Source organism: Dellaglioa sp. L3N (assembly GCF_054941095.1).
In genome coordinates this window covers 1,209,213-1,324,555 of the sequence record NZ_CM142928.1, presented here as the reverse complement: position 1 = coordinate 1,324,555, position 115,343 = coordinate 1,209,213, and the positions used below count along the sequence as shown (strand labels likewise).

Below are 115,343 nucleotides of genomic sequence, written 5' to 3'. Positions count from 1 at the left end.
ATATCAACATTATTGGTCTATAAAAAAATCAGACGAATTAGATATAATCATACAAGGGTATGGGCACTTGGAAAATGTGCATTTTGTTGAAAGAAATTCGAATGCTTATCTAAAATTATTAACAACCTCAGAGTATTTAATTAATAATTCAACATTCCAGTCTTTTTTTATTAAGAAAAAAGAACAAACATATATAAATACATGGCATGGTACACCACTAAAATATATGGGATACGATATGAAAGATACACCGTTTAATTCTAGAAATGTTGCTAGAAATTTTTATATTGCAGATTTTTTGCTGAGCCCTAATAAACATACAACTGATATGTTTTTAGATAGTTATCGAATGAGGAATGGCTATAATGGAGAAATATTAGAGTCTGGTTATCCTAGGATAGATGCAACTATATATCAAAATAAAAATAAAGTTAGTGAAACATTATTGAAGTTTGGTGTACATATTAATCCTAATAAAAAAATTATTTTGTATGCACCTACATGGAAGGGTAAGACATTAAGCAATGCCAGAAATGATTTGAATCAAATTGTGGCGGAGATGGATAGTCTGAATGAAAAATATAAAGAAAAGTATCAAATCTTTGTAAAAGTCCATCCATACTTGTATCAAAAAGCTAAAGAAATGGAATCTTTAGAAAAATATTTGATACCGGATGTAATTGACACCAACGAAGTACTTTCTATTGCAGATATATTAATTACTGACTATTCAAGTATATTTTTTGATTTTTTAGTGACTGATAAACCTATATTATTTTATTGCTGGGATGAGGATACTTACGAAGATTATAGAGGGAATTATTTTGAATTATCTGAACTTCCAGGGAAGGTAGCATATACTATTGAGGAACTTTCTAACGATATAGAGAATATAGAGGTAATAGCAGGTGAATATCAAGCAAAATATTTAGAATTTAAAAACAGATTTGTTAAATACGATGATGGAAAAGCAACGAAAAGATATGTTGATTATATTTTTAATGATATAAAAAGTGATGTGTATTCGATAGTAAGTAAAAATGAAGATAAAAAGAAAATTATTCTCTATCCAGGGGGATTAAAAAGTAATGGTATTACATCTAGTTTTTTAAACGTCGTTAATAATATTGATTTAACTAAAACAGATGTTTCTGTTATTTTAGGTACAATCAAAAGTAAAGAACAAATTGCTAATTTTTTAAGAATACCTAAAGAAGCACATATCTTTTTTAGATTTGGAAATCCAGCATATAAACCTATGGAAATATATAGGGATCGTAAATTAAGTCAAAATGGTGTTGATAAAAATAAAAAGACTAAATTTCCAAGTGATATATATGAAAGAGATGTTTTTCGTTTACTTGGGGACACACATTTTGATACAGCAATAGATTTTAGTGGCTATAGTTTTTATTGGGGAAAATTTGTGTCTAGCATAAATGCTTCAAAAAAAATAATCTATATGCATAATGATTTGAAAGCTGATGCTGAAAAAGTAATAAATGGAAAGATGCCACATCATAAAAATTTGTATGCCCTTTTTTCTATTTATTATAGATTTGATAAATTAGTTTCTGTATCAGAGCAAAATATGGAAATTAATAGAAAAAATTTAATAGAATTTGCTCCTGCGGATAAGTTTGATTTCACGCCAAATTCTATAAATAGTGATCGTATTTTAAATTTTGATGTTCAAAGCAAAGAGAAGAGTAAAGAATTTAAAAAGAAATCACTTCAAAACTATGTAAAGATAATAAATGGAAATCGAATAAATGTGTGGAATAAGAATCCATTTGATAATAATTCAATTAAAAAAATACAAATTGTATCTGAGGTTAATCAAGAAGTAGTTGCAGTGCAGTTAATAACAAATGGTGAAGAAATATATTATAAAATTGTAGTTGATGATATTTATATTGGATGGGTTTCTGATTTGAATGTTATATTGGGTAGAAGAAAAAATAAATTTAATGAAACGATAGAAAATAAAACGATAATTGGTAAGATGAATACCAAAAGGGGCTCAAATTTATATCAAGAGGTACCAAATTTTGAACAAGATGTCTATATTGCTGGACCAGCATGGTATTTACGTAATTTATACGTTAAGGTGTCTAAATGGGGTACTAATGGGACACAAAAATATGCATTTATTAAGATTGGAAAATATAATTTGGGATGGATAAACGTTAATTATATTCATATTTCTAAGCATATAAATAGGAGTAAACTATTACCTAAACTACTAACGCCTAGCGTGCTCTATGGATATAATAAACTGAAGTATCATGATAAACTATTAAAAGTGGTTCGACATCCTATTAGTACGGAAAAAGTAGAATTATTTGCAAAAAATATAAAAGAAGACAATGTACATTTAAATAAAAATCCATTTTTTAATCTTAAAATTAATAGGTTATCTACTACAGAATTTATTACTCCAGGAGAATCTGTTAGTGTTGTAAGAAAACGAATAGATAATAAAAAAAATGTATTATATTTTGTAAGAAAACAGAATGGTAGATATGGGTGGGTCCAGGAACAGGATATTGAATTGTATAATAATACGAGTTCCCATGTTTGGACTTCAGTATCACCATACTATGCACTGAATCGATATGAGACAATAAATGTTTCTTCAAACATTGAATTAAAAGAAACGATGACAATGAATTTAAATAAGACTAAAAAAAATATTAAGGTATTTGAATCTAGTTTATTTAGTAATGGAACGACTGTATTAAAAGTTGAAATTAATGGTGACATATACTTTGTTAATGAAGATGAGGTTGTTGTTAACGATGAAATGGGGGTTAAAAATCAAAAAGGAAGATATATTAGTTTCCCTCCAGAAAATGTTCCAACATTTGTTACTATGGGGAGATTATCTCCTGAAAAAAATCATAAGGATATGATTTTAGCTTTCAGCCAGTTTTTTGATAAATATCATAAAGGTATGTTATATATTTTAGGACAAGGGGTCTTAGAAGCTGAATTGAAAAACTTGATTATTGAATTAAATATGTCTGAAAATATTATAATGGTTGGTCAGCTAGAAAAACCATTTAAATTTTTATCACGATTTGATACTTTTGTTTTAAGTTCAAAATATGAAGGGCAACCTATGGTATTATTGGAAGCAATGACACTTGGAATGCCAATTATATCAACTGATATTCCATCGTGTAGATTTGTACTAGAGGATGGAAAGTATGGTTATTTAACATTAGAAAATACAGCACAGGGAATTTTTGATGGGATGGTTAATGCAGTTGAAAATAAGCCTCAATATGAAGCTTTTGATTATAATTCATACAATAAAGAAGCAATGAACAGCTTTTATAATAAAATATAAGTGTTTTTTATGAAATATATATTTTTGTAAGTAAACAAAGTAAAATTGGTTCTTTATCAATTATTATTGGTGAGAATGTCATTGAAAAATCTGTTATTAAATAACAGGTTTCTTTTTTTGCTTAAAATGTAATTGTATTCAAAATTAGTAAGCAATATTGCTTAAGCTTTTTTAGTTATATACATTTAAGTTTACTGATTTAAATCAGTAAACTTAAATGTATATAAGACTAAACTAGGTGGATAACGCTATAATTGTTAGTCGTATTACGGTATAATAATTTTATTAGCTGTAAATTAAAGGAGAACTATTACGATGCTAGATAGATTAAGAAATTCCAAATTAATGTTTTGGTCGCTTGAATTGTTAATTGTGGCTACATTAATTTGGATGTGTACAAAAATAAGTTTTATTTTTAGTCCTGTGGGTACATTTATTTCTACCCTATTTATTCCAATTATTGTATCTGGCTTTTTATTTTATCTTTTTAATCCAGTTGTTAAGTTTTTAATGAAAGTGAAATTTAAAAAATTTAAAATTAGTCGAACGGGTGCGGTCGCGATTGTTTTTGTCTTTTTAGCAATTGTTCTCGTTGCATTAATCGGGTACATGATTCCAAGACTATTAAGTCAATTAGGCCAGTTAGTGACTCACATACCAGGTTATGCGAAAGCAGTTAGTGATTCATCAACGGACATGTTTGATCATTTAAATAAATATGCTTGGTTTAAAGAAATCGATTTTGATAGTTATCTAAATCAATTTGAAAGTTCTATGGGCACTTATTTTAAATCAATCGCAACAAATTTAACGAATTCTATTGGTTCGATGATTGGTGTGGTAACTAGTGTGACCGTTGTTGCACTAACGGTGCCTGTGATGTTGTTCTATATGCTGAAAGATGGTCAAAAATTAGTGCCAAGTCTCAAAAAACTGGTTCCAGAAAAACATGGTGATGAACTGGTTGAATTACTTGGTCGAATGGGTGATACTATTTCAGCTTACATTGGTGGTCAAGCGATTGAATGTCTCTTTGTTGGTGTCTTTACTGCAATTGGATATTCAATTATTGGCATGCCCTATGCGCTATTATTAGGGGTTGTTGCTGGTTTTGCCAACATTGTTCCGTATATTGGACCGTATATTGGACTCTTTCCAGCATTAATTATTGCAGTGACGCAGTCGACTCAAATAGTTATCTTTGTGATTATTGTTGTCTTAATTGTGCAACAAGTTGATGGTAATTTTGTTTATCCAAATGTTATTGGTAAATCATTGAATATTCATCCATTGACAATCATTATTTTATTGTTAGTAGCTGGTAATATTGCTGGATTATTAGGGATGATTCTAGGAATCCCATTGTACGCAGTTGTGAAAGTTGTGGTTCAATATGTTTACGATATTAGACGACTACAAGAAAAATAAAGCAGACAATAATTGTGGGTTATGATAAAATAAATTATTATTGTCAATAGGGACAAAGGAGAAATAACATGAAAAAAGTAATTACTTATGGAACATTTGATTTGTTACACAAAGGACATGTGCGAATTTTACAACGTGCAAAAGCAATGGGTGACCATTTAACAGTTTGTATTTCAACCGATGAATTTAATGCAATTAAGGGTAAAAAAGCTTATATATCATATGAAGATCGTAAATTTATTTTAGAAGCCATTAAATATGTTGATGAAGTTATTCCGGAAACGGAATGGGATCAAAAGATTAGTGATGTTGTTGATAATCATATTGATACATTTGTAATGGGTGATGATTGGAAAGGTAAGTTTGATTTTCTCAGTGAATACTGTGAAGTTATTTACCTACCAAGAACGGACGGTATTTCAACAACTAAAATTAAAAAAGATTTAGGAATGAATCTATAAAAAAACGTAAAATATGAGAATATTTTACGTTTTTTTATAGTAAAGCCTTAACGATAGGGGTGTGACGGTACTGATGCAACATAAATTTAAAGGAATACTGCAAGAGATAATTAAACGAGTTGGGCGTCAAGTTTTGATACTCTTGAATGATTTCATGACGATATTCTCTGTTAAGAAACAGCAAGTGATATTTGAGAGTTTTAACGGTCGCGATATCAACGATAATCCAATGGCTATTTACAAACAGGTCAGAGCTGATTTTGGTGAAGAAAATGCAAAACGGTTGTATTTTAGTGTTAAACCAGGGCTATATAATAGCTTAAAAAAACAGTACCCCGAAATTAATTTGATTAAACGCTTTGGATTCGGTTGGACAATTAAGATGGCCAGAGCTGAGTTCTGGGTATTTAATTCAAGGTTACCTATTTGGTGGAAAAAGAATTCAAACACAACCTATATTCAGACTTGGCATGGCACACCGTTGAAACATCTAGGTATGGATATTGAAAATGTTGCAATGCCAGGCACAACGACGGAGTTATATCACGCTAATTTTACGGCTGAGACAGCACGTTGGGATTATTTGATTGCGCCCAATCAATATTCAAAAGATATTTTTGAAAGTGCGTTTGCATTTAACAATAAATCATTAGATATTGGTTACCCGCGAAATGATATTTTATACGCCGACAATAATGAAAAAAATATTAAAGCGTTAAAAAAAGCTTATCTTGGGAATGAAGATGCTAAAGTGGTTCTATACGCGCCAACATGGCGTGATGACAGCTTTTTCCGTCAAGGAGTCTATAAATTTAACTTAGCTTTTTCATTTGAAGAATTTTTCAAACATGTGTCAGATGATACTATTTTAATTATGAGACCTCATTACTTAGTCAAAAATGGGATAGATGTTACTGGTTTTGAAGACCGGGTTAAGATTATGGCTGATGAAAATATTACGGAACTTTATTTAATGAGTGATATGTTGATTACGGATTACTCTTCAGTGATGTTTGATTATGCTAATTTAAATCGGCCAATGTTATTTTATTGTTACGATTTAGACCATTATCGTGATGAATTACGGGGCTTCTATATTGATTTCGAAGCAGAGGCACCAGGACCTGTTGTTGTTGAAGAAGCGGATTTCTATAAACAATTGGCTGTTTACACTAAAAATGATAACTATCCTGGTTATGAAAAACGTTTTAAAGATTTTCAAGCTAAATTTATTGAGTGGGATGATGGGCAAGCTTCTAAAAAAGTATCCGACATTATCTTAGGTAAGTAGGCATGTTCGCTTTTTCTAAGGAACATGTTTTTTATTTCTTGAAATATTTAGATAAGATGTTAATTTTTATTGATTAATGGTAAAATTATATAAGTGTAATTGTATACAGGTTGCTGTTTAAAATCAAAATAGCTGGGTGGTTAATGGTGGTAAAATGGAAGACTATAAAATTCGCTTAGAGTACGTTACAAAAGGGATCACAAGTAAGAAAAATCGAAAAGTTGATAAAGATTCAAAAGATATTTATTGGGCTTTAAGGGGGATTTCTTTCGATATTTATCCTGGAGAGTTTTTTGGTATTATCGGCATGGGAGGTTCAGGAAAAGCAACGTTATCTGAGATTCTTGCTGGTAAAGCAAAACAAACGACGGGCTTCTTAACGATGGCCGGGCACACAACAATTGTGTCGTATGAAACACAATTGAAGCGTGATAAGACGGCTGTTCAGAATATTCAAGATGCGATTACAGATTCAAACATTGATTATAAGAATAGTGATCAAACATTAAACAATGTCTTGAGATTTGCTGATTTGGGCGTTTTAAAAGAGAGTAAAATTGAAGATTATTCACCTGATATGCGCGCTCGAGTTGAATTAGCAATGGCTTTTTTTATTGAACCTGATATTATTATTTTAGATGGTGTTTTGTCAGCGTTAGATGATATTTTTTATCAAAAAACGGTTGAAAAAATTAAAAGCCTACAGACAGAAGGTAAGACTTTTGTACTAGCTAGCCAAGATTTACAACAAATGGAATTCTTAACAGATAGAATTGCATGGATTCAAAATGGTCAGTTAATGGATATTGGCGAATCTGAACATGTTGTTATGGGCTATTTAGATTTTGTTGCTTGGTATGATAGTTTGTCTGATATAAAGCGACATGAATACGATAAAGAACGTGATGTAGAGCGTAAATCATTTAGTGTAGAGGCTTTGTACACACAGTATAAAGAAACTCATTTTGATCCCGATATGCCTCGTTCTGTTGAGTTACGTCGCCGGGAGGCCTTTTATAATGGGCAAGCATTTGATGAGGCAAAATATGAATCAAAAAAGAAAAAAAGCAATGGGCATAGCAAAAGTCATGGTAGATTAGCTTTAGTTATTATCGGCATTTTGATTTTAGCGGTGGTGGGAACGGTTTCTGCGAAGTATATTCAAACGAATAATGCTAAACAGGAGTCTATCTCAATTGACAGTCATCGAAAGTCGTCAATTAAAGCAAAAAAAATGGCAATTTCTAGTTCAATTAGTGTGGTTGATGCCTCTAAAAAAGTGGCGTCATCTTCTAAAGCAACTTCAAGTAAATTAGCCAGTGTCTCTTCTGCAAAACGGAAGAAAGAATCAGTTGCCAAAGTTAAAGCAAGTGAATCTAAAGCCAGGGTAGAGAGTGAACTTAGAGCCAAGGCAGCAAGTGAATCAGCTGTGGCTAAGGAGTCATCTGAAAAGCTGGCTAGTTCTGAATCTGCTAAAAAAGAGAGTATTTCGAAACAAGAAAGTATCGATAAAATTAGTACAAAGACGGTTGAAGTTGGCGATGGCGATAGTTTATCAAGTATTGCGACTGCGAATAATACAACGAGTGACAAATTAATGGATATTAATAGTTTATCATCAGATTTTTTACATTTAGGACAAAAAATAAAAGTGCCCAAATAAATAATGGGATAACTATAAGTTAACTTGGAGGAAGCTATGAAATTAAGAATAAAGGTAATTATTGGGATAGCCGTAGTTGTATGTGTTGGTGGGGGAACAGTATTAGCTAGTACAGAATCTGGTCACAATGTGGTCGAATGGGTCGCTAATCGTGGACAAACAGGATCAGCTTCACAACAGAAAAAAGAATACGCAGAACAACAAAAAGCTGCTAAAGATAAATATGGTAAAAAGGATTCTAGTTCAAGCTCAGATTCACAACAGAAAAAAGCAAAAAAGAAAAAAGTCACGACTAAGAAAAGTAAGACAAGAACAACGACAACGGCGTCATCATCAAGTGCTAATGTTGATACGGATACATTGATTGTTGCTTATGGTGATTCATTATCATCTATCGCGGCATACCATGGAATGACGGTAAAAGAATTAATTGCGTTAAATGACATGGAAAATACGACGTTAAGACCAGGCCAATCAATTAAAGTCATTGCTGGAAGTGGAAGTACAGACACAACAACGGATACAGATACAACCAGATCAGATAATAATACGACAAGTACAGATTCTAGTTCGGACACGAATTCAGACTCAAGTACAGATTCGTCAGATTCAGATTCAAATTCGGATTCGGATTCAAGCTCAGATACGTCAAGTTCAACAAGTAACAGTAACAATACAAATGCAAACTAATCGTTACTTTTTGTCAGTCAATTGTTAATGGGTGTATAATGCGTATGGTTAAAAAATAAATATAAATGAATTGGAGCGGATGAGTAAATGAGTTCAGACCCTGGTCACGAACTGCTGTTGCAGCTGATATTGTTAGTCATTTTGACATTAATTAATGCCTATTTTTCAGCTGCAGAATTAGCAGTAGTTTCAGTAAATCGTAATAAAATTGAGACAGAGGCGCAAGCCGGAGATAAAGGTGCTAAAAGAATTCTTGGTATTTTAAATAATTCAACTTCATTTTTATCAACGATTCAGATTAGTATTACTTTCGCTGGATTTTTGTCTTCAGCTTTTGCAGCAACAGCTTTAGCTAAATATGTTGAACCGGCATTCGGGAATGCAGTTTGGGCACATGATGTTGCAGTCGTTATTGTTACGTTGATTTTATCTTATTTTTCACTAGTTTTAGGCGAGTTATACCCTAAACAATTGGCATTACAAATGCCGGACAAAATTGCCAGAGCAACGACTGGACCTATTCAAGTTATCGCGATATTTTTCAAACCACTTAACTGGTTGTTATCAATTTCGCTTTTCGCTTTAGAAAAAATAACCCCAATCAAATTTAATAAAAATGATACAGAAGTGATTAGTCGACAAGAAATCGTTCGTGTGATTCAAACAGGTGAGGAACGTGGCGCCATTGATTCAGATGAATATGAAATGATGGAAGGGGTTATTTCGTTACATACGAAGTTAGCTCGTGAAGTTATGGTTGCTAGAACGGATGCATTCATGATTGATTTACAAAATGATAATGATCGTAATATTGATGCAATTTTAAAACAACCTTATTCTCGTGTACCCGTTTATAGTGATGATAAAGATAATGTTGTGGGTGTTATTCATATTAAAAATTTACTTAAATCTGCTAGAAAATATGGATTTGATAGAATTACGCTACGTCAAATTATGCAGGAGCCAATGTTTATTCCAGAAACAATGGCCGTTGATGATTTGTTATTTGAAATGAAGAAAACACATACGCAATTGGCTATTTTATTGGATGAATATGGTGGTGTTGTTGGATTAGCCACAATTGAAGATTTGATTGAAGAAATAGTTGGGGATATCGATGATGAATCTGATAAACCTGACGATACATTGAAAAAAATTAATGCACATGAATATATTGTGCAAGGTCGTATGACTCTTGATGATTTTAATGATGAATTTAATTGTGACATTGATGTCAAAGATGTGGATACAATTGCCGGATTCGTATTGACTGAATTAGGTCGAATTCCTGACGATAACGAACAATTGCAAGTTACGCTTGATAATGGTTTAATTCTGGAAACAGAAAAAATGGATGGCTCTCGATTAGTAGAATTGAAGGTTATTATTCGAGCCAGTGTACCAACTGATAATTTAAAAACGAAAGAATAAAATATGAGATAAGTAAAGTAAGGGATACAGAACGTAGTGGTTCTATTGCCCTTATTTTTTTACGTCGAAGTTCATTGTCATTTATGATAAACTATAAATAATATGTTTTAGAGAGGACAATTAATGAATACAGAAGAATTAGAGACTCAAGTCAAAAAACGTCGGACATTTGCGATTATTTCTCATCCCGATGCTGGTAAAACAACTATTACTGAACAATTGCTTTTATTTGGTGGTGTCGTTCGTTCTGCCGGAACTGTTAAAGGTAAAAAATCAGGGACTTTCGCAAAATCTGATTGGATGGAAATTGAAAAGAAACGTGGTATTTCTGTTACCAGTTCAGTTATGCAATTTGATTATGACGATAAACGCGTTAATATTTTGGATACACCTGGACATGAGGATTTTTCTGAAGATACGTATCGGACATTAATGGCTGTAGATTCTGCGGTCATGGTGATCGATTCTGCTAAAGGAATTGAACCACAAACAAAGAAGTTATTCCAAATTTGTAAAATGCGTGGCATTCCTATTTTTACATTTATCAACAAGATGGATCGTGATGGTCGCGAACCACTTGATTTAATGGCTGAATTGGAAGAGGTATTGGGCGTTGAATCATACCCAATGAACTGGCCAATTGGTATGGGTAAAGGCTTAAAAGGCTTATATGATATTTATAATCACCGTATTGAACTTTATCAAAAAGAAGATAAAGGCGGTAATTATGTTGACCTAAATGCTGCTGGTGAAATTGAAGGCGCTCATTCATTAAAAGAAGACAGTATCTATCAAGAAGTGCTAGATGAAGTTGAATTGTTGAGTGATGCTGGTAATACCTTTGATGAAGCCAAGATTGCGACGGGGGACTTAACACCTGTCTTCTTTGGATCAGCTTTAACAAACTTTGGTGTAAAAACGTTCTTAGACATTTATTTGAATTATGCACCAGCACCACAATCGCATAAAACGATTGAGGAAAAAATCATTCAACCTGTTGATGATCATTTTTCTGGTTTTGTTTTCAAAATTCAAGCGAATATGAATCCTAATCATCGTGACCGAATTGCATTTATCCGTATCTGTTCGGGAGAATTTGAACGTGGGATGGATGTTAAATTAGCAAGAACGGATAAAAAAATGCGTTTATCAAACTCAACGCAATTTATGGCCGATTCTCGTGAAGTCTTGGAATCAGCTGTGGCTGGTGACATTATTGGATTATATGATACTGGTAATTTCCAAATTGGTGATACAATTAGCAACATGAAGAAACCAATTACCTTTGAAAAATTGCCTCAATTTACACCTGAATTATTTATGAGTGTGACGGCTAAAAATGTGATGAAGCAGAAATCATTCCATAAAGGAATTCAACAATTGGTTCAAGAAGGTGCCGTTCAATTATATAGAAGTTACAATACTGGCGACTATATTCTTGGTGCTGTTGGTCAACTTCAATTTGAAGTTTTCCAATTTAGAATGTTAAACGAATATAACTCAGAAGTAATTACGACACCAATGGGTTCTAAAACAGCGCGTTGGATTGATCCTGAACAATTGGATGAAAAAATGTCGAGCTCTCGTAACTTACTTGTTAAAGATCGACAAGATTTACCCTTGTTCTTATTTGAAAATGCATTCGCAGAACGTTGGTTTGCTGACAAATATCCAGATGTTAAATTAACATCAAAACTATAAGAGCAACAAAAAAGGCATGCCATCTGGTATGCCTTTTTTGTTGCTCTTAGTTCAATGAGTAAGCTATTTTGATATAAGATTCGTTGATAAAGCCGCCATTTTTTAATTCAAACCAAACAATGCTATTTGGTGATGTTAATTGACTGATTAAAGTGACTTGTGTGTTATCTGCTAGAGTGCGTAACTTTTTGCCATAAGGTTCAGCGTAAATAGTGACTGATTTGTCAGGAATATAATCAATTAAAGCGGGTTGATTAACTCTTTTTTTTGTTAATTTATCGATTTCTTTTGTTGTTAATGAGGTGTAATCAGGTTGATCGATGAGATGGACATTGGATGTGTCTTCCAACCATTGATTACCACCCATACCGTACCAATGGGTGCCTGAATTAGTTTCAATTTTTTCAAATACTTGTAAAATACCACCGGCAGGCAAGAAAGCAGGATAAAAGTTGCCATCAGGGAGATCGAAGCAGCGTGCGCGTTCTGTAATCTGAATGTAGGCATCAATTTTGTCGACTGTTCGCCAATTTAAATTGCGGTAATAGTAGTAGATAGTCTGTTGTTCATTTGTGAAATTACCATAACTCGTTTTTGATGCACGCAATAAATTGAATCCAGGAATGTTCACAGGATCATATGTAAAAGGTTCATGTAATTGTCCGCGCAATAAAGTAGGAGGGCCAATGAGATAGCCACCATCAATATCTTGATTATAAATCCAGACGGCAGCGCCATGCTTTTTTTCATAACTTAAAATGATGGCGCCATAACTGGCTACAAAGGTACTTGTGAATCCAGAAATACCAATTAAATGATAATCTGGAATGGGGTCAAATTGAATTCTCAAATCACTGCCTTTGGTACCACTGATAATTTGAGGTCGTGACAAATTATGATCATCTTGATCTTTGTAGTAGATAATCATCGTGGCATCAGAAACAGATGTTGGTAAAAAAGTTTGATTTTCAATGACTTCATGCCTTTTTATTTTTGAAGGTTCTATTTTCTTAGTTGGATTTGAATTAAATGTGAATTGTATATCGGAAGTGGGATGAGGTTGACTTGGTTTTGTAAAAACAGACAACACATTCCGGAAGAAATCTCTTAAGGCGATTTTAATCAGCTCCATTCATTATCTAATAACACAATTATAACCTAAAAAGCTTAATTATTGGGAAAAAGTGTTTAAAAGATCATTTTATTTATTCAAAATGCGAATGAAAATAAAAAAAGGCGCTAACTTCAGAAAATTAATTCTGAGTTAGCGCCTTTAATTTGGTCTTTTATTCAGCTTTATCTGATTCTTTATCATCAGAAGGAGTATCTGATGAAATTTTAATTTCGTCTTTTTCAATCTTTGCAACCAATTTCGTTACATCAGGGTTATCAAGATAGAAGTCAGCAATTTGGTCTTCAATCTGTTCTTGGATAACACGTCTCAATGGACGAGCACCCATGGCAGGATTGTAACCCAAATCAACTAATTTTTCTTCAACACGATTTGTCACACGGAGTTCTAAGTTTTGATTTTTAAGAACATCATTTACATCGTTAAGCATCAAACTTACGATTGAAACTAAGTTTTCTTTGCTTAGTGGATTGAATTCAACGATATCATCAAAACGATTCAAGAATTCAGGACGGAAGTAGTTAGATAGTTTATCAATGATGGCATGTGTAGCACCATTAGATGTTGCACCAAAACCAACATTAGCTTCAGCATCAGCACTTCCGGCGTTTGATGTCATAATGATAATCGTATCTTTAAAACTTACTGTACGGCCTTGCGAATCTGTTAAACGACCGTCTTCAAGAATTTGTAAGAACATGTGCATAACATCAGGATGTGCTTTTTCAACTTCATCTAACAAGATTAAGCTGTATGGATTACGACGAACTTGTTCAGTTAATTGACCAGCTTCTTCGTAACCAACGTAACCAGGAGGTGAACCAATCAATTTAGAAACGGAATGTTTCTCCATATATTCACTCATATCAAAACGAATCATTGATTCTTTTGTACCAAATAATTCTTTAGATAGTTGTTTTGCAAGTTCCGTTTTACCAATCCCAGTAGGGCCAACAAACAGGAAGGAACCAATTGGGCGTCCAGATTTATTGAAACCAATCCGGTTACGACGAATGGCACGAGCTACTTTGTCGATGGCAGCGTCTTGACCAATGACGCTAGCTTGAAGGGAAGTGGCTAAATTTTTCAATTGTTGCTGTTCCTTTTCCTTCAATTCACCAACAGGGATATTTGTTTTTTCTTCAATAATTTGTTCCATTTCTTTTTCAGTCACAATTGGTAATTCATCAGAATCAGTGTTGCTATCTTGTAATTCTTTGAATTTAGCGACTTGATCACGGTAGTAAGCTGCTTTTTCATAATCTTCGTCACTCAATGCAGCTTGTTTTTGTGTTTCAGCATTCTTAATTTTTTCTTCAACCAATTTTGGATCAATTGCTTTAATGGTCAAATTCATTTTTGAACCTGATTCATCTAGTAAATCAATCGCCTTATCTGGTAAGAAACGATCTTGAATGTAACGGTCTGACAATGATGCGGCTGCTTCAATTGCTTCGTCACTGTAATGAACATGATGGTAGGCTTCATATTTCTTTTGAATCCCTTTTAAGATAACAATTGTTTCTGCAACACTAGGTTCATCAACTTGAATAGGTTGTAAACGACGTGCAAGAGCAGCATCTTTTTCAATTTGACGATATTCATTTAAAGTGGTTGCACCCACAAGTTGTAATTCACCTCGAGCAAGGGCTGGTTTTAAGACGTTACCAGCATCCATACCGCCTTCAGCATTACCGGCGCCAACGATTTCATGAATTTCATCAATAAAGAGGATGATACTTTTATCTTCTTTTAATTCTTTCATCAATTGTTGCATGCGTTCTTCAAATTGGCCACGAATACCGGTGCCTTGAACTAATGAAACAACATCTAAACGAATGACTTGTTTATTTAGTAGTTTTTGAGGAACGGCAGCGTCAACAATTTTTTGAGCTAAACCTTCAACGACGGCTGTTTTACCGACACCAGCTTCTCCAATTAAAACAGGGTTATTTTTGGTACGTCGGTTTAAAATTTCAATAATTTGATCAATTTCTTGGTCACGGCCAACGACAGGGTCAATGTTTCCTGCTCGAGCTTCATCCGTTAAGTTAAGACCAAATTGGCCAAGAACGGTATCTTTACCATTATTTTTATTACCGCCGCCATTTCTACCAGCTTGGGTAGGTGGTGTTTGGTCTCTTCTTTGTGAACTGTTATTTTGGTTATTTGGTGCAATTGCGTTGAACAATTCATCAAGGTTACCAAAGCTAAATGGATCTTGTTGGTTGTTGCGGATTTGACCATTGCTTAAACGGTCTTGTTCGTCTTTAAGCAATTGGTAACAATTTTGACATAAATTGTATTCTTGGTGTTGTCCATTTAAATTAGTTGATAAATGGATTGTTGCTTGATTGATTTGACAATTTTGACAGATCATATGTGTCACAACCTTTCGTATTTAATTCGTTATCGTTTATTTTATTTAAGATCAAAGTGGATTGACCATCTCTGACCTTCGATGATTATTATACAAAACTTAAAAAATTTCTGCAAGTAACTTGCCCTCACTTTTTTACATTTTATGAAGGCTAATCTATAATGAAATAGTATAGTAGATTTCAGTGAAAAGGGGTTTGAAAAATGAGTGAAGATTATAAAGCAAAGATTGATGCGTTGATTGCCGGCGAAATAGAGACCATCACCATTAATCCAGACGAATTTATGGCGTTTCAACTTGTTTGGCAAAAAGAAAAATTACGTAAGGCAATTGTTGGTAATGCACAAAGAGAAGGACAAATTATCTATAAATATGTTAGTTTAAAAAACTAAAAAAGTGGCTAAAGACTTGTATCATTTTTTAAAAAATGGTACTATTTATTTCTAGAGATTAATGTGTTTAACTTACTAATGAAAACGTGTTCTTTGCTTTTGTAAGTGGGTTGTACATTTTTCTAAAATAAAAAATATAGAACACCAAGGAGATATATAATCATGGAAAAGAAAGACTTTCACGTAATTGCAGAAACAGGTATCCACGCACGTCCAGCTACATTATTGGTACAAGCAGCAAGTAAATTCACTGCTGATGTTGCTTTGGTTTACGGAGAAAAATCAGTAAACTTAAAATCAATCATGGGTGTTATGTCATTAGGTGTTGGTCAAAACGCTGATGTTACAATCACTGCTGATGGTGCTGATGAAGCAGACGCAATCGCAGCTATTACAGAAACAATGACGAAAGAAGGACTTGCTGAATAATGTCGAAAATGTTAAAGGGGATTGCTGCTAGTGATGGTATTGCCATTGCTAAAGCATATATGTTAGTTCAACCCGATTTATCATTCTCGCAAGTAAGCATTGACAATCCAGAGTCAGAAATTAAACGTCTTGATGCTGCAGTTGCTGCATCAAGTGAAGATTTGAAAATAATCAAACAAAAAGCTGCAGAAAACCTCGGTGCTGAAGAAGCCGAGGTTTTTGAAGCTCATTTGACAATCCTTTCAGATCCTGAACTTATGGGTAACATTGGCGATAAAATCAAAAATGATAAGGTTAACGCTGAATCAGCATTGAAAGATGTAACAGATATGTTCATCTCAATGTTTGAAGGCATGACTGATAATGCTTATATGCAAGAACGTGCAGGCGATGTTCGTGATGTTACAAAACGTGTGATGAGCCATTTATTAGGCGTTTCGATTCCTAATCCTGCGCTTATTGACCAAGAAGTTGTGGTCGTTGCGCATGATTTAACACCATCGGATACTGCTCAATTAAATCGTAAATTTGTTAAGGGATTTATTACTGATGTTGGTGGACGTACGTCTCATTCTGCTATTATGTCTCGAACGCTTGAAATCCCTGCTGTTGTAGGTGCTGGTGATCCAACAACTGCAATTTCAGAAGGCGATATGGTGATTGTTGATGGTATCAACGGTGACGGAATTATCAATCCTTCTGCTGAAGAAATTTCAACATACGAAGCAAAGGCAAAAGCTTTTTCTGATCAAAAAGCTGAATGGAAAGAATTAAAAGACGCTAAAACAATTACGGCTGATGGCGTGCATTTTGATTTAGCTGCTAACATTGGTACACCTAAGGATGTTGCTGGTGCACAAGATAATGGTGCTGAAGCAGTTGGATTATTCCGTTCAGAATTCTTATACATGGATGCTAGTGAATTTCCTACAGAAGACGAACAGTTTGAAGCTTATAAAACTGCAGTTGAAGGAATGGACGGCAAACAAGTTGTTGTAAGAACAATGGATATTGGTGGCGATAAGGAACTACCTTACTTACCATTACCAGAAGAAATGAATCCTTTCTTAGGATACCGTGCAATCCGTATTAGTTTGGATCGTCAAGATATCTTTAGAACACAACTTCGTGCTTTGCTTAGAGCTTCTCATTATGGACAATTAGCAATTATGTTCCCAATGATTGCAACTGTTAATGAGTTCAAAGCAGCTAAGGCAATTTATGTTGAAGAACGTACTAAGTTAATTGACGCTGGGGTACCAGTAGCAGATAAACTTGAAGTTGGTATGATGATGGAGATTCCTGCTGCTGTTATGAATGGTGATCATTTAGCTAAATATGCTGATTTCTTCAGTATTGGTACAAATGATTTAATTCAATATTCAATGGCTGCTGATCGAGGTAATGAACAAGTTTCATACCTTTACCAACCTTATAACCCATCAATTTTACGTTTAATTAAAATGGTAATTGATTCGGCTCATAAAGAAGGTAAGTGGGCAGGTATGTGTGGTGAAATGGCCGGAGATCAAATTGCTGTGCCTATTTTAGCTGGAATGGGTCTTGATGAATTCTCAATGAGTGCATCATCAATCCTTAAAACACGTAGCTTAATGAAAAAATTAGATACAACAAAAATGAAAGAATTAGCTGATAAAGCTGTTACTGATTGTGAAACTAATGAAGAAGTTATTGCATTAGTTGAATCTTACATGAAGTAATTAATTTTTTTGAAAAACTGATAATTATGATTATCAGTTTTTTTTTGCGTTCAATTGGGAACAAATGAGAAAAATGGACTTCTATTGCATAACGGACTAGAAACCAATATAATTAAACTTATTATATCAAAACAGACAGGAGACCTTATCGTGAATATTGGGATTTTTACAGATACATATTTTCCACAAGTGAGCGGTGTGGCGACTTCGATAAAGACATTAAGAAATGAACTCGAAAAAGAGGGTCATACAGTTTATATCTTTACAACGACTGATCCACGAGTTGATAAAACAGTTTATGAACGTAATATATTTAGGTTTTCTAGCATCCCATTTATTTCTTTTACGGACAGACGAATCGCTGTTAGAGGCTTATTTCAGGCGTACCAAGTGGCTAAAGAACTAAACTTAGATGTTGTCCATACACAAACTGAATTTTCTATGGGCTGGATTGGTAAGTTTGTTGCGAGAAACTTAAAGGTTCCTTGTTTACATACGTACCATACGATGTATGAAGATTATTTACATTACATTGCAAATGGTAAACTATTGAAGCCTTATCATGTTAAACAAATGACGAAGACATTTACCTTCCATATGAGTGGAATTATTGCGCCAAGTGCTCGTGTTCAGAACTTGCTACAAGAATATGGTGTGAAATCAGAAATGCGCGTTATTCCGACGGGTGTGGATATTTCTCAATTTGAACAGGTGGAAACAGAAGATTATCGTGCTAAATTAGATATTGCCGAAGATCGTCCAGTGATGCTTGCGTTAAGTCGATTAGCATTTGAAAAGAATACAAAAGAAATTATTGACGGGATGCCAGCAATTATTGAGAAGATTCCAAATGTTTTATTATTGATTGTTGGGGATGGACCCGCCCGAGAAACACTTGAAGCACAAGTGGTTACTTTAAATTTACAAGAGAATATTCGATTTACTGGCGAAGTAGATAATGATGAAGTATGCCATTTTTATCAGTTAGCAGATTTATTTGTATCTGCTTCTGTGACGGAATCACAAGGCTTAACATTTATTGAAGCTTTAGCGGCTGGGACACCAGTGTTGGCTAAAACGGGTGAATATACCGATGAATTAATGGATCAACCAGAAATCGGTAAAACATTTGCTTCTGAAGCTGAAATGGTTACGGATATCATCTATTATTTCAATAAACGTAATGAAAAAATTAATCCAGAGCCTAGATTGGATAAGTTAAAAGAAATTTCGGCTGCAACCTTTGGGTCTAAAGTCGCTGCATTTTATCAAGATGCTCAGATTCAATATGTTGAAATGGAAGAAGATGACGAGATTAGTCATCTATAAAATGAATCTATTTTTAAAGGAGTTTCAATTATGCTATTAATTAATATGTTTTCTGCGGCCAATTCCGTCAAAGGGCAAGGGGTCGGTAGTGCGTATACTGAAATGATGAGGTTACTTAAAGATCGGTTTCCAACTGAATTTAAAATCAGTGTGAATAAATATAGTCGTTCTGATATTAGTCATTATCATACGATTAATTTTCCTTACTACCTTTCAACTTTTATGCCAGGTCGTGGTAAAAAGATTGGTTATGTGCATTTTTTACCAGAAACACTTGAGGGTAGCGTCAAAATTCCGCAACCGTTCAGAGCAATCTTTTATTGGTACGTGATTGCTTTTTATAAGAGAATGGATCATATTGTTGTGGTTAATCCAAGTTTTATTCCAAAGCTTGAGGCGTTTAAGATTCCAAAGGAACAAGTCACGTATATTCCTAATTTTGTTTCTAAAAAAGTTTTTTATGAAAAAACGGTTGAAGAAAAACAAGCATTCAGAGATCAATTAGGTATTTCTGCAGATAAATTTATTGTCTTTGGTGATGGTCAAGTTCAAGAAAGAAAAGGTGTGCCCGATTTTATTACGTTAGCAAAGCAAAATCCTGACATCCAATTTATTTGGGCTGGTGGTTTTTCATTTGGTAAGTTAACGGATGGTTATGCTGAATTAAAAAAAGTCGTTGATAATCCACCTAGTAATTTAATTTTTACTGGGATTATCGATCGTGAAGCGCTAGTGAATTATTACAATATTGCTAATCTTTTCTTACTGCCTTCTTTCAACGAGTTGTTTCCAATGTCAGTATTAGAAGCATTTAGTTGTGGGACACCTGTATTATTGCGCGACCTAGATCTTTATAAAGCGGTTATTGATGGTTATTATGATGCTGCAACGGATGTAGATGATATGCAAATTAAATTGAGAAAATTAAAAGAAGATTCTAACGCTTTATCAGCCTTACACGATAAAGCAGATCAGGCGTCAGCATACTATTCTGAAGATAGACTGGCTGAGATTTGGCATCAATTTTATTTGGACCAGAGCAAAGAGGACTAGAAAATGACGCGTAAAAATATAGGATTATTGACGTTAATGGTCATAATTGGAATTGGCATATTCGCTTTTTCCTTAAGAAATGTATCAATACAGTCACTGATTAAAGATTTAGTTCATATTAATATTTGGTGGCTGTTAGTGGCAATCCTTTGTATATGCATGTACTTTATACTTGAGGCGTTTGTGGTTAAGCGTTTTGTAAAAGGGCAACATAAAAAATTTACATTTAAAAATGCGATTCGAATTCCGTTGATTGAACAATTGTTTAATGGGATTACGCCGTTTTCAACGGGTGGCCAACCTGCGCAATTGTTTGCAATGGTGCAGTCAGGAGTTGATGCTGGACGTGCGAGTTCAATTTTATTAATGAAATTTGTTGTGTATCAAGCAATGATTGTCATTAATTTTGTCGTTTGTTTAGTCATTGGGTTTCAATATATTCAAGACAAAGTCCATTACTTGATGGTTTTTGTGATTTTTGGATTTGTCATTCATTTAGCTGTAATTGTTGGGTTATTAATGATTATGTATTGGTACACATTCACTAAAAAGTTGGTAGGTGTTTGTTTATCTGCTGTTAAGGTCTTTATCAAGGCTGAGCGTTTTGAACGGTTAAATAACAGCATCTATTCTAAAATAGCAAACTTTCATCAAGAGAGTTTGCGTATGAAAAATGAAAAGAAAATAATTTTTGACGTTTTTATACTAACGTTCTTTCAACTAGCATTCTACTATTTGATTCCATATTTTATTATGTTGTCACTGGGTTACACGTCAGTGAATGTCATCATGATTACGGCACTGCATGTGCTTATTGTGATGGTTATCTCACTCTTTCCAATTCCCGGTGGGACAGGTGGCGCAGAATATAGTTTTGCGATTGTTTTTTCTAGTTTTATGACAAGTAATAGTAAATTAGTTTTAGCGATGTTATTATGGCGTATTTTAACGTATTATGTTGGTCTATTTGCCGGTATGTTTGCATTAGTAGTTAATCCGGATAAGGTAGAAGAAATTGGACTTGATGATTAGTTAATCAAAGGGGACATTATGAAATTTACAAGAAGTGACTTAATTCAATTTATTTTGGAAATGACAGATACGATAGAGTCTTATCCATTTAATAAGGTAAGACCTAACCAAACAGTTGTGTGGACGATTATGAAACAGGTTGGTAGTGGGAAAATGATGGCTATGATTTTTGAAAAAGAGGATAAGCTATCATTAAATCTCAAACTAAAACCAGAACATGTTGAACAAATGAAACAGGTAGAGGGCATTACGGCTGGATTTCATATGAATAAAAAATATTGGATTACGATTGATATTAATCATGCGGATATCACACAAATTGAATTAGAGAACATGATGTATGAAAGTGACTCGTTAACAAAAAAATAAAAATAAGGTCCCAAATCATTCGGCAAAAGCGAAGTGATTTGGGACCTTATTTTATTAATAAATTATTTGTGTTGTGTCATGTAAGCATTTAATCGTTCCATACCAATAACTAAATTTTCCATACTTGCGGCATAACTTAAGCGAATATAACCTTTACCAGATTCGCCAAATGCAGTTCCTGGAATCAAAGCAAGTTTATTATTAAATGCTAAATCCTTACAAAAGGCCAATGCATCTTGATTATAGCCTTCAGGAATCTTAGCAAAAATATAAAAAGCACCACTAGGCTGGGCCATTTCAAAATTCATTTTTTTCATTTCAGTCATTACAAAATCACGGCGCTTTTTGTATTCGACATTCATAATACGACCGTCATCTTTACCATCACGTAAAGCGGCGACACCAGCACGTTGTGAAATGCTGGTCGCAGAAGTGACTAAGTATTGATGGACTTTCTTTAATTCATCCGTCATGGCTTTGGGTGCTAACAGGAAGCCAATACGCCAACCAGTCATCGCATGTGATTTTGATAAACCGTTAATTAACACTGTTTGATCACGGATATATTTAGCAATTGAAACATGTTTATGATCATAAGTTAATTCACTATAAATTTCATCACTGATAGCCCAAATCTTTTGTTTTCTAATTTCATCGGTAATGGCGATAATTTCATCTTCGGTCCAAGAAATCCCAGTTGGATTACTTGGGTTGATTAAGATGATACCTTTAATGTTCTCATCAGGATTATCTGCAACAGCTTGTTTAATCATATCAGGTGTTAACCTGAAGTTATTAGCACGCGTATCAATGTAGATTGGTTTGATGCGATTTAAGGTGATTAGAGGCATGTAACCAGGATAAAGTGGCATTGGTACCAGAACGGCGTCACCAGGGTTAAAAATAGTCTGTAGAGCAGTGGCAATAGCTTCGGTAGCACCAACTGTGACTAATATTTCTGATTGTGCATCATAACTAACGGCATATTTTTCATTGAAAAATTCACTGGCTGCTTCACGTAATTCAATATCACCAGCCATCCCCATATAATGTGAGTAATTTTCATTAATGGCTTCAATAGCAGCTTTTTTTATATGATCGGGGGTGTTGAAGTCTGGTTCACCCATGGTTAACTTGATCATATCAGGGATTTTGCTTACTTCATCATCGAATTGACGGATGTCTGAAACTTCTATTTTAAATACTTGATCGTTCAAATCATTTCTAAATAAACTCATTTTTTTCGGCCTCCAAGTCTAATAACTAATAGTTTAGCATAAAAACATGTTAAGAAACGATTATAATATGAGGAATCAGGTGTAAATGCATAGAAACTTTGGTATTATTAACTATGATATTGAAAGGGGAACAACTATGAAAAATTCTCAGTTAGTAGCAATCATTAGTCGCTTAGAGGCTATGCAAAAAGAAGATAACGGTGAAATCCAAACAAGACACTTTGAACATGAAGGTGTTGAAAAAGGAATCGTTGAATATGATCCAGCTATGAAAGCATATACGTTGGAAGATTTAAGTAACCATACTAAATTTCCATTTGATGATATCGATTTAATTGCCATGGAAGTTTACGACTTATTATTTGGTTAATAATCAACTGAAAGATAGATTTAAAGACATTTTCGTGTTCTCGAAAACTGATCTTAAAAAACGGAGGCACTAAAATGCGGTCAACTTTAAAATATGTTCAGGATAAATTGAGCTCAAGATGGGGATTCTTCCTCTTGATGCTCGTTTTATTTTGGGCCAAAACTGTCGTTGCGTATGAAACAAAATTTACGCTGGGTGCGACGGGTAGCATGCAACAATTTTTACTTTATTTAAATCCAATTCCAACGGCACTTTTGTTGTTTGGAATTGCGCTTTACTTTAAAGGTAAGAAATCATATTGGATTATGCTCATTATTGATTTTATTCAAACATCATGGCTTTTTGCGAATATGATTTATTACCGAGAATTTTCAGATTTCCTTTCATTGGGAATCATAAAAAATTCAAGTTCAGTAGCTAATAACTTAGATAAAGGAATCGCGGGAATTCTACGTCCAACTGATTTTTTTGTTTATATTGATATTATTATTTTAATTTTGATTCTTGTCTTTAAACTTGTCAAAATTGATTATAATCCTATCAAAAAACGTTATGCATTTATTGTTACAATTGTGGCTGTTCTTTTAGCTGCTGGTAATTTGGGCCTAGCTGAAAAGGATCGGTCTCAATTATTGACAAGAACATTTGATAATAATTATATTGTTAAATATTTAGGATTGAATTTTTATGCGGGATATAACGTTTACCAAACGCAAAAAGAAAGTGCGACACGTAAGAATGCAACATCAGAAGATATGACTAAAGTTCTAAAATATCTGGATAAGAATCGTGCTAGTTCTAATATTCAGTATTATGGAAAAGCAAAAGGTAAAAATGTTTTTGTGGTTCATTTAGAAAGTTTCCAACAATTCATGATTGATTATAAATGGGATGGTCAAGAGGTAACACCTAATATTAATAAGTATTATCATGATAAGAATACGTTATCATTTGATAATTTCTTTAATCAAGTCGGACAAGGTAAAACGTCTGATGCTGAAATGATGTTAGAATCGTCACTTTATGGCTTATCATCTGGGTCAGCAATGACAACTTATGGAACACAAAATACCTTCCAATCAGCGCCAGCTATCCTTGATCAAAAAGGATATACAACAGCTGCGTTCCATGGGGATGTTGGTAGTTTCTGGAATCGTAATAATACCTATAAATCATTTGGGTACCAGTACTTCTTTAGTGAACCTTATTACAACGTCAAATCTAACTATAAAGTGGGTTATGGCCTGAAAGATAAGATTTTCTTGAAGCAATCTGTTAAGTATATTGAACAATTACCACAACCTTTTTATGCGAAGCTCATTACCTTAACGAATCATTATCCATATGATTTGGATAGTGAGAATGTGTCGATCAAAAAAACGGATACAGATGATAGTACCGTTGATGGGTACGTTCAAACGTCTAAATATTTGGATCAATCATTCGGAGAATTCGTTAATTATTTGAAGAAGAGTGGGCTGTATAAAAATAGTATGATTGTGATGTATGGTGATCATTACGGTATTTCTAATAATCACAAGAAAGCCATTGCGCAATTATTAGGTAAAGATGAAGTCACAAGTTATGATTTAACGATGTTCCAAAAGGTACCATTTATGATTCATATGAATGGCCTTAAGGGTGGCGTTAAGCATACTTATGGTGGTGAAATTGATGTTTTACCAACCTTACTTGATTTATTAGGCGTTAAGAATACGGATACGGTTCAATTTGGTAATGATTTATTATCGAAGAATCGCAATCAAACAGTTGCTTTTAGAAATGGTGATTTTATTTCGCCAACCTTTACTAAGGTCGGCAATACCACATATGATACGAAGACGGGTAAAGAAATAGAGAAGTTAACGGCTGCACAACAAAAAGTTTACAATAGTGAGTTAAAACATGTGACAACTTCATTATCGTTATCAGATGAAGTTATTACCGGTGATTTATTAAGATTCTATACACCAAGTAATTTTACTAAGGTGGATAAATCTGATTATAACTACAAAGAGAGTGCAGCACTTAAGACGTTGAAAAAAGCACAAAAGAAAGAAAAAACTAGTTTGATTGAACAAAACGGTGGCGTGTCTACCGAGTCTCTATTTAAAACAGACGCACCAGAATTGAAGTAGTAATGAAAGTCATAACGTCATGTTATGGCTTTTTTTGGTTCTTCGTCAACTGTTGTTGGTGGATAATATTATGAAGGTTCTAATCACTTAGTGATTAGGCCTTTTTTTGTATGAATCTTAAGGGTATAAAATATTCTGATGCGAAATCTATAAAAGTTTCTAAAACCAAAACTAACGCGTTTAATGACCTTTATTTTATTATTTGTGCCTTCTAAAGGACCGTTAGAATAATGATGATTAAAGGTATTTTTAATTTCAAAATGGTGAAGAAACAACGTTTCAATACTTTTAGTCATTTCTTCGGAACAACCTTCGGTGTTTTTAATTGCTGAATCATAGGACTTCCAATCTTTTAGGTGAAGGGCTGATCTAATTTGGTTCATGAGTTCATATGCCTTTTTCAATTCTGGATTTAAACTTAGTAAATGGTCAATGATATCAATTTCTGTTGTTAAGTATGGAAAGTAGGTCCATTTTTTAAAATTCTTGTAATCCAGATTTTCAGCCGGTTTTAATAGGAGCTTCCAGTAACGTTTTAGGGCCTTATAGTCTTGTGATGATGTTGGCAGTTCTTTCATAAGTTTGATTCTAGTTTTGGTGAATCCACGATTCACTGAATTGATAATATGAAATTTATCGATAATAACAATCGCATTAGGAAAGATTTCTTTGGCTAGTTTAGGATAGGTATAATTCATATCAGTCACAATAATCTTCACGTTTTTTCTAGCTGTAGCTGAATAACGATAAAAATAGCGTTGTATTTGGTAGAGTCGTCGACAAGATAAAAAATCGATTAATTCATGATTACTAGCATCCATAAATTCAAAACTCATGGCATCTGTAGCAGATTTAGTACTCTTGACTTCGTCAAGGAGTAGAACATTGGGTAAAAATTTATAATTAGGTTTAAAATCCCGTTCAGAGGCCATGAGAATACGACCTACAAAGGAATCAGAAGTCGAAATTTCATCAGCAATGTGAGTTAAAGAAACGGGTTCTGTCAATTTAGTTAAACAGAGTTTTCTAGAAGTATTGGAAATCGTACAGTTCTTAGGGACTGCACTAGTTTGAGCTAAAAAGTATGATTGACACTCGTTACATTTAAAATATCTGCGTTTGAGAGACAAAATAATATTTTTTCCTAATACCTTAGGATAACGAATGGTTGTTTGACGCCAACCATACTTAATTATCTGACCTTCGTGCTTAATACCGCAGTTGGGACAAGCCTTCGGCTGGTAATCGAGAATACCGTTAAACCTGGTGACACCATCATTAGATGTCTCATAATCAATAATCATTAGATTATTGTCTTCTATTCCAAGCCAAAATTTAGTATGATTAGACATGCGGAGATTCCTTCTTTCTTATTAATTCATCTGTGGTGGTTGAACGATAATGGATTTGGATAAACCGTACCCAAAAGTCTTATGGCTTTTGGGTCTTTTTTTGTCATTATACAAAAAAACTGTTATTAGTAATAGAATTAATTTCTATTACCAACAACAGATATTGTAGACCCCTTTTTTTGTAACCTTTACACAATCTTTACAATTCACCCACATGACCTTTACATTGAAATTATAAACTTAATATATAAGTTAAATGTCGAGAATTTCTGGAGGAAGTTGTTATGAAAAAAGGACCTTTATTATTGATTGGTGGACTTTTATCAGTCATGTTATTAACACTAACTGGGTGTGAGACACAATCAAGCTCAGGCAAGTCAATAACAGTCGTTGGTTCGACGGCGTTACAGCCATTAGTTGAGGCGGCCGGCGAACAGTATGGTACTGAGAACGTTGGTGCTTTTATCAATGTTCAAGGTGGTGGCTCAGGAACAGGGTTGAGTCAAGTGCAAGAAAAAGCCGTTAGTATTGGTAACTCAGATGTTTTTGCTGAAGAAAAATCAGGTATCAAGGCGAGCAAACTCGTTGATCACCAAGTTGCCGTTGTTGGGATTACGCCAATTGTAAATAAAGGTGTTGGTGTTAAAAATGTTTCTAAGACACAGCTTATCAAAATTTTTACGGGTAAGTTAACAAATTGGAAACAATTAGGTGGTAAAGATTTACCAATTGTACTTTTAAATCGAGCATCCGGTTCAGGAACACGATTAACATTTGAAAAATGGGGCTTAGATGGTAAACAAAGTAAAGATGCACAAGAGCAAGACTCAACAGGGATGGTTCGACAAATTGTCGGAACAACGCCGGGTGCAATTAGTTACATGGCCTTCTCATATGTTGATAAAACGGTTGAATCGTTATCCGTTGATAATGTCAAACCAACGGATAAGAATGTTACCACAAATAAATGGAAAATTTGGTCATATGAACATATGTACACGAATGGGGAACCCACAGGGCTAACAAAACAATTTTTAAATTACGTAATGTCAGACAAGATTCAGAAAAAAGTTGTTAGTAAATTAGGCTACATCTCAGTAACACAGATGAAAGTTAGTCGTTCTGTTGATGGTAAAATAACAATAATTAAGAAGGGGATGTAGTTATGGATCCGATTCGTGAAAGTTTACTTAAAAAGTCAAAGGCTTCTAAGCTTGAGACGCGTGGCAAAATTATTACGTATTTCTGTATTGGTTTAATTGTTGCTATTGTTCTTGCTATATTTTATTTTGTTGCTTCAAAAGGATTAGCTACTTTCTTTACTGATAAAGTTTCAATTAAAGATTTCTTATTAGGAAAAAACTGGAATCCGGGGACTGTTAGTAAATCAGGTAAACCTGAAGTTGGGGCTTTACCCATGATTTCTGGGTCATTCTTTGTAACTTTCCTATCTGCGTTGGTTGCGACACCATTTGCCATTGGAACAGCCATTTTCATGGTTGAAATATCACCTAATACAGGGAGCCGAATATTACAACCAGTAACTGAATTATTAGTTGGGATTCCTTCAGTTGTTTATGGATTCATTGGTCTTTCAGTTGTTGTACCATTCGTTCGACATCTTTTTGGTGGAACGGGATTTGGTATTTTATCAGGGACATTTGTCTTATTCGTTATGATTTTACCAACAGTGACGTCAATGACTGTTGATACATTAAAATCAGTGCCTCGTTATTATCGTGAAGCATCATTAGCCTTAGGGGCAACTCGCTGGCAAACTATTTATAAAGTTATTTTAAGAGCTGCAACACCAGGTATTATGACGGCCGTTGTTTTCGGTATGGCACGTGCCTTTGGTGAAGCTTTAGCCGTTCAAATGGTTATTGGTAATGCCTCATTGATGCCAACAAGTTTGATTACACCATCTTCAACTTTAACAAGTATTTTGACAATGGGAATTGGGAATACGGTCATGGGTTCGTTAGAAAATAATGCACTTTGGTCACTTGCTTTAATTCTATTATTAATGTCATTATTCTTTAACATGGTTGTTAGATTAATTGGTAAGAGAGGGGCGCTTAAATAATGAATCCGAAAAAAGCAGATAAAATTGCAACAGGTATTTTGTACGGTATCGCAGGCTTTGTCGTTCTCATTTTAGCTGCCTTACTTGGCTACATATTGGTTCGAGGCGTACCACATATCAGTTGGCATTTCTTAACTTCTCCCGCAAAATCATTCTCACGTGGTGGTGGGGTTGGTATTCAATTATTTAATTCATTTTACTTATTACTTTTAACCTTATTAATTTCTTTTCCAATTTCATTGGGAGCGGGTATTTGGTTATCAGAGTATGCTAAAAATAACTGGATTACGACGGTTATTAGAACGTCAGTTGAAATTTTGAGTTCATTACCTTCAGTTGTTGTTGGACTTTTTGGCTTTTTAATTTTCGTTGTTCAATTTAACTTTGGGTTCTCCATTTTATCAGGAGCGTTGGCGTTAACCTTCTTCAATTTACCTTTATTAACCAGATCGATTGAAGAGTCGTTACGTGCCATTCCATATTCACAACGTGAAGCCGGATTTTCGTTAGGATTATCACGTTGGGAAACAGTCACAAGAGTCGTTGTTCCGGATGCAGTACCTGGTATTTTGACAGGGGTTATTTTAAGTGCTGGTCGTATCTTTGGTGAAGCGGCTGCTTTAATTTATACTGCCGGACAAAGTGCACCTGCTCTAGATTTTACCAACTGGAATCCAGCTAATATTTCTAGCCCATTGAATCCCATGCGTCCAGCTGAAACATTGGCTGTTCATATTTGGAAGATTAATTCAGAAGGGATTATGCCTGATGCGTCAGCAGTTTCAGCTGGTGCGTCAGCAGTTTTAATCATCGCAGTGCTATTGTTTAACTTCTTAGCCCGATTCGGTGGCAAGGCACTTTATCGTAAAATTACATCAAGTAAATAAATCATTTAGGAGGTCAAGCATATGGTGGAAAATAAAAATGAAAAATCTAGAATTATGACCTTCAATGAAGACCAACATGAAATTGCTTTGAAAACAAAAGATTTACATGTTCATTATGGTTCTAATGAGGCTATCAGAGATGTTAGTTTACAATTTGAACGGTTTAAAATTACAGCTTTAATTGGTGCATCAGGTTCTGGTAAATCAACTTACCTTAGATCATTGAATCGGATGAATGATGGTATTGCCGATGTAACAGGTCAAATTATTTATCGTGATTTGGATATTAATAAAAATGATGTTGATATTTATGAAATGAGAAAACATATTGGGATGGTATTTCAACGCCCTAATCCATTTTCAAAATCAATTTATGAAAATATCACATTTGCTTTGAAACGGCATGGAATGAAAGACAAACAGTTACTGGCTGAACGTGTTGAAAAATCATTAAAACAGGCTGCGCTTTGGGACCAAGTTAAAGATGATTTAAATATGAGTGCGTTATCATTATCTGGTGGGCAACAACAACGATTATGTATTGCTAGAGCCATTGCAATGGAGCCTGATATTCTATTATTAGATGAGCCAGCAAGTGCTTTAGATCCTATTTCAAGTCGGATTGTTGAAGAATCATTATTGGAATTGAAAAAGAAATATACGATTGTGATTGTGACACATAATATGCAACAGGCATCACGTATTTCAGATTACACGGCCTTTTTCCATTCAGGTAATGCGGTTGAATTTGATAAAACGACAACTATTTTCACACGACCAACAATTAAATTAACGGATGACTATGTTTCAGGAAACTTCGGTTAAGGGGGAGCGCAAATGAGTAAAATAATTGAAACAAATGATGTTCATTTGTATTATGGTAAAAAAGAAGCCCTCAAAGGAATCAATCTTGATTTCAATGAAAAAGGGATTACCGCCCTAATTGGACCATCTGGTTGTGGTAAATCGACTTATTTAAGAACCTTAAATCGAATGAATGATCTTATTCCAGGTGTAACGATTACGGGTACGGTTAAATTAAAAAGCGAAGATATTTATGGGCCAAAAATGGATACCGTTAGTTTACGTAAAAATGTTGGGATGGTTTTTCAGCAGCCTAATCCATTTCCATTTTCAATTTACGAAAATGTGGTTTATGGGTTACGATTGGCTGGTGTTAAAGATAAAGCGACACTTGACGAAGCAGTTGAAAAAAGTTTGAAACAGGCGGCTGTCTGGGATGATGTTAAGGATGATTTGGGCAAAAATGCGCTTGCGTTATCTGGTGGACAGCAACAACGTGTCTGTATTGCTCGTGTCTTAGCGGTTGAACCTGAAGTCATTTTGTTGGATGAACCAACAAGCGCTTTAGATCCTGGATCAAGTAGTAAAATTGAAAATATGTTGCTTGAACTGCGTGAAAAATATACTATTATAATAGTGACTCATAATTTACAGCAGGCTTCTCGAATTTCAGATCGGACAGCTTTCTTCTTAGAAGGTAATCTGATTGAAGTTGCCCCAACAAAAGAGTTATTTACACGACCTAAAAATCAAAAAACGGATGACTATATTAGTGGTCGATTCGGTTAAGAAAGGAAGACAAAATTATGCGATTACTTTTTGATGAAGAACAAGAAAAATTACACATTAGATTTAGCGAAATGGGCATGATGGTCAGTGAAGCCATTCATAAATCTGTCCGAGCCTTCATTAATCACGATAAAGAGTTGGCTCATGAGGTTATTGTTGGTGATTATAAAATTAATGAACGCGAAATGAAGTTGGAAAAGCAAACATTAGAAATGATTGCTTTGTACCAACCCGTTACGAGTGATTTAAGAGATATCGTTACTGTTTTGAAGGCAATTTCTGACCTAGAACGAATGGGCGATCATGCAGTCAGTATTGCAAGAGCAACGATTCGTGTTAAAGGAAATCCTAGAGTGCCAGAGATTGAAGAAGAAATTGGGATTATGGGTGATCATGCTCGTAAGATGGTCGAAGAAGTGTTAACAGCATATATTAAGAAAGATGCTGAAAAAGCACGTAAAGTTGCCAAATTAGATCTCGATATTGATCAATATTTCAGTACGATTTATGATCAATGTATTCATGAAATGAAGACGAATCCTGAAACGGTTGTCGGGAGTGCCGATTATTTAATGGTTGCCACTTACCTTGAGCGAATTGGTGATTATGTGACAAACGTTTGTGAATGGATTGTTTACTTGAAGAATGGTCGAATTACTGAATTGAATCCCGGTAAATCTGAGTTAGAAAAAGAAAATGAATAAGGTAATGATCGGCTAATAACTAACAATTTAACGATTGTTAGTTATTTTTGGTTTAAACGTTAAAATTTAGGTAAAAAACGCGTGTTAAAATTGTAAAATGAGTCTGATAAGAAGTACAATGATGTTAGATTATTCTGAATGGAGGAACTACAAAATGAAAACAAATAAAAAATTTACAAAATCAAACAACAGAATTATATCCGGCGTTGCAGCTGGACTTGCCGAATACTTGAATTGGAATCCAACTCTTGTTAGATTTTTATTCTTAATGTTAATTTTTGCGACAAAAGGTGCCTTTATACTTGTATACATCTTATTAGCCATTAGCATTCCAGGGAAAAAGCGTTCATTTACTAGTTCTTTTGAACAGTTTACGTCTAACACTGGTCAACGTACTGGCTCGTCAACTAAAAATAAAAGTGATCGTAAAATTATAAAAGATGTTGAAGTAACAGATAATAAAAAATAACGATGAGGTGATATTTTATGGGATTTTGGCAACGTATTTTAATTAATGCCATACTGTTTTTGGCAATATCTGGTTTTTTTCCGGATACATTATTTGTTAAAAGTATTTGGGTCGCGTTAATTGCTAGTTTTGTACTGGCCGTTTTAAATATGCTGGTTAAACCATTTTTAGTGATTTTATCACTGCCAGTAACCGTTTTTAGTTTAGGCTTTTTCTATCTAATTATTAACGCATTTATGTTACAAATGACGTCATTTTTTGTGGGTAATGAATTTAGATTTTCAAGTTTTTGGTCGTCCTTCATCATATCAATTGTGATGAGTATTGCTAACACAGTCGTAACAAATTACTTTATCAGAAATAGACAATAGGGGGCAGCAAGATGGGAAATGAAGTTTCAGTTAGAAATTTAGTAGATGCAATGGGATTAACGGTTTTAATTGGGAAAGAGTACTTGGATGATAAAAAAATAACAACAAGTGATATTTCGCGTCCTGGTCTTGAATTAACGGGGTATTTTAACTTTTATCCTAAAGAACGCATTCAACTATTTGGTATGACAGAACATGCATATGCGAATGGGTTAACGCATGAAAATCGGCAAACGGTGATGAGTCAACTCGCAACAGAACAAACACCTTGTTTTGTGGTTTCAAATGATTTAGATGTGCCGCTTGAATTATTGTCTATCGTTAAAGAAAGACATATTCCAATTTTAATTTCAAAATTGACGACATCACGTCTATCATCCAATATGGTTAATTATTTGGAAGCCAAACTTGCTGAACGTCAATCAATACATGGCGTTTTAGTAGATATTTATGGACTTGGTGTCATGATTACAGGTGATTCAGGTGTTGGTAAATCTGAAACAGCGCTTGAACTAATCAGACGTGGACATCGGTTGATTGCGGATGATCGTGTGGATGTTTTTCAACAAGATGAAGAGACACTTGTTGGGGAAGCGCCTGTTATTTTAAAACATTTACTTGAAATTAGAGGCATTGGTATCATTGATATCATGAACTTGTTTGGTGCAGGTGCAGTCCGTGATGATACAGATATTTCACTTATTATTCACCTAGAAAATTGGACACCAGATAAACAGTTTGACCGATTAGGTAACGATGATGAATTTGTTAAAATTTTTGACGTTAATGTACCTAAAATTTCAGTCCCTGTTAAGACGGGACGTAATTTAGCCATCATTATTGAAGTAGCTGCAATGAACTTCCGTGCGAAAACAATGGGTTATGATGCAACTAAAGTATTTGAAGATAATTTAAATGGATTAATCCAAACAAATTCAAAAAAAGATTAGAGATTGGATGAGAGCAAATTGAATTTTTTATTAGGCGCATTGAACCCCATCGCACTTAAGTTAGGTTCCATTGAGGTTCGCTGGTATGGCGTGATAATTGCAAGTGCAGTGATTCTTGCGGTTATATTAGCCGTATTTGAAGGTAAACGGATAGGTATTGACGAAGACACCATTTATGACATGATTTTATGGGCATTACCAATCTCAATTATTTCCGCACGTATTTACTATGTTATATTCGAATGGCCCTATTACTCTCAAAATCTCAGTGAAATTTATCGTATTTGGGATGGTGGTATCGCTATTTATGGTGGTTTAATCGGTGCAATGATTACAGTTATTATTTTTTGCCGTCGTCGGAATTTATCAGCTTGGTTAATGTTTGACTTAGCTGCACCAGTAGTTTTACTTGCACAATCAATTGGGCGTTGGGGTAATTTTATGAACCAAGAAGCCCATGGTGGAAAAGTCACGTTACAGGCGTTGCAAAATTTACATTTACCGGGATTTATTATTAATCAAATGTCTATTAATGGAACGTACTATAAACCGACTTTTTTGTATGAATCAGTGTGGAGCTTTGTTGGATTTTTGATATTGATTGCTTTGAGACATCGTGTTCATCTCTTTAAACGTGGTGAAATTATGTTTGCTTATCTGACTTGGTATTCATTTGGCCGTTTCTTCATTGAGGGGATGCGGACGGATAGTTTGATGTTATTTTCAACTATTCGTGTTTCTCAGGTTCTGTCACTAGTAATTTTTATTGGATCGATTAGCTGGTTATTATTGAGACGATACTGGGAACCACAGAATCAATGGTATTTAGATGGACAATAAGAATAATTTTTTCTCATAGTTAATGCTATTAGAGCCAAAATTTGGTATGCTTAGAGTGAATAAATTTTGAAGGAGATTATATAATGACAAAAAAAATAGCAGTATTAGGTGCAGGTTCTTGGGGTAGTATTCTTGCAGACATCTTAACTGAAAATGGTCACGATATCAGACTATGGTCAAATGTTCCAGCACAAGTAGCGGAAATAAATGAGTTCCATACAAATACACATTACTTGGAAGATTACACTTATTCTAAAGATCTACATGCATATGAAGATTTACAAGAAGCTTTGGATCAAGTTGATGCTATTTTATTTGTTGTTCCAACAAAAGCAAGCCGTATTGTTGCTAAACAAGTAGCAGCAATCTTAAAAGAAACAGGTAATAAACCTATTATTATTCATGCAAGTAAAGGATTAGAACAAGTCACACATAAACGTATTTCAGAAGTTATCGAAGAAGAAATTCCTGCTGATATCCGTGGCAGTATTGTTGTCTTTTCTGGACCAAGTCATGCTGAAGAAGTTGCTAATCGCGATTTAACAACAATTGTATCAGCAAGTGCTGATGCAGCAGCAGCAAGTTTTGTTCAAGATATCTTTATGAACAAATTCTTAAGAATCTACACAAATAATGATGTTATTGGTGTAGAAATGGGTGCAGCTATGAAGAACATTATCGCTGTTGGTGCTGGTATGTTACATGGTATGGGCTATGGTGATAATGCTAAAGCCGCTTTAATTACACGTGGTTTAGCTGAAATTTCTCGTTTAGGAACATCATTTGGTGCTAACCAATTAACTTTTATGGGCCTTTCAGGTGTTGGTGATTTAATTGTTACTGCAACAAGTGTTCATTCACGTAACTGGCGTGCCGGTGATCAATTAGGTAGAGGAAAATCATTAGATGACGTGGTTGCCGATATGGGAATGGTCATTGAAGGTGTTGGGACAGCTAAAGCTGCTTATGAATTAGCACAACAACAAGGAATTGATATGCCAATTACCAATGCTATTTATGACGTTTTATATAATAATAAAGAAATTAACTCTGTGATTGATGCTTTAATTAATCGCGAAGGAAAATCTGAATTAGCAGAATAAAAGGGGATTACAATATGCAAAAAGTAAAAAAAGCCATCATTCCGGCTGCTGGATTAGGCACTCGTTTTTTACCAGCAACTAAAGCTATGGCAAAAGAAATGCTTCCAATTGTTGATAAACCAACGATTCAATTTATTGTTGAAGAGGCGCGTCAATCAGGTATAGAAGATATTTTGATTGTCACAGGTAAAGGTAAGAGACCGATTGAAGATCATTTTGATTCGGTGCCAGAACTTGAAGCTAATTTGACTGCAAAGCATAAGGATGAATTATTAAAATTAGTTGAAGAAACAACTGATATTAATTTATATTTCATTCGTCAATCACATCCACGAGGTCTTGGTGATGCCGTTTTAATGGCTAAAGACTTTGTTGGTGACGAACCTTTTGTTGTGATGTTAGGCGACGATTTAATGGAGGATAAAGTGCCATTAACGCGTCAACTAATGAATCGTTTTGATGAAACACATGCATCGACTTTAGCTGTGATGAAGGTCCCACACGAAGAAGTATCGAAGTATGGGGTGATTAATCCGGAAACAGAAGTTAAACCTGGATTATTCAACGTTAAAAATTTTGTTGAAAAGCCTGAACCTGAAGATGCACCTAGTGATTTGGCAATTATTGGACGTTATTTATTAACACCTGAGATTTTTGGTATTCTTGAACATCAAAAACCGGGTGCTGGTAATGAAGTTCAATTAACCGACGCTATTGATGCATTGAATAAAGTACAACGTGTTTTTGCTCACGAATTTAAAGGGACTCGTTATGATGTCGGCTATAAATTTGGTTATTTAAAAACAAGCATTGAGTATGGGTTGAAGCATAAAGAAGTTAAAGATGAATTAAAAGAATATTTGAAGACTTTAGGTGCAAAATTAATTGCAGAAGATGCGGCTAAGAGTAAGTAATAGCCGTTAAAGTCAAATGGGTCACAAGTTAGTTAAACTTGGGACCTGTTTTTATTTAAATGGTCAAGCAATAAAATGGACAAAAAAAGTGCCATGAGGTATTGTTATGTTACTTACTAAAAGGAAGAAGGTTGGACTAATGACAAAAAAATATGATGTTGTCGTGATTGGTGCTGGTCCCGGTGGAATGACTGCTGCGCTCTATGCATCACGTGCAAATCTGTCAGTTTTGATGATTGATCGTGGGATTTATGGTGGTCAAATGAATAATACGGCCGAAGTTGAAAATTATCCTGGTTTTAAATCAATTTTGGGACCTGATTTGGCAAAAGAAATGTATGAAAGTTCAACACAATTCGGTGCAGAATATGCTTATGGAAGTGTGAACGATATTACAACTGAAGGTGATACGAAATTCATCACAACAGATAGTGACGTTTTTGAAACAAAAGCCTTAGTTATTGCGACGGGTTCAGAATATAAAAAATTAGGTGCTGAAGGCGAAGAAGCCTTTGGTGGCCGAGGTGTGTCATATTGTGCCGTGTGTGATGGGGCATTCTTTAAAAATCGTGAAGTGGTTGTCATCGGTGGCGGTGATTCAGCGATTGAAGAAGGATCTTATTTAACACAATTGGCATCAAAAGTGACGGTTATTCATCGTCGTGATAAATTACGTGCTCAAAAAATCTTACAAGATCGTGCCTTTGCAAACGATAAAATGGATTTTGTTTGGGATAGTAATGTGACGGATATTGTTGGTGATGATCGTAAAGTAACTGGTGTAAAAGTCACAAATAATAAAACTGGTGAAACGTCAGAAGTTCCTGCGAGTGGTGTCTTTATCTATGTTGGTGTTAAACCAATGACGACGGCATTCACAAAGCTTGGTATTACGGATGATTACGGCTGGATTCCAACAGACGAACATATGCGTACAAACGTACCTGGCATTTTCGCTATTGGTGATGTTCGTAAAAAAGAATTACGTCAAATTACAACTGCTGTTGGTGATGGTGGTATCGCTGGACAACAAGTATTTAGTTATCTAGAATCATTAAAAGATGCAGAATTAAGCTAATCTATTAAATAAGCCTTTTGTGGGGCTTATTTTTTTTAGTTGACTTTATGTGCATATGCACATTATAATAGTCTAAGCTACTGATATGCAATTAAGGCATAAATGTAAATCTAAGTGAGAAGAGAGTTAGAATGACAAACAAAAAAAGAAATACAATTGGTGCTGTTTTATTAATTGCGACTTTTGCCGCCTTATTAAATCAGACATTAATGATTACCGCATTACCAAAATTAATTTCAGTCTTAAATGTTAACCTTGCAACCGCACAATGGTTAACGACAGGCTACGTGCTAATGGTTGGAATTTCAACGCCATTATCAGCAACTTTATACGAAAAATATTCAACAAGACAAATTTTCGTTGGTATTATGGTCGTTTTTCTGATTGGTAGTATTGTTGCCTCAAGTGGTGCTAATTTTTGGGCAATTCTAATTGGCCGATTAATTCAAGCAGCAGCTGGTGGCGTATTAACGACCTTCACTATGGTCAGTATGATTGCCATTAATCCAATCGAACGTCGTGGTACGGTGATGGGACTTGCTATGTTGGTGATTTCAGCTGCACCCGCAATTGGTCCAACTTTATCAGGTATTATGATTACCTTTTTACCATGGAGAGCCTTATTTATTTTCATTATTCCAATTATGTTGGTGATTTTAATTGTTGGGTTATTCATTTTACCTAACTATTCAGAAAAACAAGATGTTAAAATTGATTTTAATTCATTCTTTTCATCATTAATTGGATTGACTGCTATTTTAATTGGTATTTCAATTCTTGGAAATCAATTGTTAATTGCACTTGCTCTAATTATTATTGGTATTTTAGTTTTGATCTATTTTGGTCGTCGTCAATTAACGTTAAAAGAACCCTTTTTAAATATTCGTATTTTTAAAGTGCGTTCATTCTCAACTATGATTTCGTTAATTATGCTCGTTTTTGGTATTTTAATGGCAACAGAATTAGTCATGCCAATGTTCTTAGAAAATAATCAACATTTATCAGGGATGACTGCTGGATTAATTATGTTACCCGGAGCTGCAATTAATGCAATTATTTCACCTATTGTTGGTAATCTTTATGATCAATATGGTTACAAAAAAATATTTACATTTGGCTTTTTAATGTTATTTATTTCAGTATTGCCAATGCTATTTTTAACAGTAACATTCCCAGTTTGGTTATCGGTTGTTACGTATGCTATTCGATTAACGGGGGTTGGTGCGATTATGGCACCTGCTACAACAGAAGCTTTGAAAGATTTAAATCCAATGGAAATCAATCATGCAACGACGTTGACGAATACCTTACGTCAAGTGAGTGGGTCATTGTTCAATACAATCATTATTGTTATTGCTAGTATTCCAGCATCATTTGTTGTTGGATACCGTTTTTCAATGATCTTTATCATGATTGTTTCAATTGTGATTGGATTAGTTGGTCTAGTGTACTTCAGAAAAACAAGTAAGGCTTAAAAATGAATCGAAAAAAACAAATCTACTAAGATTTGTTTTTTTATTTACTTAGTATTATTGAATCAGTATACTTTAGAAAAAGTAAAGATTAAGGAGTTTTGGGATGCAAAATATAAATGAAGATTCTTTTTATGACACGCATGAAGTTGAAAAATTGACAACGATTTACAACAGAATGATTCGATTAAGAATAAATGATGCAGTAAAAGAATATAAGCTTTCTGAAAGTAATTTTTTTTATGTGTTATTGGTTTGTGAGTCACCCGGCGTTAGTCAGGATAAGCTAATCCAAAATATTTATCGGGATCACAGTATTGTGACACGTGCTATCTCAAAACTAATCGAAAATGGTTGGATAGAAAAGAAAAGGTCATCAATAGACAGACGGCAGACAGAGCTCTATCCAACGCTGAAAGCAATAGATAATTATCAAGCCATTTTTGATCGAATCACAGCTGTTAACGAGGAAAGTGTGTCGGCACTTAGTGAAGAAGAAACGAATCAGTTTAAGCATATTTTGGAAAAAGTGACTCAATCGGGAATTGAACGTGAGCGTCTTGCAGGTAAAAAGATATCGGAATTATCTTGATATCTTTTTTTAATCCTGAATAGTAAGCGTATTTATTGTATAATGAGATTATTATATGAATGGGAGTGATATTTTTGACGTGGGAAGATAGTTATTTAACATGGTTAAACGAAGAAACATTAGATGCAACATTGAAAAATCAAATTGTTTCACTTAAAAATAATCAAGAAGATTTAAAAGATGCTTTTTATCAACCAATGGAATTTGGTACTGCTGGAATGCGTGGTTTGATGGGACCTGGGATTAACAGAATGAACATCTACACAATTCGCCAAGCGACTGAAGGCCTAGCCCGGTTTATGGATACTTTGGACGATGCAACTAAATTACGTGGCGTCGCCATTAGTTATGATTCTCGTTACCAATCACAAGAATTTGCTATGGAATCAGCTAAAGTCTTGGGTGCTCATAGTATTCCAAGTTTTGTTTTTGAAAGCTTACGTCCAACACCAGAATTATCATTCGCAGTTCGTCATTTGGCTACTTATGCTGGAATCATGATTACAGCTAGTCACAATCCTAAACAATACAATGGTTATAAGATTTACGGTGAAGATGGTGGTCAAATGCCACCTAAAGAATCAGATATGATTACTGGTTTTGTCCGTGAAGCTGATGATTTATTTGCTATTCAAGTAGGCGATGAAACAGCATTAAAAGCTGATAAAACAATTCAAATTATCGGTGAAGCAGTTGATGCTGCTTACCTTGCTGAAGTTAAAAAAGTCACAATTAATCAAAAATTAGTTGATGAAGTTGGGGCTTCAATGAAACTTGTCTTCACGCCACTTCATGGTACAGGTAAAATGTTGGGCGAACGTGCTTTAAAACAAGCAGGATTTGAACAATTTAAAATTGTGCCTGAACAAGCGGAAGGTGATCCTGAATTTCCAACAATCAAGTTGCCTAATCCAGAAGATGCACCAGCATTTGATTTAGCTATCAAATGGGGTCGTCGTGAACATGCTGATTTATTAATCGCTGTTGATCCAGATGCTGATCGTATGGGAGTTGCCGTTCGACAAGCTGATGGGGAATACAAATTATTGACAGGTAACCAAATTGCTGCATTAATGTTCAATTACATTTTGACAGCAACTGAAGCAGCTGGAACATTGCCTGCTAATGCTGTTGGGGTTAAATCAATTGTGTCTAGTGAACTTGCAACTAAAATTGCTGAAGCACATCATACGAAAATGATTAATGTTTTAACGGGATTTAAATTTATTGCAGAACAAATTAAAAGTTATGAAGAAACGAATGCACATACTTTCATGTTTGGGTTTGAAGAAAGTTACGGTTACTTAATTCGTCCGTTCGTTCGTGATAAAGATGCTATCCAAGCCTTAGTGATGTTGTCTGAAGTTGCGGCATATTACAAACAATTTGATAAAACTTTATCTGATGGATTAGATGATTTGTTCAAAGAATATGGGTATTATGCTGAAAATACGAAAGCTTTAACATTTGAAGGTATTGAAGGTGTTCAAAAAATTAAAGACTTAATGACTATTTTCCGTGATGATGCGCCTAAAAATTTTGCTGGCTACAAAGTGACTAAGTTAGAAGATTTCACAACAGGTATGGCGCAATTAGCTGATGGCACATCTGAAGAAATCGGATTACCCACAGCGAATGCTTTAAAATATATCTTAGATGATGGTTCTTGGATCGCAATTCGTCCTTCAGGGACAGAACCTAAAATTAAATTTTACGTGGGAACACAAGCTGACACTAATGAGAAGGCTCAAGCTAAGTGTCTTGCCTTTGAAGAAGCTATTATGGCTATTGTTAACGCCTAATTTGAAAATAGTGTGATAGAAGCACTTAAAAATAAAAGTTGATTATACCAAAAAGGCGACACTTAGAGATTTTTTTTCTAAATGTTGTCTTTTTTATAATGATTAAAAAGGTATAAGCTTTTTGTTAATAACTAGTGACGCTTGAATTGTCTTTTCAATATGTGGTAAGATTGTAAAAATTTAAGTAAAAAATGAGAAGGAGCTGTTAATATGGGAATGCATCAATACCTACAAAGTTTAAGCAATTTAGAAACACTGAGACGAGCACCAGGTTATTTTAAATATGAAGAACATTCGGTAGCTGAGCATTCATTCAAAGTAACAGAGGCTGCTCAATTTTTAGGGGACGTTGAAGAAAACGCTGGTAATAAGATTAATTGGCGCATGTTATATGAAAAAGCATTGAATCATGATTATACAGAACGGTTTATTGGTGATATTAAAACGCCAGTGAAGTATGCAACGCCGACGTTAAGAGAAATGTTAGCAAACGTTGAAGAATCATTATCTGAAAACTTTATTAAAAATGAAATTCCAGAAGAATTTCAAGATGCTTATCGTCGTCGATTATCAGAAGGTAAGGATGATACTTTAGAAGGTAAAATTTTATCCGTAGCTGATAAGCTAGATTTGTTATATGAATCATTTGGTGAAATTCAAAAAGGTAATCCTGAAGCGGTTTATACTGAAATTTATCAAGAAAGTTTGAAAACAATTTTGGGCTTTTCTGATTTGGCTAGTGTTCAATATATTTTGAAAGAAATTTTACCCGAATTGTTAACTGAAGATTTTACGGATAAAGATAAAATCAAAAAAATAACGTTGGATATTATTAAAAAATAGATCACGCATGTGTGAAAGATTGGGTTGTATGCTAAAATAATGCATACAGAACAATCTTTTTTTATAGAAAAATTTTTAGATGTTTCAAAGCCATCTACTAAGGTGGTAATGTTCAAAAAAGGATCATAGGGAGAATTTAATGAAAACCGCGATTGTAACTGATAGTGCTTCGTATATTGATCCAAAAGTAGCCGAAGCTCAAAAGATTATTGTTGTACCAATTACTGTTATTTTTGGACAACAAACTTATTTAGAAGATGTGGAAATTTCTTCTTCTGAATTTTATGAAAGAATGCAAAATACTGATAAATTACCAACAACGTCACAAGTCACAATGGGACAAATGCAAGTTGTCTTTGATAAATTAATTGCCGAAGGCTTTGATGAAGTGATTTCAATTCATCTTTCAACAGGAATTACAAGTTTTGTGGATAATTTGCGTGCTTATTCGAAAAATGTTGAAGGGATTACCGTTTATCCTATTGACTCTAAAGCAGCCAGTTCCGCAGAAGCTTTTCTTGTATTGAAAGCGGCTCAGTTAGTGGCTCAAGGTGAGCATGCTGAGACAATTGTGCCTAAGTTAGAAGCCATGCGTGAGACAGTTGGTATTTTCTTTGTTGTGGACAACTTGAGCCATTTGCTTAGAACGGGACGCATGACAAATAGTGCCGCATTTGTCGGTAATTTATTGCAAATTAAACCTATTTTGACTTTTAATCATGAAGGTAAAATTATTCCTTTAACCAAAGAACGTACTAAAAAACGGGCTTTTCAACGTGTGATGGCAGATTTTGCAGATGCGATTAAAGAAGTCAGCTATCCGATTCGTGTTAGTATTGTTGATGCAAATAATCCCGAAGATAGTGCGAAATGGGTGGCCTTTATTAAAGCTAACTATCCTGAAATACCAGTTGAAGTTAGTCATATTGGACCTGTTATTGGTGTTCACACTGGCGAAAAAACGATGGGCCTTATTTGGGGTCGTGATTATTTAGTTGATTAAGTTATCTTGAAAAAATAAGTGAGATGTCGTGCGAAAGTATGTTCGGTATGCTAATATAATTGATAGAGAATAATCATTTTTAAATGAGCCTGGTAGGTTATTCCGGGCTTTTTTTATTTAAAAAAAGAATGGCATTGGAGGGATTAACTTGATTGATAGACATGATGATGGTGTTTTTGATTTAGTATCAAAGTACGAACCAACTGGTGATCAACCCAACGCTATTGCAACTTTAGTAAATGGGTTGAACGATGGGGAAAAAGAACAAATTTTAATGGGTGCAACAGGAACAGGTAAGACATTTACGATTGCGAATGTGATTAAGGATGTTAATCGTCCGACGTTAGTGCTTGCACATAATAAAACATTAGCTGGTCAATTATATGGCGAATTAAAAGAATTCTTTCCGAATAACGCGGTAGAATATTTTGTGAGTTATTATGATTATTATCAACCAGAAGCGTACGTCCCTTCAAGTGATACGTACATTGAAAAGGATTCAAGCATTAATGATGAAATTGATAAATTACGACATTCAGCAACCAGTTCATTATTAGAACGTAATGATGTCATTGTGGTTGCCTCTGTTTCAAGTATCTTTGGATTGGGTGATCCAACAGAGTATCGAGATCATGTTATTTCTCTACGGACTGGAATGACAATGGAACGTGACGATTTACTTAGAAAATTGGTGGATATTCAATTTGAAAGAAATGATATTGATTTTCAACGTGGCCGTTTTAGAGTCCACGGAGACATTGTGGAAATATTCCCTGCATCTCGTGACCAAAAGGCTGTCCGTGTTGAATTTTTCGGCGATGAAATTGATCGTATCCGTGAAGTTGATTCATTAACGGGTGAAGTGATGGGTGAATTAGAACATATGGCTATTTTCCCCGCAACTCATTTTATGACAAATGACAATGTGATGGACCATGCAATTGAAGGCATCGAAACGGAACTTGCTGATCGATTAAAAGAATTAAAAGGCGAAGAAAAATTACTAGAAGCTCAAAGGCTAGAGCAACGGACAACTTATGATTTGGAAATGTTACGTGAAATGGGCTACACATCCGGTATTGAGAATTACTCACGACATATGGATGGTCGTAAACCTGGCGAACCGCCTTATACATTAATTGATTTCTTTCCAAAAGATTTTTTAATTGTAGTGGATGAATCGCATGTTACGATGCCTCAAATCCGAGGCATGTACAATGGTGATCGTGCTCGTAAACAAATGTTGGTAGATTATGGATTTCGCTTACCCAGTGCGCTAGATAATCGGCCATTAACGATTGCTGAGTTTGAAGGGCATGTTAACCAAGTTATTTATATGTCTGCGACGCCAGGACCTTATGAAATGGAACGGACAACAAATGTTGTTCAACAAATCATTCGACCAACGGGACTACTTGATCCAATTATTGAAGTGCGTCCAATTATGGGCCAAATAGATGATTTAGTCGGCGAAATAAATTTGCGTGTTGAACGAAATGAACGTGTTTTTGTCACAACTTTGACCAAGAAAATGTCGGAAGATTTAACTGATTATTTGAAAGAATTAGGGATGAAAGTTGCGTACTTGCATAGTGATATTAAGACAATGGAACGAACGAAAATTATTCGTGATTTACGTTTGGGGACATTTGATGTTTTAATTGGGATTAATTTGTTGCGTGAAGGAATTGATGTCCCTGAAGTATCATTGGTGACTATTTTAGATGCTGATAAAGAAGGCTTTTTACGTAGTGAACGGTCATTAGTTCAAACAATTGGACGTGCTGCTCGTAATGAGAATGGGCGTGTCATTATGTATGCTGACAAAGAAACGGATTCCATGAAGGCTGCGATTGAAGAAACACAACGTCGCCGTGATATCCAAATGGCTTACAATAAAGAGCATAATATTACACCAACTACAATTAAAAAGGCAATTCGTGAGTTAATTACACCAACTAAAATTGAAGATAATTCAGGAACAGTTAAGACATTTACTGAAACTGAGTTTTTGGATTTGGATAAAAAAGAACAACAAGATATGGTTGATCGCTTAGAAGAACAAATGAAAGAAGCTGCTAAAAAATTAGATTTCGAGACGGCTGCATCATTGCGTGATACTGTACTAGAATTAAAAACACAGATGTTATAATAGGAGGATTTTTCTTGAAAAACGATAAAATTGTGATTCATGGTGCACGTGCCCATAATTTAAAAAATGTGGACGTCACTATCCCAAGAGACAAGCTAGTTGTCATCACTGGGCTCTCAGGATCGGGGAAAAGTTCCTTAGCTTTCGATACCCTTTACGCTGAAGGCCAACGACGTTACGTTGAAAGTTTATCTGCGTATGCACGTCAATTTTTAGGTCAGATGGATAAGCCAGATGTTGACTCGATTGATGGGTTATCACCTGCGATTTCAATTGACCAAAAAACGACTTCAAAAAACCCACGTTCAACAGTTGGGACGGCAACTGAAATTAATGATTATTTAAGATTATTATGGGCAAGAGTGGGGCATCCCATTTGTCCAAATGATGGTCATGAAATTACGAGTCAATCCGTTGAACAAATGGTTGATCGTGTTTTGGAATTAGAAGATCGTACAAAACTACAAATTTTATCACCCATTATTCGTAATAAAAAAGGACAACATAAAAAGATTTTTGAAACAATTAAACGTGAAGGATTTGTTCGTGTACGAGTTGATGGTGAATTACATGATATTGATGAAGACTTTAATCTCGAAAAAAATATTAAACATTCAATTGATATTGTGATTGACCGAATTGTTGTTAAAGAAGGTATCCGATCACGTTTATTTGATTCATTTGAAGCTGCCTTACGCTTATCATCTGGGTATGCAACAGCAGATATCCTTGATGGTGATGCAGATGGTGCTACGATTCAATTCTCTGAACATTATGCTTGCCCTATCTGTGGATTTACAGTAGGTGAATTAGAACCACGTTTGTTCTCATTCAATGCTCCTTTTGGCGCATGTGAAACTTGTGATGGATTAGGGATGAAGTTAGAAGTCGATGAAGATTTAGTTGTGCCTGACCCAACTAAAACGTTGGCTGATGGCGCCATTGAACCTTGGAATCCAATTAGTTCGCAATATTATCCTTCAATGTTGGCGCAAGCCGCAGAAGCATTTGGTATTCCAATGGATGTGCCATTTGAAACGTTAACGGATGAACAACGCGATATTGTTTTAAACGGTGCAGGTACTCGTGAATTTCATTTTCATTATGCTAATGATTTTGGTGGTATTCGCGATGTTGATGCTCTATTTGAGGGTGTTATGACTAATATTAGTCGCCGTTATGCGGAAACAAATAGTGATTTTACACGTGACCAAATGCGCAAGTATATGACGAGTTTGACATGTCAAACCTGTCATGGTTACCGTTTAAATCGTAAAGCATTAGCTGTCCAAATTAATGGTCAGCATATTGGTAAAATTTCTGCTCTTTCAATTGGTGCTGGTTTACCTTTCTTTGATAATATTGAATTGTCAGAAAAAGAAGCTATAATAGCCGCACCAATTTTGAAAGAGATTCGTGATCGCCTTACTTTCTTGCAAAATGTGGGTCTAAATTATCTCACATTATCTCGTTCAGCTGGAACTTTGTCAGGTGGGGAAGCGCAACGAATCCGATTGGCAACACAAATTGGATCAAATTTATCAGGTGTCTTATATATTTTAGATGAACCTTCAATCGGATTACACCAACGAGATAATGATCGTTTGATTGAATCACTTAAGAAAATGCGTGATTTGGGCAACACATTAATCGTCGTAGAACATGATGAGGATACAATGATGGCTGCCGATTATTTAATTGATGTTGGTCCTGGCGCTGGCGAATTGGGTGGTGAAATTGTTGCTGCCGGAACGCCTACACAAGTTAAAAAGAGTCGTAAGTCATTAACGGGACAATACCTTTCTGGTAAAAAGTTTATTTCATTACCAGAAACACGTCGTGATGGTAATGGTAAGAAAATTCGGATTACCGGTGCAAAAGAAAATAATTTGAAAAATATTACTGTTGATTTTCCTTTAGGTGAATTCATTACTGTAACGGGGGTTTCAGGCTCTGGTAAATCAACTTTGGTGAACGGTATTTTGAAAAAAGTATTGGCACAAAAGTTAAACCGCAATTCTGAAAAACCTGGTAAATATAAATCTGTTTCTGGTGTTCAAAATATTGAAAGTGTGATTAATATTGATCAAAGCCCAATTGGACGTACACCACGAAGTAATCCCGCAACTTATACAGGTGTCTTTGACAATATTCGTGATTTATTTGCTGAAACTAATGAAGCTAAATTACGTGGCTATAAAAAAGGCCGTTTTAGTTTCAATGTTAAAGGTGGGCGGTGTGAAGCCTGTAAGGGTGATGGAATTATTAAAATTGAGATGAATTTCTTACCAGATGTTTATGTACCATGTGAAATTTGTCATGGTGCGCGGTATAATTCTGAAACACTTGAAGTAACCTACAAGAATAAGACAATCGCTGATATTTTGGATTTAAAAGTGGGAGAAGCGTTAAAATTCTTCGAACCAATTCCTAAGATTCGACGTAAGTTACAGACAATTGTGGATGTCGGGTTAGGCTATGTTTCATTAGGTCAATCTGCGACGACTTTGTCTGGTGGTGAAGCCCAACGAATGAAATTGGCTTCTGAATTACATCGCCAATCAAATGGAAAAAGTTTCTACATTTTAGATGAACCTACAACTGGGTTGCATACGGATGATATTAAACGATTACTCGGTGTGTTAAATCGATTAGTTGATGCTGGAAATACCGTATTAGTGATTGAACATAACTTAGACGTCATTAAAACATCTGATCACTTAATTGATTTGGGTCCAGAAGGCGGCGAGGGTGGTGGTACCGTGCTCGCAACTGGAACGCCAGAAGAAATTGCTGAAGTGCCCGCAAGTTATACAGGACATTATCTAAAAAAAATCTTAGAACGTGATCGTGCACGAATGAATAAATAAGTGATTTTGAGAAGGCAGATGAGAATCTGTCTTTTTTTATGACCTTTTTATGAAAAAATCAGTGATTTTACATCAAAGTTTTGAAAAAAGTGGTAACTTTAAAGAAGAAATAAATTAATTGGAGGACGGTTAGCTGTGGGCAATAACTATAAAAGTGTTTTTGATATTATTGGACCAATTATGATAGGACCGTCTAGTTCGCATACAGCTGGTGCCGTCAAAATTGGGAAAGTCGGTTTCCAATTGTTTAATGGGCAAATGACTAAATTAAAAGTTCGTTATTATGAATCATTTGCCAAGACACATCGCGGTCATGGGACAGATTTTGCGACAGTGGCGGGCGTATTAGGATTTAATCCTGATGATTCACGTTGTCCCCAGTCAATCCAAATTGCTGAAAAAATGGGCATTGAAATTCAGTTTATTGAAGACAGCAATCCAAGTCCAATTAATCATCCAAATAGTGTTGAATTGACACTCGAAAATGAGACAAAAAAGGTTGAATTAATGGGTTGCTCAATCGGTGGTGGCGCCATTGAAATTAGAGAGTTTACGATAAAACAACAACAATTTTTTCCAAAGGGGAGCTTACCAATTCTGGTATTAGAAGCTAATCCAGTCAATAAAGAGGCAATTAAAAGCCAAATTGAAAAAACAACATCAGTCATTCAGCAAAGTGAATCTGAGTTAGCGCCAGATGAAAGTATGTATGAATATGATTTAACCAGAAACATTGATGAGGCACAGCTTAAGCAACTACGATTATTGACGCATCATCTCATTTATTTAAAATAGGAGGAATCTATCTTGTATAAAAGTATTGCTGAATTAGTGTCAACCGCAAATAAGGCACATAAATTAATTTCAGAATTAATGATTGAACAAGAAATGACACAGTCTGGTGAAACTAGAGAGGTTATTATTGGGAAAATGTCAGCTAATTTAGACGTGATGAAACAGGCGATTGATAGAGGATCAACTGGTGAAGGGGTTTCTTCGTCCACTGGATTAACTGGAGGAGATGCTGTTTTATTACGGAAATATCGTGAAAAAGGGCATTCTTTATCTGGGGATGCCAATTTAGAAGCGATGCAATACGCAATTGCGACCAATGAAGTTAATGCATCAATGGGACTTATTTGTGCGACACCAACGGCCGGTTCATCTGGGACATTGCCAGGGGTTATTTTCATGATTCAAAAACGTTTGAATTTATCGCATGAAAAAATGATTCAAGCTTTATTTACGTCTAGTGCATTCGGAATGATTGTGGCTAATAATGCCATGATTGCTGGTGCAACGGGTGGTTGTCAGGCAGAAGTTGGGAGTGCATCGGCTATGGCGGCTGCAGCTGCGGTTGAGATTACAGGGGGAACACCTGAGCAGTGTGCTGAAGCTTTTGCGATGGGATTGAGTAATTTATTAGGGCTGGTGTGTGACCCAGTTGCTGGATTGGTTGAAATTCCTTGTATTAAACGGAATGCAATTGGCGCCGTTAATGCTTTAACAGCGGCTGATATGGCTCTTGCTGGATTATCGAATAAGGTGCCTGCTGATGAAGTTATTATGGCGATGAAGGATATTGGTGAACGGATGCCAAGTGCCCTTAGAGAAACGGGAATTGGCGGATTAGCCAGTACACCAACAGGTCAGGCAATTAAGATGAAAATATTTGGTGAAACTATTTAGGGTTGGGAACAACTCTTTTTTTGTCCACTGATACAAAAGAAACACCAGGTATGTTATACTTGAAAAAGCAGATTTGGAGGAATGAAAATGGCAGATACATTAGAATTAGTTGTAATTACAGGGATGAGTGGGGCCGGAAAGACGGTCGCAATGCAAAGTTTTGAAGATCTTGGTTATTTTTGTATTGATAATTTACCACCAACTTTATTACCTAAGTTTTGGGAACTGGTAAAAGAGTCAGGTAAAATTTCAAAAATTGCACTCGTAATGGATTTAAGATCAAGGGCTTTCTATGATGAAATTATCGAAATGTTATCAGGATTTGATAACACTGAATTCGTCACAACTAAGATTTTATTTCTGGATGCATCTGATGCAGAATTAGTTTCTCGTTATAAAGAGACAAGACGTGCTCATCCATTAGCAATGGAAGGCCGTCTTATGGATGGTATTGAAAAAGAACGTGGGTTATTAAACGATATTAAAACGCAGGCACAGTTGGTGATTAATACTACTAATTTATCACCACGCCAGTTACGTGAAGAAATTTTCCATAATTTTGAAACAAGAGAAACAGCTAATTTTCATGTTGAAGTGCTGTCATTTGGGTTTAAATACGGATTACCAATTGATGCAGATATCGTCATGGATGTTCGTTTCTTACCTAATCCACATTATATTCCAGAGTTAAAGCCACAAACAGGCTTGGATAAAGCCGTTTATGATTATGTGATGAAACAACCTGCAACAGAGGGATTTTATACGAAGTTTGAATCTTTACTTGAATCAATTTTACCAGGCTATGAAGCTGAAGGTAAAACCAATTTAACTATTGCAATTGGTTGTACAGGTGGACAGCACCGATCAGTTGCTTTAGCTAAACGATTAAGTGAAGAATTGAAACTTGAATATCCAGTGAATGTCACACACCGAGATATTAATAAAAATAAAGAATCGGTAAATAGATCATGACAAGAAATGGACGCAGACCTAAAATTGTGGTGATTGGTGGCGGAACTGGACTACCAGTCATTTTAAAAAGTTTAAGGGATAAAAATGCTGATATCACAGCCATTGTAACAGTTGCTGATGATGGCGGTTCATCAGGTATCATTAGAGATTATGTGAATGTTGTGCCACCTGGTGATATTCGTAATGTGATTGCGGCATTATCTGAGTTACCAGAATTATATTTAGATATTTTTCAATATCGATTTGATACATCAGATAGATTCTTTGCGGGCCATGCTATTGGTAATTTAATTATTGCGGCATTGGCTGAAATGAAAAAGGGTGTTTTTGCTTCAGTGCAAGAATTGTCAGAAATGATGAGAGTGGATGGACATGTCTATCCTGTTGCTGATGAACCTTTAGTTTTAAATGCGGAATTTTCTGATGGAACCTTTTTATCTGGTGAAGCTGAGATAACGGCTGCTAGAAAATCAATTAAACGTGTTTGGGTAACCTCAAGTGAAACGAGTGAAGATGCTGTTCCGGCTGCTGTCCCAGAGGTGGTTAAGGCCATCCTTGAAGCAGATCAAATTGTTTTGGGACCTGGTAGTTTGTTCACAAGTATTTTACCTAATTTAGTCATTGGTAATGTTGGTAAAGCACTATCTGAGACCAAAGCTGAAGTCGTTTATATCTGTAATATTATGACACAAAAAGGTGAAACAGAACGCTTTACTGATGCGGATCATGTTCGTATTTTAAATAATCATCTTGGTAATTGTTTTGTAAATACAGTGCTTGTGAACACAGCACCAGTGCCAAGTGATTACATGGATAAAGAAAAATATGATGAAAATTTGATTCAAGTTGAACACGATTTTAATGGGTTAAGAGGACAGCATTGTCGTGTCATTTCATCTAACTTTTTGAAGTTAAAAGATAAAGGTGTTTTCCATGATGGTGATAAGGTTGTTGAAGAATTGATGCGTTTAGTTGGTCGACCAAACCACGAATTAAGACACAGAAATAATAGTTAGCACAGAGATAAGGTGAAAAAATGTCGTATGCAAGTGAAGTAAAAAAAGAATTAACGACCCTCAAAGTTAGACGGAATAATGCTAAAGCAGAATTAATGGCGTTGATTCGAATGAATGGTTCTTTGAGTATCATTAATCATCAATTCGTTTTAAATGTTCAGACAGAAAATCCCGCAATTGCGAGACGAATTTATGAACTTTTAAATGAGTTTTATGATATTACGAGTGAACTATTAGTGCGTCGTAAAATGAAATTGAAAAAAAATAATGTCTATATTGTTCGTTTGAAAACGGGTAGTGATTTTGTTTTAAAAGACTTGGATATCATTGAAGATATGCAACTTAAGATGGGTGTGCCAACTGATTTATTGGAACATGATGACATGATGATGCGTTCTTATTTACGTGGGGCTTTCTTGGCAGGTGGCTCAGTTAATAATCCTGAAACAAGTCGTTATCATTTGGAAATATATTCTGTCTATGAAGAACATAATCAAACAATCTGTGAAATGATTAATAAGTTTGGGTTTAATGCTAGAATGACTGAACGTCGTAGTGGTTATATTGTTTATTTGAAAGAGGCAGAAAAAATTGCTGATTTTCTTTCATTAATTGGCGCTACAACTGCTATGTTGAAATTTGAAGATATCAGAATTGTCCGTGATATGCGAAACTCCGTTAATCGAATGGTTAATTGTGAAACGGCTAATATGAATAAAGTTGCTGATGCTGCCAACAAACAAATTGCAAATATTGAGTTTATTGCACAATCAGTGGGATTAGGTCAATTGCCCTCTAAATTAAAAGAAGTGGCTGAAGCACGGTTAGTTCATCAAGAAGTCAGTTTGAAAGAATTAGGCGATTTAGTACCTGGTGGTCCAATTTCAAAATCTGGAATTAATCATCGATTACGGAAAATTAATGATTTTGCTGAAAAAGTTCGAATTGGTGAAAAATAGCATTTTGGAAGGATAAAATATCGTGATAGAATTTAAATATGATACGCAGTTACTGTTAGAAGGCAGCACGTTGAGTGAAGATCAATTATATAGTGAAATATTGCGTCAATTTGAAGGGGATAGTTTACTCGTTGCTGGTGATTCTGATTTGATGAAACTACATTTTCATACGAATTATCCATGGAAAATTTTGGCATATTGTGCCGGACTTGGAGAAATCTTTGATATTGTTGTTGAAGATATGGTAAGACAATCTAAAGGATTAAAAGGTTAATATAAAAAAATCATCTGTTTGATCGTTGGTACCTCAGCTATCAAACAGATGATTATTTTTTTATTTTACGAAAATAGGTAAAAAAAGACACTAACAAATTAAATTGTCAGTGTCTTTGAGGCTTGAAACTTATTTAAGGCCTTTTTTGTTAGTCATAATTTCATCAATCAAACCATATTCTTTTGCTTGTTCAGCAGTCATATAGTTATCACGATCTGTATCTTTATTAAGAACTTTGATATCTTGACCAGTTGCATCAGCCAAAATTTTGTTAATCAATGTTCTTGTCTTCAAGATATGTTCAGCAGCAATTTCGATTTCTGTTGCTTGACCTTGAGCGCCACCAAGTGGTTGATGAATCATAATTTCTGAGTTAGGTAATGCAAAACGTTTACCTTTTGTACCGGCAGTTGCCAATACACTGGCCATTGAAGCAGCCATACCCATAACGATTGTTTGAACATCAGCATTGATAAAGTTCATTGTATCGTAGATAGCTAAACCGGCTGAAACAGAACCACCGGGTGAGTTAATGTAAATTGAAATATCTTTTTCTGAGTCTTGGGCATCCAAGAAGAGCAATTGGGCGATAATAGCGTTTGCCATGTCGTCATTAACTTCACCTGAAAGCATGATAATTCTGTCCTTTAAAAGACGAGAATAAATATCGTATGCACGTTCGCCACCGGCAGATTGTTCGATAACTGTAGGAACTACATTCATAGTTGAAAACCTCCAAATTATTATTAATTACTTTTTTATATTAGCATTTGAACTAATGTAATGCTAGTTTAAACCCTTGGTCAAAAAAGGTCAAATAAAATGATTTGAGTATAAATAAAAAATAAGAACGGACATTTTTATTGGAAGTGTCCGTTCTTATTTTCTGTTGTTGACTGCCTCATTATCGTAATAGTCAGATCTCGTGTAATCCTTCCATAATTATTTTTTTAAAATAATTATGCGATAAATTTGAGGACTAATAGCTATCTTAAGAAACATGATATATAATTAATAATGTAAGCGAAAACAAAAACACCTGACACTAATGTGAGGTGTTTAAAACAAGAAATTATTAATCCTAACTTAACTACACGAAAACGACATAAAAGTACTATAAATGTTGCTTTATCAGTGATAATGATGCGCCATGAGGGAGTCGAACCCTCAGCTCAAGAACCGGAATCTTACGTGCTATCCATTACACCAACGGCGCAGTACATTAATAGTTTAGCTGAATTACGTTGAAAAAACAAGCAACGAAATTGGAGGTCTAGAAGAAAATGGCATTTGAACAGAAATTTAAACAACAACAAACCCAAATTCAAAAATTGGCTATGACACCTGAATTGCAGCAGTCTATCAAAATGTTGCAATATAATATAGAAGATTTACAACAATTTATCACTGATAAAGTCATGGAAAACCCCTTGATTGAAGCGGTTGATGATAATCAAAGAATTCAAGCAGGTGAGTCTCGATATAAAGTGAATCTAACAACAGACGGTGATGCTGACTATATGAATTCGGTAAGTGATGATGAAGGGCAGTCTTTGTTAGATTACTTGTTGGATCAAATTTATTTAACGATGCGACAGACGCCACTTAGAAAAGTTGTTCTTTATTTAGTAGATTATATTGAACAAACGGGTTATTTTAATGCGAATTTAGATGATTTAGCGGAAGAATCAGGGATACCACCTATTATGTTGATGGATGCATTAACCTTGATTCAACGTTTGGATCCACCTGGTGTTGGTGCACGAAACGTGCAAGAAAGTTTGATGTTACAGATTGATTCTGATGATTTAGCTCCTAAGATGGCATATACGGTTATTAAAGATGATTTCGATGATTTCGTTGATCGTAAATGGCAAGACATTGCAAAAAAATACCGTGTGAATGTCTCGAAAATTCAGGAAATATCGGATTTTATTCGGACGTTATCACCTAATCCTGGTGCAGGTTTTGGGACAACTAGAATTGGGAAAATATATCCAGATTTAGTTTTAAAAAATAATAATGGTGAATCCGTGCTATATAAAGTTCGTGGGGCTCAGCCTGAAATTGTTTTCCAACAAAAATATTTTGATGATATGTCAAAAGACCAAGATCCTGAAGTGACAAAGTATCTGGCTGATAAGAAACGAGAATATGAATGGCTTGTTAGTGGATTGAAACAACGTGGTGATACTATATTAAAAGTTGGACAATATATTTTGAAATATCAGGCAGATTTTTTCGCTGATAAATCAAAACCAATTAAACCATTACTTCTAAGAGAAGTTGCGGCTGCTTTAGATGTTCATGAATCAACGATTAGTCGAACGGTTAACGATAAATATATCGAAACGGAGTTTGGGGTTTATGAGTTAAAATCATTCTTTGGACAAGTAGCAAATAAAAATAAAAAGAATGCTGAAGAATTATCTTCAAAAGCTATCATGACAACTATTCAGACGTTGATTGATGCCGAAGAGAAGACCAAGCCTTTATCAGATCAAAAAATAGTTTTACAATTAATGAAACAAAATATCGATATTTCAAGACGGACGGTTGCTAAATATCGCGAAAACCTGAACATTCCGTCATCATCGGCAAGAAAACGCTACAAAGATTAAGAACATTAGGGACTCTCCTCTTGCATATCAAACGGCAACTGCTAACATAGCAGATAGTCTGTTGAAGTGCTTGCAAAGCATAAAATAAACTGCTATAATTTGTCTTGTAATAAAGGTATGAAGACACTTTGATTAACGCAGAATGTTATTGTGCTTTGTTTTTTTTGGAATCAATGGGTCATAATGCGACACTACGGGACGTTTTACGCCCCGCAAGAGAGCAGGTGCACTATGCATCATGAATTAGAATGGATTGAAGCAATTGCACCGGACATGATTAAAGCCTTAAAACAAAGATATTTTGTTTTAAGGCAGATAGAGTGGATGATGCCAGTTGGTCGAAGAGTGTTGGCCTCAACTTTAAATCTTAGTGAACGCGTTATGAGAACTGAAACAGATTTTCTGCGTAAGCAAGAACTCATCATCGTTGGTAAGTCAGGAATGACACTAACGGACAGGGGCTTATCAGTATTACATGGTCTTGAAAAAGTGATGGACAATTTAGTTGGTGTTCAGCAAAATGAACAAGAATTAAGTCGAATTTTAGGCATTAAGCATTGTTTGATTGTATCAGGTGATTCTGATGAACAACCTAAAGTTTTAGACGCAATGGGTAAAAGTTTAGCTGCGAAGTTAGCACTTTTATTGCCCGAAGGTAAAAATTTAATTGCGGTCATGGGTGGAACAACGATGGCTCAAGTAGCTGATCAGTTAACAACACGCATTTCAATTAAACGCGATTTAACTTTTTTACCGGCCCGAGGTGGTGTTGGCGAGTCAGTTGATATACAAGCCAACTCAATTAGTGGTAAAATGGCATTACATACAGGAGGGAATCATAGAGCCTTGTATGTACCCGAACAATTAAGTGAGAAAACGTACGAGCCTCTTCTTGAAGAACCGAGCATTCAAGAAGTTTTGGGCTTAATCAAGGAAAGCAATGCTGTGATTCACAGTATTGGAGAAGCAATGCATATGGCTAAGCGTAGAGACATGTCTAGTGGTATAATAAGCATGTTGAAGAACGACAAAGCTGTAGGTGAGGCATTCGGATATTTCTTTGATGCTCAAGGTAAGGTCGTTTATAAGATTCCTCGTATCGGTTTACAAATAGAGGATCTCACGCATATAAAATGTATTTTCGCAGTTGCAGGTGGTCATTCAAAGGCTGAAGCAATTGTGGCATACATGAAACTTGCACCTAAACAGACGTGGTTAATCACGGATGAGGGTGCCGCAAACTCGATTTTAAAAAAGTAGTGTGTAAGCACGCTTTTTAAAATAAATAAATCTTCATTTCCTAAAGGAGGAAATTTAAGTATGTCAGTAAAAGTTGGTATTAACGGTTTTGGTCGTATTGGTCGTTTAGCTTTCCGTCGTATTGCTGAAGTTTCAGATAACATCGAAGTTGTAGCAATCAACGATTTAACTTCTCCATCAATGTTGGCTCATTTATTAAAATATGATACAGCCCATGGTAACTTCGACGCAGAAGTTAGCGCAACAGATAATGGTATTGTTGTTAACGGTAAGGAAATTCCTGTATATGCAGAAGCAGATGCATCAAATATTCCTTGGGTTAAAAACGATAATGTTGATATCGTATTAGAATCAACTGGTTTTTACGCATCAGAAGAAAAAGCATCAGCACATATCAAAGCTGGCGCAAAACATGTTTTAATCTCAGCTCCAGCTGGTAAAATGCCTACAGTTGTTTACGGTGTTAATGATGACATCTTAACTGCAGATACAAAAATCGCTTCTGCTGGTTCATGTACTACTAACTGTTTAGCACCACTTGCTGGCGCTATCAACGATGCCTTTGGTATCCAAGTTGGTACAATGACAACAGTTCATGCTTACACAGCTACACAAAAATTACAAGATGGTCCTGATCGTGGTGGAAACTTACGTGCTGCACGTGCTGCTGCAAGTAATACTATTCCTCATTCTACTGGTGCTGCTAAAGCTATCGGTATGGTAATCCCTGATCTTGTTGGTAAATTGAATGGCCATGCACAACGTGTCCCAGTTATCACTGGTTCATTAACAGAATTGGTTACAATTTTAGATTCTAAAGATCTTACTGTTGACCAAGTAAATGCTGCTATCAAAGCAAGAACTGAAAACAACGAATCATTCGGTTACAATGCTGATGAAATCGTTTCTTCAGATATTATTGGTACAAGTTTTGGTTCAATCTTTGACCCAACACAAACAGAAGTAACTGGTACTGGTTCTAACCAATTGGTTAAAACTGTTGCTTGGTACGATAACGAATCTGGCTTTACAGCACAAATGATTCGTACATTAGAAAAATTTGCTGGTTTAGAAGCATAAGCTAGTCAAACTTTTTTAACCGCATAGTTACTATGCTTAGGCGGAGGGAGGCAATACTCCCTCTGCCTTTTTATTTAATCAAAATTAAACAGGAGGCTATTATAATGGCTAAATTAATTGTTTCAGATTTAGATGTTACTGACAAAAAAGTTTTAATCCGTGTTGATTTTAATGTTCCTATCAAAAATGGTGTGATTGGTAATGATAACCGTATCGTTGCTGCATTACCAACAATCAAATATGTAACTGAAAATGGTGGTAAAGCCATTCTTCTTTCTCATCTTGGTCGTATCAAAACTGAAGATGACAAAAAAGAATTATCATTACGTCCAGTTGCAGAACGTTTATCTAACTTATTAAACAAACCTGTTACTTTTGTTCCTGCTACACGTGGTCCTCAATTAGAAGACGCAATTGCAGCAATGAAAGACGGCGATGTTTTAGTAATGGAAAACACACGTTTTGAAGATTTAGATGGTAAAAAAGAAAGCAAGAACGATCCTGAATTAGGTAAATACTGGGCTTCACTTGGCGATTTATTCGTCAATGATGCTTTCGGTACAGCTCATCGTGCACATGCTTCTAACGTTGGAATCTCAAGCAACATGGACCAAGCTGCTGCTGGATTCTTAATGGAAAAAGAAATCAAATTCTTGGGTGAAGCTGTTGACGAACCTAAACGTCCATTTGTTGCTATCTTAGGTGGCGCAAAAGTTTCAGATAAGATTGGTGTTATTTCTCATTTACTTAAAAAAGCTGACAAAGTTATCGTTGGTGGTGGTATGACTTACACTTTCTACGCTGCTAAAGGTATGAAAATTGGATCATCATTAGTTGAAACTGACAAAATTGATTTAGCTAAACAAATCATTGAAGAAGCTGGCGACAAATTAGTCTTACCAGTTGATTCAATTGTTGCTGAAAAATTTGATAACGATGTTGAACATAAAACGGTTGATGGTGACATTCCTGATGGTTACATGGCTTTGGATATCGGACCTAAATCTGTTGCTGAATTTAAAGACGTTTTAAAAGATGCTAAAACAGTTGTATGGAACGGACCAATGGGTGTTTTCGAAATGAGTAACTACGCTAACGGAACACTTGAAATCGGTAAATTCTTGGGTACTTTATCAGACGCTACAACAATCGTTGGTGGTGGTGATTCAACTGCTGCTGTTCAACAATTAGGTGTTGCTGATCAATTAACTCATATCTCTACTGGTGGTGGCGCTTCACTTGAATACCTTGAAGGTAAAACATTACCAGGTATCGCTGCTATTACAACAAAATAATTTTTAATTAAATTGTTGTAAGTAAACTGTCTATTAACGAAAGGAAGTTATTATTTTGCGTAAACCAATTATTGCTGGTAACTGGAAAATGAATAAAGGCCCTAAAGAAACTGCAGAATTCGTTGCAGGTCTTAAAGGTAAATTACCAGATTTTAAAGATGTTGAATCTGTTATTGCTGCTCCTGCAGTAGATTTACAAACATTACTTGATGCTGCTAAAGGCACAGACTTAAAAGTTGCTGCTGAAAATGCATACTTCGAAGACGAAGGTGCATTTACTGGCGAAACTTCACCAAAAGTTCTTTCTGAAATGGGTGTTGATTACGTTGTTATTGGACATTCAGAACGTCGTCAATACTTCGGTGAAACTGATGATGATATTAACAGAAAAGCACATGCTATTTTCAATAATGGTATGGTTCCTATTATCTGCTGTGGTGAAACGTTAGAACAACGTCAAGCCGGCGAAGCAGAATCATGGGTTCAAGGACAAGTTTCTGCTGCATTGAGAGGCTTATCTGTTGAACAAGTTAGTCTTGCTGTTATTGCATACGAACCAATCTGGGCTATCGGTACTGGTGAAACAGCTACTTCTGACCAAGCACAAGAAATTTGTGCAGTTGTTCGTAAAACAGTTGCTGATTTGTATGACCAAACAGTTGCTGATAAAGTTCGTATCCAATACGGTGGTTCAGTTAAACCTGGTAACGTCGTAGAATTAATGGGTAAAGAAGATATTGATGGTGGTTTAGTTGGTGGTGCAAGTATGGAACCTGCTTCATACTTAGACCTTGTTAACTTCAAAGCATAATTCGATTTTTAACTATTAAAAAGATTGAAAATGAACCAATAAACTATTAAAATAGTGGTAAGGGTGTTAAATCCCGGCCAAAAAATGTTTTTAAAGGAGAGTACAAATTTATGTCAATGATTACAGATATTTATGCACGCGAAGTTCTAGATTCACGCGGTAACCCAACTGTTGAAGTTGAAGTTTACACAGAAGACGGCGCAATGGGCCGCGGAATTGTTCCTTCAGGTGCTTCAACAGGTGAACATGAAGCTGTTGAATTACGTGATGGCGACAAATCTCGTTACATGGGCTTAGGTGTTACTAAAGCTGTTGATAACGTAAACAACATTATCGTTAAAGAAATTGTTGGATTTGACGTTACTGATCAAGTTGGTATTGATAAAGCTATGATCGCATTAGATGGTACACCAAACAAAGGTAAATTGGGCGCTAACGCTATTTTAGGTGTTTCAATTGCTGCTGCTCGTGCTGCTGCTGATGAATTAGAAATTCCTTTATACAGTTACTTAGGCGGATTTAACGCACATGTCCTTCCAACTCCTATGATGAACGTTATCAATGGTGGATCACATGCTAATAACAGTGTTGATTTCCAAGAATTCATGATCATGCCTGTTGGCGCACCTTCTATCAAAGAAGCTGTACGTATGGGTTCAGAAACATTCCATAACTTACAAAAGATTTTAGCTGAAAAAGGCTATTCTACTGCTGTTGGTGATGAGGGTGGTTTCGCTCCTGATCTTAAAAACAACGAAGAACCATTTGAAATCTTAATCGAAGCAATCGAACGTGCCGGTTACAAACCTGGTAAAGATATTGCTATCGCATTTGATGCTGCTTCATCTGAATTCTACAATGCTGAAACTGGCAAATATAGATTACAATATGAAGGCGAAAATGGTAAAGATTACACTTCAGAAGAAATGGTAGCATTCCTTGAAGCAATCGTTGACAAATACCCAGTTATCTCAATTGAAGATGGCTTGGATGAAAACGATTGGGAAGGCTGGAAGATGATGACAGCTAAATTGGGCGCTAAAGTTCAATTAGTTGGGGATGATTTATTTGTTACAAACACTGACTACCTTAAAAAAGGTATCGAAATGGGCGTTTCAAACTCAATCCTTATCAAAGTTAACCAAATTGGTACGCTTACAGAAACAATGGAAGCTATCGAAATGGCTAAAGAAGCTGGTTACACAGCTATCGTTTCTCATCGTTCAGGTGAAACTGAAGATACAACTATCGCTGACTTAGTTGTTGCAACTAATGCTGGCCAAATCAAGACTGGTTCATTGAGCCGTGTTGATCGTATCGCTAAGTACAACCAATTAATGAGAATTGAAGATAACTTAGAAGAAACAGCAGAATACAAAGGTATCCACTCATTCTACAACTTGAGTTCAGATGCTCGCGACACAATCATTAACAAATAATTCTTTATGAATTATGCGTTTTGATAAAAAGGTCGACCTAATAAAATTAGGTCGACCTTTTTATTTTAATTGTGATCTATTGTTGAATATTATAAGGTTGTGATGTATTATTTAGGCGAGAATGCTTAGGGGAGAATAAAACCAAGGGATTTGATAACGGATGAAGAAAGCAGAACGAATTGCATTAGAAGAAAAATTAACGGAAACAGTTTATGATCTTATTCTGAATCTGGAAACGACAGAGGATGAACGCAAGATATTGGTCATATTTAAAAATCATGTTGAAACAGGGATGTATTTTACAAAAGCTGAGTCGGATCTTGCTGAAGCCTTACGTCAGTTAGCAGTTCGTAATCTAAAATATAAAGTGAAATTAAGCCCTAATGTTGGTCAGTTGTATATGGATATTTCTACAAATGGTTTATTTAATAAAAATTTAGGTTGGGGATTAATCGCAATGAGTGGGACGCGATTGTTCTAAAACACTTAGTAACGAAAATAATAGCTTGAAAAAGAATTATCTAAATTTAGATAATTCTTTTTTGTTTAATGGTTATATGAAAAACATTGGATTTTAGCATATACTAGTAGTTGAAGAGGTGTATGAGTATTTATGACAAAACTAGGTATTAAAGAACGATTAAATTTAGTTAATCTCATCTTTATCTTAAGAGGATTATTGATTGGGTTAGTAACAGGAGTTGTCGTCAGTTTATTTCGATTAGCCATTATTTATGTTTTTAAATTGTTTAACTATATTTATCAAATGATTAACCAAAATATGTGGTTATTGATTCCAATGATTTTGTTGAGTTTTGCGATGGCACTAGGAATTGGAACGTTAATGAAACAAGAGCCAAATATTATGGGATCTGGGATTCCGCAAGTGGAAGGGCAACTTGCTGGAAATCTTGAAATGCGTTGGTGGTCCGTTTTATGGCGGAAATTTATTGGTGGTGTTTTAGGAATTGGTTCTGGATTATTTCTCGGTCGCGAAGGCCCATCTATTCAACTAGGTGCAGCTGTTGGACAAGGATTTGCAGAAATGACTAAACAGACTGAATCTGAACGTCGTATTTTGATTGCGGGTGGTGGTGCTGCAGGTTTATCTGCAGCTTTTAATGCACCGATTGCGAGTACCCTTTTTATTTTGGAAGAAGTTTATCATAATTTTTCGCCATTAATTTGGACAACGGCACTGGCAAGTTCAATTTCAGCTAATTATATTTCGTTGCATTTTTTTGGCTTAAAACCTGCATTACAAATGGTTAATATTCAAACCTTATCGTTGCCACAATATTGGCATTTGATTGTCCTAGGACTCATTTTGGGGCTTCTAGGCTATCTGTATCAGAGTGTATTGCTGAGAGCATCAGATTTATATAATATATTACATAAAATTCCTATTTTTTATCGCTCAATTGTGCCCTTTATTTTAGTCATCCCAATTGGCTTGTATTTACCCCGAACATTGGGTGGTGGGAATGATATTATTTTAAGTTTAGTTAAAAGTAATACATTAACGCTTTTATTGGGGCTTTTCCTTCTAAGATTTGTTTTTTCAATGATATCTTATGGTTCAGGTTTGCCTGGTGGTATTTTTCTACCGATTTTAACTTTGGGTGCCATTATTGGTGCTGCTTATGCTACTGCGATGATAGCATTAGGGTTACTACCAGCTAAATATTTAACTGATTTTATTATTTTTGGAATGGCAGGTTATTTTTCTGGTATTGGAAAAGCACCTTTTACAGCTATCTTATTAATTACAGAAATGGTGGGAAGTCTACACCATTTAATGCCATTAGCCATCATTTCATTGGTGTCGTTTTTAGTGATTGATGTTTTAGGCGGCGCACCGATCTATGACTCATTACTCAAAAAATTAATTGGCCAAAATGAAATTGATTTAGGTGGCAAAAAAGATCGACTTGAAACACCAATTTTTGCTGGATCAGAATTAGAAAATAAAAAAGTTTCAGAAGTAGATTGGCCTGAAAATAGTTTATTAATCACAGTTAGGCGTGGTGAAAAACAGCTGATTCCACATGGCGAGACTATTTTAAAAGCGGGGGATACATTAGTTCTTTTGACGGAACATCAAAATAGAGCAAACCTTCGAACAGAAATGGACGCTTTATCTGGATTTGAATCGCTTTAATAAAATAATAACGGTGGAAAATTAATGTAATCTGTGCTAAATTAGTATAGATATAGATTATCCAATTGGGGTAAGGAGGTAAATGATTTGACTAACATACTAACAATTTCAATTATTATTGTTTCAGTCTTAATGATTATCGCTGTAATGATGCAACCTGCAAAAACAAATAACGCATCAGGTGCCTTGTCTGGTGGTGGTGCTGACGATTTATTTAGCAAACAAAAGCCACGTGGATTCGAAGCATTTATGCAAAAGGTAACCTTCGTGTTAGGCGTTCTATTTTTCTGTCTAGCATTAGGTCTTGTCTATTTAGCTTCAAAATAATAAAAAAGCCTCCTGTGCAAATTAGTTGTTGCAGCAGGAGGCTTTTCTTTAGATATAAAAATGATAGTAATTCCAATATGGAAATGAAAATGAGGTATACATGGATAAAAAAATGCAAGAACTTATATTAAAGGAATTAAAAATTAAAGAAAATGAATCATTTAGTGTTGAAGAATTAACAGCTGCACTTGGATTAGAGGGTCAAGACTCGTTCAAGGAATTGGTTAAGATGCTTGCTGAAATGGAACGTAAACGTGAAGTGAAAATTACTTCTGAAGGTAAATTTCAAATTGCGCTTCAAACACCACAATTAGTTGGTATTTTTCATGCAAACGATCGTGGGTTTGGATTTGTAACTATTGATCCAGAACAACCTGACGTTTTTGTTAATCCAACACAAACAATGTCTGCCTTAAATGGGGATAGTGTTGAAATAGAAATTACAAGTCCAGCTAAGCCTGGGGATGACCGTGGCCCAGAAGGTAAAGTTAACAAAATTGTTGAACACAATGTGACTTCTATTGTTGGTGAGTTCGAGGTAGAGCCAGCTGATCTTGAAAATACAGGTGTAATTGGTCATTTAGTTGTTAAGAACAAGAAATTACAACGTTATAACTTGTTAGTTACGGGTGTTGGTTTACATCCAGTTGCTGGTGAAGTGGTTACAGCGGACATTACGGCTTATCCAACAAGTGAAAAACCTTTGGTTATTGAAACATTGGTTAAAGAAGTTGTGGGAAATAAAGACGATCCAGGTATGGATATTTTACAAGTCGTTTATCAACATGATATTCCTAGTGAATTTCCTGAAGACGTGATGGCACAAGCTGAAGCAACGCCAGATGTTGTCCTACCTGAAGAAAAAATAGGCCGTGTTGATTTAACAGACCAAAAATTGGTAACAATTGATAGTATTGATTCTAAAGATTTAGATGATGCTGTCACTGCTTGGAAACTGGATAATGGGAACTTCCATTTAGGTGTCCATATTGCAGATGTCTCACATTATGTCCAACCTGGCACGCCTCTTGATCGAGAAGCATACGAACGTGGGACTAGCGTTTATTTAACTGACCGTGTGATTCCAATGTTGCCTCATAAATTATCAAATGGGATTTGTTCATTGAATCCAAAGGTTGAACGTCTTGCAATGAGTTGTGAAATGGAGATTACACCAGAGGGGTATGTGGTTAACCACAAAATTTTCCAAAGTGTGATTAAAACAACAGAACGTATGACTTACAAAGCAATTAATAAAATTCTTGAATCAGATGATGAAAAAACAAAAGCAAAATATGAAGAATTAGTCCCAATGTTTGAAACAATGGGCGAGTTACATAAAATTCTTGAAAAGATGCGTAAAAAACGTGGTGCAATTAGTTTTGATGATAATGAATCTAAGATTATCGTTGATGAATCTGGTCACCCAATTGATATTCAAATCAGAACGCGTGGAACAAGTGAACGAATGGTTGAATCATTCATGTTGGCTGCTAACGAAACAGTTGCAGCACATTATGATAAGTTAAAAGTCCCATTTGTTTACCGTATTCATGAAACACCAAAAAGTGAAAAAGTTATGCGTTTCTTCGAAACATTAACAAGTTTTGGTATCGTTGTTAAAGGGGATAGTAAAAACGTAACCCCTAAAATGTTACAAGGTGTTTTAAAAGAAGTTGCTGGTAAGCCAGAAGAATCAATGGTTTCTGTTATGTTGCTTAGAAGCATGCAACAAGCTAAATATACAGATGAATCATTAGGTCATTTTGGGTTAGCCGCTACGGATTATACTCATTTCACGTCACCAATTAGACGTTACCCTGATTTGATGGTTCATCGTTTGATTCGTTTTTACGAAGAAAATGGTATTGGGGATGCTCAAAAAGAAAAATATGCTGAACAATTACCTGAAATTACAACGCATGCCTCACAAATGGAACGTCGTGCAATTGATGCTGAACGTGACACTGATGCAATGAAGAAAGCTGAATATATGGCTGATCATGTTGGCGAAACCTTTGAAGGGGTCGTTAGTTCAGTGATGAAATTTGGCGTCTTCGTATCATTGCCAAATACGGTTGAAGGTCTTGTTCATATTAGTAATATGAAAGATGATTACTATGAATACTTAGATATGCACATGGCTTTAGTGGGTAAGAGAACGAAGAGAACCTTCAGAATTGGTCAACCAATTGAAGTAAAAGTTGCCAAAGTTGATATTGAACAAAGTGCGATTGATTTTGAAATTGTTAATCCACAAAAGACACCAACTTCTGATTTACGAGGTAAGGGTGGTAACTTCAAACGTCCAGGGAATGGGCGTCCAGGCGATAAGAAACCTTATAATCGTAATGGAAAACCTGCTGGCAATGGTAAGAAACCATTCTATAAATCAGCTAACAAGAATAATGCACCAAGAAAAAATAATACACGTCAAAAATAATATCGGGGGGATTAAGATTGCGGAAAGAAAAGTCATCTTTTGATAAACCCTTAGCTCAAAATAAAAAAGCAAGACATAGTTATAATATTGAAAATACGGTTGAAGCGGGAGTTGTTTTAACCGGTACTGAGATTAAATCTGTCCGAAATAGTCGCATTAATTTAAAAGATGGGTTTGCGCAAATTAGAAATGGTGAAGCTTGGCTGATGAATGTGCATATTTCAACCTATGATCAAGGTAATCAGTTCAATCATGATCCACTTAGAAATCGCAAACTATTATTGCATAAAAAACAAATTGCTCAATTTGATGAAGCAACTAAAAATAAGGGTGTCACAATTGTCCCTTTAAAGGTCTACATTAAAAATGGGTTTGCTAAAGTGCTGATTGGTGTCGCAAAAGGTAAGAATGATTACGATAAACGTGAAACAATTAAGCGTCGAGATCAAGAACGTCAAATCCAACGTGTGCTTAAAAATTATTAAATAAAAAAGAAGTCGCCATTTTAAAATGACGACTTCTTTTTTTATTTAAGCTTGTTTGTAAAGGTCAGCAATTTGATTTTGAACATCTTTATTTTCTAAAAATTCATCATAAGTTGTGTCCGCACGATCAACCAGACCGTTTGGTGTAACTTCGATAATACGGTTAGCGATTGTTTGAATGAATTCACGATCATGAGAACCGAATAATAAGGCACTCTTGTAGTTTGAAAGACCTTCATTCAATGAAGTAATTGATTCCAAATCTAAATGATTAGTAGGATCATCAAGTAAAAGAACATTGTTTCTTGTTAACATCATTTTTGATAACATACAACGAACTTTTTCTCCACCTGATAAGACGCCAACTTCTTTATCGACTTCTTCACCAGAGAATAACATACGACCCAAGAATCCACGTAAGAAAGTATTATCACTTTCTTCCTTAGAAGCAAATTGGCGTAACCAATCGATGATTGTTAAATGTTCATCAGCAAATTGGTCATTGTTATCCTTAGCAAGGTAAGCCTGTGAAGTTGTAACACCCCATTGAACAGTACCTGTATCTGGTTTTAATTCACCAGAAAGAATTCTAATTAAAGTCGTAACGGCAATATCTGTTTCACTTGTGAAAGCTGTTTTATCATCTTTACCCAAGCTGAATGAGATATTATCTAAGATTTTGACACCATCAATTGTTTTTGAAACGCCACTAACTGATAATAAATCATTACCAACTTCACGATCAATTTCAAAGTTAATGAATGGGTAGCGACGTGATGAAGGTTGGATATCATCAAGTGTGATTTTTTCAAGCATTTTCTTACGGGAAGTTGCTTGTTTAGATTTAGAAGCATTGGCACTAAATCGGGCAACGAAATCTTGTAATTCCTTGATTTTAGCTTCTTTCTTTTCATTAGAATCATTTGCAAGTTTTGAAGCTAATGCACTTGATTCCATCCAGAAGTCGTAGTTACCAACGAATAATTTAATTTTACCAAAATCGACATCACACATATGAGTACATACGTTGTTTAAGAAATGTCTATCATGAGAAACAACAATAACTGTATTTGAGAAGTTAATTAGGAAATCTTCTAACCAGTTAATTGACTTGATATCTAGCCCATTAGTAGGTTCATCAAGTAAGAGAACATCAGGATTACCAAAAAGTGCTTGTGCAAGCAAAATTTTAACTTTTTGACTTTCCGTTAATTCACTCATTTTTTTGTCTTGCATGTCTTCACCAAAGCCCAAACCTTGTAAAAGTGTTGAGGCTTCTGATTCAGCTTCCCAACCATTCATTTCGGCAAAGTCAGATTCTAGTTCGGCAACTTTGATACCATCTTCATCAGAAAAATCAGCTTTTGCGTAAATAGCATCTTTTTCTTTCATAATGGCATAGAGTTCTTTATAACCCATAATGACTGTTTCAAGAACAGTATATTCTTCGAAGCCATAATGATTTTGTTGAAGCATAGTCATACGTTCATTGGGATCCAATGAGATTTTACCAGTACTTGGTGTGATTTCACCAGATAAAATTTTTAAAAATGTTGATTTACCAGCGCCGTTAGCACCGATTAGTCCGTAACAATTACCAGGCGTGAATTTTAAATTGACGTCATCGTATAACTTACGGTCTGAAAAACTTAAACTTACATTACTTACAGTTATCATTTAATACCCTCACTATCGTTTGTATAATCTATATATCATAGCATATTTTAGACCTAAAATGAAACAGTTTTGAAAATGAACACGAATAAAGTGATTATTTCTGAAAATGATGTCAAATTAGTCACAAGGCTGTAATATGAGTGATATTTTGTAATGTTCCTGACACATGCTTGACTTGTCAGTCCGATATACTCTATAGATAAGTTAATTAAGGGTTATGAAGGAGCATTATTTTGAACATTAGACATATTATTGTCCTTGGCGCAATTGTCCTTGGACTATTAGGTGGATCAGTTTCTGTTAGTGCAACATCTATCAGTGACTTAAAGAAACAAGAATCTTCTGCACAAGAAAAGGTTACGGCTGCTAATTTGAAGATTTCAAAGGCAATGACGAGTATTAATGCCGAATATTCAAAAATTGATAAACTGAATCAAGAAATTACTAATAAAGAGAAAAAGATTGGTTCGCAAGATAAATCAATTGATGATCAACAGGCACAATTAGAGACACGTATTGAAAATGCTAAAGATAGATTGAGAAGTTTACAAGTTAATGATTCAAGCAGTAAAATGGTTACGGCTATTCTTGAAGCTAAAAATGCAGGAGATTTTGTTAGTCGCTTGTATGCCGTTTCTGTCTTACAATCTGCTGATAACAAAACGATGAAAGATGTTTCAGTTAAGATTAAAATGATGAAAGAGGCTAAAGTTAAGCTAGAAACTGAGCAAGAGGCATTGAAGTCAAAAAAAGTTGAGACTAAAAAAGAAACAACAAAAATGAATCACCAATTAACATCTTTAAAAGGGACATTGGATGATTCAAAAAAAGAACTAGCTAAGGTTACAAAAGCAAAAAATGCAGAATTATCAAAAAAGGCAAGAAAAGCCAAAGAAGCTAAAGAGGCCGCCGCAGCCAAAAAAGCCGCAGAGGAAAAAGCAAAGACGGAAAAAGAGACGACTAAGAAAGAAAAAAGTGGCGACTCAACTAGTCAAAAAGCAAGTAACGATCTTTCTGGTAAAACAACTAAAAAAACGCTACAAATGGTCGCAACTGCCTATTCAGCAAATGCACCAGGGATGGGTACACATGGTTCGTATGGGTTAAGTTTGATGACGAATCCACAACAAATAGCTGTTGATCCATCAGTTATTCCATTAGGTAGTGTTGTCTGGGTATCTGGTTATGGTGTCGCAATTGCTGGTGATACTGGTTCAGCAATTAAAGGCAACCGAATTGATGTTCATTTCTTATCAAATGCAAGATGTTATGCATGGGGTAAAAAAAGTGTAACGGTAAAAATTTTAAATTAGACGTATGAAAAATAGGGGCTTGTGGTATAAGTCCCAGGAAAGAGACGACATTTAGAGAAAAATGTCGTTTTTTTGTACAATGGTGTAAAAATAAAGGGATTAAATGACGTTTCTAAGTGATTAGTTTGTAGACTACTAAATTGTTGACGAGTAAAATAATTAGAGTTAGAATGAAATCGTTTTAAAAGGGCTGTTACTTTAAATCTAAAAAGGGGATAATATTATGGGGGGAAATAAGCAAGTAGCTGTTGTTTCAGCTCACGTGAATGTTTCACATGGTGTTATTAGGGAGTCTCTTGCTTCTTGGAAACAACAATGAACGAACGTGTTAGACGACTAGCTGTAGTGCTTGTAATTGTATTAGGATACGCAGGAATCTTTACACAAAGTATACCTGTTTTACTAAGATATAATGTCGCAACAGTTTTAATCATACTTTTAAATATAAAAAAGATAAAGAAGTAATAAGCTTAGACAGAGCTAACCATATTAAGCGCCAGAAAAAAGACGACATTTAGAGAAAAATCTCTAAGTGTCGTCTTTTTGGTAAAAATAAAAGAGTAGCTGATCATGAACCAGTTACTCTAAAAGTTCTTTATTAATTAGTTAAAGTTAAATCTCTTTTTGCATATGGTGATAGTCATGACCACTGATGACCATGTTACCAACAGTTTTGAAACCCATTCTTGTGTATAACTTTTCAGCTTTAGGATTTGCTAAATCGACGTTTAAGCCAATTTTATTTTTTCCAGCTGCACGGGCAATTTCAGGTAGTGATTCTAGTAATTTTGTACCAATACCTTGGCCTTGGAAATCTGGTGAAACAGCGATTGTATCAAGGTACCATTCATCTGGATAAACCTCTGAATCAGGGAAGAGTTCAGTTGATTCAGGTAGCCCAATTTGTGGGAAGAATTGATTCAATGCATCGTCAAGATGTTCTTCATCTTCATCAGGGTAACCAAAGGCAATTCCGGCAACTTTACCATCAATGTCCGCAATTTGGACACGACCATAGCTGTAACGGTAATCCTCTGTTTCGAAAGCAAGTTCTAATATTTTGAATAGGTCGGGTAATGGAATCTCTTGAAGAATAGGAATTTCCATCTCTTCTAAAATAATGTTCACTAAAGGAACGACTTCATGTGCGTCTTCTTTTGTTGCACTTCTAATAATCATAAAAACCATCCTTTCCATAATCTCTCTAGTGTATAGGGGATAGAAATAATTGTCAAAAATAACCTAATTGCGTGCTACGATTAGATATGTTATATTATGTAACATGAAGTTAATTTGAGGGGGATATTATGAAAAAATGGCAGTCAATGATCATGACAATGATGATCACGTGTGGATTTGTATTATTTTTACATAGTAATCAAGTAAATGCAGCGGAAAAAACGTACACTATTGGAACTGATGTGACTTACGCACCATTTGAATATCAGGCAGAAAATGGGAAATCATATGTTGGTATTGATATGGATATTATGCGTGCAGTTGCTAAAGAAGAGGGCTTTAAGGTTCAGATTAAGGCCTTAGGATTTAATGCAGCCGTTCAGGCATTAGAAGCAAATCAAATTGATGGTGTTATTGCTGGAATGACAGTTACGCCAGAACGCCAAGCGAAGTTTGATTTTTCCGATAGCTATTATGATTCTGGGACTGCCATGGCGGTTGGCAAGAATAGTACAATTAAATCTTTAGCAGATTTAAAGGGGAAGAAAGTTGCGATTAAAGTGGGAACATCTTCTGCCGCTTTTGTAAATTCGATTAAAAAACAATATAATATTACGACAACAACTTTTGATGATTCAAGTAACATGTATGATGATGTTGTAACGGGTAATTCCGTTGCCGCTTTTGATGATAAGCCCGTTTTGGCTTATGGTATTAAAAATGGTGTCAAAATGAAGATTGTTGGTAAAACATATGTAAAAGGTGAATATGGATTTGCCGTTAAAAAAGGTGAAAATAAAGAGTTACTGGCGAAATTTAATGTTGGTTTAGAGAAACTTAAAGCCAACGGTAAATATAAAAAGATTGTGGATAAATATACGGGAACAAATGCTAAGAGTGCAAATTCAAAAAATTCTCGAACAATTTTAGGTTTATTGAAAACGAATAGTGGGACTTTATTAGATGGATTTAAACAGACGATGTTATTAACAATTGTTGCGATTGTTTTTGCAACGTTATTAGGTATCATTCTGGGTATAATGGGTGTTGCACCTAATAAATGGCTTAATGGTCTTTCAAGTACATTGATTTATATTTTCCGTGGGTTACCATTAATTGTTTTAGCCTTCTTCATATATATTGGTATTCCTAATTTAACGGGTAGCAAGATACCGGCATTTGTTGCTGGTATTATCACGTTAACGTTAAATGAAGGAGCTTATACGGCTGCCTTTGTTAAAGGTGGTATCAAGGCTGTTGATAATGGTCAAATGGAAGCCGCTCGTAGTTTGGGGCTTCCGTATGGTAAATCAATGTTGAAAGTTATTATGCCACAAGGAATTAAAATTATGATTCCATCATTCATTAATCAATTTATTATTACGTTAAAAGATACATCAATTTTATCTGTTATTGGTATTTTGGAACTTACTCAAACAGGTAAGATTATTATTGCAAGAAACCTTGAAGGGTTTAAAATGTGGTTGATTATCGCAGTGATTTATCTTGTTATCATTACGTTATTGACATGGTTATCTAATTTAGTCGAAAGGAAGATTAAATAATGGCAGCTAAAATACAAGTTAAAAATTTGAAGAAAAATTATGGTTCAAATGAAGTGTTAAAAGGGTTAGATATTTCAGTTGAGGAAAAAGAAGTTGTCTGTATGATTGGGCCTTCGGGTTCTGGTAAGAGTACTTTCTTACGCTGTTTAAATAAATTAGAAGATTTAACGTCAGGTTCAATTATTATAGATGGACATGATATTAGCGATTCAAAAACTGATTTGAATCGTGTTCGTCAAAATATTGGAATGGTATTTCAACATTTTAATTTATTTCCACATTTAACAGTCCTTGAAAATATTATTTTGGCACCTGTTGAATTAAAAAAGGAAACAAAAGAAGCAGCAATTGAAGATGCAAAACGATTATTAGCCCAAGTTGGGTTAAGTGATAAAGCTGATGCCACACCTAATTCATTGTCTGGTGGTCAGAAACAACGTGTCGCAATTGCACGTGCGCTTGCAATGAAACCAGATGTTATGTTGTTTGATGAACCGACATCTGCGCTTGATCCAGAAATGGTTGGGGATGTTTTAGATGTCATGAAACAACTTGCTAGGGATGGAATGACGATGGTTGTTGTCACACATGAAATGGGTTTTGCTAAAGAGGTTGCCGATCGTGTCGTCTTTATGGCTGATGGGTACATTTTAGAAAGTAGCACACCTGATGAAATGTTTAGTCATCCAAAAAATGATAGAACAAAAGACTTTTTAAATAAAGTTTTAAATGTATAAAGAATAGTGCTTGTCAGTGGGAATGTCATTGAGAAATCGGTTATCTAATAACGGGTTTCTTTTTTTTGCATTTATTTTTGAAAATCGGGCGACATTTATGTTGTTATGTTCTGATCAGTTTATAATGAAGGAAAGTAAGGAGGAATTTGATGATGGCAATATGGCAGGGGTTTTCAAGAAAGTTATTAAGCTTTGATCGACGCATAAAAAAATCTTTTATTTATCAAGCAATTGAAAAAACATTCGCAATTATTTTACCCTTTATTATTATTGGCAGTTTGAGTCTTGCACTTAGTTCTAGCGTTTTTTCAAAGCAAGGGTTCTTTAATCAGGTATATGATATTTCATCATGGTTGCCTTACGAAACCGTAATAAAAGAAATATTTGAAATAATTAATACAGTAACCATGGGTTTTATTGCCATAATGACAGCTTTTTTGAGCGCAAAATACATGACACGATTTTTGGGAAAGGACGAACAAATTGCGGGATTTACTGGGGCAATAGGGATGCTTGTGTTAAATTATAATTTAGCGAGTTTCACCTCTGATGCAACTCAAGAGACGTTTTTTAGTCAAGAACTAGGAATCAGAGGCGTTTTTATTTCGTTGATTTTAGGCGTTTTTGTAGGTTATATATTTAAATGGTTTTCACCTAGAAATAGGCAAGGTAAAGGGGATTATAGCCCTTTTATTTCCCGTGGTATAGTGAGCTTGATACCCGTAGTAATCATATTAGGTATTTTAATTGGATTAACGATGTTAGCTTCGATTGCTAATCAGATGGGTGTGAATGGTCTTTTATATTCATTATTCAGATTAACCGAAATTAAATCTAAACATTTAATTGTAACGCTTTTATTTTTAGCTTTTTTCAATAATATTTTGTTTGGTGTTGGTATTTCAGGCCCTTTAGGTATTATGCAGGGTGGTTTAGATGATACATCAGTGGTCAGTAACCTAAGTTATGCGCTAAAACATGGGACATCATTTGGGGCTCCTTTTCCTATTTCAATTCATACAATTTATGATAGCTTTGGTAGTTTTGGAGGGACAGGGATGACTTTGTCCTTAATTATAGCGATTCTTATCACATCTAAGGATAAAAATAGCCGTGAAATTGCAAAATTCTCAATTATTCCAAGTTTTGTGAATATTAATTTTCCCTTGATGTTTGGATTACCGGTTATTTTAAATCCAATTTTAATGATTCCGTTTATCATAGCACCACTTGTATCAATGCTGATTGGGTACTTTTTTATCTATTTCAAGTGGATGCCGCCAGCCGTTTATAATTTGCCTAAAACAACACCGGCACCATTGATGGCATTTTTGGGAACTAATGGTCATTGGAGTGCGCTTGTTGTATCGGGAATCGTTCTAGTCGTTACGGTCTTAATTTATATACCATTTGTCAAATTGAATAATCAGGCGGCAAGGGATGATGGAGGTAAGCTAAATGAAAAATAAACGAAAAATGGGTCAACGGTTGTTGATTGGGTTAGCCGTTTTAGCTTGTCTGTTAGCTATTATTATCCCGGCAAATAATTGGAATAGGCAAAAAGTTAAAAATAGTCGTATTATTCATAATTCAAAGTTGAATCCGATTATTCTTATTCCAGGAAGTAGTGCGAGTCAAAATCGCTTTGATGAATTAATTGATGTCTTAAATACGTCAACGAATCGAGCGCATAGTTTATTAAAAATTACAGTTCGAAAAACGGGGAAATTAAAGATTACTGGTGAAATTGCTAAACGTGATAGGCAACCTTTTATTGTTGTCGGATTTGAAGATAATTCAAATGGATATAGCAGTATCAAAAAACAAGCCAAGTGGTTTAATACGGCATTTAATTATCTTTCTAAAAAATATAAGTTTAATCAATTTAATGCTATCGGGCATTCTAATGGTGGTCTGATTTATACGACTTTTTTAGAAAAATATTTTGATAACAAAGCGGCTTCTATTAATACATTGATGACCATTGGATCTCCATATAATGGTGAAGAAACGAATCAAAGTACGAGAACCCAAATGTTAGCGGACTTTGTAGCGAATCGCAAAAAAATTCCCAAGGACCTAGTGATGTATTCTATTGCTGGGACGGAGAATTATGTTAACGATGGGATTGTCCCTTATCAAAGTGTTAACGCTGGAAAGTACGTTTATCAAAATCAGGCGAAATCTTACACGGAGATAACCGTTACGGGAAATGAATCAGAACATTCTGATTTGCCACAGAATAAACAAATTGTAGCGTTAATTAAACAGTATGTTATGGATGACAGTGGCTCTAAAAATACTGATCTGGACGATAAAAATAAATAATAGTTCAAGGATATTTGTGGATAAAAAATGCCAAATCGGTTAGGAATACTAACTGATTTGGCATTTTTATATGCTAGTGATTTATTTTTCAGCTAATTGTTCTAGGATGGCTAAGCCAACACCGTCTTCAGAATTTGTTTTTGCTGAATGATTTGCGATACGTTTTACTTCTTCGTGACCATTGGCCATGGCGTAACTTACACCAGCGACTTTTAACATTGAAATATCGTTTAAATTATCGCCAATCGCCATAACTTCTGACATTGGGACATTTAAATTCTTAGCAAATGCTTGAAGGGCAATCCCTTTTTGGGCGTTCATATGATTAATTTCAAGATTGGTTGGTGCAGAAGAGGTCACAACTAGTGACTGTTCTTCTTCAATTTTAGCTTTTAAAGGAATGAGTTCAGCTTGACCGTCCATGCTGAACACAATTAACTTGAAAATAGCAATTTCAGGATCATCAATGACTGTTTGGTAATCGTCAACGTAATTGATATTCATTAATTCAAGTCTAGCTGCAGCTAATGAAACAGCAATTTTAAAAGGTGTATCTGGATTTGTATCTGAAATTAAACGTGCCACATTTTGAATACGGTTTGCTCGGTTATCAGAATAAACTCCATTTGAAGTGGTCATTTCAAAGTAAAATCCTTCTTTTTTGAATAATTGGACTAGTGTCTGGATGACTTCTTTTGAGATTGGAGTGGTGCTGAGTGTTTCGCCTTCTTCGTTTAATACCTCGGCGCCATTGAAGGTAATCATTGGACTATTGAACCCAGCAGCTGTAATCAAAGGTTTAACTTCAGTGTAGCCACGGCCTGTAGAAACGATAAAATGGATTCCCAAAGCCTGTGCTTGTTTAATCGCATCGGCATTTTTTTCAGAAATCACCATTTGATCATTCAATAATGTACCATCCATATCTGATGCAATAATTTTTATCATAAATGCAACACTCCTCTAATCTTATTTACTTGTTTTATTTTAACATGAAACCGCTCAATATTTTAATCAAATCATTTATTTTTGCAGTCACTAATATGGTAAACTTGATTCATGAGGTGTTGTGTAATGACTATTAATGTTGAAAATGATTGGCAGCCATTTTTAGAAAAAGAACTTTCAAAACCTAAATATGCTGATCTGAAGGCTTTTATTGCTAACGAATATCAAAATGAAATCATTTATCCAGAACAGAAACGAATATTTGAAAGTTTTAACCTGACACCAATTTCTAATGTCAAAGTTTGTTTGTTAGGCCAAGACCCTTATCATGAGAAACACCAAGCGCATGGCTTAAGTTTTTCAGTTTTGCCTGGAGAGAAGATTCCGCCTTCTTTACGTAATATGTATCAAGAATTAGAGACTGACTTGGGTATTAAGCCAGTGAATCATGGGTATTTAAAAGCGTGGGCAGAACAGGGCATTTTGATGCTTAATTCAGTTTTAACGGTTCGAGAGGGTGCTGCAAATTCGCATCGTAATCATGGCTGGGAGATGTTGACAGATGCTGTGATTGAACAGCTATCAGCAGCAGACCAACCCGTTATTTTTGTGCTATGGGGAAAAACAGCTCAAAATAAGATTAAATTAATTGATACGGAGCGTAATTTTGTGATAATATCACCTCATCCAAGTCCGTTATCTGCCTATCGCGGCTTTTTCGGATCAAAACCATTTTCAAAAATAAATCAAAAGTTAATCAGTTGGGGATTAGAGCCTATTAATTGGCAATTACCCAATATTTAATGAGGAGGAAACAAAATGTCATTATTTGAAAGTTTGAAAAGTAAAATTGAGGGTAAAAAAATTAAGCTGGTTTTTCCTGAAGGGGAAGAAGAACGAATTTTAAGAGCCGCTGTTAAGTTGGCTGAAGATAACCTAGCTGAACCTATTTTATTAGGGGATGTTGAACTAATAAAAACATTAGCCACAAAATTAAACTTAAAAATTGAAGGTATTGGGATAAAGCTACTTGATCCTAAGGCATATGCGGAAACGGATTTTGCTGAGATGAAGGCTGCTTTTGTTGAACGTCGTAAAGGTAAAAATACACCAGAACAGGCAGATAGTATGTTACAAGATGTTAACTATTTTGGGACAATGCTTGTTTATATGGGTCTAGCTGAAGGAATGGTTTCTGGGGCAGTTCACGCAACCGGAGATACTGTTCGACCCGCATTACAAATCATTAAAACAAAACCAGGTGTTAGCCGGACTAGTGGCGCTTTTATTATGACTAGAAATAATGATACAGAAAAATATTTATTTTCTGATGCTGCAATTAGTATTAATCCAACTGCGCAAGAATTGGCAGAAATGGCGATTGAAAGTATCAAGACGGCTCGTATTTTTGACATTGATCCCAAAGTAGCGATGTTGAGCTTTTCAACCAAAGGTTCAGCTCAAGCACCAGAGGTATCAAAGGTTGCTGAAGCAACGGCTATTGCTCAGCAGTTAGCGCCAGATGAAGCGATTGATGGTGAATTACAATTTGATGCTGCCTTTGTGCCAAGTGTTGGCGCACAAAAAGCACCTGATTCAAAAGTTGCAGGGCAGGCCAATGTCTTTATCTTCCCTGAATTACAATCAGGTAATATTGGTTATAAGATTGCACAACGATTGGGTGGATTTGAAGCTATCGGGCCAATTTTGCAAGGCTTAAATCAGCCTGTTTCTGATTTATCTCGGGGTGCCAATGTTGAAGAAATTTATAAAGTTGGTATTACGACTGCTGCACAAAGTTTAGAATGAAATGGTGAAATAATTAATGAATATTGAAGTGAGTTCTGTCGAAGAAACACAAAAAATTGCTGAAAAAATTGGAAAACTTGTTGAACCAAATATGATTTTGTTACTAGATGGTGATTTGGGCGCAGGAAAGACAACTTTTGCCAAGGGATTAGCGGTTGGCTTAGGGATTACACGAAATGTAAAAAGCCCAACGTTTCCGATTGTGAGAGAATATCGTGAAGGACGCTTGCCTTTATTTCATATGGATGTTTATCGTCTTGAAGGGATGGGTGGCGCAGATTTAGGATTGGATGAATATTTCAATTCCGATGGTGTGAGTGTGGTTGAATGGTCTGAATTTATTCAAGCAGAATTGCCAGATGAGTCACTAAGAATCACCTTATTGAAGGATGACCATGATGATAATCGTCGTGTTATTAAGCTTGAAAGTCATGGGGCACAATACACAAAAATGCTGGAACATTTGAACTAAAAAGGCTCTACAATATTTGTTGTTGGTGATAGAAAATCTATCACTGGCGGCAATTTTTTTATATAATAATACAAAAAAGGGAACTTCGTTTCCTTTAATGGCCAGCCAGCCCAAAAGAAAGAGGTTCCCTCATGATTAATCATACTAAAGTTTTACTTGGAATAGAAGACCCAAATATTATAATTGATAATAATTTAGCTATTCAGTCTGATTCTGATAGTACTATTTTTATTTATGGTACTTTAAATTATCGTCCTAAAGCTTGCCAAAAATGTGGCGTTATCAATACAAATCAGATTATTAATTATGGTTGGCGAACTGTTTCGGTTCGCTTACCTCGTTCATTTGAACGGACTATTATTCTTAAATTACGCAAACAAAATTTCCACTGTAAAACATGCCACGGTTACTTTTTGGCACAAACAACACTCACAACAAAACATTGTTCCATTTCACTTAACTGCCGTAAAGCATGTATTGAAAAATTAAAAGAAACGAGTTCTATGACCCATATCGCAAAAGAACTCGCTACTTCGACTAACTACGTTAGTCGTGTGCTTGCTTTAACCAAACATGATTTCAAAGTGAATTTAAATTATTTACCAGAAGTTCTTCTTTTCGATGAGATTAAAACAACAAAAGATGCCTTAAGCTTTGAATATATGGATGCCAAAACTCACGAATTAATTGATTTAATCGAGGCACGAACCATCTATCAGATTACCAAACACTTTAATCGTTATGTTAAAACTGCACGTGATAACGTCAAAATAATTGTGACAGATATGAATTATACCTATCCTAAACTAGCTGAAACGTTGTTTCCTAATGCCATTGTTGTATATGATCGATTTCATATTGTTCAATCTATGACTAGAGCTTTCAATCAAACTAGAATTCAAGTTATGAAAAAACTTACAGTAAGTTCCCAATCCTACAAACAATTAAAACGATATTGGAAATTGTTATTAAAACCAATGAGCCAATTAAATTATAAGAATTTTCGTCATTGGTCTTACTTCAAAGAATGGCAAACTGAAACAGATCTAATTCAAAATCTACTAGCTATTGATCCAATCTTAGCTAATACCTATGATTGTCTTCAAAATAGCTTAACTGCCATCCGTAATAAAGATTGGTCAAAACTTAATTATCAGTTAACTAACGCCAAAGGCGTTTCAGAACAATTTCAAAAGGTAACTGTATCACTCATGAAACAACCAGATTATTTAAAAAATGCGCTACGATATCCCTATTCTAACGGTCCTTTAGAAGGACTTAACAATAAACTAAAAGTAATTAAGCGCAATGCTTATGGGTTTAAAAATTTTAGCCAGTATCGTTTACGTATTTTGAGTACAATTAAATTTTAAGCAAAAAAAGAAACCTGTTATCAAATAACAGATTTCTCAATGACAATTTCACCAACAACAGTTGACGAAGAGCCACTAAAAAAAGGATATATAACTAAAAAGAAAACGAGTTGATAAAACCAATTTGGGTTTATCAACTCGTTTTCTTTAATCAAGCCTTCTTATAACAGAGATTCTTTTTAATTAACTAATTTTTCAATTTCTGGTTTCATCTTCAATGGATTAGTTTTAGGTGAGTAGCGGTTAACGACTTGTCCATTACGATCAACTAAAAATTTAGTGAAATTCCATTTAATCGAATGACCCAACACGCCTTGAGTGCCTTCAGTTAAATAGTTAAATAAAGGTAACGCGTCTTTGCCGTTTACATTTTGAATGGTGTGCATAGGAAAGCTAACGCCATATGTCATGCGACATGTTGCAGCTGCTTGGGCATCATCGTCGACTTCTTGATGGAATTGATTAGATGGGAAACCAAGCACCACTAAACCTTGATCTTGATATTCCTCATATAATTCTTCTAATTGCTTGAATTGTGGGGCAAAACCACACTTAGTGGCTGTGTTAACAATCAATAGAGGATGACCTGTATACTTTGATAGTGAATAAGTGTCACCATTTTCTAGCGTAACCTGATAATCATAAATTGACATTATAAATTCCCCCTAATCTAACTTAATTTCTTTCATTGTACCACTCTAGCTTGATTAAGCTGGTTTTACGAATGGTTTTAAGCTATCTTGACCGAAATTATTTTCTTGATAAAGTAAAATGTTAGCACAAGCAACTGAATCGTCTAATGCGTTATGATGATTCGTTAAAGTAATGTCTAATTCATCACAAACGGTGTTTAGTTTATGATTTGGAAAGTCTGGGAATAATTTACGGCTTGTTTTAACGGTATCTAACAATAAAAAATTGGGTGTTTCTAGACCGTAATAAGCTAATGTATGATGCAACACGCTGTTATCAAATGGGGCATTGTGCGCTACAATTAGACGGTTATTTTGGAAAAGTGTTGAGATGTGTGACCATAGTTCTGGAAATTTTGGGGCAAATTCAACATCTTCTTCATGAATGCCATGAATTTGGATGTTACGCCAATTAAAAGGTGTTTCTGGTTTAATGAGCGAATAAAATTCATCGACGATTTGATTATTTCGAACAATTGTTAATGCAATTGAACAGGCACTGTGACGCTGATTATTAGCAGTTTCAAAATCCATTGTAACAAAATTCATAAGTGACTCCTTTTTAATCTACTATTGGCTGATTGGGAGAATAAGCCTATTCGCCCTGAATGTTCATAAAGTATAACAGTTAGCCTATAAAATTAAAAGTCAGCTGTTTAATAGGATAAATTAGAAAAATAAACGGTGAACGTGTTAAAATAAAAGGAATTGCTAAATGTTGAAAGGAATCGTATAAATCATGAAAATCAATACATTTGTAGAACTATTTCCATCTATGAAAATTTTAAAAAATGAACCACTTGCTAAATATACAAATACTGAAACAGGTGGGGTGGCTGATATATTGGCTTTTCCAAAAACTGTTTCAGACGTCAAACTTTTGGTGAACGTGGCTAATGAAAATAAAATGCCATTAACTGTTTTAGGAAATTCAAGTAATTTAGTTGTAAAAGATGGCGGAATTCGTGGACTTGTAGTGATTTTGACGGATATGGATCAAATTACTGTGTCTGGGACAAAGATTGTAGCACAAGCTGGTGCCTCATTGATTGAAACAACAGAACAAGCGTATCAAGCGGGGTTAACTCATTTTGAATTTGCTGCTGGAATTCCTGGGAGTATTGGTGGTGCCGTATTTATGAATGCTGGTGCGTATGATGGCGATATCAGTCATGTTTTAACTGAAGTTAGTGTGATAACACGTACAGGCTATATGAAAACAATGGTTAATGAAGAAATGAATTTTTCATACCGTCATAGCCAAATTCAAGATGATCATGACATTATATTAGAGGCAACCTTTACCTTAAAAGAGGGTAATAAATCGGATATTCGTAAAAAAATGGATGACTTTAATTTTCTTCGTGCCTCGAAACAACCTTTAGAATATCCATCATGTGGAAGTGTTTTTAAAAGACCTGAGGGATACTTTACTGGTAAGCTAGTCCATGAAGCCGGGTTACAGGGGTATCAAGTTGGTGGCGCTCAAGTATCAAAGAAACATGCTGGATTTATTGTCAATGTGGATGGTGCTACGGCAACAGACTATATGAATGTTATCAAACATGTCCAAGATGTTGTCTGGGAGACCGCTAAAGTTAAATTAGAAACGGAAGTTAGAATTATTGGAGAAGATTAAGCAGAAAGGAAGATGATCAATGCCATTACTCGAATCAGTTATTGTCTTAGCTGCGCTTGTTTTGTTATCAAACGTAATCAGTCATTATCTGGTTTCAATTCCCGTTGGTTTAATTCAAATTAGTTTGGGACTTATTGTTGCCCTTATTTTTAAAGTTTCCATTGAATTAGAAACAAACTGGTTTTTATTGTTATTTATTGCACCGTTATTGTTTAATGATGGTCGAAAGTTTCCAAAGCGCGAATTATGGAAATTAAGAGGAGCTATTTTTGCGAATGCAATTTTATTAGTCTTTCTAACAACGGTGGTTGGTGGACTATTCATTCACTTGATGATTCCTAAAATGCCATTAGCGGTTGGATTTGCGTTGGCAGCTATTTTGTCTCCAACGGATCCAGTTGCCGTACAATCTATTTCTGAAAAAGCTAAATTACCTAGTAATATTTTACATTTAGTGAGTGGTGAAAGTTTAATCAATGATGCTAGTGGCCTAATTGCCTTTAAATATGCCATTGCAGCAGCTGTTACGGGCTATTTTTCATTAACTCAAGCTTTTGGTGATTTCTTCTATATCGCAATTATTGGATTTATTTCAGGAGCAGTCTTGATGTTAGTAATTTCAACGATTCGAGACTTTTTAATGAGACAAGGGATTAATGATGTTGTATTCAATACTGTCTTACAAATTTTAACGCCATTCGTTATTTTTCTTTTTACGGAAGAATTTTTACATGCGTCTGGGGTTATCTCAGTAGTTGTTGCGGGTGTTATTTCAAGTATGCGTAAAAATAGTTTTGCTACCTATTTACCCGAAATTAAGTTAGTTACGGAAAAAACTTGGGAGATTGTTGTTTATCTTTTGAATGGCTTTGTGTTTATTATTCTTGGAATCGAATTACCGACTGCAATGTCAAATACATTAGAAGACAATAATAGTAGTACCTTTTCAGCAATTGTTGATGTTTTTGTAATCTGGTTATTCTTAGTTTTGATACGAGTGATTTGGACATACATTAACATGGTGTTTATTATAAAAAGCGGTAAAGTAAAAAATGCTGAGACACCAAGTTGGCGTATTTCGCTAATTTCAGGTTTTTCAGGTGTTCGTGGCGCGATTACAATGGCCGGAGTTTTAACGGTGCCAACAGTTATAAAAACGGGTGCTCATTTTCCGGAACGTTCATTAATGTTATTTATTGCGGGTGGCATTATTATCTTAAGTTTGTTAGCTGCCATTTTAATCTTACCTTTGTTAACTAAAGAAAAAGGTATTATGAAAACGAGTGGTGAGCTGCCAGATGATCTGGATGAAACTGCTATCGTGAATAATGATAGTGAAAATACGCAATTTAATGAAAAACAAGCGCGTATTTATATTATGCGTGTTGCCATTAGCCAATTAGAGTCTGAAAGGCGAGAAACGAATCAAAAAGTTGCTTATGAATTAATTTTGGAATATCAATTTATGATTCGACGACTTGAATTTTCTGATCAGGATGATGAACGCTTACGACAAATTGTTGAAGAAGAAGCGGATATCAGACGGATTGCTTTAGATGGTGAATTGGAAGCTTTAGATAAAATGAAATTGAAAAATGTTGTTGGTGATCAAAATTATGCGATTATTAATAAAAAAATTATGAAACAAAAAGCAAAGTTAGGTCGAATTAATAATCGAAAAGTTTCTTTCGTCACGATTAGAAATAGTAAGCATGCGTTTAAGCAGTTGGTTAAGTTTGTAAGACGTGCCATGTTTTCTGAAAAAGAATTAAAAATGGTTTATGAACGTCGGAGTATCGAAAAAGCTTTATCGAAGGCAGCTATTAAATCGTTATCTGCGTACGTAAAAAAATCTGATGGTAGGCAACAACAATTTAATCAACAAGCTATTTATCATTTGATTGTGTATTATCGTAATCGTATTGAAACGTTAAAACGGTCAAAAAAAATGGATCAATCTGAATTTGAAGAACAAAGCTATGAATTAAGATTGAAAGCTATTGCGGCAGAACGGTCTGCAATGCAGGAATTGATGGAACAGGGGTATATCACGTGGGCATTGGCTTCAAGTTTACGTGAATATATCAATTATTCTGAAAATGTGATTATGCTTTCTGAAGAAGATTAAAAAAATAGACGTGATTCGCAATTTTTATGCGAATCCGTCTATTTTATTGTTTTTCGATATAATTCTAAACAAATAATAATTGTGAGTTGGACAATTGTGAGTAAGACAACAAAGGCTAACATTTTAATAGTCCACATATCAGTAATCATTTTTACTGCCCATTTTGGAGAAGTCACTAGGTATACAGTGTGAAGTCTCAAAAAACGACCGATATAAACACCTATTGATGATAAAACAGTTAGACCAAGCATAATCACATAATGATAATAAGGTAATTCTAAATGTAATCTGTCTTTTATTTGGTCAGCAATTTGAGAAAGACCGATGAGAGCGAGTAAGGTGCAGGATAGGGCACTTACCATTAAAAAGGTATAATTCAACCACATATGAATATCCAATCGGATCAAACCGGTTGTTACACTATAAGGTTGTAGTAATGATAAGTGAAAAAGATCTGTTAATAAGTAAGGCGCATTTGGATAAAAGAATAGCCAAAGTAGCGTTAATAACCAAAAAGAAAGAGTTGATTGGTCTTTTTTTATGTGGAAGGCTAATTCGATTGGCAGATAGCCTAAGAATGTATTCAGCAGCAAAAAACTAAAAAGTGCTTGTTGCTTGTAAATGAACAAATAAATAATAATTAAGTAGCCTATAAAAAATAACCTGATGCCGCGTTTCATGGTCGTATTTATCATAATGGTCATCCTTTTCTTTAATGACTTCTATTGTAGCAAATAATAGTATGAAATCAAATGAATATGTGCCAAAATAACAGAAAAACCGTGATAATAAGGCAACCGATTCGACAACGTGGTATAATAAAACGGTTAATAAATATAGAGGAGGCCGAGTAATGTCCATTAACTGGGGTGGTCTTGTAACGTGGGGACATATGGTTAACATACTAGATATTATTGTCGTCTGGTTTGTTGTTTATGAACTCATGGTACTTTTAAGAGGAACTAAGGCGGTTCAACTTTTTAGAGGAATTATAATCATTGTTGTGATTAAACTAATTAGTGTCGTTGTTGGATTACAAACGGTATCGTGGATTATGGACCAAGTTATTAATTGGGGTGTTATTGCCATGGTCGTTATTTTCCAACCGGAAATAAGACGTGGCTTGGAACACCTTGGTCGTGGGTCCTTTTTTTCAAGAGGTAAACAAAAAAATAAAGATGAAGAACATATGATTGCTGGGCTAGATTCAGCTATTCAATATATGTCAAAACGTCGAATTGGGGCATTAATTACAATTCAAATGAACACGGGTTTGGAAGATTATATCGAAACTGGTATCAAGTTGGATGCTGAGATTACCGGTGAATTATTAATCAATATTTTCATTCCAAATACGCCTTTACATGACGGCGCAGTAATTATCAAGGATAATAAAATTGCTGTTGCAGCCGCTTATTTACCCCTTTCTGAAAGTAATTTAATTCCTAAAGAATTAGGGACTCGTCATCGAGCCGCAGTCGGAATTAGTGAAGTGACTGATGCGATTACAATCGTAGTATCAGAAGAAACAGGGGCGGTTACAATCACGCTAAATAATGAGTTGATTCGTGACTTATCACAAGAAGATTATCTCAAATTATTGAACAATGAGTTAATTAAAGATGATGAAAATAAAAAGAATAATCCTTTCTGGGAATTTTTTGAAAATTTCGGACACAGGGGGAATAAAAAATGAATCTAAACAAATTTTTTAATAGCCGCTCATTTTTTATTGGGACATCTTTAATCCTAGCCATTCTATTATTTATTTACGTTAATTATGATCAATTATCAAATACAAATAATTTAGCTGATTCAAAAAAAACTAGTTTGGTTGCGAATACATCGAGAACGGTTAAGACTGGGCTTCAAATTACAGCGGATAATGATAAATACTTTATTACTGGGTATCCTAAAAATGTAAAACTGACATTGGACGGTCCAAGTGCTTTAATTACGACAACTATGAATACCCAAAACTTTAGTGTTTATGCTAATTTAAAAGGGTTAAAACCAGGGAAACATACTGTGAAATTGCAAGCAGAGGGATTAAATAAAGAGATTAGTTATAAAATTAAACCTGCTACAATTGATGTTAATATTCAACAACGTAAAACAGCTACATTCCCTATTCAGGTGAAATTCAATGAACGACGTCTAGCTCAGGGTTATAAAATGGGAGTGCCTGTTCTTGATCAGAATACGGTTTCTGTATCAGGAGCAACAGATGACGTGAATGCTATTTCAGAAGTTGTTGCTCAAGTTAATGCAAAAAGTAATCAAATAAAATCTAAAATTTCGCAAGAAGTGTTGCTTGAAGCCTTAGATAAGAATGGTAAGACATTGAACGTTGTCATGACACCGCAGACTGTGGGTGTTACAATACCAGTTGAAAGTTCAAGCACAACAAAAAAACTTTCTTTGAATTTTGTTTCAAGTGGAACGGGTGTGTCTGGGAAGACCTATAAGTTCTCAAGTGCAACGAAACAAATTACAGTGACAGGTACCAAATTAGATTTAGATAAATTAAATAAAATTGATGTGGTTGTTCCGATAGATAATATTCGGTCTTCCGTTACGAAAATGCTTGGTATTGATTTGGATAAGAATAATTTAATTTCATCAGATCCAAATTCTGTTAAAGTAAAAATTGACGTTTCTAGTGGCACATCAGCTACAGCAGCGACATCAGTAGCATCAAGTAGTGAAGCAACAGCTGATCGAGTATCGTCAAGCTCCGAATCAAGTTCGGAAAGTAGTGAAAGCACTGCTTCGTCAGCGGCGGCAAGTTCAGATAGTGCAAGTGAATCAGAAAGTACATTAAATAATTCAAACAATTAGTGAGGAGAAAATGATGAAATATTTTGGGACAGATGGTGTTAGAGGTATTGCAAATAAAGAATTAAGCCCTGAGTTAGCATTTAAATTAGGACGATTAGGTGGCTATGTTCTATCAGAACATGCACAACTTGAAAATAATGACAGACCACGAGTACTTGTTGCTCGCGATACACGAATTTCAGGTCAAATGCTTGAACAAGCTTTAATTTCAGGTTTATTGTCAGTTGGGATTGAAGTATTATCTTTAGGGGTTATTTCAACACCGGGTGTGGCTTATCTTGTACGTGCACAAAATGCAGTTGCTGGAATCATGATTTCAGCTTCACATAATCCAGTTCAAGATAATGGAATTAAATTCTTCGGTGGGGATGGTTATAAATTATCTGATGAACAAGAAGAAGAAATTGAAGTATTATTAGAAAAGGCTTCTGATGATTTACCAAGACCTGATAGTGAAGGACTTGGAACGTTAACAGATTATCCAGAAGGTGTTTTGAAATATACGCAATTCTTGGAACAAACAATTCCTGATGATTTAGAAGGATTACATGTCGGAATTGATTCTGCAAATGGGGCAACAAGTGGTCTTGTTTCAAGATTATTTGCTGATTTAAATGCTGATTTTGAGACGATGGCGACATCACCTGATGGGTTAAATATTAATGATGGTGTTGGATCAACACATCCAGAAGGTTTGGCTAAATTTGTAGTTGAAAATAAACTTGAAGCCGGAATTGCTTTTGATGGTGATGGTGATAGATGTATTGCTGTCGATGAATTAGGCAATATTATTGATGGTGATAAGATTATGTATATTTGTGGTTTGTACATGAATGAACGTGGTCGTTTGAAAAAAGAAACAGTTGTGACAACCGTTATGAGTAATATTGGGTTATACAAGGCACTTGAAACTGCTGGATTAACATCCGTTAAAACACAAGTTGGTGATCGTTATGTTGTTGAAAAAATGCGAGCTGATGGTTACAATATTGGTGGCGAACAATCAGGACATATTGTTTTCTTAGATTACAATACAACAGGTGATGGGATGCTAACTGCTATTCAATTATTAAATGTAATGAAGAAAACGGGTAAGAAGTTGTCTGAATTAGCAGCAGCCGTTCAAACTTATCCACAAGAATTAGTAAATGTTAAAGTGACAGATAAACAAGCTGCATTAGATAATCAAAAAATTAAAGATAAGATTACAGAAGTTGAAGCAGAAATGGCTGGGGATGGGCGTGTGCTTGTTAGACCTAGTGGAACTGAAAACCTACTACGTGTCATGGCTGAAGCACCAACTGAAACAGAAGTTAAAGCCTATGTCGATCGAATTGTACAAACAGTTCAAACTGAAATGGGTGTTTAAAAGTAAGACTAAAGCGTTATTTGGATGAAAATTCAAATAACGCTTTTTTTATTTAATAAGGATAGCATTTAATGTAGACCAATATATTAATTGTTGACAAAATAATTCTAGAAAGGTATATTATTAGATATTGGTAAGGGTTACTTGTTAATTAAACGTCTATACCAATTTTAATTAATATCTAAAAATACATTTAAAAAGGTGATATAAACTATGTGTGGAATTGTTGGCGTAACGGGAAAAACAAATACGGTTGAAATTTTAATTAATGGGTTAGAAAAATTGGAATACCGAGGATATGATTCAGCTGGTATTTTTGTAGATAATCAAACGGGTGAAGATTACCTTGTTAAAGAAGCTGGACGAATTTCAAATTTAAAAGCAGCAATTGGTAATGATGTTCACGGAACTGCCGGAATTGGGCACACACGCTGGGCTACTCATGGTGTACCAAGTAAATTTAACGCACATCCTCATGTTTCTGAAGATGGTCGCTTTTACCTTGTGCATAATGGTGTTATTACTAATTTTTCTGAATTAAAAGCACAATATTTAGCAGATGTTAATTTTGTTAGTGAAACAGATACAGAAGTTGTCGTTCAATTAATCGGCTACTTTGCAAATAAAGAAAATTTAACGGCTAAACAGGCTTTCAAAAAAGTTTTATCTTTACTTGAAGGGTCATCATATGCATTCTTAATGATGGATCGTGAAGAACCAGAAACTTTGTTTGTAGCTAAAAATAAAAGTCCTTTATTAATTGGTGTTGGTGATGGCTTTAACGTTGTCTGCAGTGATGCAATGGCTATGTTGAAAGAAACACATGATTTCATCGAATTAATGGATGGCGAAATGGTCATTGTTAAACCAAATTCTATTGAAATTGAAAATAAAAATGGCGAAGCTATTTCACGTGATTCATACCATGTAGAAATGGATGATAGTGATTCAGAAAAGGGTGCATACCCATTTTATATGTTAAAAGAAATTGATGAACAACCAGCTGTTATGCGTCGTTTATTGAGTGAATATGTTGAAAATGAAGAAACTGTTAAAATTGATGACAACATTTTGAAGGCAATGAAAGCTGCTGACCGTCTCTATATTGTTGCTGCAGGGACAAGTTACCATGCTGGACTAGTTGGAAAAGAATTGTTTGAAGGCTTGGCTAATGTACCAACGGAAGTTCACGTTGCTTCAGAATTTGGTTACCACATGCCATTACTTTCAGAAAAGCCATTCTTTATTTTCTTATCACAAAGTGGCGAAACGGCTGATAGTCGTCAAGTTCTTGTAAAAGTTAATGAGATGATGTACCCCAGTCTAACGATTACAAATTCAGCAAATTCAACACTTTCTCGTGAAGCAACATACACATTGTTGTTGCATGCGGGTCCTGAAATTGCGGTTGCATCAACGAAAGCTTATACGGCTCAAATTGCGGTTGAAGCCCTTTTGGCAAAAGCATTAGGAACTGTAACAGGACAAGCTAAAGCAATTAATTTTGATGTTTATCATGAATTAACAACAGTTGCTAATGCAATGCAAGCAATGGTTGATGATAAAGAATCAATTAATGATTTAGCAAAAGAATTCTTAAGTGAGACGCGTAATGCATTTTACATTGGACGTGGTATCGATTATGATGTTTCAATTGAAGCGGCATTAAAATTAAAAGAAGTTTCATATGTTCAAACTGAAGGATTTGCATCTGGTGAGTTAAAACATGGAACAATTGCTTTAATTGAAGAAGGAACACCAGTTGTTGCAATCATTACGGATGCACCAACTGCTAGTCACACACGTGGTAATGTTCAAGAAGTTTTAGCACGTGGTGCGAATACGATTATAATTTCAACAGAGTCACTGGCAAATGAGGGTGATCAGATTATTTTACCAGATGTTTCTGACTTATTAACACCTTTAGTAAGTATTGTACCTGCGCAATTATTGGCTTACTACACAAGTTTAAATCGTGGATACGACGTTGATAAACCTCGTAACTTAGCAAAAAGTGTTACCGTTGAATAAAAGAAATAAATGAAATAATGTTGCCTAATAAGGTGACATTATTTTTTTATTTGGTATAGACCTCTTGATTTTGATAACATAACGTTGTATTATTGGACTATACCAATTAGGACGATAAACAATTGAAAAGAGGACAATGAAATGAAATTAATTATTGTTAAAGACCAAAATGAGGGTGGCCAAAAAGGCTACGAAGTTTTCAAAGCTGCTAAAGAAGCCAACGCAAAAATCTTTGGATTAGCTACAGGAAGCACACCATTGACAACTTATGCTGCCATTTCAGCAAGTGATTTAGATTTTACTGATTCAATATCTGTTAACTTAGATGAATATGTTGGTTTAGGCGAAAAAGATTCACAAAGTTACCGGTATTTTATGAATGAAAATTTATTTAGCAAAAAACCATTTAAAAAATCTTACTTACCTAACGGACTTGAAAGTGACGCAGAAAAAGAAACGAAGCGTTATGACAAAATTATTGAAGATAATCCCATTGATTTACAAATTTTAGGGATTGGTAAAAATGGCCATATTGGGTTTAATGAACCAGGTACACCTAAAGATATTTTGACACATAAAGTTCATTTAACAGAATCAACAATCAAATCAAATGCACGTTTCTTTGATAATGAAAATGATGTGCCTAAATATGCTTATTCAATGGGTATTGGCTCAATTATGAAGTCTAAAAAAATCTTACTTGAAGCCTTTGGCGAAAGTAAGGCAGAAGCAATCAAAGGGATGATTGAAGGCCCCGTAACAGAAGATTTACCTGCAAGTTTCTTGCAAAATCATGATGATGTGACTGTTATTATTGATGAAGCTGCTGCAAGTTTATTAAAAAATAAATAAAGTTGCATTCATATGTGGAACTAATTCATTTAAAGCGTTAGAATAAATGAATTAGTTCTATTTGTGTCTAACGCTTGCTTGACGGTTGATAGTAAGTTTAGTAACATAATGACGATTGTAAGAAAATACGTTTTTAGGAAGTTGAAAAAATGGTAGATTATAAAATTAGAGTAAAAAATGTGACAAAAGAATATGACTTATTTAAAACAAAGTCTGAACATATTAAATCATTGTTTTCTTTTAGAAGTGCTGCGGTACCTCATTTTTGGTCTTTAAAAGGCATTTCACTTGATATTATGAGTGGCGAAACATTAGGTTTAATCGGTGTTAATGGTTCAGGCAAGTCAACATTATCAAATATTATTTCAGGTATCATTCCACAGACAACTGGGATTGTGGATGTCCGTGGCGAAACGTCAATTATCGCTATTGGGGCTGGATTAAGAGGTCAACTAACGGGGTTAGAAAATATTAGATTAAAAGGGTTAATGCAAGGATTAACGAATAAACAAATTGATGATATTTTAGAAGATATTATTGGTTTTGCTGATCTTGGTGATTTTGTTTACCAACCCGTTAAAAGCTATTCAAGTGGTATGAAATCTCGATTAGGGTTCGCTATTGCGGTGCATATTGATCCTGATATTTTGATTATTGATGAAGCATTATCAGTTGGTGATGATACGTTCTATCAAAAATGTGTCGATAAGATTAATGAATTTAAAGAACAAGGTAAAACAATTATTTTTGTTAGTCATTCATTGAAACAAATTGAAATGTTATGTGATCGTGTCGCATGGGTTCAATATGGCGACTTAAAGCAAGTAGGTCCTACTGAAGAAGTCGTTTCTAAATATAAAGAATATATTGATTGGTTTAAAAAATTATCAAAGAAAGAAAAAACAACCTATCAAATGGAACAAAAAGAAGCGCAAAAGGCGTTTAGTATTGAAGACTATCTTGCTAGTGAGATTGATAAAGAAGATGCTGATGAAGCAAATTCTGACGTCTCAAAACAAGTTGTTGCCGAAAAAGTTAAAAAAGATTTTTATGGTTCAGTTTTAAATGAAAAAATGTCTAAACCAAGTAAAGCACTCACAATTGTGACTTTGATTGCAATCGTATTCTTTAGTTTGGCTAACGTATCGGGACATTCAATTAGTCATATTGTTGAACATCCAACAAGTATTATTCATCCAGTGAATACAAAATAATAGGTGAAACATCAACTTAAATAATTAGGTTGATGTTTTTTTATCGTTAATAAGAGGACATTTAAAACAGAATTGAGTTCAGCGATTATCGTAGGGAAGGGACCGATTGACTAAGATAATGTGTAACGGCGATAGGCTTGTACATGGTAAGAAGAGTCATTATTTATTTTGGAGAAAAATAATGATATTGACAACGCTTACATATCGTGGTATCTTTACTTTGTAAGGTATGTGAATTACCTTTATCAATTCTCTTTCTCTCTTATGCTGGCCACTATTGCGATGTAGTGGCTTTTTTTGTGCATATTGTACTTATCGTCAAATGTGTTTATACTTAATTGAAGAGAATAAATAGGGAAAGTTGGGTTTAATATGAAAAGTCATGAAGTTTTATCATTGATTGAGGAAATCACTAGAAATGATGGCTCTAAATATTTTGAATTGTCGAATATGGTACAAAATGGTCGAGCAGAACTCGCAGTTCAAAGAGAGTTATTGAAGGAAGTCCGTATTTTACAGCTAAATATTCCTAGATCATCACACGTAATCAATTATGAAAAATATATTAACGAGAATTTTGAAATGCCACTAGAAGCATTTACTGACTATCAAGAATGGCATAAGACAGAAGAAGCTCAAAATGACTTAGATGCTATCTTAAGAGACAATCATATTGAATAGGAAATGCCAGAAATATCTTTACAAAATGGGTTAATCTGTGGTATAAAATAGTATAGACAGAAATGAAATGATTGCTCAGTAGTTCAGCGGTAGAACGCTTGACTGTTAATCAAGATGTCGTAGGTTCGATCCCTACCTGAGCAGTATTCATAGAGGATGGTCGACTGACTGCCGATTATCTTTTTTTATTTATGAACTTAACTTTTTGAGTCCATTGTAAGAAATTAATGATTAACTTGAATTATTTCTGAATACAGTTTAAAATTAAGAGATTGTAAGAAAGGGGGATTGCGAAATGTCATCAAACAACCATACAGGTGTCGGTAACGATCGTCGTCCAGTTAACACTCCAAACAAAAAGAACCGTCGTCGTAAACAACAAGAACTTGCTACTTTCTTAAAAGAAAGCAAAGCTAGCGACGCAGCAGCTGCAGCAAAAAAAGCATAATTTAGTTAAATAAATGATGGCCACTGTTGATTGTAACAGTGGTTTTTTTGCGTCTTGAGAAAGATAATTTTTATTTAAATATATTTTTGTTGTTATTTAGCTTACAATAAAGGAATCAATAAACTGATTAACGGAGTGATTAAAATGGCTAAGAATTTTTATGCAGTATATAAGGGACGTAAGACAGGTATTTTTACGAAATGGCCTGATGTAGCGAAATTGGTTAATGGATTTGAAGGCGCACGATATAAAGGATTTGAAACACGAGACGAGGCACAAAATTGGATGGATGATGGGGCGCCTAAACCAACAACTGGTGGTAAAAAAAGATCAGTAGCAGTCGATAAGTCAGTTGTTTTAACGCCAAACTCCATTCAAGTTTGGACAGATGGTGGTTCAAGAAATCATGGAAATAAATTAGGTGGACATGTTTTAAATGAAGATACAGCTGCGTGGGCTTTTTATATTAAGGCACCGGATGAAACATTCTCTGGTACAGATGGTGAAAAAGGTAAGACGAATAATTACATGGAAATCACGGCATTTTTGCAGGCTATGAAAAAGTTAATTGATTTGGGCTTGCGGGAAGAACATATTGTATTCATTTTAGATTCTAAATATGTTTTGAATGCTATTCAGAAAAATTGGTTGACGGGGTGGCAACGTCGAGGTTGGAAGAAAGCTGATGGTCAAACGGTGCTTAACGTAGCGCTTTGGCAACAAGTTGCTGAATTGTTACCGGCTTTTACTAAAATTGATTTTGAATGGACAAAGGGCCATGCAGATAATGAAGGCAATAATAAAGTTGATGAGCTTTTAAATGAAACGATGGATAGGATGTAAGAACAGATAAGGTAGATTTCTATTAATATAGAAGTCTATTTTTGTCTATACTTTTAATGAAAGCGCTTGCTATTGTGCCGCTATGATGTTATTATATTCATGAAGATAGATATAAGGAGATGGTTAATGATGGCATCTGAAAAGCTAGAACCAGGGCAGTCGGAAGCATTAAAAGAATTTATTTCAAATTTGGATATTTTGAATGCCCTGGCGGATGAGAAACGTCAGCGATTAATCATTTTATTGGGGTCAAAATATCAACATGAGTTAACGGTGACTGAGCTAGTTGATCGCATGGCTTTGTCGCAACCAGCAGTTTCGCATCATTTAAAAGTTTTGAAAAATGTTGAATTAATTGATTTTAAGCAAGTTGGATTAAAACGATTTTATTTTTTAACACCTGACAAGACATTAAATCGATTAGAGCATTTAATTAAAATGATTCGTGAAGGAGAAAAATTAAAGGAGGAATCAGACTTATGACTCAAAAAGCGTATATGATTGGTACCGGTATTGGTAATTTAGCAGCAGGTATTTATTTAATTCGTGATGGTGGCTGGCATGGTGACCAGATTACGATGTTTGGTTTAGAAAAACATGGTGCTAATGATGGTGCTGCGGTCAAAGACTACGTCACTGAATATGGCAATCAAAGTTTAGGCAATCAAAAAGGCTTTCTTGCAAAAGGTGGCCGTATGTTGAATGAAGAAACATATGAAAATCTATGGGATGTTCTTCGAGAAGTTCCTTCATTAGATCATCCTGAAAAAACGGTTACTGATGAAATACTAGATTTTGATCATGCCCATCCAACACATGATATTGCACGTTTAATTGATAAAATGGATGGCATCCGAAATAAAGGTGGTAAGAATGATTACCGTCATATGCAATTTAATACACGAGATCGTGTCTTACTTACAAAATTAATGATGATGCCAGAATCAAAAGAAGCAGAAATCAATGATATTAGTATTGAAAAATGGTTTGAAAATAGCCCTCATATGTTTACAACTAATTTCTGGTATATGTGGCAAACAACTTTTGCTTTCAAAAAAGAAAGTTCAGCAATGGAATTACGCCGTTATATGAACCGTATGATTCTTGAATTTAGCCGAATTAACACGTTGGAAGGTGTCACAAGAACGCCATACAACCAATATGAAAGTATTATTTTACCAATGCGTCGTTATCTAACAGATCGTGGTGTTACTTTTGTGGATAATCGTAAAATTACTGAATTTAAATTTAAAGATACACCATTACGTGATGATATTGTCGTTAATGGACTTGTCTATGAAGAAGTCGATAATGATAATCAAGTTGGTGAAATCACTGTTAATGATGGCGACTTAGTCTTTGATACAAATGGATCAATTACGGATAGTTCATCGATGGGTGATATCGATACACCAATTGTTGAAAATATGGAATATGCACCTAGTGCTAAGCTTTGGAAACAAGCGACTGACCATTTTTATAATTTGGGTAAGCCAGATAAATTCTTTAATGATCGTCAACAAAGTGAGTGGATGAGTTTTACGGTCACAACGGATAATCATTTAGCAGTTAACGAAATTGCACGTATTACACAACAAGAGCCAGGTAATGCATTGAATACTTGGGTTGATAGTAATAATTTATTATCAATCGTTGTTCATCATCAACCCCATTTCCACGCTCAAAAAGAAAATGAGACTGTCTTCTGGGGCTATTGTTTATACCCTCGTCGTAAAGGTGATTTTGTTCAAAAACCATTTATCGAAATGACAGGCCGTGAGATGTTGGAAGAATTGTTAGGGCATCTCGCTCAAACAGATACTGCAGTTGATAATATTAGTCGTCATACAGATGAAATTATGGCTAGTGTAGTGAATGTTATTCCAGTTTATATGCCATATGCAAGTGCGCTATTTAACCGTCGTGCCATTGGTGATCGTCCGGATGTTGTACCAAAACATTCAAAGAACTTAGCGTTTATTAGTCAATTTGCGGAGATGCCATTTGATATGGTCTTTACGGAACAATATTCATTCCGTTGTGCACAAGTTGCTGTGTATAAATTCTTAGGCATTTCTGACACACAATTGACCCCATTACATCATTATGAAAAAATGCCAAAAGTTTTGGCCAAAGCAACGAAAACGATGTTTAGATAAGCTAAATAACGATTTATAATCAATTTTATAAATCGTTATTTTTTTGGTGTATAATTAAAGCTTATTCTAACTCGGAGAAGGTGATCGGCATGATTAAAATTAATGAGGCAGTTAATCAAATACAATTATCAGGTATTCGTCGATTTGATGAATGGGTCTCAAAAATAGAGGGGATTAGTAAACTGACGTTGGGAGAACCTAATTTTATTACGCCGCAACACATTATGGACAGCGTTCAAAAGGCACTAGATAATGGACAAACACATTACGAAGCATCAGCGGGAAATCCGGATTTACGACAGGCAACAGCAGATTATTATAATGAAAAATATGCCTTAGCGTACAGTGCGGAGAATGTTTTAGTGACGGTTGGTGCTACTGAGGCCATTGCAACGGCACTAAAAACAGTTACTGCGCCTGGAAATTACGTTTTAATGCCTGTTCCATGTTATCCAGCCTATCTGCCATTAATGGAATTACAAGGTGTTAAACCTGTTTTTATGGACACTCGTGCGACTGATTTTAAGGTCACCGCAGATTTAATTGAGGAAACGCTAAATAAAAATGCGGATAAAGAAATTGTTGGCTTTATTTTTAACTATCCAACGAACCCGACTGGCGTTTCTTATCAACAAGATGAATTAGTCGCAATTAAAAATGTTTTAAAATTGCACGATATCTGGGTAATGAGCGATGAAATTTATTGTGAGTTAACGTATGATCAGCCGCATATTTCGATGGCCAGTCTGTATCCGGAAGGGACAATTTTAATTATGGGATTATCTAAATCGCATGCCATGACGGGGTGGCGGATTGGGTTTGTGTTGGCAGAAACCCGATTAATTACCGCAATGAAAAAGGTGCATCAGTATCACGTAACAACAGCGGCAACGTTGTCACAAGTTGCTGCACTTGAAGCGGTTAAAAATGGCAAGCAAGATAGTACCCCAATGAGAGAGGTTTATCGGATACGCCGTGATAGATTGGTTACAAGCCTAAAAAAAATCGGGTATCATTTAATAGAACCAGATGGGACATTTTATTTATTTGTCCAAATACCCGAAAAATTGAAAGTAAGTTCTATTGCATTTTGTCAGCAACTTGCTTTGCAAGAAAAGGTTGCAGTTATTCCTGGCAGTGCTTTTACGGAATATGGTGAAGGTTATTTTAGAATAAGTTTTGCTGCAAGTGATGAGCAATTATCGAAGGTAGTCGTTGCATTAACGAATATTGAGCATTAAATGCCAAATAATGCGCAATTTATGGTACGTTTGTAGTAGTAGATAAAGGAGTGATTTTAAATGGATGGAAATCTTGATTGGACAATTACTGAGTTAAAAAAAATTGAAACAACAGAAAATAAATTATTGATTGAAGCAACTATTACATTACTAAAAGACCAAGCAGTTGAAATTGAAAGCTTGCATGGCGCAATGGAAGGACAACTTTGGAGTCCTAGTAATTGGCGTAAGTAGGCCGACAAAAATGACAATCTAGTAAGTGAGGGGTGACGCTATGAATAATCGATTAGAAAAATTGGATTTTGATATAACACCGGTAACTTTCGAACGCGTTTTAGTGGCTATAGATGAAGATGATTCAGAATCATCCATTTTGGCTTTTAATTATGCGGTAGCATTAACCAAATTGCAACAAGTGCCTTTAGGAATTGTTTCTATTTTGGAAACAAATGATATGAATATTTTTGATTCTATGTCGCCAGATGTTATTAAGAAGAAAAAGCAGTTACTGGAAGAAAGTATTGAACGATACGTAGATAAAGCACGTGATTTTGGTGTCGAAAATGTGCATGCGATTGTTTCTGCGGGTAGACCAGGGCCTGAGATTGTTGAGAATATTATTCCAGATTTCAAACCGGACATTCTTATTTGTGGCTCAAAAACAAATGTGCCAAGTAATTCAAAAAAAATATTTATTGGGTCTCAAGCGAGTTATATGGCTCAAAATGCGCAATGTTCTGTTAGTGTTATTAGATAAGCCCTTTAAATGAGAATGCTAAAAGAGTGAAAAACTTATTTTTAAGTTTTTCACTCTTTTTTTTATTAAAATCAACATTATTGTTCGGATTCATGATAAGATTAACTGTGTTAAATTAAAATACAGTGAGGATGGTTAAAGTGAAAGCCTATAAAACGTACCGAGTTAGTCTTGGATGGCAAATATTAATCGGATTAGTATTGGGAATTATTATTGGTGCTGTTGGGTATCAAAATAAGCTCATTATTAATTCGCTTCAACCGCTTGGAACCATCTTTATTAATATGATCAAAATGATTGTATTACCAATTGTTGTTTCGTGTTTAATCGTCGGAATTGCCAATATGGGAGATATTCACAAATTAGGTAGAATCGGTGGTAAAACCTTAATTTACTTTGAAATTATGACAACAATTGCGATTGCGTTAGGATTAATTGTTGGTAATTTAGTTAAACCAGGACAATTTATTGATATTACAGCTTTAAGTAAAGTTGATATTAGTCAATATGTTTCAACTGAAAAAGCGACCTCAACTGGACTGAGTTCTATTTTAATGAATATCGTACCAACCAATATTTTTAAAGCACTTGTTGATGGTGATATGTTGCCCATTATTTTCTTCTCAGTTTTATTTGGACTTGGAACAGCAACACTAGGCGAAAAAGGAAAGCCAATTATTGATTTTTTCTCTGCTGTATCTGAAGTCATGTTTAAAGTAACCAATTGGGTAATGAAGTTAGCACCTATTGGTGTTTTTGCGCTAATTGGTGTTACAATTGCGCAACTTGGTGTTTCAGCATTAAAACCATTAGGCTTTTTTATCCTTGTGACCTATCTAACGATGGCATTTTTTGTTATTGTGGTAATGGGACTTGTTGCTAGATTATTTAAAATTAATTTGATTGTGCTATTGAAAGTTATTAAGGACGAAATGATTCTTGCCTTTTCAACGGCTAGTTCTGAAGCTGCATTACCTAAAATTATGGAAAAAATGGAAGATTTTGGTGTTAAAAAAGGAATTGTCTCTTTTGTTATTCCAACAGGTTATACATTTAATCTAGATGGATCAGCTATTTATCAGTCAATCGCGGCTTTATTTTTAGCACAGGCCTATCATATTCACCTATCAATTGGTCAACAGGTTACATTATTAGTTGTGTTAATGATTACGTCTAAAGGGATGGCTGGCGTGCCAGGAGCATCATTCGTTGTCTTGTTAGCGACAATTGCAACTATCGGAGTTCCAGCTTCGGGGTTGGCTTTTATTGCTGGAGTTGATAGAATAATTGATATGGGTCGTACAACGGTTAATGTTGTCGGTAATTCATTAGCAGCTGTGATTATTGCACAATCAGAAAATGAATTTGATCGCGACAAGAATCAAAAGTATCTAGAAAAATTACACATTAAGTGACCTTAAAAAGGGGGCTTTCGGAAAAAAATGACGAAAGAAATTAAATTAACGTGGTTATTAATCGGTTCTGTCATTAGTAGTGCTGGTTCAAGTTTTGTCTGGCCGTTAACAACCATTTATATGCATAACTATTTAGGGAAAAGTTTAACTTTTTCAGGAATTGTTTTATTAATAAACTCAGTGGCAACAATTATTGGTAATTATGCCGGTGGCTATTTATTTGATAAATGGCGACCTTATTATGCAACGTTGTTGGGAATTGTAATTGCATGGTTAGCTGTTTTAGGTTTGGTTTTCATGCACGGCTGGCCAGCGTACCCAATTTTATTAGTTATTTTGGGTCTAGGTAATGGACTTGTAGCAACAATTTTAAATTCATTTGCGGCAACGATTAGAAGAAAAGATAGTCGCTATGTTTTTAATTTATTTTATTTAGCGTTGAATTTAGGTATCGTGATTGGAACGTTACTTGTCGGATATGTGATTGAGGTCAGTATAACAATGGTTTTCGTATCAGCATTGATTTTATATTCAGCTTTCTTGCTTATTGCTATTTTAGCTTATCGTGTTGATCCTAAACGTAAAAAGGTCATGCCAACTAAATCAGAAAAAACGAGTCATGTTAATCCTAAAGTGTGGATTATCATTGCAATGTGGATAACATTCCTTGTCATCTGGTTGAGTTATGAACAATGGCAAAGTAATTTATCGATTTATATGGATAAATTAAATATTCCATTAAGTCAGTATAGTTTATTGTGGACAATCAATGCGGGCTTAATTGTTTTTGGACAGCCACTCGTATCACTTGTAACCAGAACAATTGCTAAATCGTTGTTCAGACAAATTGTTATGGGTATCGGATTATTCGCGTTATCGTTCACAACACTTATTTTTGCAAAAGATTTTTCTCATTTCGTTTTTTCAATGGTGCTGTTGACACTTGGCGAAATGGTTGCCTTTCCAGCTATTCCAGCTTGGATTAATGAGTTAGCCGAGCCGGGTCAAGAAGGTAAAGCACAAGGGACCATTAATATCGCCGCATCTATTGGTAAAGCTTTAGGCCCATTAGTTGGGGGTATTGTGATTGAACGCTTATCATACAACGGATTATTCGTTGGTTCGACATTATTAATTTTACTTGCTTTAGCAGTTGTTGTGATTGCAACTAAAAAAGCAAATATCCAATCATAATAAAAATGCCACAACTTCTATTAAAAAGTTGTGGCATTTTTCTATTCTAAGTCGTTAAAGTAGGCCAATAAATCTGTTGTAGATAAATGCGAACGTGCTTCACCAGATAAGTCAGATTGAATTTGACCGTCATTTAAAATGATAGTTCGGTTACCATATGCTAAGGCGTCTTCTAGATGATGTGTAATCATCAGACAAGATAAGTGTTCTTGTTCAACAATCTCAGCGGTTAATTTTAACAGTTCCTGACTAGTTTTAGGATCGAGTGCAGCTGTATGTTCGTCTAATAAGAGTAAGTCAGGTTGTACTAAAGTTGCCATTAAGAAACTCAATGTCTGACGTTGGCCACCAGATAGGTTTCCGGCAGGTGTATTTAAATGTTTTGATAAACCATTTGGCATTTTTTCAGTTAATTCTTGAAATTGTGCCATTTTTTGATTTAAATGTCGCGGTTTAAAACGACGTCGGCGCCCTCTGTTTAGGGCTAACAAAAGGTTTTCAGCAACGGTCATTCTAGGCGCTGTTCCCATTTTAGGATCTTGAAAAACACGACTGATGTAATTTGTTCGTTTAATATCATTTTCGCTTGTAATATTTTTATGACGTAATAAAATGTGGCCACTTGTTGGTTTAATGTTTCCCGCAATCGTATTAAAGAGGGTTGATTTACCAGCCCCATTTGTGCCAATAACTGTGATAAAGTCTCCTTTATTAATGGTTAAATTTAAACTTTTTAAAATTTGTTGTTCCTCAGAAGTCCCGGTATTAACAGTTGTAATAACGTTTGAAAGTGTAAAAATAGCTTCAGTCATTTTGAGTGACCTCCTTCAAATAGTGTGGTTAAGCGTAGTGCTTTTCTAAGCGTAGGTAACATTAAGCAGAGTGCTAAGATAATAGCTGAAATCAATTTTAAATCGTTGGCATTGAAGCCTAATGTTAAGACAATTAAAATGACAAATCGATAGAAAATACTACCAATGACAACGGCAATTAAGCGGGCTGTCAGGGATAAATTTCCGAAAACGACTTCACCAATAATAATAGCCGCAAGCCCAATCACGATGGTTCCAATGCCCATGCTAATATCAGCGTAACCATTATTTTGTGCAATTAATCCACCGGCAAGTCCGATGAAACCGTTAGAAACCATTAATCCTAGAATTTTCATGCGATCAGTTTGAATGCCAAGCGAGCGAGCCATTTTTTCATTGTCACCAGTTGCAATGAATGCTTGACCTAATTCGGTGTTTAAAAAGAAGGCTAGAAGACCAATGCTGATCGCGACTAAAATGAGACCTAGGACGACTGAATCAAATGCTGCAGGAAGATTAGCTAAGAAGTGTGCTGAAAAGATAGTATCTTTGCCAATTAAACTAACGTTGGCTTTAGTTAGAATTCTTAGATTAATTGAGTATAAACTTGTCATGACGAGAATTCCGGCTAATAAAATTGGAATTTTACCTTTTGTGTAAAGTAAGCCTGTTGCAAGACCAGCCAACGTTCCTGCTAAAAAGGCAAATAAGGTTGCGAGAAGTGGATTGATACCATGAACCAAACAGATAACGGTTACGCTGGCACCCATTGGAAAAGTACCTTCAACAGTCATATCAGGAAAATCTAAAATTCTAAATGAGAGGAAAAGGCCAAGCCCCAAAATGCCCCAGAGAAGACCTTGTCCGATAGCAGATACAATAATTGTCATTTGATTAATTCTCCTTTGCTTTTGGCTTGATCGATTAATTTTTGTGGAATTGCGATATTCAAAGCTTTTGCAGTTTTTAAATTAATGACGAGATCCCCTTTTTTTACAAAATTAATGGGTGTTGTTGCAGGCGTACTTTTGCCTGAGAGAACAGCTGCTGCCATTTTCCCAGTGGTGACACCTAAATCATATTGATTAATACTAATTGTTGCGAGACCCCCGTTTTTAACCATGGTATCGACAGCTGGGAAGACAGGGATTTTAGCTTGTGTTGCATTCTTAACCAATGTCTGAATACTTGATGCAACGGTATTATCAGTTGGTACGTAAACGGCATCGACTGATGAAACCAACGTTTGTGAGACTTGATCTACATCATTTGTAGAGGTGATAGTTGCAGACTTAACTTTTAAGCCTGAGCTAAGGGCAGCCGTTTTAAATTGTTGATATTGTTTTGTGGCTGAATCATCACTGGATGTATAGAGTACACCAACGGTTTTCATATGGGGCATCAATTGTTTCATTAAAGCTAACTGTGCCTTGATGGGTGCTTGATCGGAAACACCCGTGATGTTGTTACCAGGCTGATTATTATTGCTAATTAGTCCGGCACCTTTAGGATCAGTAACAGCACCCAAAATAATTGGTGTTTTCTTGGTTACGTTTGCTAAAGATTGTGCGGAAGGTGTGGCAATACCAATCATGAGATCGACATTCTCATTGTTAAATTTGTCGCTCATAGATTTTAAATTACTTTGATCTGCTTCAGCATTTTGGAAATCAATGTGAACCGTTTTTCCAGGTGTGTAACCTTTTTCTTTTAATCCAGCGATAATACCATTATGAATGGCATCTAAGGCTGGATGAGTTGTTAACTGAAGAATACCAACAGTGGGTACTTTTTTAGAAGGTGATAGTGTTGGTTGACGTGTTGAAAAAAAGGCAAAAATTAAAAATAAGAATAGCGCAATAATTGTTCCAATTAATCGTTTCATTTTTATAAGGCTCCTTTATTTTTTGATAAAAAAAGAAAGACAGTTCTCAGATTCGAGGACTGCCTTAAAGTAGACAACCCTCCGCATGAATGTACTGATATCCATACAGAGGGTTATGATTAATAGAAATCAAACCGGTATACAGATACAATCTGAATAGACAGACTATATCTGTAGGAACAGATTACAATCTGAATGACCGGCTTTGCCAACGATTATTAAGGTTTGTTTGTGAATAAGTCATAGGCTTGATTTCCTTTCTGAGTTGTTTGATATGTGTAGTATAGATAAATCTGAGATTATTGTCAAATATTAATTGGAAGATTTTAAAAGAGATAAAGAGTACAATTAAGAAGCAATAAAATTGATTCAATAGTTACAGTGCGGTATGATAATTTTATTATAAAGGTAATTATGAATTTATATATGAGGTGGAAGGTTATGAGAAAGTCTCTAAAGATTGGTATTAGTATTGGAAGTATTTTAGTTTTGGGGATTCTGGGTGGCGCAAGTTTTAATCAGAGTACACATTTTAATAAAGGGATTACAATTAACGGGACTGATGTCAGTGGATTAAGTGTGGATAAAGTTATTGGTAAATTAAAAACTGAAACGTCTAAAAATGACATTTACGTTGGTAAAACGAAAATTATTGATGCAAAAGATACGGCTACTGGATTTACTGATAAAGATACAGCAGCAATTAAAACATTATTGAAGAAACAACGGACGATCTTACCATCAAGCGCTAAGAAAAATTATGCAATTGTTCCGCAAAAGTTGGATACAACAATTAGAGCACAATTGAAGAGTCAGTTAAAAACGAAGTTAACTGAGTTAAATAAGACCAGAACAGCTGCAGTTGATGCTAATCCGGTATTACAGGATGGTAAAGTATCAGTAATTCCTGCAAAAAAAGGGAATCAATATGACGTGAAGGCCATTTTAGCTGCATATGATAAGACAGGTTATAGTAGTGTTACGAAGTTGAAAGAAACTGAACTTCAACCATTATCAGCTGATAGTGCAACAGTTAAGGCTGATACTAAAAAATTGGATACACTCGCTGCTAGTCAGACTGTTTATACGGTTCAATCAACGAAGTACACGTTGAAGGGTTCGGATATTCTTACGAAAGTTACCGTTAAAGACGGTAACTATGTTGTTAATACAAGTGGTATTTCTGCAAAAGTAGCTGAAATTAACAAAAAACAAGCAACCTTAAATAAGCAGTATAGTTTTAAAACGGCTACGGGTGGGACTGTTTCGGTTAGTGGGCAATCATATGGTTGGGCACTTGGAACGAATGATTCAGTTAAACATATTTTAACAGCATTAGAAGATGGGACCGCAGCTATTGATGCAACAAATGATAAATATGGTGTTGGGTACAATACGTATGGTACTGGGTATGAAACAACGACAAATGGTGGTATTGGTGATACGTACGCAGAAGTTTCTATTGCACAACAAAGAGTTTGGATTCATAAAAATGGTAAAGTTGTCTTAACGACTGATGTTGTAACCGGTAAACATAATACGGGCGAAGATACAACTAAGGGTGTTTGGTATATTATGTACAAAGAGACACCATCAATCCTTAAAGGGAGCGAAGTTGGAAAATCAAATTATTCAGTCAAAGTTAATAATTGGGCGCAATTCACAAATAGTGGTATCGGCTTCCATGATGCTAGTTGGCGAACAAATTGGTCTAAAACAGCTTATCTTGCAGATGGATCAGGTGGTTGCGTGAATACAAAACCATCAGATATGTTAACGTTGTTCGCAAATGTGTCACAAAATGAACCCGTTGTTGTTTATTAATCGAAAAGCTTAACTAGTTATTAAACTGGTTAAGCTTTTTTTTATGATTTGTTAGTAATTACTTCATAGATAAGTCATAAAAATAAGGTAGTATGAATTTATACATAGAAAGGAAGTTTAACAAAATGGAAAATAATAACAGTCAAAATGCCGCAGCAAAAAGTGATAACATCGTTTCAGCACAAGTCATTGCGTTAAACAATAATGTGATTACTGTAAAAACGGAAGATTCAGAAATTATAAAAATAAAACAGCCAATTAGTACAAAAAATGATAAAATATTTTTGGCAACAATGAGAGATATTGTTAGAACAGGATTATGGATTCCCGTGAACCGTGTGATGCGAGTCATAATGCGTTACGATTGGTTCGATACGCCGGTTGAAGAATACAGTTATGTTTAGAAATCCTGTATAATACTATTAGAGGTGACAGGGATGACGATTAAATTAATTGCTGTAGATTTAGATGGGACTTTTTTAAGAGATGATAAATCATATGATGAAGCAAGATTTGCACATCAGTTTGAACGTATGCAACAACAAGATATTCATTTTGTTGTTGCAAGTGGTAATCCAACTTTAGCAATTGCGGGATACTTTAAAGCATTTGAAGATAAGATTGGTTATGTTGCTGAAAATGGTGCAGTTGTTCAGGATAAAAAAGAAGTGTTGAAAGAGTATCTTTTTGAAAATACTATCTATCAGGAGACAATTCAGTATTTAAAAGAAACGTTTACTGAAACAGGGTTACTAGCGGTGAATAATCAAGGCGGGTTTTATGATAAGCGGGAGTCTGCTGAGTTTATTCAAGATTTACTAGATTATTACCCAAAAGTGACTGGGGTTGATAATTTAGTATCACTTAACCATGAAGTTTCTATGTTGACGGGACATTTTCCAATGTCAATGTATGCAAAGATATCTATGCAATTAAACGCTGAATTAAATCATAAACTACAGGCGAAAGCGTCTGGGTTTGGGTATATTGATATTAATTTAGTAGATGCAACAAAGAAAAATGGCATTAATTTACTACAAAATCGCTGGCACATCTCTGATGAGGAAGTCGCGACATTTGGAGATAATGATAATGATCAAGAAATGTTGGCATTTACGCCAAATAGTTTTTCAATGGCAAGTGGGTCGCCGCTTGCTAAAAAAACAGCTAAACATATTATCGGATTGAATCAAGATGATAGTGTTCTTGACAGTATTGATGCTATTTTGGATCATAAAATTTAAAGTAGCCCCCTTTGTATCCGTTTACTTATACGGTATAATAAAGGTATTAAAGTATAAGTGGAGGAATTTATTTTGACAGTTAAGATAATCGCGGTTGATTTAGACGGGACCTTTTTAAGAAATGATAAAACATTTGATGAAGTTAGATTTAATCAACAGATGGTTGAAATGAAAAATAAAGGGATTCATTTTGTTGTCGCAAGTGGCAATCAAATTATGAAAATTAAAGCTATTTTTAAGGCTATTTCTGGCGAAATTGGGTATGTTTCAGACAATGGAGCAGTTATTTATGATGGTGATGACCACATCAGATCATTCAATATTGATCCAAAGGTGTATGAAGAAACGATTGCCTACGTTCAAAAAATTTCACCAAGTTATGGTATTTTAGCTTCAACGGATGAGAGTGGTTATATCGATGAAGGTGAGTCTGAAAAATTTGTCAAAATGGCTAGCATGTACTACCCAGATATTGTTAAAGTACCGGATTTGAGTAAGGTTGATAAGATTATTTCTAAAGTCACCATTAATGGACCGCTCGATGAATATAAGAAATTTGCAGTGGAGTTGAAAGAAAACGTTGATAATTCATTAGTTGCGAAAGTTTCTGGGTTTGGCTTCATTGATATTAATGTTAAGGAAGCTACGAAACAAAATGGGCTGAATGCTCTGCAGGAATTGTGGGATGTTAAAGATGAGGAAGTCTTGACTGTCGGTGATAACGATAATGATGCTGAAATGTTAGCTTACACACCGCTAAGTTTTGCAATGGCTAAGGCATCAGAGACGGCAGTTAAAATGGCAGACCATCGAATAGGGTCAAATGAAGATGATAGTGTCTTGGATTTAATTGATGATGTTCTGGCAGGTAAGTACTAAATAAATAGTTTAAACTAACTTATATAAATATTTTTAACAATAGTTGTTGTTAATATTTTTGAACTTTAATATAATGAAGGTGTCATACTTGTATGATACTGGGGGAACAGTTTGTGGATAATAAGCTTTACCATTATGTTTATCGCACAAGCTTTCCAAGATTAATGAACAAATAGTGGCTCTGTAGTAACTGTTGTTGGTGATAGAATCATATCACTGGTGGCAGTTTTTTTGACCACCAGCAGCTATGAAGAGGCAATAGTAACTTTAAAAAATAAAAAAGTGCTTATAACAAGCTTTTCAGCAAGTTATAAGCACTTTTTTTATTTAATGGAGACGGCGGGAGTCGAACCCGCGTCCAAGCATATTGCCACTCAAACATCTACGTTCATAGTTATACTATTTAAATTTCACCAGCCGTAGCGCCGTATAACAGGGCTAACACGTCTGACTAACCTGATTAGTCTCTTCTAACTTCTCCAGGTGGAAGAAGTTAGCGTAAGTCCACTTAATTTAGGACCCAGATCTAGCACATGGACGATACTAGGAGGATCTACGTTAAAGCGCTATTAAGCAGCTAAAGCGTAAGTATTACTATTATTTTTTGCAGTTATAATTTAACTGAGCGTTTTAACGAAGACGCAAACTTCGAAACGCAATCCAAGCTCAACCTATACCTGTCGAATCCTGAACGTCCCCATAACAACTATAAACATACCATATTTATCAGTTAAAATAAAGACGAAAGCTACTGACTTATTCTTTGACAAAAAAATAGCAATCAACTATTGTGGAATTAATAATTAGAAGGGGAGTTATAAAATGAAAATTGGTATTATTGGTGCCACGGGTAAACAAGGTCAGGCGACCTTAAAAGAAGCACTTTCTCGCAATTTAGATGTTACTGCTATTATTAGAAATAAGCATAAATTATCGGAAGATGTTCCTTTTTTAGAAAAAGATCTTTTTAAATTAACAACAACTGATTTAACAGATTTTGATATTATTGTAGATGCTTTTAATGCCCCAATTGGTCAAGAAAAGCTTCACCAAACGTCATTGAAACATTTAACAACTATTTTAGCTAATACAAATGTCAAACTTATTGTTGTGGGTGGTGCAAGTAGTCTCTTTATTGATGCAAAAAAAACAACGCTACTTGGTGACACACCTGATTTTCCTGAAGCTGCTAAACCAACGGCCGAAAATATGCGTATTGCCCTAACTGATCTTCGTAACGTTACAAATTTTGATTGGGTCTATCTTTCACCAGCTGCATTTTTTAATGCTAATGGCAAAAAAACAAGTCACTATCAACTAGCTGGTGACATTTTAATCTCAAATTCACAAGGTAAAAGCGAAATAAGTTATGCAGATTATGCTGTCGCATTAGTTGACGAGATTGAATCAAATTCACATCATCAAGAACGAATCAGTGTTGTTTCTCAATAAGGTTTAATAATCTGCCACTTTAAAAAAGTGGCTTTTTTAATTAGTAGGTTTCTTTGGTAACTGTTATTTAAGCTTTTCTTATGATAACTTAGTATCGGTCAAATTCGGATTGTTTTGGAAAAATGATTACGTATGTGGATAAAATATTATCAAGCTTATTTTGATGATTTAAACAATACAAGTGTCTTCATTTGATTTAACAACTAAATATTGCGATACTCAATTTATAAAGAGATGATGAGGGAGATTTTATGTCCAAAAATAGGGTAGAAGCGTTCACAGATGCTGTGGTGGCTATTATTATGACAATCATGGTTTTAGAATTAAAAGCACCTGAAGGTTCTAAATTTTCAGATTTGATACCGTTACAAAGTACTTTTTTAGCTTATATTTTAAGCTTTTTTTTAATTGGAGTGACTTGGAATAACCATCACCACATGTTCCAGATTGCAGATAAAATTAATGGGCGTGTACTGCTCGCTAATACAAGTTTTATGTTTGTTATGTCCTTCATGCCATTTGCGACAAGTTGGGTTGGCGAACATTATGATAAATTTGCGCCAGCGTTTTTATATGGATTTATTTTTTTATTATTTAATATAATGTATATTGTCTTAACGTATGAATTAATTAGAGCAAACGGACCTGAATCAAATTTAGCAAAAGCAATCAAAGGAGATAAGAAAAACTGGATATCACTATCTTTTTCTATTGGTGGATTGCTCTCTGCATTTATCAGGCCAGAGTTAGTGTTATTTTTTTGTTTTATGGTTCCATTAATTTGGCTTCGACCTAATCGGTTAATTGAGAATTTTTATCAAGATAAATAAAAAACAGTTTCAACAAAAAATAATTTTGTTGAAACTGTTTTTTTCGTTATTAGTTAATATAACGAACGGCGGTACCATATGCAGCAACTGATTGCATATCTTGACCAATAGAACCAGAATCAAAACGCATCATAACGACTGCATCTGCGCCCATGTTTACTGCATTTACGCGTAATCGATCAATGGCTGTATCTCGTGATTCAGTCATCATTTCTGTGTAGGCTTTAATTTCCCCACCGACAATGTTTTTAAGATTAGCACCAATATTTTTGAGAACATTTTTAGACTGTGTTGTCAGGCCAAAAACTTCTCCAATTATTTCATATTCTTTACCTGGAATAAGTTCTGTTGTAACCACTAATATTTTGTCTGCCATAGATAAAACCTCCCTTTAATGATGTCTTTAGAATACCATAGTCAATTCATGATAGACCAATAATTTGAATTGGTTATTTTGCTTCTTGAAGGACTTTGATTGTTTTAACTTTTACATCGGTATCCGGTTTATCACTTGCATTAACTTTAACAGCTGCAATTTTATCAACAACATCCATCCCTTTGATCACTTGACCAAAGACGGTGTATGTACCATCTAATGAAGGTGTACCACCATTTTTGTAGGCGTCAATAATCTTTGAAGGTGTGCCATCTTGAATGTCATCACTTGTGCTGACATCTTCATTATTTTGAACGATATAGAATTGGCTACCAATTGAGTTAGGTTCTGATGTTTGCGCCATAGCTAAGGCACCACGGATATGGTAGAGACTACTTGAAATTTCAGGGCCAAAAGTATGACCATAAATACTTTCGCCACCTGTTCCATCCCCTTTAGGATCACCACCTTGAATCATAAATTCATTGATGACACGATGGAAAAGGGTATTGTTGTAGTAACCTTTTTTACTATGCGTAACGAAGTTTTTAACAGCTTTTGGGGCATATTCAGGGAATAATTTAATCTTAATATTTCCCTTAGTTGTTTGAAGCTCAACAACAGCTTCTTTTTTTGTAACTGTTGAGCTGAGTTGTGGTAATGCGACATTTGATGCAGAACTTGATGAGGCAGCTTCATCTGAATCACTAGACGTTTTTGTATTTTGATGATAGAAGAAAAAGCCAATTCCTCCAAGAATAATGATGATAATTAATGCGATTAAACCAATTGTTTTTTTGCTTTTCATGGTGACCCCAAACTTTCTTTATGTATTTGATTACCCTAGTTTAACGTAGGAGCTAGAAGTTATTCAAGTCTTAACTTGAACGGGGATATAACTGATTGAATATGTTACTTATAAATGTTATATTTAACATACGTTAAAGGGGGCTTACGATTGAAAGATGACTTGATACTTATTTCAGAAGAAGATGCAGCTGAAGCCCAAAAAATATTTAAATTACTCAGTAATCCAACTAGAATGCAAATAATGTACTTGCTTGAACAAGAAGAATTAACTGTGTCTGAAATTAAAGACAAGTTAGATATTGAACAATCAATTGTCTCACATCAATTACAATTATTTAAGCAGCATCAGTTAGTTGCGGTGCGAAAATCTGGTAAGTCTAGTTATTATAGACTTGAAGATCCACATATTATTAACATTTTAACGCAAACATTGAAGCACGTTAGTCATGTTTTGCGACATCAAAAAAAATAATCATTGAGTAACTATTATGGGGGTATATTTATGTTTAGCACTAACAGAGTTGAATGGGGAAAATTGGGGTTATACATAGAACAACTGGAACATATCATAATGAACGATATAAATGATGCCATAGAACCGGAGATGGCCTAATGAAAAAACGAAAAATGACGGAAAAAATAAAATGGCGTCATCGTCATCCTTGGTTATTCGGAAGTATGATGACTGTTGTTATTTTATTTTTATTAGGAACAGCCGTGGTTAGTATTTATGTTGCAACGGTTATTAAGTCTGTGCCAACAGTTACAAGTCAAGAGCTGACGTCAGATGCAAGTTCAAATATGTACGATAAGGATGGCAATTTAATTTGGTCTTCAGCTTTAAACAAGCGGGTCTATGTTAAGTCAAAAGATATTCCAAAAACGTATAGTAATCTCTTATTATCAACTGAGGATCAAACTTTTTATAAAAATGCCGGATTTTCGCCATCTGGCTTATTAAATGCGGCTCTTTCGACTGTTAAATCAGCTACAGGGCAGGGGACTGTTCGAGGTGGATCGAGTATCGAGCAACAACTAATCAAACTAACTGTTTTTTCAACAAGCAATAAAGATCGAACTGTTGACCGAAAAATTAAAGAATTCTTTTTAGCGCAACAGTTGTATCACAATTATAGTAAGAAGCAAATATTAGAGTTTTATGTTAATAAAATGAGCTTGGGTGAGGGCTCTTATGGGGCACAAACGATTTCAGAAACTTATTTTGGTAAAACATTGAAACAATTGAGTATTAGTCAGCAGGCAATTATAGCTGGGCTAGGACAAGCACCATCCATCTATAATTTATATTCCAATCCTAAAGTAGTTCAAAATCGTCGTGATACAGTTCTAAAAACGGGTCTTGAAAAGAAAGTCATTACAAAAGACCAATATAAAACGGCAATTGCAGAACCAGTGACGAAAGATTTAAAAAAACGTCATTGGATGGAAACTTCTGTTACAAAAACGATTCTCAGAAACAATGCTTATGTCTCATCAGCGTTAGACCAAGTAAGCGCCAAGGGTTATGATTTAACCAAAACGCCGCTACAGATTGCAACGGCACTTGATCCAAGTAAAAATGCCTATGTTAAAAAAGCAGCTGATAACAAAAAATATTATCAAGATTCAACTGAGCAATCGGCGATTACGATTACAAATCCTAAAACGGGGAATATTGTTGCTCAATATGGAGGTCGTCATCAAAAAAGGGCGTTTAGTTACAATCGCGCAACGTCTACACAGCGTTCATCTGGTTCAGGAATTAAGCCATTGTTAGATTATGGGCCTGCTATCGAGTATTTTGGTTGGGCAACAACACATGCATTAGACGGAACTGAATACCGCTATCCAGGAACTGGTTTGGTTGCTAAAAATTTTGATAATGTGAGTTACAATTCAATAACAATGCAAAATGCGTTACGCCTTTCAGCTAATACACCAGCGATTAGAACGTTAAATGCTGTTGGGAGTGCGAAAGCCGGACAATTCTTGTCACAAATAGGTATGGCTCAGACTAATGCGCCAGCCGGATCACAAGCAATTGGCTTAGATGTTTCTACTGAACAAATGGCAACTGCCTATGGTGCTGTTTCAAATGGCGGAACCTATCATGCTGCCCGTTACGTGACTAGTTTAAAATTCTCAGATAATAGTGTTAAGACCTATGCGGTAACGGGAAAACGGGCAATGAAAGCATCAACAGCCTTTATGCTGACTTCAATGATGGAAGGTGTACCAAATACTGGCGGAACAGCACCATCCGCGAGAATAGATGGGGTACATCAAGCAATGAAGACAGGAACAGTTGGCTACTCGGCTTCGGCAAGGTTCCCAGCGAATGCAAATATGGATGTTTGGATGAACGGTTTTACGAAGTCAACTTCAATTTCTATGTGGTTAGGCTATGATAAGCCAATGCTAAAAAAACATTATATTACGGATGCTGCTTCTGCAATGACAAATGTGAATTTGTATCGTGATCTTATGGTACATTTTTCAAAAGAAACAGATGCTGACAATAGTGAATGGGCACAACCGTCAACGGTGACACGATTATCAGGAATGGGTCTGACAGCTCAATATGAACCAAATGATAAAGCGGTGGCGTTGGGTGTTAAAGAGCCAGCAGCCATTAAGTTAAAAAAAGCTAAAACATATAAAACTTACTTATCTAAAAAAAGGGATAAGGATGCTTTAACCGTTAAATTAGAAGATCCTTCATATCAGAAAAAACCGAGATCGTATAAAATTGGCTCATGGGAAAAAGAAACCAATAAAAGGTTAGCAACGACTCAGAAAAAATTGGATAA

The 115,343-nt window shown here is 34.9% G+C and carries 105 protein-coding genes, 2 tRNA genes and 1 other RNA gene (2 of these 108 cut by a window edge); 90 read left to right on the top strand and 18 right to left on the bottom strand.

What is annotated here, in order from left to right:
- From ACVPPR_RS06620 to ACVPPR_RS06585, 8 genes are all read left to right on the top strand, one after another.
- Positions 1-3,355 carry the 3' portion of a CDP-glycerol glycerophosphotransferase family protein gene (locus tag ACVPPR_RS06620; protein WP_462303944.1) on the top strand. It extends 203 nt beyond the left edge of the window, so the window shows 3,355 of its 3,558 coding nt (coding positions 204-3,558); its start codon lies off the left edge, out of view; it ends in the stop codon at positions 3,353-3,355.
- A 315-nt stretch (positions 3,356-3,670) separates the two neighbouring features.
- On the top strand, positions 3,671-4,783 hold the full coding sequence (locus ACVPPR_RS06615) for an AI-2E family transporter (RefSeq protein ID WP_462303943.1): 1,113 nt from the start codon (positions 3,671-3,673) through the stop codon (positions 4,781-4,783).
- A 68-nt stretch (positions 4,784-4,851) separates the two neighbouring features.
- On the top strand, positions 4,852-5,244 hold the full coding sequence (gene tagD, locus ACVPPR_RS06610; protein WP_462303942.1) for a glycerol-3-phosphate cytidylyltransferase: 393 nt from the start codon (positions 4,852-4,854) through the stop codon (positions 5,242-5,244).
- A gap of 73 nt (positions 5,245-5,317) precedes the next feature.
- The gene (locus tag ACVPPR_RS06605; protein ID WP_462303941.1) at positions 5,318-6,535 is read left to right on the top strand and encodes a CDP-glycerol glycerophosphotransferase family protein; all 1,218 of its coding nucleotides are present in this window, start codon (positions 5,318-5,320) and stop codon (positions 6,533-6,535) included.
- 154 nt (positions 6,536-6,689) lie between these two features.
- Positions 6,690-8,198 (top strand): ATP-binding cassette domain-containing protein, encoded by a 1,509-nt coding sequence (locus ACVPPR_RS06600; protein WP_462303940.1) that lies wholly within the window; start codon positions 6,690-6,692, stop codon positions 8,196-8,198.
- Positions 8,199-8,234: 36 nt separating this feature from the next.
- Positions 8,235-8,888, top strand: coding sequence for a LysM peptidoglycan-binding domain-containing protein (locus ACVPPR_RS06595; RefSeq protein ID WP_462303939.1), 654 nt, complete (start codon positions 8,235-8,237; stop codon positions 8,886-8,888).
- Positions 8,889-8,975: 87 nt separating this feature from the next.
- The gene (locus ACVPPR_RS06590; RefSeq protein WP_462303938.1) at positions 8,976-10,319 is read left to right on the top strand and encodes a hemolysin family protein; all 1,344 of its coding nucleotides are present in this window, start codon (positions 8,976-8,978) and stop codon (positions 10,317-10,319) included.
- A gap of 123 nt (positions 10,320-10,442) precedes the next feature.
- On the top strand, positions 10,443-12,020 hold the full coding sequence (locus ACVPPR_RS06585; protein WP_462303937.1) for a peptide chain release factor 3: 1,578 nt from the start codon (positions 10,443-10,445) through the stop codon (positions 12,018-12,020).
- A gap of 46 nt (positions 12,021-12,066) precedes the next feature.
- Here ACVPPR_RS06585 and ACVPPR_RS06580 read toward each other — a convergent pair whose 3' ends face one another.
- Both ACVPPR_RS06580 and ACVPPR_RS06575 read right to left on the bottom strand, forming a co-directional pair.
- A complete protein-coding gene (locus ACVPPR_RS06580) occupies positions 12,067-13,152 on the bottom strand; it encodes a MucBP domain-containing protein (RefSeq protein WP_462303936.1) in 1,086 nt (361 codons plus the stop codon).
- Between the two features lie 154 nt (positions 13,153-13,306).
- Positions 13,307-15,532: an ATP-dependent Clp protease ATP-binding subunit gene (locus ACVPPR_RS06575; protein WP_462303935.1), complete on the bottom strand. Its 2,226-nt coding sequence runs from the start codon at positions 15,530-15,532 to the stop codon at positions 13,307-13,309.
- A 203-nt stretch (positions 15,533-15,735) separates the two neighbouring features.
- Between ACVPPR_RS06575 and ACVPPR_RS06570 the strand changes: the two genes are divergently transcribed.
- From ACVPPR_RS06570 to ACVPPR_RS06540, 7 genes are all read left to right on the top strand, one after another.
- Complete coding sequence (locus ACVPPR_RS06570; RefSeq protein WP_057973672.1) at positions 15,736-15,924, top strand: hypothetical protein; 189 nt, start codon at positions 15,736-15,738, stop codon at positions 15,922-15,924.
- A 162-nt stretch (positions 15,925-16,086) separates the two neighbouring features.
- Complete coding sequence (locus ACVPPR_RS06565; RefSeq protein WP_462298619.1) at positions 16,087-16,353, top strand: phosphocarrier protein HPr; 267 nt, start codon at positions 16,087-16,089, stop codon at positions 16,351-16,353.
- Complete coding sequence (ptsP, locus tag ACVPPR_RS06560) at positions 16,353-18,074, top strand: phosphoenolpyruvate--protein phosphotransferase (protein WP_462303934.1); 1,722 nt, start codon at positions 16,353-16,355, stop codon at positions 18,072-18,074. The genes ACVPPR_RS06565 and ptsP overlap by 1 nt, the downstream gene beginning before the upstream one ends.
- Before the next feature lie 150 nt (positions 18,075-18,224).
- Complete coding sequence (locus ACVPPR_RS06555) at positions 18,225-19,403, top strand: glycosyltransferase family 4 protein (RefSeq protein ID WP_462298617.1); 1,179 nt, start codon at positions 18,225-18,227, stop codon at positions 19,401-19,403.
- A 30-nt stretch (positions 19,404-19,433) separates the two neighbouring features.
- On the top strand, positions 19,434-20,456 hold the full coding sequence (locus ACVPPR_RS06550) for a glycosyltransferase family 4 protein (RefSeq protein ID WP_462298616.1): 1,023 nt from the start codon (positions 19,434-19,436) through the stop codon (positions 20,454-20,456).
- Positions 20,457-20,459: 3 nt separating this feature from the next.
- Positions 20,460-21,488 (top strand): lysylphosphatidylglycerol synthase transmembrane domain-containing protein, encoded by a 1,029-nt coding sequence (locus ACVPPR_RS06545; RefSeq protein ID WP_462298615.1) that lies wholly within the window; start codon positions 20,460-20,462, stop codon positions 21,486-21,488.
- A gap of 18 nt (positions 21,489-21,506) precedes the next feature.
- A complete protein-coding gene (locus tag ACVPPR_RS06540; protein ID WP_462303933.1) occupies positions 21,507-21,857 on the top strand; it encodes an MmcQ/YjbR family DNA-binding protein in 351 nt (116 codons plus the stop codon).
- A 62-nt stretch (positions 21,858-21,919) separates the two neighbouring features.
- On the opposite strand, the gene ACVPPR_RS06535 is transcribed toward ACVPPR_RS06540, so the two are convergent.
- A complete protein-coding gene (locus ACVPPR_RS06535) occupies positions 21,920-23,095 on the bottom strand; it encodes a pyridoxal phosphate-dependent aminotransferase (RefSeq protein ID WP_462303932.1) in 1,176 nt (391 codons plus the stop codon).
- Between the two features lie 136 nt (positions 23,096-23,231).
- Between ACVPPR_RS06535 and ACVPPR_RS06530 the strand changes: the two genes are divergently transcribed.
- Both ACVPPR_RS06530 and ACVPPR_RS06525 read left to right on the top strand, forming a co-directional pair.
- Positions 23,232-23,465, top strand: coding sequence for a YkuJ family protein (locus tag ACVPPR_RS06530; RefSeq protein ID WP_462298612.1), 234 nt, complete (start codon positions 23,232-23,234; stop codon positions 23,463-23,465).
- A gap of 74 nt (positions 23,466-23,539) precedes the next feature.
- The gene (locus ACVPPR_RS06525) at positions 23,540-25,603 is read left to right on the top strand and encodes an LTA synthase family protein (protein ID WP_462303931.1); all 2,064 of its coding nucleotides are present in this window, start codon (positions 23,540-23,542) and stop codon (positions 25,601-25,603) included.
- An 83-nt stretch (positions 25,604-25,686) separates the two neighbouring features.
- On the opposite strand, the gene ACVPPR_RS06520 is transcribed toward ACVPPR_RS06525, so the two are convergent.
- The gene (locus tag ACVPPR_RS06520) at positions 25,687-26,955 is read right to left on the bottom strand and encodes an ISL3 family transposase (RefSeq protein ID WP_462296923.1); all 1,269 of its coding nucleotides are present in this window, start codon (positions 26,953-26,955) and stop codon (positions 25,687-25,689) included.
- A 284-nt stretch (positions 26,956-27,239) separates the two neighbouring features.
- On the opposite strand from ACVPPR_RS06520, the gene ACVPPR_RS06515 reads away from it, so the two are divergent.
- The 26 genes from ACVPPR_RS06515 (at position 27,240) to ACVPPR_RS06390 (ending at position 53,594) form a co-directional block, all read left to right on the top strand.
- Positions 27,240-28,118, top strand: coding sequence for a phosphate ABC transporter substrate-binding protein PstS family protein (locus ACVPPR_RS06515; protein ID WP_462303930.1), 879 nt, complete (start codon positions 27,240-27,242; stop codon positions 28,116-28,118).
- Between the two features lie 2 nt (positions 28,119-28,120).
- Positions 28,121-29,041: a phosphate ABC transporter permease subunit PstC gene (pstC, locus tag ACVPPR_RS06510; RefSeq protein ID WP_462298609.1), complete on the top strand. Its 921-nt coding sequence runs from the start codon at positions 28,121-28,123 to the stop codon at positions 29,039-29,041.
- Positions 29,041-29,928 (top strand): phosphate ABC transporter permease PstA, encoded by an 888-nt coding sequence (pstA, locus tag ACVPPR_RS06505; protein ID WP_462298608.1) that lies wholly within the window; start codon positions 29,041-29,043, stop codon positions 29,926-29,928. Before pstC ends, pstA begins: the two co-directional genes overlap by 1 nt.
- Before the next feature lie 21 nt (positions 29,929-29,949).
- On the top strand, positions 29,950-30,753 hold the full coding sequence (pstB, locus tag ACVPPR_RS06500; protein WP_462298607.1) for a phosphate ABC transporter ATP-binding protein PstB: 804 nt from the start codon (positions 29,950-29,952) through the stop codon (positions 30,751-30,753).
- Between the two features lie 12 nt (positions 30,754-30,765).
- Positions 30,766-31,521, top strand: coding sequence for a phosphate ABC transporter ATP-binding protein PstB (gene pstB, locus ACVPPR_RS06495; protein WP_462298606.1), 756 nt, complete (start codon positions 30,766-30,768; stop codon positions 31,519-31,521).
- A 17-nt stretch (positions 31,522-31,538) separates the two neighbouring features.
- Positions 31,539-32,225: a phosphate signaling complex protein PhoU gene (gene phoU, locus ACVPPR_RS06490; RefSeq protein WP_462298605.1), complete on the top strand. Its 687-nt coding sequence runs from the start codon at positions 31,539-31,541 to the stop codon at positions 32,223-32,225.
- A 154-nt stretch (positions 32,226-32,379) separates the two neighbouring features.
- The gene (locus ACVPPR_RS06485; RefSeq protein ID WP_462298604.1) at positions 32,380-32,694 is read left to right on the top strand and encodes a PspC domain-containing protein; all 315 of its coding nucleotides are present in this window, start codon (positions 32,380-32,382) and stop codon (positions 32,692-32,694) included.
- A gap of 17 nt (positions 32,695-32,711) precedes the next feature.
- The gene (locus tag ACVPPR_RS06480; RefSeq protein ID WP_462298603.1) at positions 32,712-33,065 is read left to right on the top strand and encodes a phage holin family protein; all 354 of its coding nucleotides are present in this window, start codon (positions 32,712-32,714) and stop codon (positions 33,063-33,065) included.
- An 11-nt stretch (positions 33,066-33,076) separates the two neighbouring features.
- Positions 33,077-34,015 carry an HPr(Ser) kinase/phosphatase gene (gene hprK / locus ACVPPR_RS06475; protein WP_462298602.1) on the top strand — a complete coding sequence of 313 codons (939 nt, stop codon included), beginning with the start codon at positions 33,077-33,079 and terminating at the stop codon, positions 34,013-34,015.
- Between the two features lie 18 nt (positions 34,016-34,033).
- Entirely contained in the window at positions 34,034-34,855 is an 822-nt protein-coding gene (gene lgt / locus ACVPPR_RS06470) for a prolipoprotein diacylglyceryl transferase (protein ID WP_462303929.1), read from the top strand.
- Positions 34,856-34,938: 83 nt separating this feature from the next.
- Positions 34,939-35,958 carry an NAD(P)H-dependent glycerol-3-phosphate dehydrogenase gene (locus ACVPPR_RS06465; protein WP_462298601.1) on the top strand — a complete coding sequence of 340 codons (1,020 nt, stop codon included), beginning with the start codon at positions 34,939-34,941 and terminating at the stop codon, positions 35,956-35,958.
- 14 nt (positions 35,959-35,972) lie between these two features.
- Positions 35,973-36,872, top strand: a complete 900-nt coding sequence (gene galU / locus ACVPPR_RS06460) for a UTP--glucose-1-phosphate uridylyltransferase GalU (RefSeq protein ID WP_462298600.1) — start codon at positions 35,973-35,975, stop codon at positions 36,870-36,872.
- Positions 36,873-37,011: 139 nt separating this feature from the next.
- On the top strand, positions 37,012-37,950 hold the full coding sequence (gene trxB, locus ACVPPR_RS06455) for a thioredoxin-disulfide reductase (RefSeq protein ID WP_462303928.1): 939 nt from the start codon (positions 37,012-37,014) through the stop codon (positions 37,948-37,950).
- 131 nt (positions 37,951-38,081) lie between these two features.
- Entirely contained in the window at positions 38,082-39,425 is a 1,344-nt protein-coding gene (locus ACVPPR_RS06450; protein ID WP_462298598.1) for a DHA2 family efflux MFS transporter permease subunit, read from the top strand.
- Between the two features lie 103 nt (positions 39,426-39,528).
- Entirely contained in the window at positions 39,529-40,014 is a 486-nt protein-coding gene (locus ACVPPR_RS06445) for a MarR family winged helix-turn-helix transcriptional regulator (protein ID WP_462303927.1), read from the top strand.
- Between the two features lie 74 nt (positions 40,015-40,088).
- Positions 40,089-41,816: a phospho-sugar mutase gene (locus ACVPPR_RS06440; protein WP_462304812.1), complete on the top strand. Its 1,728-nt coding sequence runs from the start codon at positions 40,089-40,091 to the stop codon at positions 41,814-41,816.
- A gap of 210 nt (positions 41,817-42,026) precedes the next feature.
- Positions 42,027-42,659, top strand: coding sequence for a YfbR-like 5'-deoxynucleotidase (locus tag ACVPPR_RS06435; protein WP_462298595.1), 633 nt, complete (start codon positions 42,027-42,029; stop codon positions 42,657-42,659).
- A 139-nt stretch (positions 42,660-42,798) separates the two neighbouring features.
- Entirely contained in the window at positions 42,799-43,662 is an 864-nt protein-coding gene (locus tag ACVPPR_RS06430) for a DegV family protein (RefSeq protein ID WP_462298594.1), read from the top strand.
- A gap of 148 nt (positions 43,663-43,810) precedes the next feature.
- Positions 43,811-45,814, top strand: coding sequence for an excinuclease ABC subunit UvrB (gene uvrB, locus ACVPPR_RS06425; protein WP_462303926.1), 2,004 nt, complete (start codon positions 43,811-43,813; stop codon positions 45,812-45,814).
- Positions 45,815-45,828: 14 nt separating this feature from the next.
- The gene (gene uvrA, locus ACVPPR_RS06420; protein ID WP_462303925.1) at positions 45,829-48,684 is read left to right on the top strand and encodes an excinuclease ABC subunit UvrA; all 2,856 of its coding nucleotides are present in this window, start codon (positions 45,829-45,831) and stop codon (positions 48,682-48,684) included.
- A gap of 135 nt (positions 48,685-48,819) precedes the next feature.
- On the top strand, positions 48,820-49,479 hold the full coding sequence (locus ACVPPR_RS06415; RefSeq protein WP_462303924.1) for a serine dehydratase beta chain: 660 nt from the start codon (positions 48,820-48,822) through the stop codon (positions 49,477-49,479).
- 12 nt (positions 49,480-49,491) lie between these two features.
- Positions 49,492-50,373, top strand: coding sequence for an L-serine ammonia-lyase, iron-sulfur-dependent, subunit alpha (gene sdaAA, locus ACVPPR_RS06410; RefSeq protein WP_462303923.1), 882 nt, complete (start codon positions 49,492-49,494; stop codon positions 50,371-50,373).
- 87 nt (positions 50,374-50,460) lie between these two features.
- Entirely contained in the window at positions 50,461-51,345 is an 885-nt protein-coding gene (gene rapZ / locus ACVPPR_RS06405; RefSeq protein WP_462303922.1) for an RNase adapter RapZ, read from the top strand.
- Positions 51,342-52,361, top strand: coding sequence for a gluconeogenesis factor YvcK family protein (locus tag ACVPPR_RS06400; RefSeq protein ID WP_462303921.1), 1,020 nt, complete (start codon positions 51,342-51,344; stop codon positions 52,359-52,361). The genes rapZ and ACVPPR_RS06400 overlap by 4 nt, the downstream gene beginning before the upstream one ends.
- Positions 52,362-52,381: 20 nt before the next feature.
- Complete coding sequence (whiA, locus tag ACVPPR_RS06395) at positions 52,382-53,320, top strand: DNA-binding protein WhiA (protein ID WP_462298587.1); 939 nt, start codon at positions 52,382-52,384, stop codon at positions 53,318-53,320.
- 22 nt (positions 53,321-53,342) lie between these two features.
- The gene (locus tag ACVPPR_RS06390; protein ID WP_462303920.1) at positions 53,343-53,594 is read left to right on the top strand and encodes a kinase to dihydroxyacetone kinase; all 252 of its coding nucleotides are present in this window, start codon (positions 53,343-53,345) and stop codon (positions 53,592-53,594) included.
- 129 nt (positions 53,595-53,723) lie between these two features.
- Here ACVPPR_RS06390 and clpP read toward each other — a convergent pair whose 3' ends face one another.
- Together clpP and ACVPPR_RS06380 are read right to left on the bottom strand one after the other, a co-directional pair.
- Positions 53,724-54,317, bottom strand: a complete 594-nt coding sequence (gene clpP, locus ACVPPR_RS06385) for an ATP-dependent Clp endopeptidase proteolytic subunit ClpP (RefSeq protein ID WP_462298585.1) — start codon at positions 54,315-54,317, stop codon at positions 53,724-53,726.
- Positions 54,318-54,738: 421 nt separating this feature from the next.
- Positions 54,739-54,810 (bottom strand) — tRNA-Arg (locus ACVPPR_RS06380).
- A 67-nt stretch (positions 54,811-54,877) separates the two neighbouring features.
- On the opposite strand from ACVPPR_RS06380, the gene rpoN reads away from it, so the two are divergent.
- From rpoN to smpB, 11 genes are all read left to right on the top strand, one after another.
- On the top strand, positions 54,878-56,215 hold the full coding sequence (rpoN, locus tag ACVPPR_RS06375) for an RNA polymerase factor sigma-54 (RefSeq protein ID WP_462303919.1): 1,338 nt from the start codon (positions 54,878-54,880) through the stop codon (positions 56,213-56,215).
- 231 nt (positions 56,216-56,446) lie between these two features.
- On the top strand, positions 56,447-57,475 hold the full coding sequence (locus tag ACVPPR_RS06370) for a sugar-binding transcriptional regulator (protein WP_462303918.1): 1,029 nt from the start codon (positions 56,447-56,449) through the stop codon (positions 57,473-57,475).
- A 60-nt stretch (positions 57,476-57,535) separates the two neighbouring features.
- Positions 57,536-58,555, top strand: a complete 1,020-nt coding sequence (gene gap / locus ACVPPR_RS06365) for a type I glyceraldehyde-3-phosphate dehydrogenase (protein ID WP_462298582.1) — start codon at positions 57,536-57,538, stop codon at positions 58,553-58,555.
- Positions 58,556-58,659: 104 nt separating this feature from the next.
- Complete coding sequence (locus ACVPPR_RS06360; protein WP_462298581.1) at positions 58,660-59,850, top strand: phosphoglycerate kinase; 1,191 nt, start codon at positions 58,660-58,662, stop codon at positions 59,848-59,850.
- 55 nt (positions 59,851-59,905) lie between these two features.
- Positions 59,906-60,661: a triose-phosphate isomerase gene (gene tpiA / locus ACVPPR_RS06355; protein ID WP_462298580.1), complete on the top strand. Its 756-nt coding sequence runs from the start codon at positions 59,906-59,908 to the stop codon at positions 60,659-60,661.
- A gap of 110 nt (positions 60,662-60,771) precedes the next feature.
- On the top strand, positions 60,772-62,100 hold the full coding sequence (gene eno / locus ACVPPR_RS06350; protein ID WP_462298579.1) for a phosphopyruvate hydratase: 1,329 nt from the start codon (positions 60,772-60,774) through the stop codon (positions 62,098-62,100).
- 160 nt (positions 62,101-62,260) lie between these two features.
- A complete protein-coding gene (locus ACVPPR_RS06345; RefSeq protein WP_462298578.1) occupies positions 62,261-62,581 on the top strand; it encodes a bacteriocin immunity protein in 321 nt (106 codons plus the stop codon).
- A 132-nt stretch (positions 62,582-62,713) separates the two neighbouring features.
- Positions 62,714-64,261 carry a ClC family H(+)/Cl(-) exchange transporter gene (locus tag ACVPPR_RS06340; protein WP_462303917.1) on the top strand — a complete coding sequence of 516 codons (1,548 nt, stop codon included), beginning with the start codon at positions 62,714-62,716 and terminating at the stop codon, positions 64,259-64,261.
- Between the two features lie 87 nt (positions 64,262-64,348).
- Complete coding sequence (secG, locus tag ACVPPR_RS06335) at positions 64,349-64,588, top strand: preprotein translocase subunit SecG (protein ID WP_462298576.1); 240 nt, start codon at positions 64,349-64,351, stop codon at positions 64,586-64,588.
- A gap of 100 nt (positions 64,589-64,688) precedes the next feature.
- The gene (gene rnr / locus ACVPPR_RS06330; protein WP_462298575.1) at positions 64,689-67,031 is read left to right on the top strand and encodes a ribonuclease R; all 2,343 of its coding nucleotides are present in this window, start codon (positions 64,689-64,691) and stop codon (positions 67,029-67,031) included.
- A 17-nt stretch (positions 67,032-67,048) separates the two neighbouring features.
- Positions 67,049-67,516 carry an SsrA-binding protein SmpB gene (gene smpB, locus ACVPPR_RS06325; RefSeq protein ID WP_462298574.1) on the top strand — a complete coding sequence of 156 codons (468 nt, stop codon included), beginning with the start codon at positions 67,049-67,051 and terminating at the stop codon, positions 67,514-67,516.
- Between the two features lie 45 nt (positions 67,517-67,561).
- Here the strand turns inward: smpB and ACVPPR_RS06320 are convergent, their stop codons facing one another.
- Positions 67,562-69,193, bottom strand: coding sequence for an ABC-F family ATP-binding cassette domain-containing protein (locus ACVPPR_RS06320; RefSeq protein WP_462303916.1), 1,632 nt, complete (start codon positions 69,191-69,193; stop codon positions 67,562-67,564).
- A gap of 233 nt (positions 69,194-69,426) precedes the next feature.
- Here ACVPPR_RS06320 and ACVPPR_RS06315 point away from each other — a divergent pair, with 233 nt between their 5' ends.
- Positions 69,427-70,506, top strand: a complete 1,080-nt coding sequence (locus ACVPPR_RS06315) for a 3D domain-containing protein (protein ID WP_462298572.1) — start codon at positions 69,427-69,429, stop codon at positions 70,504-70,506.
- Between the two features lie 612 nt (positions 70,507-71,118).
- On the opposite strand, the gene ACVPPR_RS06310 is transcribed toward ACVPPR_RS06315, so the two are convergent.
- Complete coding sequence (locus ACVPPR_RS06310; protein WP_462298571.1) at positions 71,119-71,685, bottom strand: N-acetyltransferase family protein; 567 nt, start codon at positions 71,683-71,685, stop codon at positions 71,119-71,121.
- 125 nt (positions 71,686-71,810) lie between these two features.
- Between ACVPPR_RS06310 and ACVPPR_RS06305 the strand changes: the two genes are divergently transcribed.
- The 4 genes from ACVPPR_RS06305 to ACVPPR_RS06290 all read left to right on the top strand — a co-directional run bounded on the left by ACVPPR_RS06305 (position 71,811) and on the right by ACVPPR_RS06290 (position 76,315).
- Entirely contained in the window at positions 71,811-73,250 is a 1,440-nt protein-coding gene (locus tag ACVPPR_RS06305) for an amino acid ABC transporter substrate-binding protein/permease (protein ID WP_462304811.1), read from the top strand.
- Complete coding sequence (locus tag ACVPPR_RS06300) at positions 73,250-73,987, top strand: amino acid ABC transporter ATP-binding protein (protein ID WP_462298569.1); 738 nt, start codon at positions 73,250-73,252, stop codon at positions 73,985-73,987. The genes ACVPPR_RS06305 and ACVPPR_RS06300 overlap by 1 nt, the downstream gene beginning before the upstream one ends.
- A 149-nt stretch (positions 73,988-74,136) precedes the next feature.
- Positions 74,137-75,456, top strand: coding sequence for a PTS transporter subunit EIIC (locus ACVPPR_RS06295; RefSeq protein ID WP_462298568.1), 1,320 nt, complete (start codon positions 74,137-74,139; stop codon positions 75,454-75,456).
- Positions 75,446-76,315, top strand: coding sequence for an alpha/beta hydrolase (locus ACVPPR_RS06290; RefSeq protein ID WP_462298567.1), 870 nt, complete (start codon positions 75,446-75,448; stop codon positions 76,313-76,315). Before ACVPPR_RS06295 ends, ACVPPR_RS06290 begins: the two co-directional genes overlap by 11 nt.
- 81 nt (positions 76,316-76,396) lie before the next feature.
- Here the strand turns inward: ACVPPR_RS06290 and ACVPPR_RS06285 are convergent, their stop codons facing one another.
- A complete protein-coding gene (locus ACVPPR_RS06285) occupies positions 76,397-77,263 on the bottom strand; it encodes a Cof-type HAD-IIB family hydrolase (RefSeq protein WP_462298566.1) in 867 nt (288 codons plus the stop codon).
- Positions 77,264-77,389: 126 nt separating this feature from the next.
- Here ACVPPR_RS06285 and ACVPPR_RS06280 point away from each other — a divergent pair, with 126 nt between their 5' ends.
- From ACVPPR_RS06280 to ACVPPR_RS06265, 4 genes are all read left to right on the top strand, one after another.
- Complete coding sequence (locus tag ACVPPR_RS06280) at positions 77,390-78,067, top strand: uracil-DNA glycosylase (RefSeq protein WP_462303915.1); 678 nt, start codon at positions 77,390-77,392, stop codon at positions 78,065-78,067.
- Between the two features lie 15 nt (positions 78,068-78,082).
- On the top strand, positions 78,083-79,072 hold the full coding sequence (pta, locus tag ACVPPR_RS06275) for a phosphate acetyltransferase (RefSeq protein ID WP_462298564.1): 990 nt from the start codon (positions 78,083-78,085) through the stop codon (positions 79,070-79,072).
- 16 nt (positions 79,073-79,088) lie between these two features.
- Positions 79,089-79,544 (top strand): tRNA (adenosine(37)-N6)-threonylcarbamoyltransferase complex ATPase subunit type 1 TsaE, encoded by a 456-nt coding sequence (gene tsaE, locus ACVPPR_RS06270; RefSeq protein WP_462298563.1) that lies wholly within the window; start codon positions 79,089-79,091, stop codon positions 79,542-79,544.
- Positions 79,545-79,675: 131 nt separating this feature from the next.
- Positions 79,676-80,917 carry an ISL3 family transposase gene (locus tag ACVPPR_RS06265; protein ID WP_462303914.1) on the top strand — a complete coding sequence of 414 codons (1,242 nt, stop codon included), beginning with the start codon at positions 79,676-79,678 and terminating at the stop codon, positions 80,915-80,917.
- Positions 80,918-81,096: 179 nt separating this feature from the next.
- Here ACVPPR_RS06265 and ACVPPR_RS06260 read toward each other — a convergent pair whose 3' ends face one another.
- Entirely contained in the window at positions 81,097-81,570 is a 474-nt protein-coding gene (locus tag ACVPPR_RS06260) for a glutathione peroxidase (RefSeq protein ID WP_462298562.1), read from the bottom strand.
- A 54-nt stretch (positions 81,571-81,624) separates the two neighbouring features.
- Positions 81,625-82,158, bottom strand: coding sequence for a 3'-5' exonuclease (locus ACVPPR_RS06255; RefSeq protein ID WP_462298561.1), 534 nt, complete (start codon positions 82,156-82,158; stop codon positions 81,625-81,627).
- 190 nt (positions 82,159-82,348) lie between these two features.
- Between ACVPPR_RS06255 and murB the strand changes: the two genes are divergently transcribed.
- Positions 82,349-83,248: a UDP-N-acetylmuramate dehydrogenase gene (gene murB / locus ACVPPR_RS06250; RefSeq protein WP_462303913.1), complete on the top strand. Its 900-nt coding sequence runs from the start codon at positions 82,349-82,351 to the stop codon at positions 83,246-83,248.
- A gap of 19 nt (positions 83,249-83,267) precedes the next feature.
- A complete protein-coding gene (locus ACVPPR_RS06245) occupies positions 83,268-85,376 on the top strand; it encodes a cation:proton antiporter domain-containing protein (protein ID WP_462303912.1) in 2,109 nt (702 codons plus the stop codon).
- A 38-nt stretch (positions 85,377-85,414) separates the two neighbouring features.
- Here the strand turns inward: ACVPPR_RS06245 and ACVPPR_RS06240 are convergent, their stop codons facing one another.
- Positions 85,415-86,071 carry a DUF1361 domain-containing protein gene (locus tag ACVPPR_RS06240; RefSeq protein WP_462298558.1) on the bottom strand — a complete coding sequence of 219 codons (657 nt, stop codon included), beginning with the start codon at positions 86,069-86,071 and terminating at the stop codon, positions 85,415-85,417.
- 158 nt (positions 86,072-86,229) lie between these two features.
- On the opposite strand from ACVPPR_RS06240, the gene cdaA reads away from it, so the two are divergent.
- From cdaA to ACVPPR_RS06155, 17 genes are all read left to right on the top strand, one after another.
- Positions 86,230-87,072: a diadenylate cyclase CdaA gene (gene cdaA, locus ACVPPR_RS06235; RefSeq protein ID WP_462298557.1), complete on the top strand. Its 843-nt coding sequence runs from the start codon at positions 86,230-86,232 to the stop codon at positions 87,070-87,072.
- Positions 87,069-88,217 (top strand): CdaR family protein, encoded by a 1,149-nt coding sequence (locus ACVPPR_RS06230; RefSeq protein ID WP_462303911.1) that lies wholly within the window; start codon positions 87,069-87,071, stop codon positions 88,215-88,217. Before cdaA ends, ACVPPR_RS06230 begins: the two co-directional genes overlap by 4 nt.
- A 13-nt stretch (positions 88,218-88,230) precedes the next feature.
- Complete coding sequence (glmM, locus tag ACVPPR_RS06225; protein WP_462298830.1) at positions 88,231-89,586, top strand: phosphoglucosamine mutase; 1,356 nt, start codon at positions 88,231-88,233, stop codon at positions 89,584-89,586.
- Positions 89,587-89,799: 213 nt separating this feature from the next.
- Positions 89,800-91,617 carry a glutamine--fructose-6-phosphate transaminase (isomerizing) gene (glmS, locus tag ACVPPR_RS06220; protein WP_462303910.1) on the top strand — a complete coding sequence of 606 codons (1,818 nt, stop codon included), beginning with the start codon at positions 89,800-89,802 and terminating at the stop codon, positions 91,615-91,617.
- A gap of 141 nt (positions 91,618-91,758) precedes the next feature.
- The gene (locus ACVPPR_RS06215; protein ID WP_462296962.1) at positions 91,759-92,469 is read left to right on the top strand and encodes a glucosamine-6-phosphate deaminase; all 711 of its coding nucleotides are present in this window, start codon (positions 91,759-91,761) and stop codon (positions 92,467-92,469) included.
- Positions 92,470-92,618: 149 nt separating this feature from the next.
- Positions 92,619-93,683 carry an ABC transporter ATP-binding protein gene (locus ACVPPR_RS06210; protein ID WP_462296961.1) on the top strand — a complete coding sequence of 355 codons (1,065 nt, stop codon included), beginning with the start codon at positions 92,619-92,621 and terminating at the stop codon, positions 93,681-93,683.
- Between the two features lie 372 nt (positions 93,684-94,055).
- Positions 94,056-94,364, top strand: a complete 309-nt coding sequence (locus ACVPPR_RS06205) for a hypothetical protein (protein WP_462303909.1) — start codon at positions 94,056-94,058, stop codon at positions 94,362-94,364.
- Positions 94,365-94,436: 72 nt separating this feature from the next.
- Positions 94,437-94,508 (top strand) — tRNA-Asn (locus ACVPPR_RS06200).
- 151 nt (positions 94,509-94,659) lie between these two features.
- A complete protein-coding gene (locus ACVPPR_RS06195) occupies positions 94,660-94,812 on the top strand; it encodes a hypothetical protein (RefSeq protein ID WP_462296959.1) in 153 nt (50 codons plus the stop codon).
- Between the two features lie 144 nt (positions 94,813-94,956).
- Complete coding sequence (locus tag ACVPPR_RS06190; RefSeq protein ID WP_462303908.1) at positions 94,957-95,655, top strand: ribonuclease H family protein; 699 nt, start codon at positions 94,957-94,959, stop codon at positions 95,653-95,655.
- Between the two features lie 126 nt (positions 95,656-95,781).
- On the top strand, positions 95,782-96,138 hold the full coding sequence (locus ACVPPR_RS06185; RefSeq protein ID WP_462296957.1) for an ArsR/SmtB family transcription factor: 357 nt from the start codon (positions 95,782-95,784) through the stop codon (positions 96,136-96,138).
- Positions 96,135-97,814 (top strand): oleate hydratase, encoded by a 1,680-nt coding sequence (locus ACVPPR_RS06180; RefSeq protein ID WP_462296956.1) that lies wholly within the window; start codon positions 96,135-96,137, stop codon positions 97,812-97,814. The genes ACVPPR_RS06185 and ACVPPR_RS06180 overlap by 4 nt, the downstream gene beginning before the upstream one ends.
- A gap of 89 nt (positions 97,815-97,903) precedes the next feature.
- Positions 97,904-99,055 (top strand): aminotransferase class I/II-fold pyridoxal phosphate-dependent enzyme, encoded by a 1,152-nt coding sequence (locus ACVPPR_RS06175; RefSeq protein WP_462296955.1) that lies wholly within the window; start codon positions 97,904-97,906, stop codon positions 99,053-99,055.
- Positions 99,056-99,115: 60 nt separating this feature from the next.
- Positions 99,116-99,289 (top strand): hypothetical protein, encoded by a 174-nt coding sequence (locus tag ACVPPR_RS06170; protein WP_462303907.1) that lies wholly within the window; start codon positions 99,116-99,118, stop codon positions 99,287-99,289.
- 40 nt (positions 99,290-99,329) lie between these two features.
- Positions 99,330-99,812: a universal stress protein gene (locus tag ACVPPR_RS06165; RefSeq protein ID WP_462296953.1), complete on the top strand. Its 483-nt coding sequence runs from the start codon at positions 99,330-99,332 to the stop codon at positions 99,810-99,812.
- Between the two features lie 140 nt (positions 99,813-99,952).
- On the top strand, positions 99,953-101,227 hold the full coding sequence (locus ACVPPR_RS06160) for a cation:dicarboxylate symporter family transporter (protein WP_462296964.1): 1,275 nt from the start codon (positions 99,953-99,955) through the stop codon (positions 101,225-101,227).
- A gap of 27 nt (positions 101,228-101,254) precedes the next feature.
- Positions 101,255-102,421 (top strand): MDR family MFS transporter, encoded by a 1,167-nt coding sequence (locus ACVPPR_RS06155; protein ID WP_462296952.1) that lies wholly within the window; start codon positions 101,255-101,257, stop codon positions 102,419-102,421.
- Positions 102,422-102,462: 41 nt separating this feature from the next.
- Here the strand turns inward: ACVPPR_RS06155 and ACVPPR_RS06150 are convergent, their stop codons facing one another.
- From ACVPPR_RS06150 to trpX, 3 genes are read right to left on the bottom strand one after another with little or no spacing between them, the layout of a single operon-like run.
- Positions 102,463-103,233, bottom strand: a complete 771-nt coding sequence (locus tag ACVPPR_RS06150; RefSeq protein WP_462303906.1) for an ABC transporter ATP-binding protein — start codon at positions 103,231-103,233, stop codon at positions 102,463-102,465.
- On the bottom strand, positions 103,230-104,123 hold the full coding sequence (locus ACVPPR_RS06145; protein ID WP_462303905.1) for an ABC transporter permease: 894 nt from the start codon (positions 104,121-104,123) through the stop codon (positions 103,230-103,232). The genes ACVPPR_RS06150 and ACVPPR_RS06145 overlap by 4 nt, the downstream gene beginning before the upstream one ends.
- The gene (trpX, locus tag ACVPPR_RS06140; protein WP_462303904.1) at positions 104,120-105,118 is read right to left on the bottom strand and encodes a tryptophan ABC transporter substrate-binding protein; all 999 of its coding nucleotides are present in this window, start codon (positions 105,116-105,118) and stop codon (positions 104,120-104,122) included. The genes ACVPPR_RS06145 and trpX overlap by 4 nt, the downstream gene beginning before the upstream one ends.
- A 441-nt stretch (positions 105,119-105,559) precedes the next feature.
- Between trpX and ACVPPR_RS06135 the strand changes: the two genes are divergently transcribed.
- The 4 genes from ACVPPR_RS06135 (at position 105,560) to ACVPPR_RS06120 (ending at position 109,065) form a co-directional block, all read left to right on the top strand.
- Positions 105,560-106,942 carry a L,D-transpeptidase family protein gene (locus tag ACVPPR_RS06135; protein WP_462303903.1) on the top strand — a complete coding sequence of 461 codons (1,383 nt, stop codon included), beginning with the start codon at positions 105,560-105,562 and terminating at the stop codon, positions 106,940-106,942.
- Positions 106,943-107,067: 125 nt separating this feature from the next.
- On the top strand, positions 107,068-107,346 hold the full coding sequence (locus ACVPPR_RS06130) for a hypothetical protein (protein ID WP_462303902.1): 279 nt from the start codon (positions 107,068-107,070) through the stop codon (positions 107,344-107,346).
- A gap of 33 nt (positions 107,347-107,379) precedes the next feature.
- Positions 107,380-108,186, top strand: coding sequence for a Cof-type HAD-IIB family hydrolase (locus tag ACVPPR_RS06125; RefSeq protein WP_462303901.1), 807 nt, complete (start codon positions 107,380-107,382; stop codon positions 108,184-108,186).
- 72 nt (positions 108,187-108,258) lie between these two features.
- A complete protein-coding gene (locus ACVPPR_RS06120) occupies positions 108,259-109,065 on the top strand; it encodes a Cof-type HAD-IIB family hydrolase (protein WP_462303900.1) in 807 nt (268 codons plus the stop codon).
- A gap of 328 nt (positions 109,066-109,393) precedes the next feature.
- On the opposite strand, the gene ssrA is transcribed toward ACVPPR_RS06120, so the two are convergent.
- Positions 109,394-109,764, bottom strand: a transfer-messenger RNA (tmRNA) gene (gene ssrA / locus ACVPPR_RS06115).
- A gap of 123 nt (positions 109,765-109,887) precedes the next feature.
- Here ssrA and ACVPPR_RS06110 point away from each other — a divergent pair.
- Positions 109,888-110,517 (top strand): NAD(P)-dependent oxidoreductase, encoded by a 630-nt coding sequence (locus ACVPPR_RS06110; RefSeq protein WP_462303899.1) that lies wholly within the window; start codon positions 109,888-109,890, stop codon positions 110,515-110,517.
- Between the two features lie 251 nt (positions 110,518-110,768).
- The gene (locus ACVPPR_RS06105) at positions 110,769-111,347 is read left to right on the top strand and encodes a TMEM175 family protein (protein ID WP_462296943.1); all 579 of its coding nucleotides are present in this window, start codon (positions 110,769-110,771) and stop codon (positions 111,345-111,347) included.
- A 49-nt stretch (positions 111,348-111,396) separates the two neighbouring features.
- Here the strand turns inward: ACVPPR_RS06105 and ACVPPR_RS06100 are convergent, their stop codons facing one another.
- Positions 111,397-111,723, bottom strand: a complete 327-nt coding sequence (locus tag ACVPPR_RS06100) for a heavy metal-binding domain-containing protein (RefSeq protein ID WP_462296942.1) — start codon at positions 111,721-111,723, stop codon at positions 111,397-111,399.
- A gap of 73 nt (positions 111,724-111,796) precedes the next feature.
- The gene (locus ACVPPR_RS06095; protein ID WP_462303898.1) at positions 111,797-112,531 is read right to left on the bottom strand and encodes a peptidylprolyl isomerase; all 735 of its coding nucleotides are present in this window, start codon (positions 112,529-112,531) and stop codon (positions 111,797-111,799) included.
- A 150-nt stretch (positions 112,532-112,681) separates the two neighbouring features.
- Here ACVPPR_RS06095 and ACVPPR_RS06090 point away from each other — a divergent pair, with 150 nt between their 5' ends.
- The gene (locus ACVPPR_RS06090) at positions 112,682-113,005 is read left to right on the top strand and encodes an ArsR/SmtB family transcription factor (RefSeq protein ID WP_462296940.1); all 324 of its coding nucleotides are present in this window, start codon (positions 112,682-112,684) and stop codon (positions 113,003-113,005) included.
- 140 nt (positions 113,006-113,145) lie between these two features.
- A protein-coding gene (locus ACVPPR_RS06085) for a transglycosylase domain-containing protein (RefSeq protein WP_462303897.1) crosses the window boundary here: on the top strand, positions 113,146-115,343 show its 5' portion. The gene runs 49 nt beyond the window's last position; the window shows 2,198 of its 2,247 coding nt (coding positions 1-2,198); its start codon is at positions 113,146-113,148; the stop codon falls past the right edge of the window.

What these genes read in the sequence shown, in the direction of transcription:
- ACVPPR_RS06130 (WP_462303902.1), top strand. Translation starts at nt 107,068, where the DNA reads ATGGAAAATAATAACAGTCAAAATGCCGCAGCAAAAAGTGATAACATC.
- ACVPPR_RS06230 (WP_462303911.1), top strand. Translation starts at nt 87,069, where the DNA reads ATGAATCTAAACAAATTTTTTAATAGCCGCTCATTTTTTATTGGGACA.
- ACVPPR_RS06530 (WP_462298612.1), top strand. Translation starts at nt 23,232, where the DNA reads ATGAAAAATTCTCAGTTAGTAGCAATCATTAGTCGCTTAGAGGCTATG.
- trpX (WP_462303904.1), bottom strand. Translation starts at nt 105,118, where the DNA reads ATGAAACGATTAATTGGAACAATTATTGCGCTATTCTTATTTTTAATT.
- ACVPPR_RS06525 (WP_462303931.1), top strand. Translation starts at nt 23,540, where the DNA reads ATGCGGTCAACTTTAAAATATGTTCAGGATAAATTGAGCTCAAGATGG.
- ACVPPR_RS06165 (WP_462296953.1), top strand. Translation starts at nt 99,330, where the DNA reads ATGAATAATCGATTAGAAAAATTGGATTTTGATATAACACCGGTAACT.
- tsaE (WP_462298563.1), top strand. Translation starts at nt 79,089, where the DNA reads ATGAATATTGAAGTGAGTTCTGTCGAAGAAACACAAAAAATTGCTGAA.
- ACVPPR_RS06280 (WP_462303915.1), top strand. Translation starts at nt 77,390, where the DNA reads ATGACTATTAATGTTGAAAATGATTGGCAGCCATTTTTAGAAAAAGAA.
- ACVPPR_RS06450 (WP_462298598.1), top strand. Translation starts at nt 38,082, where the DNA reads ATGACAAACAAAAAAAGAAATACAATTGGTGCTGTTTTATTAATTGCG.
- cdaA (WP_462298557.1), top strand. Translation starts at nt 86,230, where the DNA reads ATGTCCATTAACTGGGGTGGTCTTGTAACGTGGGGACATATGGTTAAC.
- ACVPPR_RS06565 (WP_462298619.1), top strand. Translation starts at nt 16,087, where the DNA reads ATGGAAAAGAAAGACTTTCACGTAATTGCAGAAACAGGTATCCACGCA.
- ACVPPR_RS06195 (WP_462296959.1), top strand. Translation starts at nt 94,660, where the DNA reads ATGTCATCAAACAACCATACAGGTGTCGGTAACGATCGTCGTCCAGTT.
- ACVPPR_RS06480 (WP_462298603.1), top strand. Translation starts at nt 32,712, where the DNA reads ATGGGATTTTGGCAACGTATTTTAATTAATGCCATACTGTTTTTGGCA.
- ptsP (WP_462303934.1), top strand. Translation starts at nt 16,353, where the DNA reads ATGTCGAAAATGTTAAAGGGGATTGCTGCTAGTGATGGTATTGCCATT.
- ACVPPR_RS06370 (WP_462303918.1), top strand. Translation starts at nt 56,447, where the DNA reads ATGCATCATGAATTAGAATGGATTGAAGCAATTGCACCGGACATGATT.
- rapZ (WP_462303922.1), top strand. Translation starts at nt 50,461, where the DNA reads ATGGCAGATACATTAGAATTAGTTGTAATTACAGGGATGAGTGGGGCC.
- ACVPPR_RS06445 (WP_462303927.1), top strand. Translation starts at nt 39,529, where the DNA reads ATGCAAAATATAAATGAAGATTCTTTTTATGACACGCATGAAGTTGAA.
- ACVPPR_RS06515 (WP_462303930.1), top strand. Translation starts at nt 27,240, where the DNA reads ATGAAAAAAGGACCTTTATTATTGATTGGTGGACTTTTATCAGTCATG.
- ACVPPR_RS06570 (WP_057973672.1), top strand. Translation starts at nt 15,736, where the DNA reads ATGAGTGAAGATTATAAAGCAAAGATTGATGCGTTGATTGCCGGCGAA.
- ACVPPR_RS06105 (WP_462296943.1), top strand. Translation starts at nt 110,769, where the DNA reads ATGTCCAAAAATAGGGTAGAAGCGTTCACAGATGCTGTGGTGGCTATT.
- ACVPPR_RS06360 (WP_462298581.1), top strand. Translation starts at nt 58,660, where the DNA reads ATGGCTAAATTAATTGTTTCAGATTTAGATGTTACTGACAAAAAAGTT.
- ACVPPR_RS06295 (WP_462298568.1), top strand. Translation starts at nt 74,137, where the DNA reads ATGATGGCAATATGGCAGGGGTTTTCAAGAAAGTTATTAAGCTTTGAT.
- ACVPPR_RS06135 (WP_462303903.1), top strand. Translation starts at nt 105,560, where the DNA reads ATGAGAAAGTCTCTAAAGATTGGTATTAGTATTGGAAGTATTTTAGTT.
- ACVPPR_RS06585 (WP_462303937.1), top strand. Translation starts at nt 10,443, where the DNA reads ATGAATACAGAAGAATTAGAGACTCAAGTCAAAAAACGTCGGACATTT.
- clpP (WP_462298585.1), bottom strand. Translation starts at nt 54,317, where the DNA reads ATGAATGTAGTTCCTACAGTTATCGAACAATCTGCCGGTGGCGAACGT.
- ACVPPR_RS06430 (WP_462298594.1), top strand. Translation starts at nt 42,799, where the DNA reads ATGAAAACCGCGATTGTAACTGATAGTGCTTCGTATATTGATCCAAAA.
- phoU (WP_462298605.1), top strand. Translation starts at nt 31,539, where the DNA reads ATGCGATTACTTTTTGATGAAGAACAAGAAAAATTACACATTAGATTT.
- ACVPPR_RS06590 (WP_462303938.1), top strand. Translation starts at nt 8,976, where the DNA reads ATGAGTTCAGACCCTGGTCACGAACTGCTGTTGCAGCTGATATTGTTA.
- ACVPPR_RS06255 (WP_462298561.1), bottom strand. Translation starts at nt 82,158, where the DNA reads ATGAATTTTGTTACAATGGATTTTGAAACTGCTAATAATCAGCGTCAC.
- pstA (WP_462298608.1), top strand. Translation starts at nt 29,041, where the DNA reads ATGAATCCGAAAAAAGCAGATAAAATTGCAACAGGTATTTTGTACGGT.
- ACVPPR_RS06260 (WP_462298562.1), bottom strand. Translation starts at nt 81,570, where the DNA reads ATGTCAATTTATGATTATCAGGTTACGCTAGAAAATGGTGACACTTAT.
- ACVPPR_RS06300 (WP_462298569.1), top strand. Translation starts at nt 73,250, where the DNA reads ATGGCAGCTAAAATACAAGTTAAAAATTTGAAGAAAAATTATGGTTCA.
- ACVPPR_RS06540 (WP_462303933.1), top strand. Translation starts at nt 21,507, where the DNA reads ATGAAATTTACAAGAAGTGACTTAATTCAATTTATTTTGGAAATGACA.
- ACVPPR_RS06600 (WP_462303940.1), top strand. Translation starts at nt 6,690, where the DNA reads ATGGAAGACTATAAAATTCGCTTAGAGTACGTTACAAAAGGGATCACA.
- pstB (WP_462298606.1), top strand. Translation starts at nt 30,766, where the DNA reads ATGAGTAAAATAATTGAAACAAATGATGTTCATTTGTATTATGGTAAA.
- ACVPPR_RS06095 (WP_462303898.1), bottom strand. Translation starts at nt 112,531, where the DNA reads ATGAAAAGCAAAAAAACAATTGGTTTAATCGCATTAATTATCATCATT.
- ACVPPR_RS06245 (WP_462303912.1), top strand. Translation starts at nt 83,268, where the DNA reads ATGCCATTACTCGAATCAGTTATTGTCTTAGCTGCGCTTGTTTTGTTA.
- ACVPPR_RS06175 (WP_462296955.1), top strand. Translation starts at nt 97,904, where the DNA reads ATGATTAAAATTAATGAGGCAGTTAATCAAATACAATTATCAGGTATT.
- ACVPPR_RS06285 (WP_462298566.1), bottom strand. Translation starts at nt 77,263, where the DNA reads ATGATAAAAATTATTGCATCAGATATGGATGGTACATTATTGAATGAT.
- rnr (WP_462298575.1), top strand. Translation starts at nt 64,689, where the DNA reads ATGGATAAAAAAATGCAAGAACTTATATTAAAGGAATTAAAAATTAAA.
- ACVPPR_RS06345 (WP_462298578.1), top strand. Translation starts at nt 62,261, where the DNA reads ATGAAGAAAGCAGAACGAATTGCATTAGAAGAAAAATTAACGGAAACA.
- pstB (WP_462298607.1), top strand. Translation starts at nt 29,950, where the DNA reads ATGGTGGAAAATAAAAATGAAAAATCTAGAATTATGACCTTCAATGAA.
- ACVPPR_RS06485 (WP_462298604.1), top strand. Translation starts at nt 32,380, where the DNA reads ATGAAAACAAATAAAAAATTTACAAAATCAAACAACAGAATTATATCC.
- ACVPPR_RS06265 (WP_462303914.1), top strand. Translation starts at nt 79,676, where the DNA reads ATGATTAATCATACTAAAGTTTTACTTGGAATAGAAGACCCAAATATT.
- ACVPPR_RS06340 (WP_462303917.1), top strand. Translation starts at nt 62,714, where the DNA reads ATGACAAAACTAGGTATTAAAGAACGATTAAATTTAGTTAATCTCATC.
- pstC (WP_462298609.1), top strand. Translation starts at nt 28,121, where the DNA reads ATGGATCCGATTCGTGAAAGTTTACTTAAAAAGTCAAAGGCTTCTAAG.
- ACVPPR_RS06465 (WP_462298601.1), top strand. Translation starts at nt 34,939, where the DNA reads ATGACAAAAAAAATAGCAGTATTAGGTGCAGGTTCTTGGGGTAGTATT.
- glmS (WP_462303910.1), top strand. Translation starts at nt 89,800, where the DNA reads ATGTGTGGAATTGTTGGCGTAACGGGAAAAACAAATACGGTTGAAATT.
- ACVPPR_RS06190 (WP_462303908.1), top strand. Translation starts at nt 94,957, where the DNA reads ATGGCTAAGAATTTTTATGCAGTATATAAGGGACGTAAGACAGGTATT.
- ACVPPR_RS06185 (WP_462296957.1), top strand. Translation starts at nt 95,782, where the DNA reads ATGATGGCATCTGAAAAGCTAGAACCAGGGCAGTCGGAAGCATTAAAA.
- ACVPPR_RS06520 (WP_462296923.1), bottom strand. Translation starts at nt 26,955, where the DNA reads ATGTCTAATCATACTAAATTTTGGCTTGGAATAGAAGACAATAATCTA.
- ACVPPR_RS06100 (WP_462296942.1), bottom strand. Translation starts at nt 111,723, where the DNA reads ATGGCAGACAAAATATTAGTGGTTACAACAGAACTTATTCCAGGTAAA.
- ACVPPR_RS06210 (WP_462296961.1), top strand. Translation starts at nt 92,619, where the DNA reads ATGGTAGATTATAAAATTAGAGTAAAAAATGTGACAAAAGAATATGAC.
- ACVPPR_RS06605 (WP_462303941.1), top strand. Translation starts at nt 5,318, where the DNA reads ATGCAACATAAATTTAAAGGAATACTGCAAGAGATAATTAAACGAGTT.
- ACVPPR_RS06320 (WP_462303916.1), bottom strand. Translation starts at nt 69,193, where the DNA reads ATGATAACTGTAAGTAATGTAAGTTTAAGTTTTTCAGACCGTAAGTTA.
- pta (WP_462298564.1), top strand. Translation starts at nt 78,083, where the DNA reads ATGTCATTATTTGAAAGTTTGAAAAGTAAAATTGAGGGTAAAAAAATT.
- ACVPPR_RS06110 (WP_462303899.1), top strand. Translation starts at nt 109,888, where the DNA reads ATGAAAATTGGTATTATTGGTGCCACGGGTAAACAAGGTCAGGCGACC.
- gap (WP_462298582.1), top strand. Translation starts at nt 57,536, where the DNA reads ATGTCAGTAAAAGTTGGTATTAACGGTTTTGGTCGTATTGGTCGTTTA.
- ACVPPR_RS06145 (WP_462303905.1), bottom strand. Translation starts at nt 104,123, where the DNA reads ATGACAATTATTGTATCTGCTATCGGACAAGGTCTTCTCTGGGGCATT.
- ACVPPR_RS06550 (WP_462298616.1), top strand. Translation starts at nt 19,434, where the DNA reads ATGCTATTAATTAATATGTTTTCTGCGGCCAATTCCGTCAAAGGGCAA.
- ACVPPR_RS06170 (WP_462303907.1), top strand. Translation starts at nt 99,116, where the DNA reads ATGGATGGAAATCTTGATTGGACAATTACTGAGTTAAAAAAAATTGAA.
- ACVPPR_RS06310 (WP_462298571.1), bottom strand. Translation starts at nt 71,685, where the DNA reads ATGATTATTAGAAGTGCAACAAAAGAAGACGCACATGAAGTCGTTCCT.
- ACVPPR_RS06435 (WP_462298595.1), top strand. Translation starts at nt 42,027, where the DNA reads ATGGGAATGCATCAATACCTACAAAGTTTAAGCAATTTAGAAACACTG.
- galU (WP_462298600.1), top strand. Translation starts at nt 35,973, where the DNA reads ATGCAAAAAGTAAAAAAAGCCATCATTCCGGCTGCTGGATTAGGCACT.
- ACVPPR_RS06290 (WP_462298567.1), top strand. Translation starts at nt 75,446, where the DNA reads ATGAAAAATAAACGAAAAATGGGTCAACGGTTGTTGATTGGGTTAGCC.
- ACVPPR_RS06580 (WP_462303936.1), bottom strand. Translation starts at nt 13,152, where the DNA reads ATGGAGCTGATTAAAATCGCCTTAAGAGATTTCTTCCGGAATGTGTTG.
- ACVPPR_RS06180 (WP_462296956.1), top strand. Translation starts at nt 96,135, where the DNA reads ATGACTCAAAAAGCGTATATGATTGGTACCGGTATTGGTAATTTAGCA.
- ACVPPR_RS06215 (WP_462296962.1), top strand. Translation starts at nt 91,759, where the DNA reads ATGAAATTAATTATTGTTAAAGACCAAAATGAGGGTGGCCAAAAAGGC.
- ACVPPR_RS06400 (WP_462303921.1), top strand. Translation starts at nt 51,342, where the DNA reads ATGACAAGAAATGGACGCAGACCTAAAATTGTGGTGATTGGTGGCGGA.
- ACVPPR_RS06575 (WP_462303935.1), bottom strand. Translation starts at nt 15,532, where the DNA reads ATGATCTGTCAAAATTGTCAAATCAATCAAGCAACAATCCATTTATCA.
- ACVPPR_RS06240 (WP_462298558.1), bottom strand. Translation starts at nt 86,071, where the DNA reads ATGATAAATACGACCATGAAACGCGGCATCAGGTTATTTTTTATAGGC.
- ACVPPR_RS06615 (WP_462303943.1), top strand. Translation starts at nt 3,671, where the DNA reads ATGCTAGATAGATTAAGAAATTCCAAATTAATGTTTTGGTCGCTTGAA.
- ACVPPR_RS06155 (WP_462296952.1), top strand. Translation starts at nt 101,255, where the DNA reads ATGACGAAAGAAATTAAATTAACGTGGTTATTAATCGGTTCTGTCATT.
- ACVPPR_RS06595 (WP_462303939.1), top strand. Translation starts at nt 8,235, where the DNA reads ATGAAATTAAGAATAAAGGTAATTATTGGGATAGCCGTAGTTGTATGT.
- glmM (WP_462298830.1), top strand. Translation starts at nt 88,231, where the DNA reads ATGAAATATTTTGGGACAGATGGTGTTAGAGGTATTGCAAATAAAGAA.
- murB (WP_462303913.1), top strand. Translation starts at nt 82,349, where the DNA reads ATGAAAATCAATACATTTGTAGAACTATTTCCATCTATGAAAATTTTA.
- ACVPPR_RS06545 (WP_462298615.1), top strand. Translation starts at nt 20,460, where the DNA reads ATGACGCGTAAAAATATAGGATTATTGACGTTAATGGTCATAATTGGA.
- eno (WP_462298579.1), top strand. Translation starts at nt 60,772, where the DNA reads ATGTCAATGATTACAGATATTTATGCACGCGAAGTTCTAGATTCACGC.
- ACVPPR_RS06205 (WP_462303909.1), top strand. Translation starts at nt 94,056, where the DNA reads ATGAAAAGTCATGAAGTTTTATCATTGATTGAGGAAATCACTAGAAAT.
- hprK (WP_462298602.1), top strand. Translation starts at nt 33,077, where the DNA reads ATGGGAAATGAAGTTTCAGTTAGAAATTTAGTAGATGCAATGGGATTA.
- ACVPPR_RS06535 (WP_462303932.1), bottom strand. Translation starts at nt 23,095, where the DNA reads ATGAGTTTATTTAGAAATGATTTGAACGATCAAGTATTTAAAATAGAA.
- trxB (WP_462303928.1), top strand. Translation starts at nt 37,012, where the DNA reads ATGACAAAAAAATATGATGTTGTCGTGATTGGTGCTGGTCCCGGTGGA.
- rpoN (WP_462303919.1), top strand. Translation starts at nt 54,878, where the DNA reads ATGGCATTTGAACAGAAATTTAAACAACAACAAACCCAAATTCAAAAA.
- ACVPPR_RS06150 (WP_462303906.1), bottom strand. Translation starts at nt 103,233, where the DNA reads ATGACTGAAGCTATTTTTACACTTTCAAACGTTATTACAACTGTTAAT.
- ACVPPR_RS06125 (WP_462303901.1), top strand. Translation starts at nt 107,380, where the DNA reads ATGACGATTAAATTAATTGCTGTAGATTTAGATGGGACTTTTTTAAGA.
- tagD (WP_462303942.1), top strand. Translation starts at nt 4,852, where the DNA reads ATGAAAAAAGTAATTACTTATGGAACATTTGATTTGTTACACAAAGGA.
- whiA (WP_462298587.1), top strand. Translation starts at nt 52,382, where the DNA reads ATGTCGTATGCAAGTGAAGTAAAAAAAGAATTAACGACCCTCAAAGTT.